The organism is Streptomyces coacervatus (assembly GCF_029223485.1).
In the GTDB taxonomy this organism is placed as follows: Bacteria; Actinomycetota; Actinomycetes; order Streptomycetales; family Streptomycetaceae; genus Streptomyces; species Streptomyces coacervatus.
Map to the genome: position 1 here is coordinate 1 of NZ_JARHTP010000014.1, position 114690 is coordinate 114690.

The window sequence follows — 114690 nt, forward strand, 5'->3', positions numbered from 1 at the left end:
GGCCTGAACGGCCTCGTCCTCAAGCGCCGGACGGGCTGGGATGGCTGACCCCGGCCCCGACAGGGCCCTTGGCTGCAGCAACAAGTACGTCGCACCCCCCACCAGCCCCGACAGCACGAAGCTGCAGTCCACCCCGCCCGTCAGTGACAGCAGCGGGCCCTCGTACGAGGGCAGGGACACGGCGAGCAGGCCTACCCCTGCCCCCACCGCCCAGGACACCGTCGCCGGGATGTTCCAGCCCGCGGTGTACCAGTAAATGCCGCCCCGCGACCGGCGGTTGAACACCTGCAGTGCATCCGCGTCGTACACCCCGCGGCAACGCGCGAAGCCGATCAGGGTGATGACCGCCCACGGCGTGCCGATGGCCGTCAGGAGAAGCACGAAGGACGTCATCGCGGACTGCGCGTCCCAGGCGTAGTGGCCCGCGAAGACGCAGACCGTGGCGACGACGGCGACCGTGCAGGTGGCTCGTGCCCGGGAGGCGCGCGGCAGGATGGCGTCCAGGTCGAGGCCCATGGAATAGAGCATCAGGCCCGCGTTGCCGACCGAGCCCGCGGATGCCGCCAGCAGGAGCGGGACCAGGTACCAGGTGGGGGACGCGGACACCAGCGGGCCCGCGTAGTCGAGCGCCGCCCGGGCCGCGTACGCCGTGAAGGTGCCGAAGAGCTGGGGGACGAGCAGACCAGCGATCAGGCCGAGCCAGGTCGCGTGCAGGACCCGGCGGGAGGCATGGCGGGCCGGGGAGATGTAGCGGGTGTAGTCGCCGAGGAGGGTGATGAAGGCGATCGGGCCCGACAGACCTGCCGCCACCGTCGCCAGGAACCACGTCGGCCAGAAGCCGCCCAGCAGATAACCGCCGGTCCCCGGGAGCGCGGCAGTCGTGAAGTGCGGCGCGTACGCGATCACGCCCAGCATCAGCAGCGCCGTCATGCCGATCGCCAGGACCCGGGACATCGTGAGGAGCACGCGGTAGCCGTACACCGCGCCCGCGACCGTCGCCGCCGCGAGCAGTCCGTAGACGACGCCGTACGACATCCCGCTCGCCGGCAGCCCGAACAGGCGGCCCAGCACGCTCACCATCACATCGCCGCCGATCCACACGGTCAGCGCGGTGTAGCCGAGGGCCAGCAGGAGGCCGACGACCGAGCCGACCAGCCGGCCCCGCACGCCGAACTGGGCGCCGGAGGAGGTCGAGAGGTTGGTCGCCGTGCGGAGCGAGATCAGGGCGAGGGGGGCCGTGAGCAGCGTCCCCAGCACCGTGCCGACCACGATCGAGCTCACCGAGGACCACCAGTCCAGCCCGAACGACGGCGGCAGCCAGCCGAAGATGATCACGCCCAGGCAGAGGTTGGAGCCGAGCAGGATCGACACCAGGTCGCTCGGCCCGCTGGTGCGTTCCTCGTCGGGGATGGTGTCGACTCCGCGCTGTTCCATCGGCATGGCTGATCTCCCTCGCGTTTGCGCAGCGTTTAGAACGTCACTCAATGTGAGTCATGTCGTCGGAGGCGTCAAGGCTTTCTATTAGCAGATTCAGTGGTTAGAGTAGCGTTCTAAGTGAAGGGAATGACATGCGGCTGACTCCCACCGAACGCGACCGGCTGCTGCTCTTCGGAGCCGCCGAGCTGGCCCGCGCCCGCCGGGCCCGCGGCCTACGGCTCAACGTGCCGGAGGCCACCGCGCTCATCGCGGACACCGTCTGCGAGGCCGCCCGCGACGGCGCCCGGCTCGCCGAGGCCATCGAGCGCGCCCGGTCCGTCCTCGGTCCGGCCGATGTGCTGCCCGGCGTCGCGGACGTCGTCACCGAGGTGCACGTCGAGGCCGTCTTCGACGACGGTTCACGGCTCGCGGTGGTGAGTGATCCGATCGGCGGGGGTGCGCTGGGGGAGCGGGCGCCCGGTGCGCTGCTGCCGGGGCCCGTGCACGCCGACCCCGAGGCGGTCGTACGGCTGACGGTCACCAACACCGCCACCGTGCCCGTCTCCGTCACCTCCCACTTCCACTTCTTCGAGGCCAACCCGCGCCTGGACTTCGTACGGGAGGAGGCCTACGGGATGCGGCTCGCCGTGCCCGCCGGGTCGTCGGTGCGGTTCGGGCCGGGGGAGAGCGTCGAGATCGGGTTGGTGCCGATCGGGGGCGAGCGGGTCGCGATCGGGTTCGCGGGGCTCGTCGACGGGGCGCTGGACGCGCCGGGGGCGAAGGAAGAGGCCCTGCGCAGGGCCGCCGCCTGCGGATATCTGGGAGCAGACCGATGAGCAACGATTCCTACGCGAGCATCGATCCTTATGCGTACGCCGCCACTCACGGGCCCCGCGCCGGCGACCGTGTCCGGCTCGGCGACTCCGGGCTGACCGTCCGTGTCGAGTCCGACTCCCAGCAGTACGGCGACGAGTTCCTCGCCGGCTTCGGCAAGACCGCCCGGGACGGGCTGCACCTCAAGGCCGCCGCCGTCCGGGAGACCTGTGACGTCGTCATCAGCAATGTGGTGGTGATCGATGCCGTTCAGGGGATCCGGAAGGTTTCCATCGGCATCCGGGAGGGGCGGATCTGCGCCATTGGACGGGCCGGGAACCCGGACACCCTCGACGGGGTGGACGTGGTCGTCGGCACCGGTACGTCGATCGTCTCCGGCGAGGGGCTCATCGCCACCGCAGGCGCCGTCGACACGCATGTCCATCTGCTGTCGCCGCGGATCATGGAGGCCTCGCTGGCGTCCGGTGTGACCACGATCATCGGGCAGGAGTTCGGGCCGGTGTGGGGGGTCGGGGTCAACTCGCCGTGGGCGCTGCGGCATGCGTTCGACGCCTTCGACGCCTGGCCGGTCAACATCGGCTTCCTGGGCCGGGGTTCGTCCTCGCACCGGGCTCCGCTGGTCGAGGCCCTCGCCGAGGGCGGTGCCTGCGGCTTCAAGGTCCACGAGGACATGGGCGCCCACACACGGGCGCTGGATACGGCGTTGCGGGTCGCGGAGGAGCACGATGTCCAAGTCGCCCTGCACAGCGACGGGTTGAATGAATGTCTCTCGGTCGAGGACACGCTGCGGGTGCTGGAAGGACGCACCATCCACGCCTTCCACATCGAGGGGTGCGGGGGCGGCCATGTGCCGAACGTCCTGAAAATGGCGGGAGTCGCCAACGTCATCGGGTCGTCCACCAACCCGACCCTGCCCTTCGGGCGGGACGCCGTCGCGGAGCACTACGGCATGATCGTCTCCGTCCACGATCTGAAGACCGACCTGCCGGGCGACGCCGCCATGGCCCGCGACCGCATCCGCGCCGGGACCATGGGCGCCGAGGATGTGCTGCACGACCTGGGCGCGATCGGCATCACCTCGTCGGATGCGCAGGGCATGGGGCGGGCCGGTGAGACGGTCCGCCGTACCTTCGCCATGGCCGGGAAGATGAAGGCCGAGTTCGGCGCCCCGGACGACCATGACAACGAGCGCGTCCTGCGCTACCTGGCCAAGCTGACCATCAACCCGGCCATCGCGCACGGGCTCTCGCACGAGGTCGGCTCGATCGAGGTCGGCAAGCTGGCCGACATCGTGCTGTGGCGGCCGGAGTACTTCGGCGCCAAGCCGCAGCTGGTGCTGAAATCCGGCTTCCCGGCGTACGGCGTGGTCGGCGACCCGAACGCGGCCACCGACACCTGCGAACCCCTCGTCCTGGGACCGCAGTTCGGGGCGCACGGCGCGACGCCCGCCGAGATCTCGGTGGCCTTCGTCGCCCGGGCCGCCCTCGACCAGGGCAATGACACCATGCCGACCCGGCGACGGCGGGTCGCCGTGCGCGGCACCCGTGGCATCGGGCCCGCCGACCTGCGCCTCAACTCCCGTACCGGAGCGGTGGATGTCGACCAGCGGACCGGTCTGGTCACGCTCGACGGCGAACCGATCCGCTCGGAGCCCGCCGAATCCGTCTCCCTCAACCGCCTCTACTTCCTCTGAGGACCTGTGATGTCTGCTGCCGCCGACGGCTTCCGTATGCCCGCCGAATGGACCCCGCACGAGCGCACCTGGATGGCGTGGCCGGGACCGAACCCGACCTTCGCCGACCCGGACGACCTCGCCGCCTCCCGCGCCGCCTGGGCGTCGGTCGCCCGTACGATCCGCCGCTTCGAGCCGGTGACGGTGGTGTGCGGACCGGGGCAGTCGGTGGACGCGCGGGCGCTGCTGGGGCCGGACATCGACATGGTCGAGCGGGAGCTCGACGACGCGTGGATGCGGGACATCGGCCCCACGTTCCTCACGAACGGGCGTGAACTCGCCGCCGTGGACTGGACGTTCAACGGCTGGGGCGCACAGGGGTGGGCCCGCTGGGAGCGTGACGCGAAGATCGCCGCGTATGTCTCGGACCTCGCTGGTGCGCGGACGTACGCCTCGAAGCTCGTCAACGAAGGCGGTGCGATCCATGTCGACGGTGAGGGGACGGTGCTGCTGACCGAGACGGTCCAGCTCGGCCCCGAGCGCAACCCGGAGTGGACGAAGGAGCAGGTCGAGGCCGAGATCCACGCCCACCTCGGCACCAGCAAGGCGATCTGGCTGCCGCGCGGCCTCACCGGCGACTACCCTCCCCCACTGCCTAAAGGGCGTGGGGGGACCCCCAACGGCTTCGGCACCCTCGGCCATGTCGACATCGTCGCCGCGTTCGCACGCCCCGGCGTCGTGGTCGCGCACTCCCAGCCCGATCCGGCACACCCCGACCACGAGGTGACGAAGGAGGTCATCGGGCTGCTCAAGGCACAGACGGACGCCCGCGGCCGCCGCCTGGAGGTCGTCGAGGTGCCCGCCCCGACCGTCCTGGAGGCCGACGGCCACTGGGCCGACTACTCCTACATCAATCACTACCTCTGCAACGGCGGCGTGGTGCTGTGCGGCTTCGACGACCCGCGTGACGAGATCGCCGCCGGGATCTTCCGCCGGCTCTTCCCGGAGCGGACGGTCACCCTCGTGGACGCTCGGACGATCTTCGCGGGCGGCGGCGGGATCCACTGCATCACGCAGCAGCAGCCGCGGGTCCGGTGACGGCCCGCGTCGGGTAGCGGAGTCGGGTAGAACATACGGGTGAACGTCCTGGTCTGCGCGGCCTGCGGCCGCAGCCTCAGCGAGCCGCTGCGCCTGCTGCCCGAGCTGCCCGAACGCCCCGAGTACGACGGGCTGAAGAACGCCGACGGCTCGCGGCACGCTCCGTCGACCGTGCCGCGGGGCGCCTGCGCGGTCGACCCCGAGCCGAGCGGGGCCCCGCTCGTGCCCCATCCGGACCCGGAGTGGTTGGGGCCCGCCATGCCCGGCGTCATCATCAGCGACCCCGACGGACCGGGCTGCCTGATCTCCGCGGGGCCGCGCAACACCCTGGTGGTCCACCCCGAGGACGCCCGCGGATTCCTGGCGCCCAACCCCGCCGTCCAGGAGATCGGGTGCTGCGGTGCGCCCGGGCAGGAGGGGCCGAACCAGGTGTGCCCGGGGTGCGGCGCCGAGGTGGCGACCCTGTTCTCCGAGTGCTACGGGTCGTACGAGACCCACTTCCTCCCCGACGCCGTAAGAGTGGCCGCCCCATGAGCACCCCCCGCCGCACCCCGGCCCCGCCGCGCGAGCAGGTCCTCGCCGCCGCCATGGGCATGATCGCCGAACGCGGCCTGGAGAAGCTCACCATGGCCGCGCTCGGCCGCGAGGTCGGCATGAGCAGCGGGCACCTGCTCTACTACTTCCGCTCCAAGGACGAACTGCTGCTGCAGGCCCTGGAGTGGAGCGAGGGCCGGCTGGGCGCCGAGCGCGGACGGCTGCTGGCGCGCGGCGGCACGGCCCGCGAGCGGCTCGACGCCTACGTCGACCTGTATGTCCCCGACGGCCACCGCGACCCGCACTGGACCCTCTGGCTGGAGGTCTGGAACCGCTCGCAGAACGCTGCCGCCGAATCGGCCGCCCGCGACCGGCAGGCCGCCATCGAGGGCGTCTGGCACCGCGACCTGGTGGCGCTGATCGCGGAGGGAGCGTCGCGGGGCGAGTTCCGCCGCGTCGACCCGGACCGTTTCGCGGCCCGGCTGCGGGCGCTGCTCGACGGCTTCTCCATCCATGTGGCGATCGGGCTGCGGGGGACGGACCGGGGGCAAGTTCTCGGCCACGTAAGGGAGTTCCTGGACGAGAGCCTCCTCGCGGACGACTGAACCCGGGTCCGGGGGAACAGCGGCACTCGGGGTCGCCGACATCTTCGTAGGGCGCCTGCGGTGATCAGCACAGTGTTCGCATCCTGAGACGGACGGTGAGCGCGGGGGTGGGTTGTGCCAGACTGCCCCCGTGCTCTCGTTCGCCATGATTATTGGCAGCAGGCGCGCCGGTCCGCAGTGACCGCCACGTACGACCAGGTACGGGCGGACACCGTCGTCCTCGACCCGCGCGCAGACCTCTCGCACCCGCGAGGGGTTTTTCGCTTTTCTGGCCCACCTTCAGCCGGGAGCAAAGCGCGAGGGATCATTGGGGGACGGTGGAGCCGGTCATTCCGGTACAGACAGACCGCGATCCAACGGGATCTGTGATCCGACACAGGAGCCTTGACACCATGACCGACACCAGCGAGCTCGACGATTCGTTCCACGTCTTCGACACGACCCTGCGCGACGGCGCGCAGCGCGAGGGCATCAACCTCACCGTCGCGGACAAGCTGGCCATCGCACGGCACCTGGACGACTTCGGCGTGGGCTTCATCGAGGGCGGCTGGCCCGGCGCCAACCCGCGGGACACCGAGTTCTTCGCCCGCGCCCAGCAGGAGATCGACTTCAAGCACGCCCAGCTCGTGGCCTTCGGCGCCACCCGCCGGGCCGGTGGGAAGGCCTCGGAGGACCCGCAGGTCAAGGCGCTCCTGGACTCGGGCGCCGAGGTCATCACGCTGGTCGCCAAGTCCCACGACCGGCATGTGGAACTCGCCCTGCGCACGACGCTGGACGAGAACCTGGAGATGGTCCGGGACACCGTCTCCCACCTCCGGTCGCAGGGCCGCCGGGTGTTCGTCGACTGCGAGCACTTCTTCGACGGCTACCGCGCGAACCCGGAGTACGCGAAGGCCGTCGTACGGGCCGCCGCCGAGGCCGGAGCCTCCGTCGTCATCCTCTGCGACACCAACGGCGGCATGCTCCCCGCCCAGGTCCAGGCGGTCGTGGCGACGGTCCTCGCGGACACCGGCGCCCGGCTCGGCATCCATGCCCAGGACGACACGGGCTGCGCCGTCGCCAACACCCTCGCCGCCGTCGACGCGGGCGCGACCCACGTCCAGTGCACGGCGAACGGCTACGGCGAGCGCGTCGGCAACGCCAACCTGTTCCCGGTCGTGGCGGCCCTGGAGCTGAAGTACGGCAAGCAGGTCCTCCCCGAGGGCGCGCTGCGCGAGATGACCCGTATCTCGCACGCCATCGCCGAGGTGGTCAACCTCACCCCCTCCACGCACCAGCCGTACGTCGGCGTCTCGGCCTTCGCGCACAAGGCGGGCCTGCATGCCTCGGCCATCAAGGTCGACCCGGACCTGTACCAGCACATCGACCCCGAGCTGGTCGGCAACACGATGCGGATGCTGGTCTCCGACATGGCGGGCCGCGCCTCGATCGAGCTCAAGGGCAAGGAGCTCGGCGTCGACCTGGGCGGTGACCGCGAGCTGGTCGGCCGGGTCGTCGAGCGGGTGAAGGAGCGCGAGCTCAAGGGCTACACGTACGAGGCCGCGGACGCGAGCTTCGAGCTGCTGCTGCGCTCCGAGGTCGAGGGCAGGCCGTTGAAGTACTTCGAGGTGGAGTCCTGGCGTGCCATCGTCGAGGACCGCCCCGACGGCACCCACGCCAACGAGGCCACGGTCAAGCTCTACGCCAAGGGCGAGCGCATCGTCGCCACCGCGGAGGGCAACGGCCCGGTCAACGCCCTCGACCGCGCCCTGCGCGTGGCGCTCGAAAAGATCTACCCCCAGCTCGCCAAGCTCGAACTCGTCGACTACAAGGTCCGCATCCTGGAAGGCGTCCACGGCACGCAGTCCACGACCCGCGTCCTGATCTCCACGTCCGACGGCGCGGGCGAGTGGTCCACGGTGGGCGTGGCGGAGAACGTCATCGCGGCGTCGTGGCAGGCGCTGGAGGATGCGTACACGTACGGTCTGCTGCGGGCGGGGGTCGAGCCGGCGGAGTAGTCACCCGGCGTCGGAGTGCCTGGGGGCTCCGCCCCCAGACCCCCGTTCGGCCCTTAAGGGGCCTCGTCCTCGAACGCCGGACGGGCTGAGATTGGCTGAGCCAAATCCAGCCCGTCCGGCAACTCGCTACTGCAAATGCCACTTCTGGTTGGCAGCCCCCGTGCACGACCAGATCTGCGCCCGCGCCCCGTTGACCGACGAGTTGTCGGTGACGTCCAGGCACTTGTTCGCGGCCGTGTTCACGACGTCACCGGTCGAGGAGTTGTACGACCACTGCTGTGCACCGGTCGCGTTGCAGTCGTACAACTGCACCTTCGCCCCGTCCGCCGTCGAACCCGACGTCACGTCGAGGCACTTCCCGAGCGCCCGCACCGTGCCGTCCATCTGCGTGGTCCACTGCTGGGCGGTGGATCCGTTGCAGTCGTAGAGCTGAACCGCCGTACCGTTCGTGCTCGAACCGCCCGCCACGTCAAGGCACTTGCCCGCCAACCCGACGAAGGCTCCCGACTGCCCGCCCGCGCCCGACTGCGTCCCCGACCACGTGAACGTCGCCGACGTCCTGCCGGGGAGGGAGTAAGTCGCGTGCTGCGAGCCCCAGTCGATGGTCACCGTCTTCGCCGACGAAGCGTCGTTGTAGGCGATCAGCGCCTTCGAGCCGTCCGGGTTGCGCCACGCGACGTTCGGCACGGCAGCCGAGGCCGTGGAGGCGATGCGCTGGGCGCCCGGCCGTACGAACTTCGTCAGGTGGCCCATCGTGTAGTACTCGACCGTGTAGTCGACCGTCCCGCTCGCCCCGTCGCCGTTGTGCACGGTGATCAGGCCGGTGCAGGTGCCGCAACCCCCGTTGTGCGGGCCCATGTTCTGGTCCACGGCCAGCGACCACTTGGTCACCGACTTCGCCCAGTTGCGGGTGTAGTCGATGATGTTGTTCATGTCCTCGCGCTGTTGGTCGGCGATCCAGGTGCCGCCCGAGTGCTCGGTGCCGAAGGCGTCCAGCGAGGGGTACTGGTTGTGCACGGACGTCTGCTTGGTGACGTCGCCGCCGTAGCCGTGCCAGGCGATCCCGCCGAAGTTGGGGTGGTTGCGGATCGCCGGGTCGTCGACCGACTGCGCCGCGTAGGAGTCGTAGACGTCCCAGTTCCAGTCGTGTGCGAGGACCTTGGTGGACAGGCCGGCCGACTGGAGCTTCGGCAGCAGCTCGTTCTTCAGGAAGTACGCCAGCCCGCTCGCGTTCCAGCTCATCGACGGGTAGCCGGAACAGCAGGTCGGCTCGTTCTGCGGGGTCACATATGAGACGTTCACGCCCTGATCCCGGTACGCCTGAAGGTACTTGACGAAGTACGAGGCGTACGCCCCGTAGTCCTCCGCCTTCAGCCAGCCGCCGTTGAGCTGCCCGCTGTCCTTCATCCAGGCGGGCGCGGTCCACGGTGAGGCCAGCACCGTGAGAGACGGGTTGAGCTGGAGCGCCTGCTTGGTCAGCGGTACGACGTCCGCGAGGTCGTGGGCGATCGAGAACTGTGACAGTGACGTGTCCGTCTGCCCGGCCGGCACGTCGTCGTACGTGTACCCGTACCGCGCCAGGTCCGAGGCGCCCATCGGATTGCGCAGGAACGACAGCCCGATGCCGTCCGTCGGCGAGAACAGCTTCCGCATGGTCGCGTCCCGGGTCGCCTGCGACAGCGCCCCGCTGCTGTTCATCAGCCAGGCCGCGGTGTCCGTGAAGGACGCACCGCCGCCGGTGAACGTCTGGTAGCGGGTGTTCTCGTCGACGGTGATGTTCTCGCCGCCACCACCGGTGCCGGACTGGAAGGCGAACGGTGTCTGGGCCTGGAGGCCGCGCGTCACATGGCGTCCGGCGGAGTCGTCGGTGGTGGTGAGCCAGGCCGTGACCTGCTCACCGGCGGCGTGTGCGGGGGCCGTGGCCGCGGTGAAGCCGGCCGTGGAGAGGAGTCCGGCCAGCAGCAGCCGGACCGTGCGGGTGGTTCTCCTCATGCTGTGTCGCCCTCCCGGAATGTCTGACGTGACGTCTTGACGGGTGTGTGGGCCGTTAGTTAACTCACGGCGTGATCTAAGTCATGAGTGAAGCACGAGAGTCGAGGGATGGTCTATGCCAAGAACCGCTCTGCTCGTCTCGCCGAGAACCGCGGTGCTCGTCTCCGCGGCCCTCCTCGCCGCCGCGCTGCCACTGTCCTCGGCCCGAGCGGCCGAGGATCCGGCCCCCGTCCCCGTCGACCGCTTCGAGGGCGAGGTCCCCTTCGCCGCCCAGCCCGCCGACGGCATCTTCACGTGGGGCAGCGACAGCGACGATCCGCCCCAACTCCAGCTCGCCGACCGGCCCGACGCGCCCGAGGGGGCGAAGGTCCTCACCGGCACCTACGACATCAGCGGCTACGGCGGCTTCACCCACGACTTCGCCGCGAACGAACCCGCCCACGACTGGTCCGCCCACAAGGGCATCCGGTTCTGGTGGGACGGACAGAACACCGGCAGGAAGACCGCCTTCGAGATCAAGGACGGCGGCGCGAACGGCGAGGCCTCCGAGCTCTGGACGACCTCCTTCACCGACGACTGGACCGGCTGGAAACAGGTCGAGATCCCCTTCACCGACTTCGCATACCGCACGGACTACCAGCCCGTCGGCGGCATCGACCACGTCCTCGGGCTGACGCAGATGTGGGGCTACGCCGTCACCCTCCCCGTCGGCGTCAAGAGTCAATTCGCCATGGACGACGTCGAGTTGTACGGCAAGGCCGACCAAGCCCTGCGGGCGAACGTCACGACCGACGCCGCCGTCTATCCGGTCGAGGAGGGCGGGACGGCCGCCGTCAAGGTCACCGTCGCCACCACCGGCTCCGCTCCGATCGACGCCCCGGTGACCGTCGCGTACGAGACCACCGACGGCACCGCGGACCCCGGCAAGGACTACACGCCCGTCACCGGAACCCTCACCTTCCCCGCAGGCACGGCCCCCGGCGCGACGCGGACCATCCATGTGCCGACCCTGCGCGACAAGGCCGCCGAGCCCGCCGAGACGATCCCGCTCAAGCTGACCGTCACGGGCGCCAAGGCCCCGGTCGAGCCCCCGCAGGTCGTCGTCGACGCCAACGGACTGCCGTACCTCGACAGCAAGCTGCCGGTGAAGAAGCGCGTCGCCGACCTCGTCTCCCGTATGTCCCTGGAGGAGAAGGCCGGCCAGATGACCCAGGCCGAGCGCGGAGCCGTCGGGAACGGCGGCGACATCGCGACCTACGCCCTCGGCTCACTCCTCTCCGGCGGCGGCTCCACCCCCACGCCCAACACGCCCGAGGCCTGGGCGAAGATGATCGACGGCTATCAACTCCGGGCACAGGCAACGCGGTTCCAGATCCCCCTGATCTACGGCGTCGACGCGGTGCACGGCCACAACAACCTGGTCGGCGCCACGATCATGCCGCACAACATCGGCATCGGGGCGACGAGAGATCCCGGGCTCGCCCGGAGGGCGGGCGCGGTGACGGCCTCCGAGGTCCGCGCCACCGGCATCCCCTGGGACTTCGCCCCCTGTCTCTGCGTCTCCCGCGACGAACGCTGGGGCCGCTCCTACGAGTCCTTCGGCGAGGACCCGGCCCTCGTCCAGTCCATGGAGACGGTCATCCAGGGCCTCCAAGGCCCCGCGGACGGGCGGGAGTTGAAGGACAACGACAAGGTCCTCGCCACCGCCAAGCACTTCGTCGGCGACGGCGGCACCGAGTACGGCTCCTCCACCACCGGCACGTACACCATCGACCAGGGCGTCACCAAGGTCACCCGGCAGCAGCTGGAGGCCATCCACCTGGCGCCGTACCGGACGGCCGTCGACCGGGGCATCGGCTCGGTCATGCCCTCGTACTCCTCGCTGGACATCCTCGGCGACGGACAGGGCCCGGTGAAGATGCACGCCCGCGCCGACATGATCAACGGAGTGCTCAAGGGCCGGATGGGCTTCGACGGCTTCGTCATCAGCGACTGGGACGCCATCAACCAGCTGCCCGGCGACTACCCGGCCCATGTCAGCACGGCCGTCAACGCCGGAGTCGACATGATGATGGTGCCGTACAGCTACAAGGACTTCCGTACGACGCTCGTCGACCAGGTGAAGGCCGGTCGTGTCAGCGAGCAGCGGATCGACGACGCCGTATCCCGCATCCTCACGCAGAAGTTCCGGCTCGGGCTCTTCGAGAAGCCGTACGCCGACACGAGCGGCGCCGCGCGGATCGGTTCCGGCGGGCACCGGGCCGTCGCCCGGCAGGCGGCCGCCGAGTCGCAGGTGCTGCTGAAGAACAGCGGGGGAGTGCTCCCGCTGAAGAAGGGCCAGAAGGTGTACGTCGCCGGGTCCAACGCAGACGACCTCGGCAACCAGACCGGCGGCTGGACCGTCACCTGGCAGGGCGCCTCCGGCACGCACACCCAGGGCACGACCATCCTCGACGGGATGCGGAAGGACGGAGACGTCACCTACTCCAAGGACGCCTCCGCGCCCACGGCCGGCCATGACGTCGGCGTGGTCGTCGTCGGCGAGACTCCGTACGCGGAGGGCGTCGGTGATGTCGGCAACGGGCACGATCTGCAGCTCTCCGCCGCCGACAAGGCCGCCGTGGACAAGGTGTGCGCGGCCATGAGGTGCGCGGTGCTGATCGTGTCCGGGCGCCCGCAGCTGATCGGCGACCGGCTCGGCGAGATCGACGGCCTGGTCGCCTCCTGGCTGCCGGGCACCGAGGGCGACGGGGTGGCCGACGTGCTCTACGGCAAGCGGCCGTTCACCGGCCAACTCCCGGTCACCTGGCCCAAGTCCGAGGCCCAGCTGCCGATCAACGTCGGCGACACGGCGTACGACCCGCAGTTCCCGTACGGCTGGGGTCTGACGACGCTGGCCAAGGTGCCTGAGGGTGGCATGGTGACCCTGCACGCGCTCGCGGTGGCCGCGGCCGTCGCCGGGAAGGCGGGTGCCGACGAGACCGGCCGGGCGCTCGTCGCCAAGGCGCGGCTGATCGTCCAGCAGAAGGTGGGGACCGGCATCACGGTAGCGGTGGCGAAGCCCTTCGCCGACGCGGACCATCTCTCGCTCACCGGGCGGTACGGGGCGGCGGTGGAGCAGCTGATCGCCGCCTACAAGGCCGCCTGAACCATTCGCCACCTGTATGGATGACCAGTTTTGGGAGGCTTCGGGTAGCTTCGAACCATGAAGCCCGGCGTACGGAACCGAAGCCTCCCAGGGCTGCTCCTGGCCCTGCTGCTCGCCGCCATGGCCGTACTGTCGACGGGCGCCCCGAAGGCCTCCGCCGACACCGGTGTGTCCACGATCGCCGAGGCTCTCCGCAAGAGCCCCGTCTACGTCGACCCGGCCGCCTCGGGACAGCTGTCGAAGTCCGACGCCGACGCCCTGGCCAAGGAGATCAAGGACGCCGGCAAACCCCTGTTCATCACGGTCCTCCCGGCCGGCTACCCGACGACGGACCTCTTCCGGAACCTGCGCACCGCCACCGGCATCACCGGCCTGTACGCGATCCGCCTCGGCGACCGCTTCGACGCGCGGGCCGACTCCTCGGTCCTGCCGCGCACCGCCGTCCAGAACCTGGTCGCCAGTGTGCAGAGCGACAAGGATGCCAAGACCCAGCTGACCGACTTCACCGACCGCGCCCTCGTCAACCTCGGCGGCTCGGCGCCGTCGAGCTGGGGCTCCTCGTCCTCCGGCAACGGTGGTGTGTCGTCCGCCGCGCTGATCGCGGTGGGTGCGGTGCTGGTCGCCGGGGGCGCGGGCACCTACGCGCTCGTACGACGCAACCGGCGGCACAGGGCCGAGGAGCAGCGGGCCGCGCTGGAGCGGCTGAGGGTCGTCGTCGACGAGGACATCACCGCCTTCGGCGAGGAGCTGGACCGCCTCGACTTCCACCCGGCGGAGGCGGGCGCCGACGACGCCATGCGCGCGGACTACGAGCGTGCGCTGGACGCCTACGAGCAGGCGAAGTCGTTCATGGCCGCCGCCATGAAACCGGAGGACGTCCGCGCCGTCACCGAGGCTCTGGAGGACGGCCGCTTCTCCCTCGCCCAGCTCGCCGCCCGCCGCGCGGGCAGCCCGCTTCCCGAACGCCGCCCGCCCTGCTTCTTCGACCCGCGCCACGGCCCCTCCGTCGCCGACGCCACCTGGACACCCCCAGGCGGCGCCCCGCGCGAGGTCCCGGTCTGCGCGGCCGACGCCACCCGCCTCGCCGACGGCCGCGACCCCGTCATCCGCGAGGTCGACACCGATCACGGCCGCCGCCCGTACTGGGACGCGGGCCCCGCCTACGGCCCCTGGGCGGGCGGCTACTTCGGCGGCGGCCTGCTCCCCGGCCTCCTGGTCGGCACGATGCTGGGCAGCATGATGGCGACCCCCTCGTACGCGGCCGACTACGGCACCGGATACGGGGACTTCGGCGGCGGATACGACGGCGGAGACGTCTCCGGCGCCGACTTCGACCCCGGCGACTTCGGCGGCGGCTTCGGCGACGGCGGGGGAGGCGGCGACTTCGGCGGAGGGTTCTGAGACGCCCCCTTTTGCCAGGGCGTTCACGCCTCGGCGTCGTCCGCCAGTCGCTCCATCAGCGCCCCCGCCAGCTCCAGCACCCCGCGCTCCGTCGGACTCAGCGACGCCAGCGCGCCGGCCAGCCAGGCATCGCGGTCGGCCATGTCCCGCTCCAGCGCCCGCCGCCCCTCCTCGGTGAGCGACAGCACGGACTGCCGTCGGTCGATCGTGCCCGCCGCGCGGGCGATCAGCCCCTCCGCCGCCAGCTCGGCGAAGACCCGGGTCAGCGACTGCGGGCGCTGCCGCTCGGCCGCCGCGACCTCGCCGGGCGTGGCGGGCCCGTGCCGGTACAGGTGTCCGAGCACATAGAGCTGGTTGGCGCTGAGACTCCCGTCGCCGCGCTCCTGCCGCAGGCGGCGGTTGAGACGGACGATGCCGCGACGGATGCGGGCGGCTTCGGGGAGGAGATGGTCCATGACGTCAATCATACGTGAATGCTTACTACCTGCGAGCCCTAAATCCCCGTACTATGGGCTGGATGACCGCCAAATTAATACGCAACGCGTACGAAGCGGCGCTGACGATGACCGCCATGCTGCTCTGCTGGGCCGCCGCCCTGGTGCTGGAGGGTGCCGCCGGGCTGCACACCGACGCACTCGTCCTCGCGGTCGCCCTGACGCTCACCCTGGCCTCGACCCAGCGCACCGCCGACACCCGCCGTCGGCTCACAGCGCTCGTGGTGCTGCCGGTGACGGCCGGTGCGTCGATCTTCCTCGGCCGTCTGATCGCCGCCCACTACGCGACCGGCGCCGCCGTCTTCACCGTCGGCATCTCGCTGGCCATCTGGATCCGCCGTTACGGCCCGGCTGCCGCGAAGGCCGGCACCCTGCTGACCCTCCCGCTCGTCGCCCTGCTCGTCGTCCCCGGCCCCGCCCTGCCGCCCGAGGCGCAGAGCGGGCTGGTGACCTGGTTCTGGTCGGCGCTGATCGGGGCGCTGGCGTGCTGCTCGGTCTGGCTTGTACAGGGGTTGGGGGACCGGTTCGGCCCCTGGCGTGCCGAGCCGGTCCGCGAGCAGCCGCCGCGCCGCTCCCGCCTCCACCCCCGCCCGAGTACCCGCATGGCCCTGCAGATGGCGGCCGGTATCGCCGCCGCCTTCACCCTCGGACATCTGCTCTTCGACGACCACTGGCCCTGGGTGGTCCTCACTGCGTACGTCGCTGCGAGCGGCAACCGCGGCCGAACCGACGTGCTGCGCAAGGGAGTCGAGCGTCTCGCCGGGGCCTGCGTCGGTACGCTGCTGGCGGTGGGCGTGGCTGCGGCCGGCGTCACCGGCCATGCCTCCGTGGCGCTGATGTTCGCCGTCCTCGCGGTCGCGCTGTGGCTGCGCCCCCTCAACTACGCCTACTGGGCGGCGGGTATGACCTGCGCTCTCTCCCTCCTCCTCGGCTATTTCGGCCAGGACGCCCAGCACCTGCTGCCGACCCGGCTGGAGGGCATCGCCGTAGGCGTGGTGCTGTCAGTGGCGTCGGCGTGGTGGGTGCTGCCGGTGCCCCGCAGGCGTACGGCCAAATGATGGCGGGAAAAGGGTCGATTGGCCGATATTCATTGGCTTGCACCGGCTTCTAGGCTCTCGTCATGGTGAGTCCACCTGAAGGGGACGGCCCGAACACCGAGGAGATCGTCGGAGACGAACGGCCCCTGGTCCGAGAGCGGTGGCAGGCGCTGTCACGCCGCACCCGTGTCACGGTCGCCGCCACGACCTGCGCGGTCGTCCTCAGCGGCGTCCTCGCCTACGTCGTCGCCAACCGACCCCCGGCCCCGCCGCCGGACCCGGTGGCCGCCACCACCGTCCGGATCACGGATGTGGGCCTGCCCGTCGGCCTCAGCCCGGAGTTCCCGGTCACTCTCAGTGCCACGGCCGACTCCCGGGTCGTGCTCATGGGGATGCAGGGGGGTTACGACAACCTGCTCCTGTGGGTCATGCCCGCTCCCGGCGCCGCGCTGCCACCAGGTCGGGCCCGCATCCTGCACACCCGCTTCAACGTCTTCTGCCACGGGCACGTCCCGCGGCGTGGAATGCCCCTGCTGTTCGTGACCGTGCGCAACGGGCGTGGCGAGGGGCTCGCCCGAGTCGTCCCCACCGAGGCCCAGTTCGACCGGCTCGGACAGGCCGTGCAAAAGGTCTGCCGGAAGTGACGGCGGTGCCGGGCGGGAGTCACCCCGTCCGCGGCACGACCAGCCCGCTCTCGTACGCCATCACGACCGCCTGCGTACGGTCACGCAGCCCCAGCTTGGACAGGATCCGGCTGACATGCGTCTTCACCGTCTCCTCGCCGACATGCAGCCGCCCGGCGAGCTCCGGGTTGGACAGCCCTTCCGCGAGCAGCCGCAGGACGTCGGTCTCGCGCGGGGTGAGGGCGGCGAGCGTGCCCTGGGTGGGGGCCTTGGGGCGGATCCGGGCGAACTCGGCGATCAGCCGCCGTGTGATCGCGGGCGCGAGCAGCGCCTCACCGGCGGCGACCACCCGCACCGCCTCGAAGAGCCGCTCCGCCGTCACGTCCTTGAGCAGGAACCCGCTGGCCCCGGCGGCCAGCGCGTCGTACACGTGCTCGTCGAGGTCGAAGGTGGTGAGCACGAGCACGCGGGGCGAGTCCGGCCCCCGCAGCAGCGCGGTCGCCCGGATGCCGTCCATGACCGGCATGCGTACGTCCATGAGGACGACGTCGGGCAGCCGCTCCCGGCACACGCGCACCGCCTCGGCGCCGTCGCGGGCGGTGCCGACGACGGTGAAGTCGGGCTGGGTGGCGAGGAGTCCGGCGTACCCGGCGCGCACCACCTCGTGGTCGTCGGCGACGACGATACGGATGCTCGTGCCCGTGCCCGTGCTCATGCGAGGGCCTCTGCACGGACCGGCAGCCGTGCCTCGACCAGGAAGCCGCCGCCGGGCGCCGGGCCGGTGCTCAGCGTGCCGCCCACGGTCGACGCGCGCTCACGCATGCCGAGGAGGCCGTGACTTGGGGTGCCGGAGGCCGCCGGGCCGGGCCCGTTGTCGCGGATGCGGAGGGTCAAGTCGTCGTCCCCGTAACGGAGTTCCACGTCCACGGCCGCACCCGGCGCATGCCGGCGTGCGTTGGTCAGCGCCTCCTGGACGATCCGGTATGCGGTGACCTCGATGCCGGGGTCGACCGCGGCGACCGGCCCGCTGACGATCAGGCGCGTCTTCGAGCCGGCGGCGTCGCGCGACTCGTCGAGCAGTTCCAGTAGCTGGCCGAGCCCCGGCTGGGGCCTGCGCTGCACACCCGGGGCCGTGTCGTTCGCGTCTTCGCGCAGGACCCCCAGCAGCCGGCGCATCTCCGTCAGGGCGGTGCGCGCGGTGTCCCCGATGGCCAGGAACCGGGTGGCGCCCTCGGGCGGCAGACCGGGCGTGGTCAGCCGCGCGTTCTCCGCCTGCACGGCGATCATCGAGATGTGGTGGGCGACGACATCGTGCAACTCCCTTGCAATACGGGCCCGTTCACCGCGAGCAGCATGCTCCAGCAGCGTGTCCGCGAACGCCTGCTCGGTCGCGCTGTGCGCAAGGACTGTGCTGCGCACGTGATGCGCGACACCGGTCGCCGCCGCGGCGGACCCGAGCGTGGCGAGCAGGACGGCGACGATCCGGGTGGCCTCCTCGTGCCCGAACAGCGCGACCACGACGTACGGCACGACGAGCAGCCCGGCCGGCAGCGGCCACCCCGCCCGAGCCAGGACGTACACACAGATCAACTGGGCGACGGCGGCCCCCACGGTGAGCGCCTTGAACGGCACGAGCGCCAGCACACAGGCGGCACTCACGGCAACCGCGGCCCCCACCCGACTGCCCCGCCCGGTCCCGAGAACGAAGGCGAGCGGCGCGGTCGTCGCAAGCGCGAGCAGCAGCACAACGGCGAGACTGCTACGCGGATCCCCGCTACGGAGGAGCCCCTCGCCCAGCGAGAACACCGCCAGCACGGTTGGCAGCGCCAGGGGTGCGCCGTGTTCCCTGCGGTCCGGCAGCGCCCCAAAGGGGCGCGGGGAACTGCGCGACCAGCCACGAAGGCGCCGCAGACGAAAGAGGACACATCCCACGTCCGCCATTGTCCCGGCTCCCCTCCCCGCCGCATCCCCCGCGCGAGGGACCTCCCCGGCGGGACGACACCCCCGCCCCCCGCCCCTAGCCTCCCTCTCCATGAGCGACGCAACCATCGAAGTCCTGGGCCTGCGCAAGCGGTTCGGCCGGACCCTCGCGGTCGACGGCCTCTCGTTCAGGGTCGAGCCCGGCACCGTCACCGGCTTCGTCGGTCCCAACGGCGCGGGCAAGTCCACCACCATGCGGGCCCTCCTCGGCCTCGACGCCCCCGACGAGGGCCGGGCACTGGTCGGCGGCCGCCCCTACCACGCCCTGCGCACCCCGCTCCTGGAAGTCGGCGCCCTCCTGGACGCCGCCGCCCTGCACCCCGCCCGCCGCGGCCGCGACCACCTCCGCTGGCTGGCGCATTCCCACGGCCTGCCCGCCCACCGCGTGGACGAGGTCCTCGAACAGGTCGGCATGGAGACGGCCGCCCGCCGCAGGGCCGGCGGCTACTCCCTCGGCATGCGCCAACGCCTGGGCATAGCGGCCGCTCTCCTCGGCGATCCCCCGGTGCTGCTCCTCGACGAGCCCGTCAACGGCCTCGACCCCGAAGGCATCCAGTGGATCCGCGGTCTGCTGCGCCGGCTCGCCGCCGAGGGCCGCGCGATCCTCGTCTCCAGCCATCTGATGAGCGAACTCGAGGACACCGCCGACCACTTGGTGGTCATCGGCAGGGGCCGCCTCATCGCCGACACGGCCGTCTCCGACCTCATCGCCGCCGCCTCCGGCGACCGGGTCCGCCTGCGCACCGACGCCCGTACGGAGGCGATGGAACTCCTCGCCCGGGCGGGCGCCACCGTCAGCGTCACCGACCGCGACACCCTCACCGTCACCGGCCTGCCGGCCCGCCGGATCGTGGAGCTGCTGAACGGGGCCGATGTGCCCTTCGCCGAAGTGGGCGCCCACCGGGCGACCCTGGAGGAGGCGTACATGGAACTCACCAGGGAAGCGGTCGAGTTCACGTCGCACACGGACACCGACGAGGTGGCCTCGTGACGACGACGCCGACCCGCACCCCCACCCCGTACCGCTCCCGGCTGCACCCCGCCCGGGCCGGTTTCGGCCGCCTCCTGCACGCCGAGTGGACCAAGTTCCGTACGGTCCGCGCCTGGCCGCTCGTCCTGGCCGTCGCCGCCGTGGTCACCGCGCTGGTCTGTCTGCTCGGCGCGAACGGCTCCAGCATCAGCGGCGGCGGTGACGACACCCTCGGCCCCGACGGCACGGAGGTCGTCGACGTCTTCCGCTACACCCACCGCCCGCTGACCGGCGACGGCACGGTCACGGTCCGCGTCACCGGCCTGAAGAGCGCCGACGACAAGACCATCGAACCGTGGGCGAAGGCCGGGCTGTCGGTGAAGGAGAACCTCACCCCTGGCTCCGCCTACGCGGCGGTCCTGGCCACCCCCGCCCACGGCGTCCGTATGCAGTGGAACTACACCCACGACACGGCGGGTTCGAGTACGAACGTCACCACCAGCCCCCGCTGGCTCCGCCTGACGAGGACCGGCGACCACCTCACCGGCTACGAGTCGGCCGACGGCCACACCTGGACGAAGATCAGGGACGTCCGACTGCCCGGTCTCCCGCGCACCGTCCAGGTCGGCCTGTTCGTGGGCACCCCGGATCACGAGGACGTGCGCCGTGCGTTCGGCGGCACGAGCGAGACATACGGCGGCGGCCGGGCCACCGGCACCTTCGACCACCTCGCCCTCCAGGGCACCTCCGCCTCCGGGTCCTGGACCAGCACGGACATGGGCCCGGCCGCCCCGGGCGGCCCGGTGGCCCAGAACGCCCCGCCCTCGGGCACCACCGCCGTCTCCGCGTCCGGCACCTACACCGTCACCGGCCACGGCGACATCGCACCCGCCCAGGGCGGCCCCGACACGGTCCAGATGAGCTTCCAAGGTGTCTTCTTCGCCGTCCTGTTCATGGTCGCCCTCGGCACCCTCTTCGTGACCGCCGAATACAAACGGGGCCTGATCCGTACGACGTTCACGGCGACCCCGGCCCGGCTGAAAGTCCTGGCGGCGAAGACGACGGTGATCACCGCCGTGACCTTCACCACCGGCCTGGTGGCCATCGCCGTCGGCTTCAACCTCGCCCAACACGCCCTGCGCACCAACGGCTTCAAGCCCCCGGAGTTCCCCGACCTCTCCCTCTTCGAGAACCCGGCACTGCGGGCGGTGGTCGGCAGCGCGGCGCTGCTCTCCCTGGTGGCGGTCCTGGCTCTGGCCGTGGGCGTGATCCTCCGCAACAGCGCGGGCACGATAGCGACGGTCGTCGTCCTCGTGATCCTCCCGCAGATCCTCTCCTTCGCCTTCCCGCTCCCGGCCGCCCAGTGGCTGCTGCGGGTGACTCCGGCGGCGGCGTTCGCGATCCAGCAAGGGGTCACGCACTACCACCAGGTGAAGTACAACTGCCTCCCGGAGAGCGGCTGTTACCCGCTCTCCCCCTGGAACGGCCTCGCCGTCCTCGCCGCCTACACGGCCGCCGCCCTCCTCCTCGCGGCCTGGAGCCTGCGCCGGAGGGACGCATGAGGTGGCTGCACGCGGAATGGACCAAACTCCGTACCCTGCCCAGCACTTGGTGGCTCCTGGCCGCGACGGTCGTCCTCACGGTGGCCGTGGGCGCGGCGGCGGCCGCCTCCCTCACCGCCCAGGTCTGCCGAACCCCCGAGGCCTGCCACGAGGACACGGTCAAGCTGAGCCTCACCGGCGTCTGGCTGAGCCAGTCGACCTGCCTGGTCCTCGGCGTGCTGTCGATGGGCTCGGAGTACGGCACGGGCACGATCCGCACGACGCTCGCGGCGATGCCTCTGCGCTGCCGCCTACTGGCGGCGAAGGCGACGGCACTCGCACTGCTCACGGCGGCGACGGGGGCGGTGGCGATCACCGCCGCCCTCTGGACGGCGAAGCTGATCCTCCCGGTGCGGGGCCCTACCCTCCGGGCGACGACGGGCTCGGTCCTGATCCTGGCCCTGGTCGCCGTCCTGGGCCTGGCCCTCGCCACGCTCCTCAGAGACACGGCAGGAGGCATCACCCTGGGCCTCGGCCTCCTCTACCTCACCCCCCTGATGGCGCACCTGATCCACTCACCCACCTGGCAGCACCGCCTCCAGCGCTGGACCCCCATGCCGGCCGCCCTCTCCATCCAGGCGACCCGCAACCTGGACCGCCTGCCGATCGCCCCCTGGCCGGGTCTCGGGGTACTGGCGGCCTACGCGGCGGGGCTGTTGGCGGCCGGGGGAGTGCTGCTCAGGCTGCGGGACGCGTGACCGCCGCTCAGCAGCGCCCCTTAAGGGGCGCGGGGAACTGCGCGACCAGCCACGACGCCGCCGCACCCAAAAGACGGCACATCCCGCGGAGCCAGCCGCGCCGCTCAGGCGTCCCGCGCCGCCTTCGCGAACTGCATAAGCCCCGTAAAGTCGATCGCCCCAGGATCGCCGTGCAGATTCTCGGGCACATGCGTGTGCCCGCACACCCCCTTGAACGCGTTCCACGCATGACCACTCATCCGCTGCCCCGCCTTGCTCCCGTACGACTCCGGATACGGCGGCCACAGCTCCGGCCCGCGCAGCGGCACGTCGTGCTCCGCGTGCATCCAGGCCAGGAACCGGGCGAGCTCGCGCTGCGCCCACTCCGGGGCCTGGGGCCAGTAGATGTGCGCCTTGCCGCCGTCCGTCCACTTCTTGTGGGTGGCAGGGTCGCAGGTGCCGACCAGTTCGACCTGGCAGACGTTCAGGGTGTTCGTCTCGACACCGCCGGGAAGGTTCACCAGGGCGCGCGAGGAGACGTCGATGTCGAAGTGCTGGAACCAGTCGAGCTTCTGGGCGGTGAGGTCCGGCACCGCCGTCAGATTCGGCGCGATGAGGCCGCCCATGTAGTCGGGCAGCGTGGGGCCCTCGGTGGTGTGCAGAACGACGACGTTGACCTCCATGGCGTCGCCGGGGAAGCGCTTCTGGTACCAGTGGGTGCGGTCTGCCCCCGGGTAGTGCTGCGGTCCTGACTTAGTGGTCATGTGTCCCCCTGGATCTGACGTTCCACGAGCATGACCGAGCGCCCGCCCTCCTGATACAGGGGCGCGGGCGCTCTCCGGGTGCAGGTGCTGTGAAGTGTGTGAAGGGCGGGCCGCGGGGGATCAGGCGTTCTTGATCGCCGAGATGTCGAAGTTCAGCTTGATCTTGTCGGAGACCAGCACACCGCCCGTCTCCAGCGCCGCGTTCCAGGTCAGACCCCACTCGGAGCGCAGGATCTCCGCCTTGCCCTCGAAGCCGACGCGCTCGTTGCCGAAGGGGTCCTTCGCGGCGCCGTTGAACTCCAGGTCGATGGTGAGCGGCTTGGTGGTGCCGAGGATCGTCAGGTCGCCGGTGATGCGGTAGTCCTCGTCGCCCAGCGCCTCGGCCGAGGTCGAGCGGAAGGTCATCGTCGGGAACTCCTCGATCTTGAAGAAGTCCGCGCTCTTCAGGTGACCGTCGCGGTCGGCCGACCCCGTGTCGATGCTGTCCATCTTGACGTCGATGGAGGCCGTCGACGCGGACGGGTCGCCGCCGTCCAGGTGCAGCGAGCCGGAGAAGTCGAGGAACTTGCCCTTGACGTTGGTGACCATGGCGTGGCGGACGGTGAAACCGATCGTGGAGTGGGCCGTGTCGATCGCGTAGTCACCGGTGAGGGCGGTCAGCTCGGTGTTCGCCATGATGTGCTCCTTCGAGTGAATGTTGAACGTTGAACTAGCCAACGCGAACGACCGTAGACCTATTCCGTACAAGTTTCAACATCATCCGCAAAGTGTTGGCGTGGTTACGCTGAGGTGGTAGATGCCCATGGCATGGACAGGCAGAGCAGAGCCCTCATGAGACCCACCCGCAGAGCCGTCTTACTGGCGGCGGCACTCCTGGCCACGGCCGCCCCCGGGGCCCGTGCCGGTACCGCCGACCCCTACGACACCCTCCGCCGCCGCTGGCTGGACCTCGCCCTCGGCACCGGCTACGACCCCACCGCGGAGCCGTACGCCTCCCGCCTCGCCCAGACCGGTGAGCTCGCCCGCGCGGCCCGGACCACCATGGCTCCCACCCCCACCTCCCTCTGGCCCGGCTTCCCCTACGACCCGCCCTCCGGCATCACCCAGAGCTACGGCCGCCTGTGGACCATGACCCAGGCCTACGTCCAGCAGGGCACCGGCTCGACCGGCGACCCGGCCCTCCTCGCGGCCGTCCTGCGCGGCCTCGACCACCTCTCCGCCACGATCTACAACCCCTCCACCACCCGCTACGGCAACTGGTGGGAATGGCAGATCGGCAGCCCCCGCCTGCTGATGGACATCACGGCCGCCCTGTACGACGACCTCACCGACGCCCGGCGGGAAGCGGCCTGCGCAGCCGTGGACCACTTCATCCCCGACACGATGCTCACCGACTACTCCGGCACCTCCACCGGCGCCAACCGCGTCGACCTCTGCCGCTCGGTGGCCCTGCGCGGCATCCTGGGCCGCACGGACACCAAGCTCGCCCTGGCCCGCGACGCGCTCTCCCCGGTCTTCCCGTACGTCACGAAGGGGGACGGGCTGTATGCGGACGGCTCGTTCCTCCAGCACACCTGGGTCGCGTATTCGGGGACGTACGGACAGGTGATGCTCGACGGCCTCGGCCGCCTCTTCACGCTCCTCGCCGGATCCGCGTGGGAGGTGACCGACCCGAACCGGCAGCTCGTCCTCGACAGCGTCGAGCACGCCTACGCGCCGCTGATCCACGACGGGTTGGTGATGGACGCCGTCAACGGCCGTGCCATCAGCCGGGGTTACCTCAAGAGCGACGACCACCACGTCATGCGCAGCGACCACTTCCACGGACAGGGGATCATCGCGGCCGTCGCCCTGCTGGCCGGCGCGGCGAGCCGGGCGGAGCGCGAGCGCTGGTACGCGGCCGTCAAGGGCTGGATCGAACGGGACACGGTGACACCGGTCCTGACGGCACCCCAGCTCGGCGTGGCCGACCTGGCCCGGCTGCACACGATCGCGGACTCGCCGGTCGCGGCCGCCCCGGAACCCGTCGGCCACCGCCTCTTCGCGGCCATGGACCGCGCGGTGCACCGCGGCTCCGGCTTCACCGCGAGCATCGCCATGTGCAGCGACCGCATCACGTACTACGAGTGCGGCAACGGCGAGAACCCGCGCGGCTGGCACACGGGCGCCGGAATGCTCTACTGGTGGCCCGCGGGGCGCAGTGGCCGGTCCGACCAGTACACGGACTGGTTCTGGCCGACCGTCGACTGGTACCGCCTCCCGGGCACCACCGTCTCCACCCTCCCCCTGGCCGACAAGGCGGGCGGCGAGTGGGGCGCGCCCAAGCCGGACGTGCGCTGGGTCGGCGGCACCACGGACGGCGAGTACGCGGCCGTCGGCCAGCACCTGAAGGGCCTCGGCTCGACACTCCAGGCCCGCAAGTCGTGGTTCTGCGTCGCGGACGCGGTGATCTGTCTCGGCGCGGGCATCACCTGCACCGACGGCGTCCCGGTCGAGACCGTCGTCGACAACCGCAACCTGGGCGAGGGCGGGACTCAGGAGTTCGTACGGGGGAGGGGCTGGGCCCACCTGGAGGGCCACGGCGGCTGGGTCGTCCCCGCCGTCGCCCTGCACACCCTCCGCGAGGACCGCACCGGCGCCTGGTCAGACATCAACACCACCAGTACGACCCAGCAGGCGACCCGCCGCTGGCAGACCCTCTGGCTCGACCACGGCACGGACCCGACGGCCGCCACATACGTCTACGTCGTCCTGCCGGGCGCCTCGCGCCGGGCCGTCGCGTCCCGTGCTGCGGACCGCCACTGGCTGGCGCTCCTGGCCAACGACAGCACCTGCCAGGCCGTCCGGGTCCCCTCCCTCGGCCTGACGGCCGCCAACTTCTGGGGGCCCGGCACGGCGGGCCCGCTGACCGCCTCCGCGGCCGCGAGCGTCCTCGTACGCCTCCACAGCCGCACCGCTACCCTCTGCGTGAGCGAGCCACCCCGAACGGGCGAGCCGTTCGAGATCACCTGGGACCATCCGGTACGCGGGGTCGTGCGGGCCGACGACACCGTCGAAGTCCTCCGCACCGGCCGCCGTACGACCCTCCGGATTACCCCAGGCGTGTCATGTGCGACTCATCGATGTGAGCTGGCTCTCAGCTGACGGGTTTGTGCGACCCCTACAAGCCGGATGCCCCCTGAGCAGTCGGAAAGCCTGCATGCCGTCGAGGTTCTGTTCAGGGGTACCAGGAAAACGGGCCGGAGACTGTACGGAGTCGACGGCTCGCTTTCTTGGGTGGGCTTCGTAAGGTCACTACATGACCGTTTTGGATGAGGCGCCGGGTGAGTCGACGGGTGAGCCGACGGACGCGCGCGGGCGCGTGGCCGAGCTGCACGAGATCCGTGCGCAGGCGCTGGCCGGCCCGAGCGAGAAGGCGACCGAGGCGCAGCACGCCAAGGGCAAGCTGACCGGCCGGGAGCGCATCGAGCTGCTCCTCGACCCGGGTTCCTTCCAGGAGGTCGAGCAGCTGCGGCGGCACCGCGCGGTCGGCTTCGGCCTGGAGGCCAAGAAGCCGTACACGGACGGTGTGATCACCGGCTGGGGCAAGGTGGAGGGCCGCACGGTCTTCGTCTACGCCCATGACTTCCGCATCTTCGGCGGCGCGCTGGGCGAGGCCCACGCCACCAAGATCCACAAGATCATGGACATGGCCATCGCGGCCGGGGCCCCGCTGGTGTCGCTCAACGACGGCGCGGGTGCCCGCATCCAGGAGGGCGTCTCGGCGCTGGCCGGCTACGGCGGCATCTTCCAGCGCAACACCAAGGCGTCCGGGGTCATCCCGCAGATCAGCGTGATGCTGGGCCCGTGCGCCGGCGGCGCGGCCTACAGCCCCGCCCTGACGGACTTCGTCTTCATGGTCCGGGAAACGTCCCAGATGTTCATCACCGGCCCGGACGTGGTCAAGGCGGTGACGGGCGAGGAGATCACGCAGAACGGCCTGGGCGGCGCCGACGTCCACGCGGAGACCAGCGGCGTCTGCCACTTCGCCTACGACGACGAAGAGACCTGCATCGCCGAGGTCCGCTACCTCCTGTCGATGCTCCCGCAGAACAACCGGGAGAACCCGCCGCGGGTGGAGTCCGAGGATGCGGCGGACCGCCGCAGCGAGGTGCTGCTGGACCTGGTCCCGGCGGACGGCAACCGGCCGTACGACATGGCCAAGGTGATCGAGGAGATCGTCGACGACGGCGACTACCTGGAGGTCCACGAGCGCTGGGCCCGCAACATCATCTGCGCGCTGGGCCGCCTGGACGGCCAGGTGGTCGGCATCGTGGCGAACCAGCCGCAGACCCTCGCGGGCGTCCTGGACATCGAGGCGAGTGAAAAAGCTGCGCGTTTCGTCCAAATGTGTGACGCTTTTAACATTCCGATCGTCACCTTCCTGGACGTCCCGGGCTTCCTCCCCGGTGTCGACCAGGAGCACGGCGGAATCATCCGCCACGGCGCGAAGCTGCTCTACGCCTACTGCAACGCGACCGTGCCGAGGATTTCGCTGATCCTGCGCAAGGCGTACGGAGGCGCCTACATCGTCATGGACAGCCAGTCCATCGGTGCCGACCTCACCTACGCCTGGCCGACGAACGAGATCGCCGTGATGGGCGCCGAAGGGGCCGCCAACGTCATCTTCCGGCGACAGATCGCTGAGGCCGAGGACCCCGAGGCCATGCGGGCCCGCATGGTCAAGGAGTACAAGTCCGAGCTGATGCACCCCTACTACGCGGCCGAGCGCGGCCTGGTCGACGACGTCATCGACCCGACCGAGACCCGCGAGGTCCTCATCCGCTCCCTGGCGATGCTGCAGACCAAGCACGCCGACCTGCCGTCCCGTAAGCACGGCAACCCCCCGCAGTAACCCAGCGGACCCTCCGCGCCACCCTCGCGGAAACCTCTCTCACGGAGACTGAGACCTATGAACTCCCCTGACATTCGTGTCGAGAAGGGCCACGCCGAGCCCGAGGAAGTCGCCGCCATCACGGCCGTCCTCCTGGCCCGCGCAGCGGCCGCCCCGTCGGACACCCAGCCCCACCCCGGCCGCCCCAAGGCCGGCTGGCGCCGCCTGGAGCGCGAGGGCGGCTTCCGAGCCCCGCACAGCTGGCACTGACCGCGGTAACAAAGCCTGAGGGCCCCTCTCGTAAGAGAGGGGCCCTCAGGCTTTGTTGTTTTAGGGGCGCGGGGAACTGCGCGATCAGCCACGGACTGCCCGCAGACGGCCGACGACCGTAAGGGGCAGCCCAATAGCCGCAAAGAATTACCTACCGCAGGCGAGCCATCAACGCATGCTCCACGAGCGTAATAAGAGCCGACTTCGCATCCGCCCGATGCCGGGCATCAGTCGTGATGATCGGCGTATCCGGCCCGATCTGCAGGGCTTCACGGACCTCGTCCGGGTTGTACGGCTGATTCCCGTCGAACCCGTTGAGCGCGATCACAAAGGGCAGACCGGAGTTCTCGAAGTAGTCGACCGCCGGGAAGCAGTCGGCAAGACGCCGGGTGTCCACGAGCACGATCGCGCCAATTGCACCGCGCACCAGGTCGTCCCACATGAACCAGAAGCGGTCCTGACCGGGGGTGCCGAACAGGTACAGGATCAGGTCCTGGTCCAGGGTGATACGGCCGAAGTCCATGGCCACCGTGGTGGTGGTCTTGTCCCCGGTGTGGGTGAGGTCGTCGATGCCTGCCGAAGCAGACGTCATGACGGCCTCGGTACGCAGCGGGTTGATCTCCGAGACGGCCCCGACGAACGTGGTCTTGCCCACGCCGAAGCCACCCGCCACCACGATCTTCGCCGAGGTGGTGGAGCGGGAAGGACCGCCGCTAGAGCTTGCGAAGTCCACTGAGCACCCTTTCGAGCAGTGTCACGTCTGGCTGGCCGCCGGCGTTCTCGTCGCCGCCGGGCTGATGAATCGCGACCAGTCCCGCCTCCGCCAAGTCGGCGACGAGGATCCTGGCCACGCCGAGAGGGATCGTCAGTAGGGCGGAGATTTCCGCCACCGACTTGATCTCGCGGCAGAGGTTGCAGATCCGCTGATGCTCGGGCAGCTGGCCCTGCATCTGGTGCGGCTGCGCAGTGGTGTGCACCAGCGCCTCGATGGCGAGCTGGTAGCGCGGGCGGGTCCGGCCGCCGGTCATGGCGTACGGACGCACCAGGGGGTTGTTCGACGACCCTGCGGGCGCCGGCTCGGGCGCGCGTCGCTGCGGCTGCACGGGCTGGATGCGCGGGGCCGGCGGCTGGTCGTACGGCGACGGTCCGGGACCCTGGGGGCCCTGGGGTGCGTACGGCTGCTGACGCCGCTGGCTCGGGGTGGAGGGGAAGTTGTAACGGTTCGGGTTCTGGGAACCGCCGCCCTGGCCCTGGGCAGGGCCGTACGACCAGTTGCCCGAATTCGAACCGCCTGGGGGTGTTGCCACTCTCTTCTCCTCCTCCGACCGTGCCGGGCACCCATGCCTGTGGAGCCGCGTCCCGAAACCTTACGGCCCCGGGACGCCAAAACGCACCGTCTGTCTGTCAGTTGAGCAGGCTGCCTTGGAGCTCCGCACGAAGATCCGGCGTCAGGACCGAACCGGCACGGTCCACCAGAAGGGCCATCTCGTACCCAATGAGACCGATGTCCGCCTCGGGGTGCGCGAGAACCGCGAGCGAGGAACCGTCGGATACGGACATGATGAACAGGAATCCCCGCTCCATCTCCACAACCGTCTGGTTCACGGCGCCGCCCTCGAAGATCCGGGAGGCGCCCGCCGTCAGGGACGTCAGACCGGAGGCGACGGCCGCAAGCTGGTCGGCGCGGTCGCGCGGAAACCCTTCGGACATCGCCAGAAGGAGTCCGTCGGCGGAGACCACCACCGTGTGGGACACCCCCGGGGTGTTGTCCACGAAGTTGGTGATCAACCAGTTCAGGTTCTGTGCCGCCTGGCTCATCGGGCTCACACTAACGCTCCTGGTTGTAGGTGCTGTCAGAGCCGAAGCCCTGACCGTTCGTTTCACTGCCTGCGTTGCGTCCGCGCTGGACGCCCCGACGCAGGTTGCTCAGCCTGCCCCGGACATCCTCCGGGGCGCGGGAGACCGATGGGCCGCCCTGGGGGGTGGTCTCGGCGGCTCCCTCGACCAGGTTGGCCTTGGGCACCCGCCGCGGCAGACCGGAGGAGGTGACCCCGCCTGCCTTGGGCTTCTTCAGCGCCGAGGCCTGCTGCCAGCGCTCGTCGTTCGCCGAACGCCAGTCGCCGCCGGGGCCGCTTCCGTTGCCGTTGCTCTGCGGTGCGGGAGCGGGCGCTTCCTGGCTCGCGTGCCGAGTGCCGTTCGAACCGCTCGCAGCGCTCCCGAAGGATCCGCGGCGGGGCAGTCCGGCGTCGGTCAGCGCATGGGCCGCGGAAGAGGCCGGTCCCGGACGGTCGAAGCCTACGCGGTCGCGCTCGCTCACGTCAGCGGCCTGCGCAGATTCCGTTTCCGGAGCGTACTCGGGCGAGTAACCGCTCTGGTAGCCGTCCTGCTGCGGCCAGTCGTCCTGCTGGCGCCGCTCCTGGAAGGCCGGGAAGGACTCCGGCGCGGAGGCGCGGACGGCGGGGGGCTCCTCGCGGACCGGCTCCGCATACGCGGGCTCGGGGTAGCCGCCGTTCGGTGAGAACGTGTCGTTCTGCGGCAGCCCGCCGTTCGGCGCGTAGTACGGCTCGTCGTACGACGGGCGCGGAGCCGGCTCGTCATACGCGGGGCGCTGCGGCTCCTCGTACGGAGTCTGCTGCGGCTCGTCGTACGCGGGGCGCGGGTCGTAGCCGCCGGGCTGCTGCTCGGGGAAGCCGCCGAGGCCGTTGTCGTAGGACGGCTGGTCGAACGCGTCGGCGTACGGGGTCTCGGGCGACTCCTGGGACGGCTGGTCGCCGCCCGACTGGGCCTCCAGGGCCGCACGGCGCTCTTCGCGCATCAGCGAGCGGCCGACGGGGTCCAGCTCGCGTATGTCGTCGGGGACGTCGGCGTAGCGGGTGTCGTCGAAGCCGAGCTCCGCGGCCGTGCGCATCGGCAGGCCGTTGTTGAAGTCCTCACCCTGGTAGTTCTGCTCCGGGATGATCTGCGAGACCGTGAACTCGTCGCGCGGCTGCTGCTCGCCGCCACCGCCGTGGGTGATCGCGTCCGGCAGCATGACCAGCGAGGTCGTGCCGGCCTGCTCGCCGGAGGGGCGCAGCTGGACCCGGATGCCGTGCCGGTCGGACAGCCGGCCGACCACGAACAGGCCCATGCGCTGGGAGATCGCGGCGTCCACGGTCGGCGGGTTGGCCAGCTTGTGGTTGATGTCCGCGAAGTCCTCGGCGGTCAGGCCGATGCCCTTGTCGTGGATCTCGATCATGATGCGGCCGTCGGGCAGCCGGGTCGCGGTGACGCGGACCTTGGTCTGCGGGGAGGAGAACGTCGTCGCGTTCTCCAGCAGCTCAGCGAGCAGGTGCACGAGGTCGGTGACCGCGCGGCCGTGGATCTCGGCCTCCGGGACGCCGGACAGCTCGATGCGCTCGTACTGCTCCACCTCGGAGGAGGCGGCGCGCAGCACGTCGACCAGCGGGACCGGCTGGTCCCAGCGGCGGCCGGGCTCCTCGCCGGCGAGGACCAGGAGGTTCTCGCCGTTGCGGCGCATACGGGTCGCGAGGTGGTCCAGGCGGAAGAGGTTCTCCAGCTGGTCCGGGTCGGCCTCGTTGTTCTCCAGGTCGGTGATCAGGGTCAGCTGGCCCTCGATCAGCGACTGGTTGCGGCGCGACAGGTTGGTGAAGATCGCGTTGATGTTGCCACGGAGCAGGGCCTGCTCGGCGGCGAGTCGCACGGCCTCGCGGTGGACCTGGTCGAAGGCGCGGGCGACCTCGCCGATCTCGTCCCGGGTGTTGATCGGGATGGGCTGGACGCGGGTGTCCACGCGGCCGGGGTCGGTGCGCGAGAGCTGGTCGACCAGCATCGGCAGGCGCTGCTCGGCGATACCGAAGGCGGCGTTGCGCAGCTGGCGCATCGAGCGGGACATCTGGCGGGCCACGGCACCGGCCAGGATGAACGCCAGGAGCAGGGCGACGACGACTGCGGCACCCGTGATGAGGGCGTCGCGCTTGGCGTTGTCGGCGATGTCCGAGGCCTCGTTCACGGCCTTGTCGGCCATGTCCGACTGGATCTGCCGGTAGACATCGGCCCGGAGGGTGGTGACCGCCCACCAGTTCTCGGCGGTGATGCCCTGAGTGGCGAGCGCGGCGCGGGCGCTGGTGTCGGTGCTCTGCAGCGCCGAGAGGGCCGTGACCATGGCCGTGTCGCCGGACGGCGGCGGCACATAGGTCTGGTTGGCTGCCGCTGCCTTCGCGGCGGCCTCCTTGGCCAGCGCCGCGCCCTGCGTCTTGGCCTTCGCCTCGAGGTCGATGAGCTTCTGCGCGTCCGCCTCGGTGCCGCCGGCCTTGTACTCCTCGATGGCGATGCCTTCGAGGTAGGCGTAGGAGGAGAGAGCGACGCGCTGCTTGGCGAGGTCGTCCTTCTTGGGACCGGGGCTGACCAGCAGATGCATGCCGATCGACCGCTCCAGCGACAGGGACGCCTGGGTCAGCGCGATCGCGTAGACGGTCCGGCCGTAGCTGGTGATGTTGCCGGTGCCGAGGCCGAGTTCGTTGGCGAACTCCATCAGGGGGTGCGCGACGGCGACGTAACCCTCTTCGGTCTCCACACCGTGGACCTTCGAGGAGTACGCGATCGCGCGCAGGGTGGCCAGCTGCGGCTCGGCCTGGCGGAAAAGCTTGAGGCGGCGCAGCAGGCCGGCCTTCTGCGGCATGCTCTGCGCCGCCTGGTCGAAGGCGTCGGCTGCGACGTCCGTGGCCTTGCGGGCCGCGGCGATCGTCGCTTTGTCCTTGGCGGTCGCGCTCTTGCCCTTGAGCAGCGGTGCCGCGGTGATGTCGCGTTCGTTGTTCACCGCGTTGGCATAGGTCAGGGAGGCCCGCACCAGACGTGCGGTGTTCTCCGCGTCCTGCGCCTCCTGCCAGGTGTCGATCGAGCTCTTCACCTGGAAGCCGCCCATGACGAGGCCGACCATCACGGGTATGAGCAGGATCGCGTTCAGCCTGGTCGGCACCCGCCAGTTGCGGGGGGAGAAACGGCCGCCGCTCGGAGCGGGTGCGGCCGTCGGTTCCGAACCGGGCACAGGGGCGGGCGCCGCTCCGCGCGGCGGCGGGGTGAAGTTGCCCCGGGCCGACGGCTCGGGACCGTTCTTGCTTCGCCTCACTCGACCAACAACCTCTCGGCGGCGGGCACCAACGTTGTGCCGCAGTGTCTCAGAGCCCAGTACGCCCTTGAGTACGCAGTACTGCTGAGTACGTCTTTGACTATTGGGCAGTTCACGCATTTGAGCACGACGACCTGCGCTCTTCCAAACAGTGGAAAGCAAGGATTCCGTGTGATGTAAGCCCTAGATAAATCGGTCATAAAGAGCGAGCCCCGTCAAAAGACGGGGCTGATGTGAGCGCAGTGAGACCGATTGGCAACGACGCGTGGCCGCGTCACCCGATTCCTCTGCCGAAACGTTATGAACACCGGGGCCGACCGTGTCAAAGGCCACAGCCGGCTCCGATGCGTCTACGACAACTGCCGTATGGCATGGCTGATTTGGGTGTTACCTCAGCCGTGCCATGAGAGCGTGCTCGACCAGCGTGATCAGCGCGCTCTTCGCGTCCGAACGGTGCCGGGCGTCTGTAGTGATGATCGGGGTGTCCGGCCCGATCTGCAGCGCCTCGCGCACCTCCTCGGGAGCATACGGCTGGTGCCCGTCGAAGCCGTTCAGCGCGACGACGAACGGCAGGCCGCTGTTCTCGAAGTAGTCGACGGCCGGGAAGCAGTCGGCCAGGCGCCGGGTGTCCACGAGCACCACCGCGCCGATGGCGCCGCGCACCAGGTCGTCCCACATGAACCAGAAGCGGTCCTGGCCCGGCGTACCGAAGAGGTACAGGATCAGGTCCTGGTCCAGGGTGATACGGCCGAAGTCCATGGCCACCGTGGTGGTGGTCTTGTCCCCGGTGTGGGTGAGGTCGTCGATGCCCGCGCTCGCGGACGTCATCACGGCCTCGGTGCGCAGCGGGTTGATCTCGGAGACGGCGCCCACGAAGGTCGTCTTGCCGACACCGAAGCCGCCCGCCACCACGATCTTGGCGGAGGTGGTCGCCCGGCCTCCGTCAGAGCTTGCGAAGTCCACTGAGCACCCTTTCGAGCAGGGTCACGTCCGGCGCACCGGTCGTCTCGTCGCCACCAGGCTGGTGGATGGCGACGAGCCCGGCCTCGGCCAGGTCCGCGACAAGGATCCGGGCCACGCCCAGCGGCATGGACAGGAGCGCCGACACCTCCGCGACCGACTTCACCTCACGGCACAGGTGGCAGATGCGCTGGTGCTCCGGGAGCAGCCCCATGAGTGCTGCCGGGTCGGCCGTGGTGCTGATCAGCGCCTCGATGGCGAGCTGATAGCGCGGCCGCGTCCGGCCACCGGTCATCGCGTACGGACGTACCAGCGGCTGGTCGCCCTCATCCTCGTACGGCTCCGCGTACGGATCATGAGAGGCGGTGGGCGGGGTCATGAATCCTCCGGGCGGGACAGCAAGTCGGTCGGGCTGGCCGTCTTAGTGGCCGTGGGGGGATTGTGGCGGCCGGACGGTGATGTGGTGACGGGGGTGGATCGCGGGCGGGTCAGTGGAGCAGACTGCCCTGTAGTTCGGCGCGCAGGTCCGGTGTGAGGACCGCACCTGCCCGGTCGACGAGCAGCGCCATCTCGTAGCCCACCAGGCCGATGTCGCACTCCGGGTGCGCGAGCACGGCCAGGGACGAGCCGTCCGAGACGGACATCAGGAAGAGGAAACCCCGCTCCATCTCGACGACCGTCTGCGCCACGTTGCCGCCCTCGAAGATCCGGGAGGCCCCGGCCGTCAGCGAGGTGAGCCCGGACGCGACGGCCGCCAGCTGGTCTGCGCGGTCCCGCGGGAAGCCTTCCGACATCGCCAGAAGGAGACCGTCGGCAGACACGACGACGGTGTGGGACACACCTGGGGTGTTGTCCACGAAGTTGGTGATCAACCAGTTGAGGTTCTGTGCCGCCTGGCTCATCTGGCTCAACTAACGCTCCTGCTGGTGAGTGGGGCTCGGGAAGCTGCCGGTCTGGCCGGTACCGGCCTGTCGACCTTGCGCGATGCCCCGACGGAGATTGGTCAGACGGCCGCGTACGTCGTCAGGCGCACGCGAGACTGCCGGACCGGCTTGGTGCTGTTGCTGCTGAGCCGTGCCCGGGACGAGGTTAGCCCGGGGCACCCGGCGCGGCAGGCCGGAGGTGGTGACGCCGCCCGCCGCCGGCTGCCGGACGCGCTCTGCCTGCCGGACGAGGTCGTCGTTCGGCGAAGTGCGCCAGCTGGAGGTGACGGGACGCTGTGGAGCCGCGGGAGCGGCAGGGGCGGCCGGAGCCTGCGGCTGCTGCGGGGCCGGAGCGGAGCCGTTGCTCTGCTGACCGCCCTGCTGGCTGCCGTGGAACCAGTTGGTCTCCAGCGTGTCGTACAGCGGTGTACGACCGTCACCCGGGCCGGACGCCGGCGGCAGCGCCTCGGGCTCCTGGCGGGTCGGCCGCTGCTGCGGACGCTGCGGGGCCGGCGGCCGCGGAGCACCGAAGTCGTTGCCCGGCTGCGGACGCTCGAACTGCCCGGTGGAGCCGTTGTCGTAGCCCGGCACGGCGAACTGGCCCGTGGAGCTGGGGTCGTACGCCTGCGGGCTCGCGAACTGGCCCGTGTTGGCGGGGTTGTTCGGGTTGTTCGACCCGTTGTGCCCGTTCTGCCCGGCCGGAGCGCCGAAGACGTCCGAGCGGACGAACTGGCCCGTGTTCTGCGAACCGTTCGTGCTCGGCTGCTGCGCGCCGAAGTCCTGGCCGGCGAACTGACCGGTGTTCTGCGGCGAGTCCGCACCGGGACGGGCGAACTGGCCCGGCGCCGGGGCACCGAAGTCGGGGCGCGGGAAGTCGGAGGTGGAACCGGGGCCGTGCCGGTCGTCGGACCGCGGGACCGCCGGCATCTCGGACGTAGCGTCGATGCGCGGCATCCGAGAGGTCTCGTCGTGGCCGCGCGGGGTGTCGAGCGAGGCACGCGGCACCGGCGGCTGCGCGTTCTCGTCGCTCCAGCTCGGCCGGGACTGGGGGTTGCCGCCCGGCAGCTCGGCGCGCGGACCGCCACGGCCCGGCAGCTGAGGCTGACGGCCACGGCGGCCGCGGCTCTCCTGCTCGGGAGCGCCCGCGGACGGGGACTGCTGCGGTACGGCGCCACGAGCGCCGCCGAAGCTGTCCTGGCCCGTGCCCGCGGCCTGCAGACCCTGCGGCGCACCCGGCGCCTGACCGAACCCGGCGCCCGCACCCGCGGGTGCCGGACGGCCCTGCGGCGGTGCGGCCGGAGACTGCGGTCCACGCGCTCCGCCGGGCGCACCCGGACGGCCGGCGCCCGCGCCCGGCAGTGCGGCCCGCGGCCCCTGACCGGCACCGAGCAGACCACCACCGGCGGACGCACCGGCACCGAGAGCACCGCCACCCGGCGCACCCGCACCGGCCTGGCGCCGTGCCGCGGCCACACCTGCGGCGGCCTGCGCGGCGGCCGGACCGCCGGAGGCACCGGCGCCCTGACCGGGCTTGCCCTGCGGCTTCTTGCCGCCCTGGGCGACATCGACGGGCAGCATGACCAGCGCGGTCGTACCACCGGAGTCGGACGGGCGCAGCTGGATACGGATGCCGTGGCGCTGCGACAGACGACCGACCACGAACAGACCCATGCGGCGGGAGACCGAGACGTCCACGGTGGGCGGCGAGGCGAGCCGCTCGTTGATCGCCGCGAGGTCCTCGGGGGAGAGGCCGATACCGGTGTCGTGGATCTCGATCAGCACGCGGCCGTCGGGCAGCGCGTGACCGGTGACCTTGACCTTGGTCTGCGGCGAGGAGAACGAGGTGGCGTTCTCCAGCAGCTCGGCGAGCAGGTGCACGAGGTCGTTGACCACGCGGCCGGCCACTTCGGTGGTCGGCACGGCGGCCAGTTCGATGCGCTCGTACTGCTCCACCTCGGACGCGGCGGCGCGCAGCACGTCGACCAGCGGGACCGGGCGGGTCCAGCGGCGGCCGGGCTCTTCACCCGCGAGAACCAGGAGGTTCTCACCGTTACGGCGCATACGCGTCGCGAGGTGGTCGAGCTTGAACAGCGAGGACAGCTGGTCCGGGTCGGCCTCGCGGGACTCCAGCTCGGAGATCAGCGACAGCTGGCGCTGGATAAGACCCTGGGAGCGGCGCGAGAGGTTGGTGAACATCGCGTTGACGTTGCCCCGCAGCAGGGCCTGCTCGGCGGCGAGGCGGACCGCCTCGCGGTGCACGTCGTCGAAGGCCGCGGCCACCTGGCCGATCTCGTCCTTGGAGTGCACACCGACCGACTCGACGGAGGTGTCGACGTCCTGCGGGTCCGACTCCGACAGCTGCTTGACCAGCTCGGGCAGCCGGTCCTGGGCGACCTTGTTGGCGGTCTCCTGCAGACGGCGCAGCGAGCGGATCATGGAGCGGGCGATGACGAAGGCGCCGACCAGGGAGACGCCGAGCACGAGCAGGATCAGCGCACCGGAGATGATCGCCTCGCGCTCGGAGGCGGAGCGCAGCTCGCGGGCCTTCTGCTCCATGTCCTCGAGCAGCGTGTGCTCGATCTTCTTCATCTGCCCGATCTTGGTCGAGCTGTCGTCCACCCAGTCCTGGTACGAGCGCTTCGGCAGGTCGTCCAGGGCGTTCTGGGAGGCGAGGGCACGGCTGGCGTACTTGTCGCTGGCCGTGATCGTCGCGTTGTTCTCCTCGATGGGCTTGAGGAGAGAGGTGGCCTTGTCGGTGCCGTAGATGCTCCGGAAGCTGCGCAGCTGGGACTTCTGGCTCTCCAGCGCCGACTGTGCGTACAGCCGGTCGTTCTCCGACAGGGTGCCGATGGTGGAGTTGTTCGCGGGGAGCGCCGCCGCCAGAACGGCGCGCTGCATCGACGCGTACTCCTTGGCGGAGGAGAAGGACGACAGGGCGCGGGTGCGCTGGATCATCTCGGGGTTGCTGGTGGCCTCGGCCATGTCCTGGGAGAGGTCCAGCAGGTGCGTGACGAGACGGTGGTAGGCCTCGACGGTCTGGGTCGAGTTGTCCTTGGTCTCGTAGGCGCCGGTGCGGATCTTCGACAGCTGTTCGAGGTCGCCGACCACGCCGACGAGGCTCTCGCGGACGCCCTGGAGCGAGCCGTCCTTGTTGGAGGTGTCGATCTGCTCGGCGGCGTCGATGAAGTTGGTCTTGGCCCGGTCCGTCTTGTCCCGGTAGCCCTTGACCGTGTAGTCGCTCGCCTTCGAGCCGTGCGCCAGCGGACCGGCGGACTGGTCGCGCTCCTCCTGGAGCGCGGCGGCCAGCTCGGTGGCCTGCTTGGTCATGTCCGTCAGCAGCTTCATGTTGTCGAGCTGCTGGATGTCGTTCATGTTGTCGCTGATGCGCAGCGCGCCCAGCGAGGTGGCCGCCACCACGGGAAGCGCGAGCAGCGACACCAGGCGCGTGGAGATGCGCCAGTTGCGCAGCGCCACGCGGGATCCCGGACCGCTCGGGCCCTTGGGCGGCGTGACCGCCGGGGCAGCGGGGCTCGGTGACCCGGGGGGCGCCGAGGCGCCGGGGCGCCCTCCGCCGTCGCCGGACGGTGCCGGGCCCGGGTTCTGGGCGTGCTGGGGCGAGGAACTGCCGACATTGGGGCCAGTCCCGCCGTGCGGCTCCGGCTCCGCCGAAGCACTGCCATCCCTCTTGAAACGTCCCTGCACTAGCGTCGCAACCTCTGGACCAGGCGCCCCTCCGCGTGAACGGAAAGGCACGGTGTCGGCGTTTTAGGCGGCGCCCTGAATGCGCCCCCTGTGGTCGTGAGTGACCGGCGCTGGCTCCCCCTTCTCGCCGCCACGCGGCGCTTGTCGCGCCCCCTGTGCGCCGGCTCGATCCTGCGGCGGTCCGTGGAATTCCAGCACAGTGCAGGATCTCCAACAAGGGCCGAGCACTATGCCGTGACGCACGTGACTGCACGTGAGTGCGGGGTTACCGGACGTAGAAAGTGATCTCGTCCATAACGGACTTATGCGAGCGAGTCGCCCGACTGTCAAGGGTGTCCCAGTCGCCATGATCAGGAGCGGAATGATGGCTTCAGGTGGACAATGTCCGTTTCGTGGGGGTGAGTTGCAGGCCTGAATTGACCGTTTTGCCTGCGGGGCCGTGAGCAAACTCACACGCTGATCATGAGGTCTTCACGTCTTGGGAAGGGAATTGCATGTTTAGCCTGACGCTTTACAAGACGTAACACTTTGACAACCGTGCCCGCGTAAGGGGCCCTCGCGCCCGGCCGGGCGCCCATAGACGACAAGGTCACGTACAACAGTGAAGACGACGATGATGTTCCGCAACATAGCCAACCCGCGGCGCACGACGCTGGCGCACCTCGAGGACGCCGACGCACTGCAGACGCCGCAGCAGCCGGAGCACTCCGTCGACCTCCCGGCCCAGACGGCCAACCCGCGCCGCACCATCCTGGTGGAGGTCCCCGCCACGGCCTCCGTCGCGTAGTAGTACGCACACCGGTCGTAGATCACTCAGTACGGCCGCGCACGCCCCAAATGCGAGAAGCGCAGCCCCGTTGCCGCGTTAGCCTGGAGCGTCAGACTCCAGTCGGCTCAAGTGAGGGGCGCAGGATCCCGTGCGCATCGCCAGGTTCTCCATCGACGGGAACGTCGCCTTCGGCGCGGTCGAGGGCGACAAGCCGGACGAGCTCGTCCTCGACATCATCAAGGGCATCCCGTTCGCGGACTTCGAGCTCTCCGGTACGAAGGTCCCGCTGAGCAAGGTGCGGCTGCTGCCCCCGGTGCTCCCCAACAAGGTCGTGGCCTTCGGCCGCAACTACGCCGAGCACGCGCGCGAACTCGGCAACGAGGTGCCCGACGCCCCGTTCGCCTTCTTCAAGCCGTCCACCTCGGTGATCGGCCCCGGCGACGAGATCCAGTACCCGTCCTTCTCCGAGGATCTGCACCACGAGGCCGAACTGGCCGTCGTCATCGGCCGTATGTGCCGCGAGGTCCCGCGCGAGCGAGTGGCGGACGTGATCCTCGGCTACACCTGCGCGAACGACATCACCGCCCGTGACGTGCAGAAGCGCGAGAAGCAGTGGGCGCGGGCCAAGGGCTTCGACACCTCCTGCCCGCTCGGCCCCTGGGTGGAGACGGACCTCGACCTCAAGACGGCGTCGGATCTCACCATCCAGCTCACCGTCAACGGCGGGCAGCGCCAGCTCGGCCGGACGAGCCAGATGATCCACTCCATCGAGGACCTGATCGTCAACATCTCCGAGGCCATGACGCTGCTCCCCGGCGACGTGATCCTCACGGGCACCCCGGCAGGCGTCGGGCCGCTCACCGTCGGCGACGAGGTCGCCGTCACCATCGAAGGCATCGGCACTCTCACCAACAAGGTTGTCAAGCGTGGCTAGCGCACCCGGCTCCCCAGTTCGCGTCCGTTTCTGTCCGTCGCCCACCGGTAACCCCCATGTGGGCCTGGTCCGCACCGCCCTGTTCAACTGGGCGTTCGCTCGGCACCACCAGGGCACCCTGGTCTTCCGCATCGAGGACACCGACGCTGCCCGCGACTCCGAGGAGTCCTACAACCAGCTGCTCGACGCGATGCGCTGGCTGGGCTTCGACTGGGACGAGGGCCCCGAGGTCGGCGGCCCGCACGCGCCCTACCGCCAGTCGCAGCGCATGGACCTCTACAAGGACGTCGCCGCCAAGCTCCTCGACGCCGGCCACGCGTACCACTGCTACTGCTCCCAGGAGGAGCTGGACACCCGCCGCGAGGCCGCCCGCGCCGCCGGCAAGCCCTCCGGCTACGACGGCCACTGCCGCGACCTCACGGACGCGCAGGTCGAGGAGTACAAGGCCCAGGGCCGTACCCCGATCGTCCGCTTCCGCATGCCCGACGAGACGATCACCTTCACGGACCTGGTCCGCGGAGAGCTGACCTTCACGCCGGAGAACGTGCCGGACTACGGGATCGTACGAGCCAACGGGGCGCCCCTGTACACGCTCGTGAACCCCGTCGACGACGCCCTGATGGAGATCACCCACATCCTGCGCGGCGAGGACCTGCTCTCCTCCACCCCGCGCCAGGTCGCCCTCTACAAGGCGCTGATCGAGCTCGGCATCGCCAAGCAGATCCCGCAGTTCGGCCATCTGCCGTACGTCATGGGCGAGGGCAACAAGAAGCTGTCGAAGCGCGACCCGCAGTCGTCGCTCAACCTCTACCGCGAGCGCGGCTTCCTCCCCGAGGGCCTGCTCAACTACCTGTCCCTGCTGGGCTGGTCGCTCTCCGCGGACCAGGACATCTTCTCGATCGACGAGATGATCGCGGCCTTCGACATCGCGGACGTCCAGCCCAACCCGGCCCGCTTCGACCTCAAGAAGTGCGAGGCGATCAACGCCGATCACATCCGTCTGCTGGACGTGAAGGACTTCACGGAGCGCTGCGCGCCGTGGCTGCAGGCCCCGTTCGCCCCCTGGGCGCCGGAGGACTTCGACGAGTCGAAGTGGAACGCGATCGCCGCGCACGCCCAGACCCGTCTGAAGGTCCTGTCGGAGATCACGGACAACGTCGACTTCCTCTTCCTGTCCGAGCCGGTCTTCGACGAGGCGAGCTGGACGAAGGCGATGAAGGAGGGCTCGGACGCCCTGCTGCGTACGGCCCGCGAAAAGCTGGAGTCGGCCGACTGGACCTCCGCCGAGTCCCTCAAGGAGGCCGTCCTGGCCGCCGGCGAGGCCCATGGCCTCAAGCTCGGCAAGGCCCAGGCCCCGGTCCGCGTGGCCGTCACCGGCCGTACGGTCGGCCTGCCGCTCTTCGAGTCCCTTGAGGTCCTGGGCAAGGAGAAGACGCTGGCCCGCATCGACGCGGCACTGGCGAAGCTGGCGGCGTAACACCGAGGCACGCGTGAGGGGCGGCACCCGGACAACCGGGTGCCGCCCCTTCGGTGTTCGTTCAGACGGCGTCGTTCTCGTCGATCAGGTAGGCGCTCTCGTCGAAGATCTCCAGCACCACGACGACCATGATCGCGCCCGCCACCTCACGGACAAGGGCAAGGTGGCGCTCGTGACCGCCGATGTCCCGACCTCGCCCCTGGCCCAGACGGAGGCGCAGACCGACCCTGTGCCGAGCGGCCCGGTCACCTCCAACCCCTGGAAGCCGGTCTGGCAGCTCAGCAAGCCGTCGACCTGGACCCTGACCCTGGCCACCGGCACCGGCACGGTCGTCCGCACCCTCACCGGCACCTCCACGGCCGCCGCCGTCCGCGCCTCCTGGGACGGCTACCGACAGGACGGCACCCGGGTCAACGGCAACTACACCTGGACCCTCACCGCGGGGCCCCGCGACGGCCCCAGGGCCCGTACCTGACCCTGACCGGCACGACCACCGTCAACTGAGAGACGCATCACGGGCTCCCGCGCAGTGTCCATCGGGGGCTAACCCCCGAACCCCCAGCCGATCGGGAGGTACCGTCGGGGCATGGCGATCAGAGCCGTCGTCTGGGACGTCGACGACACCCTCTTCGACTACACGACCGCGGACCGCGTGGGCATGCGCGGCCATCTCGCCGCCGAGGGCCTGCTCGACGGGTACACCACCGTCGAGCAGGCCCTCGCGCACTGGCGGGCGATCACCGAGCAACAGTGGGCGAGGTTCTCGGCGGGGGAGTTGTCCTTCGAGGACCAGCGCCGCGAACGCATACGGGTGTTCCTGGACGAGCGGCTGACCGACGCCGAGGCCGACGCCTGGTTCCAGCGGTACATGAGGCACTACGAGGCCGCCTGGGCCCTCTTCCCGGACGTCCTGCCGGCCCTGGACGCCCTCGCTGCCAGCCACCGACACGCGGTGCTGTCCAACTCCAGCCTCACCGTCCAGGACCGCAAGCTGCGCACGCTCGGCGTCCACCACCGCTTCGAGATCATCCTGTGCGCCGCCGAGCTCGGCGTCTCCAAGCCCGAGGCGGGCGCCTTCCTGGCCGCCTGCGAGGCCCTGGAACTCGCCCCGCACCAGGTCGCGTACGTCGGCGACCACCCGGAGATCGACGGGCGAGGCGCCGCCGACGCCGGACTGCTGTCGGTGTGGATCGACCGCGACGGCGCGCACACCAGCGGTGCCGCACCCACGGGCCCTCGCCGGATCGCCTCCCTGGCCGAACTCCCCGCGATCCTTGGCGCGGATACCCGTTTTGGAGCCCCGTCCACCTTCAGGTAATGTTCTTCCTGCGCCGCCGGGGAGCGGGCCGAAAGGCCGGGAACCGGAGGAGCAAACTAGAACAAAATCCCCGCAGGGGCTTGTGTTCCAGTGGCCTATGGTGTAATTGGCAGCACGACTGATTCTGGTTCAGTTAGTCTTGGTTCGAGTCCAGGTAGGCCAGCTCGCAGAGCTCATCTGCATCCGCCCCCGTTGTGTAGCGGCCTAGCACGCTGCCCTCTCAAGGCAGTAGCGCCGGTTCGAATCCGGTCGGGGGTACGGATCTCGATCAACTCGGGATCGCTAGGGCCCCCGTTGTGTAGCGGCCTAGCACGCCGCCCTCTCAAGGCGGTAGCGCCGGTTCGAATCCGGTCGGGGGTACAAACTGGTCTAAACCACATTGGTCTATGGTGTAATTGGCAGCACGACTGATTCTGGTTCAGTTAGTCTTGGTTCGAGTCCAGGTAGACCAGCTCGGATCTGCGGAAACGTTAGATCCTCGCCCCCGTTGTGTAGCGGCCTAGCACGCCGCCCTCTCAAGGCGGTAGCGCCGGTTCGAATCCGGTCGGGGGTACCTCAGGAAGGCCCTTCGCTTCGGCGGAGGGCCTTCGTCGTACCCGGCGTGTGCTACCCGAAGCCGTACCGCCGAGTCGTCTCCTCCTCCTGGGCCAGCCGGTGCAGTGTCTGCAGGATCGGCTCGTTGATGATCGCCCCCAGGATCGCGAACTCGATCCGCTCCTCCTCCGAGAGGTGTGCCTCCATGTTGTCCAGGTCGAGGACGGCTGTCCGGTACGCCAACTCGGCGTACGGCGCGAGCAGTTCGGCTCCCCAGGTGTAGCCGAGCCGGCGGAACGCGGCCACGGACACCACCAGCGAGCGGTACGAGGGGGAGATGGTCGCGAGCCGCTTGGCGTTCTCCCAGCCGAGCCGGTCGAGGAGCGCGGCGACCTCCTGGTGTGCGGCCTGGATGTATTCGTCGTCCGTGTCCGGCTCCGGCACCTGCGGCAATGCCCACATCGCGGCGCCGAGACGGATCGCACGGGGCAGGGAGTCGTCGTCGACATGCCCCAGCACCTCCCTGACCGTCGCCACCGGCACCCGGCCGACCTGGATCATCGCGCGGACCAGCTTCAGCCGGCGCAGATGCTCCTCGTCGTACTCGGCCGTCGTCGCGTTGATCTGGCGGCCCGGCGGCAACAGGCCTTCGCGCAGGTAGTACTTGATCGTCGCGGTGGACACCCCACTGCGCTCGCTGAGCTCGGCCAGCCGCATCTCTTGCGCCCCTTCTTGGGAAGTGCCACTATCCAAGCACCAAGCAGAAGGATAGTGCCGCTATCCGATGAGGGAGCAGGGGGCTGCCGTGTTCGCGAAGCCGGTGTCGGGTCGTACGACCGCGAATGCCGAGGGGGATGTGGTGGTCCTGCTCATCGGGATGCGGGTCAACCACTTCTGGGCGGTGCACCAGTGGCTGCCGGTCATGCTGTCGATGTTCCGCATGCTTGGGGAGCTTGCGCGGGACCGTGACCGGGGGCTGCTGGGGCATGTGCTGCTGACGGCCTCACCGCGGACGTACTACGTCGTCCAGTACTGGGAGTCGAAGGAGCAGCTGTACGCCTACGCGCACTCGCCGGAGATGTTCCACCACAAGGCGTGGGGGATCCTCAACCGCAAGGAGCGGGCGGGCAAGGTGCGCGGGCATGTCGGGCTGTGGCACGAGGCGTATGTGGTGCCCGAGGGGTCGTACGAGTCGATCTACTTCGACATGCCCGCGTTCGGGCTGGCCGACGCGCACGGGCAGGTGCCGCTGGAGCGGCGGGGGCGGTACGCCAAGGACCGGTTCGCGTACCGGTCGGCGGCCGGCGCCGAGCGGAAGACGGCCGAGAAGGCCGGGTGACCAGGGGGGTTCGGGGGACCGGGGAGGGCCTGCCGCGGCGTTGAGGCGGGCCCTCCCCGGTGCTGTCCCGGAGGCTTCCCTGAGGTCAGCCCGTGCGGCGCAGTGCCTCGGAGAGGCGGGCGGCGGCGTCGATGACCGCCTGGGCGTGCATACGGCCCGGGTGGCGCGTCAGGCGCTCGATGGGGCCGGAGACGGACACGGCGGCCACCACGCGGTTGGACGGGCCGCGTACGGGCGCGGAGACGGACGCGACGCCCGGCTCCCGCTCGCCGATGGACTGGGCCCAGCCGCGGCGCCGTACGCCCGAGAGCGCGGTGGCCGTGAAGCGGGCGCCCTGCAGGCCCCGGTGCAGCCGCTCGGGCTCCTCCCAGGCCATCAGGATCTGCGCCGAGGAGCCCGCCTTCATGGTGAGCGTCGAGCCGACCGGGACCGTGTCCCGCAGGCCGGACAGGCGCTCCGCCGCGGCGACGCAGATGCGCATGTCGCCCTGGCGGCGGTAGAGCTGGGCGCTCTCGCCCGTGATGTCCCGCAGATGCGTGAGCACCGGGCCGGCGGTCGCGAGCAGGCGGTCCTCGCCGGCGGCCGCTGCCAACTCGGCAAGGCGGGGGCCGAGAATGAAACGGCCCTGCATGTCTCGTGCCACCATTCGGTGGTGTTCCAGAGCCACGGCCAGTCGGTGGGCCGTGGGTCGTGCCAGCCCGGTCGCCGCGACCAGACCCGCGAGGGTGGCCGGACCGGACTCCAGGGCGCTCAGGACAAGGGCTGCCTTGTCCAGAACGCCGACGCCGCTACTGTTGTCCATGAAACGATACTCACGTCTCACTCTGTGAAACGCAAGTTCCTTTTTTCGTGAGACGCGCAACCCTTGTAGGCACAGCGGCCCGAAGACCAACGGGCCTGGCGGCGGGTGCCCGGGTACAGGGGCGCGGGCGCTGCTTCCTCAAGATCTCTAGTTGGGCCGGCGCACCTTTGCCGGCCGGAGGGAAAGCGATGGGTAGGACACTCGCGGAGAAGGTCTGGGACGACCATGTCGTCCGGCGCGCCGAGGGCGAGCCCGACCTCCTCTTCATCGATCTCCACCTCCTGCACGAGGTGACCAGCCCGCAGGCCTTCGACGGCCTGCGCAAGAGCGGTCGCCCGGTGCGCCGTCTCGACCTCACCATCGCGACCGAGGACCACAACACCCCGACGCTCGACATCGACAAGCCCATCGCGGACCCCGTCTCCCGGGTCCAGCTGGAGACGCTGCGGAAGAACGCCGCCGAGTTCGGTGTGCGCCTGCACTCGCTCGGTGACGTCGAGCAGGGTGTCGTCCACGTCGTCGGCCCGCAGCTGGGCCTGACCCAGCCCGGTACGACGGTCGTCTGCGGTGACTCCCACACCTCCACGCACGGCGCCTTCGGCGCGCTGGCGTTCGGCATCGGCACCTCGCAGGTCGAGCACGTGCTGGCCACCCAGACGCTGCCGCTGGCCCGCCCCAAGACCATGGCGATCACGGTCGACGGCGAACTGCCCGAGGGCGTCACGGCCAAGGACCTGATCCTGGCGATCATCGCCAAGATCGGTACGGGCGGCGGCCAGGGCTACATCCTGGAGTACCGCGGCTCCGCCATCGAGAAGCTCTCGATGGAGGCCCGGATGACCATCTGCAACATGTCGATCGAGGCCGGTGCCCGCGCGGGCATGATCGCCCCCGACGAGACCACCTTCGAGTACATCAAGGGCCGCGCCCACGCGCCCGAGGGCGAGGACTGGGACGCCGCCGTCGCGTACTGGAAGACGCTGAAGTCGGACGAGGACGCCGAGTTCGACGCCGAGGTCGTCATCGACGCCGCGTCGCTGTCGCCGTTCGTCACCTGGGGCACCAACCCCGGCCAGGGCGCGCCGCTTTCGGCGGACGTCCCCGACCCTGCTTCGTACGAAGACGCTTCGGAGCGCCTCGCCGCCGAAAAGGCCCTGGAATACATGGGGTTGGAGGCCGGGCAGTCGCTGCGCTCCATCAAGGTGGACACCGTCTTCGTAGGCTCGTGCACCAACGGCCGCATCGAGGACCTGCGGGCCGCCGCCGCCATCGTCGAGGGCCGCAAAGTCGCCGACGGCGTACGGATGCTGGTCGTCCCCGGCTCCGCGCGGGTGGGTCTGCAGGCCGTCTCCGAGGGCCTGGACGTCGTCTTCAAGGAGGCCGGCGCCGAATGGCGGCACGCGGGCTGCTCGATGTGTCTGGGCATGAACCCGGACCAGCTGGCCCCGGGTGAGCGCTCCGCGTCCACCTCCAACCGCAACTTCGAGGGCCGGCAGGGCAAGGGCGGTCGTACGCACCTGGTGTCGCCGCAGGTCGCCGCCGCGACGGCGGTCCTGGGCCACCTGGCCTCCCCGGCCGACCTGTCCGACGCCGAGACCCGTACGCCCGCTGGAGTCTGAGAGTCATGGAAGCATTCACCACGCACACCGGCCGGGCCGTCCCGCTGCGCCGCTCCAACGTCGACACCGACCAGATCATCCCTGCTCACTGGCTCAAGAAGGTCACGCGGGACGGTTTTGAGGACGGGCTGTTCGAGGCCTGGCGCAAGGACGAGAACTTCATCCTCAACCGGCCCGAGCGGCAGGGCGCCACGGTCCTGGTCGCCGGCCCCGACTTCGGCACCGGCTCCTCCCGTGAGCACGCGGTGTGGGCGCTGCAGAACTACGGCTTCAAAACCGTGATCTCGTCCCGCTTCGCCGATATCTTCCGCGGCAACTCGCTGAAGAACGGCCTGCTCACGGTCGTTCTGGAGCAGAAGATCGTGGACGCGCTGCAGGAACTGACCGAGCAGGACCCGCAGGCCGAGATCACCGTCGACCTTCAGGCCCGCGAGGTGCGCGCCGAGGGCATCACCGCCTCCTTCGAGCTGGACGAGAACTCCCGCTGGCGGCTGCTGAACGGGCTGGACGACATCTCCATCACCCTCCAGAACGAGGCCGACATCTCCGCGTACGAGGCCAAGCGCCCGTCGTACAAGCCGCGGACGCTCAAGGTCTGACCCAGGTCGCAGAAGGCGAGCCGGAACGCGACTGGTTTCGGCCACCAAAACACCCCCGCCGTACCCCCGATCAGCCCGATCGGGGGTACAGCTGTGTCTGGACCCGAACGGCCTTGGGCGCTCTCGCTCTTCCTCCCAACTTCCCACGTTACGACGGTTGTTGAGGGGGTAGCCGAGCCTTGTAGGCGTGACTTCCGCCGGAGCCCGGAAGGCCGTTTGAGGCATCAGTTGCGACCCCCGCAGGCGACAACTCGCCCCAGATGGCACAATCTGTGCATGGAACACGACGGCCAACTCGAGCTCTATGCGGCAGTCGCGGACCAACTGAAGGAAGCGCACGCAAGAGTGCGCGCACTGCAAGTCCCGGAGGGCGTACGGATGGCGCTGACCCGGAAGCTGCTGGTCATTACGGCCGCGGCCAAGCACGATCTCGCCGACGCGGCAAGGCGTCTGGAGGCGTTCACCGTGGACCTCGACGAGGGTCGATTCCCCGAAGAGGACCGCTGAACGCGTTCGAGACAGCCGAGTTCGTTGCGGCGCACGGGTGATTAGCCCGTTTCGTGTTTGATTTGCGGTATATATCTGCCTAACGTGCGAAAAAGCTTGAACACATTCGTTCTGGCAATGTCTCCGAAGGGGAAGACGTGAACAAGGCGCAGCTCGTAGAAGCGATTGCCGACAAGCTGGGCGGCCGCCAGCAGGCCGCCGAGGCTGTCGACGCGGTCCTGGACGCCATCGTCCGCGCGACCGTCGCCGGGGACCGGGTCTCGGTCACCGGCTTCGGCTCGTTCGAGAAGGTCGACCGTCCGGCCCGCTACGCCCGCAACCCGCAGACGGGCGAGCGGGTTCGGGTCAAGAAGACCTCCGTGCCGCGCTTCCGCGCGGGCCAGGGCTTCAAGGACCTGGTGAGCGGCTCGAAGAAGCTCCCGCGTGGCGGCGAGGTCGCGGTCAAGAAGGCGCCCAAGGGCAGCCTGACCGGCGGCGCTGCCGCGACGGTCAAGAAGGCCGCGGCGAAGAAGACCACCAAGGCGGCCGCGAAGAAGGTCACGGCGAAGAAGGCGGCACCGACGAAGCGGACGGCCGCGGCCAAGAAGACCACGGCGAAGAAGACGACCGCCAAGAAGACCACGGCGGCCGCCGCGAAGAAGACCGCGGCGAAGAAGACCACCGCCAAGAAGGCGACTGCCAAGAAGGCCCCGGCGAAGAAGGCGACCGCCAAGAAGGCCCCGGCCAAGAAGTCGACGGCTCGCACCACCACCGCCAAGAAGGCCACGGCCCGCAAGAGGTAAGAGGTAAGGGCACAGGGGCACTCACGCGCCGGGCCGGACTCCGTGTCGGAGTCCGGCCCGCGGCATGTTTTCTTCAGGGGGGTCAGAGGGTCTGGAGTGTTACGAGGGTGATCCGGAGGCTGTCCTCGGTGCCCTCCGTCTCGATGCGGACCCGTTGGCCGGGGCGCAGCAGTCGCAGGCCGCCTGCGTCGAACGCCGGGGCGTCGAAAGGCACCGGGGTGCCGTCGTCCAGCAGCACGCTGCCGGTTCTTGTGTCTGCGTCGTAGGTGTATGCGGTGGCTTGCATGGCGGTCAGGGTAGTGCTTTCGGGGACTCGTCATTGGGCTGTGGGTCGTTCGCCGGCTGCGGGCCCGTTGTGGCTGGTCGCGCAGTTCCCCGCGCCCCTTATGGGGCGCCTCAGGACCCTGGGGTCAGTAGTCCCGCTGATGCGGCCGCCGTATGCGGGCCCACCCCTAGCGCCAGTGCCGCGCGCAGGTCTGCGCCCGTGTCCACGTCCTGGCGTACGGAATCCACGGCCGTGAGGGGGAGTTCCACGGCTCCGGATGCGCGGTGGCGGGCGCGGGAATCGGTGCCGAATGACGGGTGCAATTCGTAGTGTGGTGTTGCGGCCAGCAGGGTTGTGCCGATTGCGGCTGCGTCGGCGAGGAAAGCGCGGGGGAATTTCGCGGCCGCGTCCAGGACCCGGAGCAATTCCAGGGGGCGTAGCGCCGGAAGGTCGGCGTTCAGGGCCGCTACGGGACTTTCGGGGCGTGCGGTGCGTACGGCGGCCGCGCCGTGCGCGAGGGCCGCGTTGAGGCCGCCCTGCGGCTCGTCGGGGACGATACGGGCGCCCAGTGCGGCCAGCTCGCGGCCGGCCAGGGCGTCGTCCGTGACGACCGCCACATCCCTGACCGCCGGGCAGGCCAGCGCCGCCGCCACGGTGTCCTGGGCGAAGGCCAGGGCGAGGCCCGGGCGCAGCTCGTCGGCCGCGGTGTCCGAGAGCCTGCTCTTGGCCCGCGACAGGGGTTTCAGGGGTATGACCAAGGTCCACTGCACCGGTGTTCCGTCCCTCTCTTGTCGCGGCCATTGTCACTCAGCCGTCACCTGGGCCATCTGGCGGTTGCGTCGTCGGGGCGTACCGTGTTCTCGACAGACCGGCGGCCTGGGGCGACACTTGTGCGGCCCCCCAAGGCCCAAGAGGAAGGTGTCCGCGTGCCCCGCCGCAGAATCGGCTTCTGGTACCGCTTCGCAGCGGTCCTCTGCAAACCGCCACTGGTGGTTCTGATCAAGCGGGACTGGCGCGGAATGGAGCACATTCCGGCCGACGGCGGATTTATCACCGCGGTGAACCACAATTCCCATGCGGACCCCTTCGCGTATGCGCACTATCAGTACAACACCGGACGGGTTCCGCGATTCCTGGCGAAGAGCGGCCTTTTCAAGAAGGGATTCGTCGGCGCCGCGATGCGCGGCACCGGACAGATCCCGGTCTACCGCGAGACCACGGACGCGCTCAGCGCATTCCGGGCCGCGATCGAAGCCGTGGAGCGCGGCGAGTGCGTTGCGTTCTATCCCGAGGGCACCATCACCCGGGATCCCGGACAGTGGCCCATGACCGCCAAGACCGGCGCCGCGCGCGTCGCCCTGACCACCAAGTGCCCGGTGATTCCCGTCGCTCAGTGGGGCGCCAACGAACTGCTGCCGCCGTACGCCAAGAAGCCCAACCTCCGCCCGCGCAAGACCCACCACGTGCTCGCGGGCCCGCCCGTCGATCTCTCGCGCTTCTACGACAAGGAGCTGACCCCGGACCTCCTGAAGGAGGCGACCGAGGTCATCATGGCCGCCATCACCCGCCAGCTGGAGGAGATCCGCGGCGAGAAGGCGCCCGCGACGCCGTACGACCCGCGCCGCGAGCGGATCGAGCAGCGCCGCAGGACCCATGAGCAGCGGCAGGTTCAGGAGAAGGCCGAGCAGGAAGAGGAGCAGGGCACGTGAGCAAGCCCGTCAAGGCGGCGGTGTTCAGCGCCGGTTCGTGGGGTACGGCGTTCGGGATGGTGCTGGCGGACGCGGGGTGCGACGTCACCCTGTGGGCACGGCGCGCGGAGGTCGCCGAGGCCATCAACTCCGGCCGTACGAACCCCGACTACCTCCCCGGCGTCGAACTCCCGGCGAACCTGCGGGCCACCACCGACCCCGCCGAGGCCGCCGCCGGCGCCGACTTCACCGTACTGTCGGTGCCTTCCCAGACCCTGCGCGCCAACCTCGCCGAATGGGTTCCGCTGCTCGCGCCCGACACGATCCTCGTATCGCTGATGAAGGGCGTCGAACTCGGCTCCGCCATGCGGATGAGCGAGGTGATCGAGGACGTCGCCAAGGTGGGTGCCGACCGGATCGCCGTCGTCACCGGGCCCAACCTCGCGCGTGAGATCGCCGCCCGGATGCCGGCCGCCGCCGTGGTCGCCTGCACCGACGAGGCGGTCGCCCAGCGGCTCCAGGCCGCCTGCCACACGCCGTACTTCCGGCCGTATACGAACACGGACGTGGTCGGCTGCGAGCTGGGCGGTGCCGTCAAGAACGTGATCGGCCTCGCCGTCGGCATCGCGGACGGCATGGGGCTCGGCGACAACGCCAAGGGCTCGCTCATCACGCGCGGCCTCGCCGAGACCACCCGGCTCGGCATGGCGCTGGGCGCCGACCCGCTGACCTTCTCCGGACTCGCGGGCCTCGGCGACCTGGTGGCGACCTGCTCATCGCCCCTCTCCCGCAACCACACCTTCGGCACCAACCTCGGCAAGGGCATGACCCTGCAGGAGACCATCGCGGTCACCAAGCAGACCGCCGAGGGTGTCAAGTCCTGTGAGTCCGTGCTGGATCTGGCGCGCAGGCACGGCGTCGACATGCCGATCACGGAGACGGTCGTCGCCATCGTGCACGAGGGCAAGTCCCCCGTGGTCGCGGTGAAGGAGCTGATGTCGCGCAGCGCGAAGCCGGAACGACGCTGAGCGACGACATCGTTTTTTGGCTCGTTCGCCGCAGGGGCGCACGCTGTGTCAGGGCACTACCACCGGGTACTCTCAACGCGATATGAGCACCGAGAACCTCCCCCAGAGCCCTGAGCAGCCGCCTCGCAAGCCGCGCGTGGCCGTCGTGTTCGGCGGGCGCAGCTCCGAACACGGGATCTCCGTGGTCACCGCCGGCGCCGTCCTGCGAGCCATCGACCGGACCAAGTACGACGTCCTGCCGATCGGCATCACGCGGGAAGGCCGCTGGGCCCTCACCGTCGACGAGCCCGAACGCATGGCGATCACCGACCGCCGTACGCCCGAGGTCGAGGACGTGGCCGAGTCGGGCGAGGGCGGTGTGGTGCTCCCCCTCGACCCCGGCAACCGCGAAGTCGTCGTCAGCGAGCCGGGATCAGTGCCCAAGGCGCTCGGCGAGGTCGACGTCGTCTTCCCCGTCCTGCACGGCCCGTACGGCGAAGACGGCACCCTGCAGGGCCTCCTGGAGCTCTCCGGCGTCCCGTACGTCGGTTCGGGTGTGCTCGCCTCGGCCGTCGGCCAGGACAAGGAGTACATGAAGCGGGTGTTCACCTCCTTCGGGCTCAAGGTCGGCCCGTACGTGGTGATCCGGCCGCGGGAGTGGGAGCAGGATGAGCCCGCCGCCCGCAAGAAGATCGTCGACTTCGCCGGCGAGCACGGCTGGCCGCTCTTCGTGAAGCCCGCGCGCGCGGGTTCGTCGATCGGCATCACCAAGGTCGACGACATCGCCGGGCTCGGCGACGCGATCGCCGAGGCCCAGCGGCACGACCCGAAGATCCTCGTGGAGGCGGCGCTGCGCGGCCGCGAGATCGAGTGCGGGGTGCTGGAGTTCGAGGACGGCCCGCGGGCGAGCGTGCCCTCGGAGATCCCGCCGCCGGACACGCACGCGTACTACGACTTCGAGGCCAAGTACATCGACTCGACCCCGGGAATCGTCCCGGCCCCGCTGACCCCCGAGGAGACCGCCGAGGTCCAGCGCCTCGCGGTGGACGCCTTCGAGGCCGCGTCCTGCGAGGGCCTGGTCCGCGCGGACTTCTTCCTCACCGTGGAAGGCGAGTTCGTCATCAACGAGATCAACACCATGCCCGGCATGACCCCGATCTCGATGTACCCACAGATGTGGCAGGCGAGCGGCATCACCTACCCGGATTTGGTGGACAAGCTCATCCAGGCAGCGCTTCGCAGGCCAACGGGACTGCGCTAGGCCTAGAAGGGGCGTGGGGAACTGCGCGATCAGCCCCCACAGGCCCGCAGCCGACGCACAACCCATCCGCCCACGGCGACTAGTCGGCAATACCCACCGGAACCGCCTTCTTGATGGCAGGCGCCAGATCAACCAACGGCGCCATGCCATCCCCGGTCCGCTTCGCAGGGATCGTCACCTCGACATACCCCTTCCGCAACGTAGAGGTGAAGCGGAAGGACCCGTCCTTCTGCTTCTGCAACAGCCACCCCACACCGTTCACCCCGACCCCGTCGGCCTCCGGATCACTCATCTCCGCGGGCCGCGGAACACCGCAGCGCAGTATGATCGCCGGGTTCCCCCAGCCCGCGGTCAGCGCGGACGCGGGCGTGGGATCCCGGCGATCCTGACCGTCGACCTTGGACGGCAGTGCCTTGTCCAGTTTCCGGCACAGCTCGGTGACCTTCGTGCCCGGACCGGGAACCGCAGCCCGGGCGGCGTCGTCTGCTGATGAGCAGCCCGCGACGGTGATCAGCAGGGCGAGCACGGGCGGCCCGGCAAGGACAGGGCGCCGGCGACGGAAGAAGTTCACCGGCCAAGGGTAGACGGGGGCTACAGATGGACGACCGGGCAGGTCAGGGTGCGGGTGATGCCGTCCACTTGCTGGACCTTCGCGACCACCATGCGGCCGAGGTCGTCCACGGTGTCGGCCTGGGCCCGCACGATCACGTCATAAGGTCCTGTCACGTCCTCGGCCTGGATGACTCCAGGAATCTTGCTGATCGTCTCGGCGACGGTCGACGCTTTGCCGACCTCCGTCTGGATCAGGATGTACGCCTGTACCACGGAACCTCCAGGGCGGCCACGAGGATCATGTGGGGAAAAGGAACGCCACGGTATCGCGTCGCCGCTCGCCGCGGGGAGACCTGCGGAGGCCGGGGCTTGCGCGCCGGGGTGCAGGCACGACAGAGGTTGACGGTCACCCTGACCGTATCGAGGACACTGAAGACGCGCGACCGGGCACGGCAAGGGACAGAAGGGGAGCAAGGGCAATGAAGGGCACTGTTGGTGAGCTCGGGGAGTTCGGGCTCATCAGGGAGCTCACCTCCCGTCTCACCACCACCCCGGCGGTCCGGGTCGGCCCCGGCGACGACGCCGCGGTGGTGGCCGCGCCCGACCGACGGGTCGTGGCCAGCACCGACATCCTCCTTGAGGGACGGCACTTCCGCCGCGACTGGTCCACCGCCTACGACGTAGGCCGTAAGGCAGCTGCGCAGAACCTCGCGGACATCGCTGCCATGGGTGCCGTACCGACCGCACTGCTGCTCGGCCTGGTCGTGCCCGCCGAACTCCCGGTGACCTGGCCGAGCGAGCTGATGGACGGCATCCGTGACGAGTGCCAGGTCGCGGGTGCGTCCGTGGTCGGCGGCGATGTCGTACGAGGCGACACGATCATGGTGTCGATCACCGCGCTCGGCGATCTGCGCAATCAGGAGCCGATCACCCGGGGCGGCGCCCAGCCCGGCGACCTGGTCGCGGTGACCGGCTGGCTGGGCTGGTCCGCCGCCGGTTACGCGGTGCTCTCCCGGGGCTTCCGCTCGCCGCGCGCGTTCGTGGAGGCGCACCGGCGCCCCGAGCCGCCGTATCACGCGGGCCCGGCCGCCGCGGGACTCGGCGCGACCGCGATGTGCGACGTCAGCGACGGACTCATCGCCGACCTCGGGCATATCGCCGAGGCCAGCAAGGTCCGTATCGACATCCGTTCCGGCGCGATCGACATCCCGTCCCAGATGAACGACATCGGGCAGGCCGTCGGTGTCGACCCCATGCAGTGGGTGCTGACCGGGGGAGAGGACCACGCGATCGTGGCGACCTTTCCGCCGGACGTGAAGCTGCCGGCCCGTTGGAAGGTGATCGGCGAGGTGCTCAACCCCTCGGCGCTGCCGCAGGTGACGGTGGACGGGGCGCCGTGGACCAGCTCGGGCGGCTGGGACCACTTCGGGGACATCGAGTCATGAGTGCCCCGCCCAGGGTGCTGACGGTGGCGGGCTCCGACTCCGGCGGAGGGGCCGGAATCCAGGCCGACTTGAAGACGATGCTTGCGCTCGGGGTGCACGGCATGAGTGTCGTCACGGCCGTCACCGCCCAGAACTCGCTCGGTGTGCAGGGCGCTTGGGAGCTTCCGGTGGAGGCGGTGCGGGCCCAGTACCGGAGCGTCGTCGACGACATCGGCGTACAGGCGGTCAAGACCGGGATGCTGGCCTCGGTGGAACTCGTCGAGGCCGTCGCCGAGTTGATCGCCGGGACGGATGCTCCCGCGGTCGTCGACCCGGTCGGCATCTCGAAGCACGGGGACTCGCTGCTGGCGGCCTCCGCCCTGGACTCCGTACGGACGAAACTGCTGCCGGCGGCGACCCTGGCGACCCCGAACCTCGACGAGGTGGCCCAACTCACGGGTGTGCGGGTCGAGTCGGAGTCGGATCTGCGCGAGGCCGCCGCGGCCGTGCTGTCGTACGGGCCGGAATGGGTGCTGATCAAGGGCGGTCATCTCCCGGGCGACGCGGTCGACTTGCTCACCGACGGCACCGAGGAGCACTGGCTGCGCGCCCGGCGGCACGACAACCGGCACACGCACGGCACGGGCTGCACCCTCGCGTCGGCGATCGCGTCGCAGCTCGCGAAGGGGCAGTCCGTGCCGGAGGCGGTGGCGGCGGCCAAGGAGTACGTCACCGGGGCGATCGCGGCCGGGTTCGCGCTCGGCGGCGGGATCGGACCCGTGGACCATGCCTGGGCCCTCAGGCCTCAAGCAGGGCCGGGTACTCCCTCAGCGTGATGTTCGTGGCCGCCTTCTCGGTCAGCCGCTTGAAGAAGCGGGCCAGGGGGCGGGAGCTGAGGACCCGGTACATACGGTCCCGGCTGCGGATCCGCCGCTCGGTCGCCGGGGCGAAGAACGGGCCCGCGTTCCCGGAGATCTTCTGGCAGCCCTTGGCGAAGTCGCTGATCCGCGTCTCGTACTCGGCGAAGGCAGTGCGGAAGTCGCCGCCCGCGAGGGCGAGTTCACCGGCGAGGACGTACGCACCGACGATCGCCACGCCGGTCCCCATCCCGCCCATGGTCGCCCCGTAGCCGGCGTCCCCGAGCAGCACCACCCGCCCCTTGGTGAGGCGGTCGACATGGATCTGGGCGATCGCGTCGAAGTACAGGTCGTCGGCCTCTTCGAGGGCCTTGAGGACGGACGGCGCCTCCCAGCCCATCCCGGCGAAACGTTCCCGGAGGATCTCCTTCACCGCCGAGTCGTCCCTGCGGTCGTACGACAGCTCCTCGGACCGGAAGACCAGCACCGCGCCCGCGCGGTCCGGATCGCCGTCGTAGTTGCCGATGACGAACGCGCGGCCGGGCTCGCTGTAGACGCGGCCGGTACGGTCCAGGCCCAGGTGGTTGGGGACATCGAAGCCGGCCACGTAGTGGTCGAAGAAGCGCAGGTAGCGGGACTCGTCGCCGAAGACGAGCCGACGGGTGTTCGAGTGCAGCCCGTCGGCGCCGACGACCAGGTCGAAGCGGCGGGGAGCGCTTTTGTCGAAGGTGACGTCGACGCCGTCGGCGTCCTCGGTGAGGGAGGCGATGGAGTCTCCGAAGACGTACTCGACGTCGTCCTTGGTGCGTTCGTACATGATCTGCGCGAGGTCGCCGCGGAAGATCTCCACGTCGCCGCTCATCAGCTCGGCCGGCAGGTCCACGCGCGGGCTGCCGTCGGCGTCGACGACGGTCTGGCGGCCCATGTGGGTCTGACGGGCGTGGATCTCGTCCCAGATGCCCATGGAGGTGAGGACCGTACGGTGGACATGGCCGCGGAAGTCGACCGCGAAGCCGCCGCCGCGCAGTTCGGCCGCCTTCTCGACGACGGTGACGCGGGCGCCGAGCCGCGAGAGGTTGAGCGCGAGGGCGGGTCCGGCGACGCTGGCGCCGGAGATCAGGACGCTGAGGTGAGCCAGGTTCTTCGTCGTGTTCTTCGTCGTGTTCTTTGTCATGGGATGAGCTTCGGCGGGGGCGCTGACCGTCCTCCTACCGTTCGCTGACCGCCGCTGACCGCAGCCGTAGGCCCTGCTCGAAGGCCTGGTCATAGGCCTCGGGTGACAGTTTCGCCCGTACGTCCGCCTCGATGCGTACGACGTCCGGGTCGCCCTCGACGCGGCCGCCCCGCAGGCCCGCCGCCGCGCCCAGCAGCACCGTGGCCCGCTCGGCGGAGTCGGCGGTGGAGGCCAACGCCTCCGCCGCGTCGGCGAGTTCCAGATCGCCCCATCCCTCCACGGCCAGCTCGGCGGCCTGCCGGAACCAGTCGCGGGCCTCCTCGGTGTGCCCCTCGGCGGCGGCCGTGCGGCCGAGCCCGATGAGGCTCCGGACGGTCTCGCCGACGCTGAACCAGTTGGCGGCACAATCCTGGAGGGCGTTCTCGTAGTGCACGCGCGCGTGTGCCGTGTCCCCGGACAGCCGGGCCGCGTCGCCGAGGCCGCGCCGGGCGGCCGCCACCTTGTCGGGGAGCCCGGCGCCACGCGCCAGCGTCAGCGCCTGTTCGAAGTGGGCCACGGCGGCCGCCGTGTCGCCCCGGTGCAGCAGCACGGTGGCGCGGGTGCGCAGCAGATCGGCGGTCTCCTCCGGTGCGGCCAGTTCCCGCACGTGCGCCAGTCCCTCGTCGAGCAGCTCCAGGGCGCGTTCGGACTCACCGCGCGTGTGGGCGAGCATGCCGAGCGGGTCGAGGCAGTTGGCCATGCCCCAGCGGTCACCGGTGGCCCGGAATCCCGCAAGCGCCCGGTCGAAGCACTCCTCCGCCTCCAGGGGCCGGCCCGCGTACTGCGTCCGGAAGCCGAGGCCCACGTCGAGCAGGGCGCGCGCCCAGGGGGAGTCACCGGCCAGGGTGAGGGCATGCGCCTCGTCGGCGGGCCGTGGACCGGCCGCGACCGCCCACAGCACCAGGACGTACGGCAGCCTGAGCGGCCCCTGGTACGCGTGCAGGACGGCGTCCACGCGCGCGATGAGCTCGGGTTCGCCGCCGGCGCCGGAGAGCGCGTTGATCGCGCACAGTACGTACTCCTCCTCCAGCCCGGGCCGCGGTGCGTCTCCGACGGCGGCCAGCAACTCCCGTGCCGTCGCCACCCGTTCGCCGTGCACTCCGCGCAGCCGCCAGAACCAGGAGAGGGGTCCCATGAGGCGCAGGGCGCTGTCGGTGTCGCGGCGCACGAGGTGACTCAGCGCCGCGTCCAGGTTGACGTGCTCGGCGGCCAGCCGGGCCAGCCAGGGCAGCTGCCCGCCGCCGCGCAGGTGTGGATCGGCCTCCTCGGCCAGCCGCAGGAAGTAGCCGGCGTGGGCGTCCCCGCGGTCCTCCGCGTCTCTTGCGTCCTCGGCGTCCTCGGCGGCGAACGCCCGGATCGTCTCCAGCATCCGGTAGCGCCCCTCGGACACCTCCAGGAACGACTTCTCGACCAGCGAGGCCAGCACGTCCTCCGGGTACGACAGCCCGCACACCGCCTCCACGGCCTCCAGCGTCGCGCCCCCGGAGAACACCGTCAGCCGCCGCGCCAGCTCCCGCTCCTCCTCGTCCAGCAGGTCCCAGCTCCACTCCACGACGGCGCGCAGCGTGCGGTGCCGGGGCGCCTTGGAGCGGTCGCCGCGGGAGAGGAGACGGAAGCGGTCGTCCAGGCGGTCGGCGAGCTCGTCCGGGGTCAGGGTGCGCAGCCGGGCCGCCGCCAGTTCGATGGCGAGGGGGAGCCCGTCGAGGGCGGCGCAGATGCCGGGCACGCGCGCGTGGGCCTCGAACCCGGGGCGCACGGCCCGGGCCCGGTCGACGAAGAGCCGCACCGCAGGTTCCTGTGGCAGTGGCGGCACGGGGACCAGCACCTCGCCGGTGATCCCCAGGGACTCACGGCTCGTGGCCAGGACCCTCACGCCGGGACACGAGCCGAGCAACAGCGCGGCGATCCGGGCGGCCTCCTCGACCAGGTGCTCGCAGTTGTCGAGCACGAGGAGCAGTTTGCGGTCCTCCAGGGCGGCCAGCAGCCGGTCCGTGCTGTCGGTCGCGGCCGTACGGAAACCTTCCCGCACGCCGAGCGCTGTGAGGACGGCGTACGGGATCTGCTTGCCGTCGGTCACCGGGGCCAGCTCGACGAAACAGACATCCGACTGCCGGTCCGCCGCCTCGATCGCCAGCCGTGTCTTGCCCGCGCCGCCCGGGCCCGTGAGCGTGACCAGGCGGGCGTCGGCCAAGAGGCCCGCGATCCGGGTGAGTTCGCTCTCGCGGCCGACAAAGCGGGTCAGCTGGACCGGGAGGCGGTGCCGCTCGGGTCCGCCGCCCTGGAGCAGCTCCAGGTGCAGCGCGGACAGTTCGGGCGACGGATCGGTGCCCAGCTCGTCCGCGAGCGTGCGCCGGGCGTCCTCGTACACCGTCAGGGCCTCGGCGGGCCGCCCGCCCGCGTGCAGTGCCCGCATCAGCTGCCCGTACAGCCGCTCGCTCAGCGGGTGCGCGGACAGCAGCGTCCGCAGCTCCGGTACGAGTTCGGGGCCGCCGCCGAGCGCCAGATCTGCCTCGATCCGGTCCTGTACGGCGGCCAGCCTGAGCTCGTCGAGCCGGGCGGCCTCGGCGTGCGCGTCCGGCACGTCGGGCAACGCCGGGCCGCGCCACAGGGCGAGCGCCTCCCGGAGCAGGGGCGCCGCGCGCGCGTGGTCACCGGCGGTGAGAGCGGCCCGCCCCTCCCGGGACAGACGCTCGAAACGGTGCGCGTCGACCGAGTCGGGCGGAGCGACGACGCGATAGCCGCCGGGCCCCGCCTCGATGTCCGTGTGCGGGGCCAGACGCCTGCGCAGACGGGAGACCTGCGACTGGAGGGCGCCCGCGGCCCCGGCGGGCGGCTCCGCCCCGTACAGGCCGTCGGTGAGGCGCTGCGTGGAGACCGCGCGGTCGGCGTCGAGGAGCAGCAGGGTGAGCAGTGCGCGGGGGCGGGGTCCGCCGGGGTCCAACGGAGTGCCGTCGTCGGTGCGTATGTCCAGGGGGCCCAGGATGCCGAAGCGCATTCGCAAGATTCTGGCAGCACACCCGGTGGCCGGGCACAGCCTTTTGTGCCTGTTGAGCACAGCAAAAAGCCGGTCCACCGAGGTGGACCGGCTTTTTGCAGCGAACCAGCAGTGGCCGCGCGCTTAGCTGTGCGTCAGCGCGAGACCTTGCCGGCCTTGATGCACGAGGTGCAAGCGTTCACGCGCTTCGGCGTCCCGCCGACCACGGTACGGACGCGCTGGATGTTCGGGTTCCAGCGACGGGACGTACGGCGGTGCGAGTGCGAGATGTTGTTGCCGAAGCCCGGCCCCTTGCCGCAGACGTCGCAGTTGGCAGCCACGGGTCACTCCAAAGACTTCAGATGCACTTACGGATGAGATCCCGGCATGCCGGGATCGAGATCGTAGGATCAGAGATCTGAGTGGCGGTGCCAGGGGGAGAGCCCGATCTGCATCGGGCAACCGGAGCAGCATACAACGACTGCGCCAGTTCAACGAAACTACCATGGCTGATCAGGGCTCCGCTCCGGCCCTCTTCCGGCGGACACCGGCCCCGGGGTCTACGCTGCGTCCAGTCCAGGCTCTAAGGAGGCGCAGGTGGCGCAGGTGCCGCAGACATTCTTCGATGCTCTCGCGGTGCGCACCTGGTGCGGCCTCGCGCTGGAGGCGCTGGGGCGCGCGCGCGAGGAGATCGACGCGATCAACGTGTATCCCGTGGCCGACGGGGACACGGGCACCAACCTGTATCTGACCGTGGAGTCCGCCGTCGGGGCGGTGGAGGCCGTGTTCGCGGCTCACGAGGTGGGCGGCGACGTGTCCGGGAAGCCTTCGCTGGCCGACGCCACGCGCGCGATGGCGCACGGGGCGCTGATAGGCGCCCAGGGGAACTCCGGGACGATCCTCGCCCAGCTGCTGCGCGGCATGGCGCAGGTGCTGGCCGCCGACGGTGAGACGCCTCACACCGACGGCTCCGGCCTCCGGCTCGCGCTGCGGCATGCGGCCGACTCCGCCCGCCGGGCCGTCGCGCACCCCGTGGAGGGCACGGTCCTGTCGGTCGCCTCCGCCGCCGCCGACGCGGCCACCGGAGCCGAGGGCGACTGCGGGGCGGTGGCACGGGCGGCCTACGAGGGAGCGCGCGCCGCGCTGGCCGCGACCCCGGGGCAGCTGGCCGTGCTGGGGCGGGCCGGGGTGGTCGACGCCGGCGGGCGGGGGCTGGTGGCGGTGCTCGCGGCACTGGTGGAGACGTTCACGGGGGAGGCTCCGGCGGCTGTTGCGGTTTCCGGAGGGCACGCGCGTGTGCAGGTCGATGTCGAGACGGCCACTGCCCGGAGCGCCGCCCTTGCTGTCGAGGACTGCGTACCCCCTCCGGAGGAGGGCGGCCCCGCCTTCGAGGTGATCTATCTGCTGGAGGCCGAGGACACGGCCGTGGACCGGCTGCGGGCACGCCTCGACGCCCTCGGGGACTCACTGGTCGTGGTCGGCGGCGACGGGCTGTGGAACGTCCATGTGCACGTGGACGACGCGGGCGCTGCCGTGGAGGCGGGCGTCGAGGCCGGGCGGCCGTACCGGATCCGGATCACCCACTTCGGTCTCGGAGATGTGCACACCACCGGCGGCCGGCGGCCGCCCCGGGAGCGCGTCCAGCGGGCCGTGGTGGCCGTCGTGCCCGGCGAGGGACTGGCCGGGCTGTACACCGAGGCCGGTGCGACCACGGTGCTTGCGCGTCCCGGAGAGCCGCCCGCGAGCGGTGAACTCGTCGACGCCGTACGGCGGGCCCACGCGCGCGAGGTCGTGCTGCTGCCCAACGACGCCGACCTGCGCCACACCGCGGCCGCGGCGGCCGAGCAGGCACGCGCCGACGGCATCCGGGTGGCACTGATCCCGACCCGGTCCGCGGTCCAGGGGATCGCCGCGCTCGCCGTGCACGAGCCCGAGCGCCGCTTCGACGAGGACGTCGTGTCGATGACCTCGGCGGCCGGCGCCACCCGCTACGCCGAGGTCGCCGTCGCCGAGCGCCAGTCCTGGACCATGGCCGGCATCTGTCAGGCCGGCGACGTCCTCGGCCTCATCGACGGCGACGTGGCCGTGATCGGCTCCGACGTCACCGCCACCGCCGAGACCGTCCTCGACCGCATGCTCCAGGCCGGCGGCGAGCTGGTCACCCTCGTCCTCGGCGACGAGGCCCCGGAGTCGGTCGCCGACCGACTGGAGGCACGCGTGCGTGAGTCGTACCTCGCCGTCGACACGGTGGTGTACCGGGGCGGCCGACAGGGCGCACTACTGCTGATCGGCGTCGAGTAGCAGGGGTACCGGCCTCCCGCTGCTGAGAGCCTGCGAAACGCCGTCCCCCGAAGGGTGAGCGCTGCGACGTCCGGTGCGTGCGATCGCGGGGCGCCGGGGCGAGGGGGGCCACGGGCTCTGGCGTTGGCGGGCCCTGGGGTTCCTGGTGTTGGTGGGCTCCGGTGTTCCTGGCGGTGGCGGGTTCTGGAGTTCCCGGCCTCGGCGGGTCCTGGAGCTCCTGGTCTTGGCCGGTCCCGGAGCGCTTGGTCTCGGTGGGGCCCGGTGTACCTGGCGTTGGCTGGCCCTCGAGTTCCCTGCCTCGGCCGGTCTCGGTGTTCCTGGCGTTGGCGGGCCCTGGAGCTCCTGGCTTTGGCCGGTCCCGGAGCCCTTGGTCTCGGTGGGCTCCGGTGGCCATGGCCTTGGCCAGCCCCGGAGCCCCCGCCCCCGGCCTCGGCGAGTCCCTGCCCCCGGCCTCGGCGAGTCCCTGCCCCCGGCCTCGGCGAGTCCCTGCCCCCGGCCTCGGCGAGCTCCCGCCCCGGCCTCCGCGGGCCCCCGCCCCCGGCCTCGGCGAGTCCCCGCCGCCTGGCCTCAGCCGGCCTCCTGTTCCTCCACCACCTGCATCATCTGTTCCGCCTCCGCCCGGCGGCCCTGTGCCGTCTCGTCCTCGTCGCCCGCACCGTCGTATGCCGCGAGGACTGCACGCGCGCGTGTCGCCGCGTGGGTGGGGCGGCCGAGGTCGGATTCCAGCCAGCCTGCGGCGAGTTCGGCGCCGGTGCGGCTGTCCAGGGCGTCGTCGCCCAGGGAGGCGAACACCGTGATCGCCTCGGTGACCTGGGTCAGGGCGTCTTCGAGCGCGGCCCGGATCGAGTCGTCGTCGGCGTCCTCCGCGGCGGAACGGGCGAGCAGGTCGCCGAACTGGCGGTGGGTGTGCCCGAGTTCGGCGACGAGCCGCTGCCGCGCCTCCTCGTCGGCCCCGACAGTGCCCAGCGCCGCCTCGCACTCCTGGACCGCGCCCGCCATCAACTCCCGTGCCGCGCCCGCTCCGTCCTCCGCGCGCAGCGCGAGCCACGCGCGGGCGCGCAGGGAGCGTACGAGGCCGTGGACGTTGCCGAGCGAGCGCCACAGCTCGCCCGCGCGCGCGTACGCCCGGTCCGCCTCGGCGGGCAGCCCCGCGGCCCCGAGCGACTCGGCAGCGAGGTGGGCGAGTGTCGCGTGGTCGTGCTGCTCGGGCCAGTGCCGGGCGATCTCGGCGGCCTGCAGCCACCGTTCGGCCGCCTCGCGGTGCTCGCCGAGCTCGCTCAGACAGTCGCCGAGCCACCACTGCGTCTGGACGACCGCGCCGTCGCCGTGCGTCTCGGCGGTCAGATCGGGCAACGCCGACTCCAGCACCTCCGCGGCCTCCGCCCACCGCCCCTGGCGCAGCAGGAACCCGCCCAGCTGGTGCCGCGCCCAGGCACCGAGCGTCGGGCCCTCGCCCGCCTCGTCGGCCCAGTGCGCCGCCTCCAGGGCGTGCTCGGCGGCCTCCACGGACAGCCCCCGGCCGCCCAGCACCTCGGCGAGCTGAAGGTGCAGCTGGGCCCGCCCGACCGCCTCCAGCTGCGCACCGCCGTGCTCCAGGGCCGCCCGCAGCGCGTGCTCCGCCCCCGAGATGTCCCCCAGGTGATGCGCCAGCCCGGCCAGCCGTGCCTCGTACTCCACCGCGAACCACGGCAGCCCGGCCCCGACGAACCCGGCCGTGGCCCGCCCGAACAGCTCCACGGCCGCCTCCAGGTCCCCGCCGCGCACCGCCAGTTCCGCGAGCATGGCCTGCGCCTCGGCCTCCCGCGAAGCGATCCGCACATCGTCCCCGGTGTACCCACCGACGAGCGCAAGCAGTTCGCGTACGGCGCTCTCGGCGTCGGCGAGAACCCTTTCCGCAGCCGGCTCGCCCGCCTCCAGCACCCGCCGCATCAGGACCCGAGCCCGCCCCATCAGCACCGACGCGGTCTGCCGTACCCCCGTCGCGTCGTCCGCGTAGAGCGCAAGGACCTGGTCGTACGGCTCCTCGACCGCCGTGATTGCCTCGGCCACCCGGCCCGACAGCGCGCGTACGTACGCCGCACGCGTGCGTGCCGCCAGCGCCTCCCCGGGGTCGCCGGCCTCCGCGTACAGCTCGGCGGCCCGCTCGAAGAGTGCGGCGCCCTCGGGGCCCCGGTCCATCGCCTCGTGGTCGACGATCTCCGCGCGGTCGCGGGCGGCCAGCTCGACGCCCTCGGCGGCGCGCGCGACGGCTGCCCAGGCGTCCATGGCGTTCGGCTGCAGGGTGTCCGACAGCCGGCGTGCCTCGGCCAGCAGGGCGGGCAGGTCCGGCGCGTCCGCGGTCACGGCGACCGGCGCCGCCACCGCAGGCGCGGAGACCGGGCGCGTCGCCCGCACCCCGAGCGGCAGCCGCTCGACCAGCGGGCGCTGCGCCATACGCGCGCGTACCCGCTCACTGACGTACGCGTTGCCGTTGCGCTCGTCGAAACGCGCGGCCAGGGCGAGGGCCTCCGCACGCGCGTGTGCGGCGAGTTCGCGCGCCGTCCAGGTCCGGCCGGGCGGTCCGGGAACCTGCCGGTCGGCAAGGCCCGCCTCGCCCAGGCGCTCCATGAGCAGCGTCACCACACTCAGGAAATCCAGCCGGCTGCGCGGATGCCCGGTGTCCGTGAAGTACGCCGGCCGTTCCGCGAGCAGCTCCAGGCCGCGCGCCTCGTTGCCGGTCAGCGCGCAGAACTCCACATGGTCCGCGTACGCGCCCCGCATGCTCTCCATGCCCCGCACCAGCCGGAAGCCCCGCAGATGGTACGCGCGTGCCTCGTCCGTGCGGCCCAGCCGCAGCAACGGTGTCAGGGACGACGCGAGCACGCTGTGCGGCTCGTGGGCGCAGGTGAACCGGCCCTCCAGGACCGGCGCCCACACCTGAAGCGCCTCGACGTCCCGGCCCCGCTCCGCCTGCCACCAGCCCTGCCCGTGCAGCTCGCACGCGTGGCAGTCGGCCATGCTGTCCCGGTCGGCGGCCAGCCACGCGATGTACGCCCGCTCCGCGCGCGCGATGTCCCCGATGTGCGTGGCCACACTGAACTCGGCGCTGCGCACGGCCCGTTCGGAGTGCCCGGCGAGCCGGTAGCGGTGCTCCATCTCGCCGAGCCACTTCTCGATCGAGGCGAGCGGGACGTGCGGCTGGTCGAGCATGCCGGACGACATCCACTTGAAGACCCAGTGCAGCGAGTGCACCTCGTGCTCGTCGAAGTCCTCGGGCCGCTCGTCCCACATGCGCAGCAGGCGCGCGAAGGGGACGAACATCTTGTCCTTCTCGGAGCTGTAGTTGTAGACCTTCAGCTGGTGTCCGAGCGCCTCGATCACGGCGAGCGGGATGCCCAGCTTCTCGGCCTCGACGAGCAGTTGCTCCGCGCGCGCGTTGCGTGCGGGACCCTCCGGACGCTCGCCGTTCTCCGCCATGGCCCGGCGCAGGGAGTCGAAGTCCGTGATCCCGCCCATCAGCGACCCTCCTCGCCGTTCGTGGCCCACTCCAGCAGCCCGATGAAGGCCCGGTTCAGCAGCGCCGTGTCCGCCGGCCTGAGCGGCCGCTGGGCCATCAGCAGCGCCTGCCCGTACAGAGACTCCGTGGCGGTGCCGATCAGTTCCGCGTCACCCAGCGAACTGATCCTGCGCACCAGCGGGTTGAGGTGGTTGAGCACCAGACGCGCGCGTGGGGCGCTGCCCCGCAGTGAACCCAGAATCCCCGCCCACAGATCGTCTGCCTGCTCCTCGGCCGCGGCGCGGGCCTGCTCGTGGCGGCCGGCCCGGTCGTCGAGGTGGAGGGCGGGGACCGAGACGGGGTGGAAGGCGCGCAGTGCAATGTCACATTGCAGTGGGTCGAGCCTGGCCCGAGCCGCCGCCAGGAACCCCGACAACGCCAGCTCTTCCGCCGGATCCACCGCATCCAGATGCGCCGTCACGGTGTCCGCGTCCAGCTCGGCCACCACCGTCCCGGGCCGTACCGACGGCAACGCCTCGACCAGCTCGCTGTCGTACGTGTAACCGCCGTTGATCACCCCTACGCCCTGCGCGGCCGCGATGGGCGCGACCTGCCGGTACTCCTCCACGGTCCGCGTGAAGTGCACCACCGGGTGCCGACGGGCGAACTCCTCCAGCGACAGCTGGCCGTCGGTGGTCTCGAACGGCAGCCACGGCAGCATCGTCCGCAGCATCTCCCTGTCGTGCCGCGCCAGGGACTTCACGCCCAGGTGGTGCACCGACAGGAAGGCCGCCAGCCGCTCCGGATCGCCGGCCGCAAGCCCGGTCAGCCAGGACCGGATCCGTTCGCCCAGCGCCTCCCGTACGGCGGCCAGCGTCTCGTCCTCGTACAGCGACTCGCGCGAGGCCGTCGGCCGCAGACTGTCCGTGTCCAGCACGCACCGCACGAAGAACGCCCAGTCGGGCAGCAGCTGTTCGGCCCGCTCGGTCAGCAGCATGCCCTTGAGGTGCACGCGGTGCGTCGCCCGCTGGGCCGGGCTGACCGCCGACGGCAGCACATACGCCACCCCGCGGATCCCGGCCAGCGGCACGTCCAGCTCGATCGAGTCGAGCGGGGTGAAGCCGAACAACTCGTGACAGTGCCGCGCCAGGGCCACCCTCCGGGTGGCGGGGGAGGGGTACGACCGGTCCCAGGGCGCCGGGAGGTCGGTGATCGCCTCGTCGCCGACCCGGACGTCGTAGGGCAGCAGCGACCCGAAGTCCCGCGCCAGCGCCAGGACCCGCTCGGGCGCGAGCCACTCGCCGGCCCCCGCCCGCGCCACCAGATGCACGGTGGTGCCCGGTTCGGGCCGCGCCTCGTGCGGCAGCGTCCGCACGGTGTACGAACCGTCGTCGCTCGCCGTCCACTCCACGGGCGCCGCGTCCGGCGTACGGGCGCTGCGGCTGACCACCCGGATCCGCTCGGCGACCACGAAGCAGGCCAACAGGCCGATGCCGAACTGCCCGAGGAAGTCGGAGCGGACCTCCTGAATCCCGTCGGCGATCCCGTCGGTCCGCTTGGAACTGCGCCCGATGGTGGCCAGCAGATTGTGCACGTCCGTCTCGGTCAGCCCGATCCCGGTGTCCTCGACACGCAACGAGCCACCCTGCGTGTAGAGCCGCACCCGGGCGGGGGCGTCCGGCTGCTCGGCGCGCCGGGCGGTGATGGCGTCCACGGCGTTCTGCAGCAGTTCGCGCAGGTAGACCTTGGGACTGGAGTAGAGGTGGTGCGAGAGGAGATCCACCAGGCCACGCAGGTCGACCTGGAACGTATGAGGTGTCTGGGATGACTGTGAGGTCTGGGAGTCCATCGTCGCAGCGCCGGTGGGGGGACTTGCGGGCGGCGCGGGGTCGGGCGGTCCCTGGTGGGGCGGTGACCGCGGGGATGGCCGGAGCGCGCCATCCTAGAGCCGGAACAGCCCGCCTGACCAGGGGTTTCCCGAGACGTATACGGGATTGTCAGTGGTGTGGTGTGCAATGGATCTCGTGCCTGCACTGGAAGAACCACTGAAGAAGGTGCTCGGACCACCCACCGCGAAGGTGATGGCCGAGAACCTCGGCCTGCACACCGTCGGCGACCTCCTCCACCACTACCCGCGCAGATACGAGGAGCGCGGCCAGCTCACCCACCTCGCCGACCTCCCCCTGGAGGAGCACGTCACGGTGGTCGCGATGGTCGCCGACGCCCGCCTGCACACCTTCGCCTCGGCCAAGGCTCCGCGCGGCAAGGGCCAGCGCCTCGAAGTCACCATCACCGACGGCAGCGGACGCCTCCAGTTGGTCTTCTTCGGCCACGGCGTTCACAAGCCCCACAAGGAACTCCTGCCGGGCACACGCGCGATGTTCGCGGGCAAGGTCTCCGTCTTCAACCGCCGCCTCCAACTGGCGCATCCGGCCTACGAGTTGCTCCGGGGCGACAGCGACGAAACGGTGGAGACGTGGGCCGGCGCCCTCATTCCCATCTACCCGGCCACCGCCAAACTGGAGTCCTGGAAGATCGGCAAGGCCCTCCAGACGGTTCTGCCCAGCGCCCAGGACGCCGTGGACCCCCTCCCGCCCACCCTCCGCGAGGGCCGGGGCCTGGTGCCCCTCCCCGAGGCCCTCCTCAAGATCCACCGCCCGCACACCAAGGCCGACATCGCCGACGCGCGCGCCCGCCTCAAGTGGGACGAGGCCTTCGTCCTCCAGGTGGCCCTCGCCCGCCGCCGCCACGCCGACGCCCAACTCCCGGCGGTCGCCCGCAAACCCAAGCCCGACGGCCTCCTCACCGCCTTCGACGACCGCCTCCCCTTCACGCTCACCGAGGGCCAGCAGAAGGTCTCGAAGGAGATCTTCGACGACCTGGCGACGGAGCATCCGATGCACCGGCTGCTGCAGGGCGAGGTCGGATCGGGCAAAACCATGGTGGCCCTCCGCGCCATGCTCGCCACCGTCGACGCCGGCGGCCAGGCCGCCATGCTCGCCCCCACCGAGGTCCTCGCCCAGCAGCACCACCGCTCCGTCGTCGAGATGATGGGCGAGCTGGCCGAGGGCGGAATGCTGGGCGGGGCCGAGCACTCCACGAAGGTGGTGCTGCTGACCGGTTCCATGGGCGCTGCCGCCCGCCGTCAGGCCCTGCTCGACCTGGTCACCGGTGAGGCCGGAATCGTGATCGGCACACACGCGCTGATCGAGGACAAGGTCCAGTTCCACGACCTGGGCCTCGTCGTCGTCGACGAACAGCACCGCTTCGGCGTCGAACAGCGGGACGCCCTGCGCGGCAAGGGCAAGCAGCCCCCGCACCTCCTCGTCATGACGGCCACGCCCATCCCGCGCACGGTCGCCATGACGGTCTTCGGCGACCTGGAGACCTCGGTCCTCGACCAGCTCCCGGCCGGCCGCTCACCCATCGCCAGCCATGTCGTCCCGGCCGCCGACAAACCCCACTTCCTGGCCCGCGCCTGGGAGCGGGTCCGCGAGGAGGTCGGCAACGGCCACCAGGCGTACGTCGTCTGCCCCCGCATCGGCGACGACATCGACGAACCAGCCGACCCCAAGAAGTCCGGCAAGAAGAAGTCCCCCGAGGACGAGGCGGAGAAGCGCCCCCCGCTCGCGGTCCTGGAGGTGGCCGACCAACTGGCCAAAGGCCCCCTGCAAGGCCTCCGCGTCGAGGTCCTGCACGGCCGCATGCACCCCGACGACAAGGACGCGGTCATGCGCCGCTTCGCGGCCGGCGACGCGGACGTCCTGGTGGCCACCACGGTCATCGAGGTCGGCGTCAACGTCCCGAACGCCACCGCCATGGTGATCATGGACGCCGACCGCTTCGGCGTCTCCCAGCTCCACCAGCTGCGCGGCCGCGTCGGCCGAGGCTCGGCCCCCGGCCTCTGCCTCCTGGTCACCGAGATGCCGGAGGCGAGCGCGGCCCGCCAGCGCCTGGCCGCGGTCGCCGCCACCCTCGACGGCTTCGAACTCTCCCGGATCGACCTGGAACAACGGCGCGAGGGCGACGTCCTGGGCCAGGCCCAGTCGGGCGCCCGCTCCAGCCTCCGGGTCCTCGCGGTCATCGAGGACGAGGAGGTCATCGCGGAGGCGAGGGAGGAGGCGACGACGGTGGTCGAGGCGGACCCGGAGCTGACAGGACTTTCCGGCCTACGGACGGCCCTGGACGCCCTCTTGGACGAGGAAAGAGAGCAGTACCTGGAAAAGGGCTAGGGGGAGCCGCCCTGTCTCTTAGGGGCGCGGGGAACTGCGCGACCAGCCACACTGATACCTGAAGCCGCCCACAAACAAGGACCAAAGATGACCCGCGTGATCGCCGGCGCAGCCGGTGGACGCCGCCTGGCCGTGCCGCCAGGCACCGGCACCCGCCCCACCTCCGACCGCGCACGCGAAGGCCTCTTCTCCACCTGGCAGTCCCTCCTCGGCGGCCCCCTGGAAGGCGAACGCGTCCTCGACCTCTACGCAGGCTCAGGAGCCGTGGGCCTGGAGGCACTCTCCCGCGGCGCGAGCCACACCCTCCTCGTCGAGGCCGACGCCCGAGCGGCCCGCGTCATCCGCGAGAACGTGAAATCCCTCGGTCTCCCCGGCGCCGAGGTGAGGGCGGGCAAAGCCGAACAGATCATCCAGACGCCGGCGCCGGCAGACCCGTACGACATCGTCTTCCTCGACCCGCCGTACGTTGTCTCAGATCACGATCTTCGGGAGATTCTCCTCACACTCCGCTCGGGAGGCTGGCTCGCGCCGCAGGTGCTCGTCACCGTGGAGCGCAGCACCAGAGGCGGCGAATTCAGGTGGCCGGACGGCTTCGAAGCGCTCCGGGCCCGTCGCTACGGCGAGGGAACGTTTTGGTACGGTCGCGCCGCCTCTACGTGCGAAGACGCACGATGACCGGACCGGAGAGCGAGGGATCTCAAGTGCGCCGCGCCGTCTGTCCCGGGTCGTTCGACCCGATCACCAACGGACACCTCGACATCATTTCCCGCGCCTCTCGTCTGTACGACGAGGTCTATGTCGCGGTCATGATCAACAAGTCCAAGAAGGGCCTGTTCGAGATCGACGAGCGGATCGACCTGATCCGTCAGGTCACCGCCGACTACGGCAACGTGATCGTCGAGGCGTTCCACGGTCTCCTCGTCGACTACTGCAAGGAACGCGACATCCCGGCCATCGTCAAGGGCCTTCGGGCGGTCAGCGACTTCGACTACGAACTGCAGATGGCCCAGATGAACAACGGCCTGTCGGGTGTCGAGACCCTGTTCGTGCCGACCAACCCCACCTACAGCTTCCTCTCCTCCTCGCTGGTCAAGGAGGTCGCGACCTGGGGCGGAGACGTTTCCCACCTGGTGCCGCCGCTGGTCCTGGAGGCCCTCAACAAGCGCCTGCGCAAGGACTGATGGGCCACTGATGCCGATGGGGCTACAGTCGTCCCGTCCGTCTCCAACACATCGGTAGAGAGTGGCGAGCACACGGTGGACGTGCAGAACAAGCTCGACGAGATCGTCGCCGCAGTCTCCGGCGCCCGGTCGATGCCCATGTCGGCCTCGTGCGTGGTCAACCGCGCCGAACTGCTCTCGATGCTCGAAGAGGTGCGCGCGGCGCTGCCCGGCTCCCTCGCGCAGGCCCAGGAGCTGATCGGCGACCGCGAGCAGATGGTCGAGCAGGCCCGTCAGGAGGCCGACCGCATCATCGGGCAGGCGCACGCCGAGCGCGGCTCCCTGATCTCCGACACCGAGGTCGCCCGCCGCTCCCAGGCCGAGGCCGAGCGCATCCTCTCCGAGGCCCGCCAGGAGGCCGAGGAGATCCGCGCGGAGGCCGACGACTACGTCGACTCCAAGCTCGCCAACTTCGAGGTCGTCCTCACCAAGACCATCGGCTCCGTCGGCCGCGGCCGCGAAAAGCTCCTCGGCACCGGCCCCGGCCTGGACGAGCAGGGCTACGAGGACGAGGACGCCCCCGAGCGCAGCCACGACCCCGAGACCCTGCGCAAGGACGCCGACTCCTACGTGGACACCAAGCTGGGTGCCTTCGAGGCGGTCCTCACCAAGACCCTGGAGGCCGTCGGCAAGGGCCGCCAGAAGCTGCACGGCCGGATCGCCACCGACGACCTCGGCGCCCTCGCCGACGACGCCATGTCCCTGCAGCACTCCAGCGACGCCGACTACCTGGCCGACCTCGCCGCCGTCGCGGAGCAGAAGCCCCCGGCCGAGCAGCCCGCCCAGCAGCAGGACTACGGCCAACCGCAGCCGGCGTACGGCTACCAGCAGCAGACCGACCCGTACGCGGGCGGCTACCAGCAGCAGACGTACGGCCAGCAGGACGCGTACGGCTACCAGCAGGCCGATCCCTACGCCTACCAGGGCTACGACGCCCAGCAGGCGGCGTACGACCCCAATCAGCCCCAGCAGCCGCAGCAGGGGCACCAGGGCCAGCACGCCCAGCAGGGGTACGCCCTCGACGAGACCAGCCTGTTCGACACCGGCATGATCAGCGCCGAGCAGCTGAGGGCGTACGAACAGGGGCGAGGCCAGTAAAGAGCCACCGGATTGGGCCGTGAGCGAAAGGTCCAGTATCCTGGCTCTTCGGTCGCGTGCACGTCCGCGATCAGCGCTGCCTAGATGCAAGAGACAGGTGACATTCTTGTAATCGGGCTGCATCCCTCTGAGCTAGAAGATCGAAAGCAGGAATGGCTCTGAACGCCCGCCTCGACCACCGCAAGCCTCTCGTGTTCGACACACACGAGCTGGGGCGGCGGCCTGGTGCGCTGCAGCGCCTGACCCGCGAGATCGACGCTCCCAAGGATCTCGGGATCGCGGGAGTCATCGGAGTGCCGGAAGGCGCCCCGGTGGAGCTCGAACTCCGGCTCGAGTCGGTCATGGAAGGGGTGCTTGTCACAGGCACCGCCCGTGCACAGGCCGAGGGGGAGTGCGTAAGGTGTCTGGAGCCGCTTGAGCTGGAGCTCGAAGCGGACTTCCAGGAGATGTTCTCGTACCCTGACGCCGACGACCGGGGCCGCCCCAAGGCGGAGCCGGCCGACGACGCCGAGGAAGACGAGGACAGGCTCTTCATCGAGGACGGCCTGTTCGACCTCGAGCCCGTGCTGCGCGATGCGGTGGTGCTCGCACTGCCGATGCAGCCGGTGTGCCAGGACGACTGTCTGGGCCTGTGCTCCGAGTGCGGAGCCCGGCTCACGGACGACCCGGACCACCACCACGACGCCGTCGACATCCGTTGGGCGGCACTGCAGGGACTCGCCGGTTCACTCGGAGACGGCGAGAAGGACGAGATGAGCGGCGCCGAAGCGGAAGCGGGCGTCGACGAGAAGCAGGAGAAGTAGCCGTGGCTGTTCCGAAGCGGAAGATGTCGCGCAGCAACACGCGCCACCGCCGGTCGCAGTGGAAGGCTGCGGTCCCCACCCTGGTTGCGTGCGAGCGCTGCCACGAGCCCAAGCAGCAGCACATTGCGTGCCCGTCTTGCGGCACCTACAACAAGCGCCAGGTCCTCGAGGTCTGAGCGGCTGGTGAGAGGCACCGTGTCCACTGCCAAGAAGGCGGATGACGCCCAGGCGGACCCGTCCGCCAAGAAGAAGGCGGACAACACAGCCTCGTCCCACACGCTTCTGGAAGGGCGGCTCGGGTACAAGCTCGAGTCCGCCCTTCTGGTGCGAGCGCTGACCCACCGTTCGTACGCGTACGAGAACGGCGGTCTGCCGACCAACGAGCGGCTGGAGTTCCTCGGGGACTCCGTGCTCGGCCTCGTGGTCACGGACACGCTGTACACCACCCACCCCGACCTGCCCGAAGGCCAACTGGCCAAGTTGCGGGCCGCGGTGGTCAACTCGCGTGCGCTGGCGGAGGTGGGCCGCGGGCTCGACCTGGGCTCCTTCATCCGGCTCGGCCGGGGCGAAGAGGGCACGGGCGGCCGGGACAAGGCGTCCATCCTCGCCGACACCCTTGAAGCGGTGATCGGCGCTGTCTATCTCGACCAGGGTCTGGAAGCGGCGGGCGAGCTCGTCCACCGGCTCTTCGACCCGCTGATCGAGAAGTCCTCCAACCTCGGAGCCGGCCTGGACTGGAAGACCAGCCTCCAGGAGCTCACCGCGACCGAGAGCCTCGGCGTGCCCGAGTATCTGGTCACGGAGACCGGCCCCGACCACGAGAAGACCTTCACTGCTGCCGCCCGCGTCGGAGGCGTCTCGTACGGCACCGGCACCGGCCGCAGCAAGAAGGAGGCGGAGCAGCAGGCCGCGGAATCCGCGTGGCGGTCCATCCGGGCCGCGGCGGACGAGCGCGCCAAGGCGGCGGCCGAGAAGGCCGCCGAGGAGGGCGAAGGCCCGTCATCCGTCTCTGCCTGACGAAAGTCTCTGAGAGTCTCTGACGAACAGCGCACCCGAGCGCCCGTCCCTCCCCGGGGCGGGCGCTCGGCTCATACCGGTCCGTTACGGGGGTCCCGATGCCCGAGTTGCCCGAGGTCGAGGTCGTCCGGCGCGGCCTGGAGCGATGGGTCGCCCACCGCGTCGTCGCCGACGCCGAGGTGCTGCACCCGCGCGCCGTACGCCGCCATATCGCCGGCCCCGACGACTTCGCGCACCGCCTCAAGGGCCACCGCATCGGCATTCCCAGCCGCCGCGGCAAGTACCTGTGGCTGCCCCTGGAGGACACCCACCAGTCGGTCCTCGCGCATCTCGGTATGAGCGGCCAGCTGCTGGTCCAGCCGAACGAGGCCCCCGACGAGAAGCACCTGCGCATCCGCGTCCGCTTCGCCGACGACCTCAACACGGAACTCCGCTTCGTCGACCAACGCACCTTCGGCGGCCTGTCGTTGCACGACAACACCCCCGACGGCCTGCCCGACGTCATCGCACACATCGCGCGCGACCCCCTCGACCCGCTCTTCGACGACGAGGCCTTCCACCAGGCGCTGCGCCGCAAGCGCACGACCATCAAACGGGCCCTGCTCGACCAGTCGTTGATCAGCGGCGTCGGCAACATCTATGCGGACGAGGCCCTTTGGCGCACCCGCATCCACTACGAACGCCCCACCGCGAACTTCACCCGCCCGCGCACCGCCGAACTCCTCGGCCACGTAAGGGATGTGATGAACCAGGCGCTCGCCGTGGGCGGCACCAGCTTCGACAGCCTGTACGTCAACGTCAACGGGGAGTCGGGCTACTTCGACCGGTCGCTCGATGCGTACGGCCGTGAGGGGCTGCCCTGCAAGAGATGTGCCACGCCGATGCGCCGGCGCCCCTGGATGAACCGGTCCAGCTACTTCTGCCCGAAGTGTCAGAGGCCGCCGCGCGCGGTGTCGTAACGCTCGCGGGCCGCGAGGACGTCGTCCATGCGGCCCTCCAGCAGATGCACGAGGCCCAGCAGCTGCTCCGCGACCGCGCGGCCCAGCGGGGTGAGTTCGTAGTCCACGCGGGGCGGGTTCGTCGGCTGGGCCTCGCGGTCCACCAGGCCGTCGCGCTCCAGCGCGTGCAGGGTCTGGGACAGCATTTTCTCGCTCACGCCGTCGACGCGTCGGCGCAGTTCGTTGAAGCGCAGGGAGCCCTCGAACAGGGCGCAGAGCGTCAGGCCGCCCCAGCGTCCCGTGATGTGCTCCAGCGTGCCGCGCGAGGGACAGGCCTTGGCGAACACGTTGTACGGGAGGTCGTCCGCCTCCGTGAGCTCCTGCGTGGTGTCCATCCCTCAAGCGTACTTGAGTGCAGCGCTAACCAAAAGGTTGCACTAACCGAGAGTTAGTGTCCGCTGGTGATCGAAGTCGCCGAAGTCGGGCTAGTACCCGAAGTCCTGCGTCCACCACGGCCCGCCGGACCCGAAGTGCACACCGACCCCCAGCGTCTTGAAGTCGCAGTTCAGGATGTTGGCCCGGTGGCCGGGGCTGTTCATCCAGGCCTCCATCACCGCGGCAGCGTCGGCCTGGCCCCGGGCTATGTTCTCGCCGCCGAGGTTGGATATGCCGAGCTTCGCCGCCCGGTCCCACGGCGAGGCGCCGCTCGGGTCGGTGTGGTCGAAGAAGCCGTCGGCGGCCATGGCGTTGCTGAAGTTCTCGGCCAGCTCCGACAGGGTGCTGTTGGCGGACACCGCGCTGCAGCCGACCTTGGCCCGCTCCTCGTTGACCAGCTTGAGCACCTCCGCCTCGGCGGCGGCCTGCGCGGAGACCGTCACCGGGGCGGTGGTCTCCTTCGGCGGCTTGGTCTCCTGCTTCGGAGGCGTCGTCTTCGGCTTCTTGGTGGGCGTCGCCTTCGGCTTCTTCGGCGGCGCCTCGGTCGGCGCGGCCGAGGAGGTCGACGGGCTCGGCGAGGGCGAGGCCGAGCGGTCGGCGCCGCGGCTCGTCGAGGAGCCCTGGTCGCGGCCGTCGGCGCTGCCGGAGGTGCCGCCCTGCTCGGTCGCCGAGTTGGTCGGCGTGCTCGCGGCCTGCACCTTGTCGGAGCTGCCGCCGAGCTTGTAGTTGTCGAGGCCGGGCATCGCGCCCGTGGCGACCGCGACCGTGCCGATGGCGACGGCGGCGGAGACACCGAGCAGACCGGTGCGCACCGGCGTGACGGCCTTCTTCCGGCGGCGCGCGCCCCCGCGCCGGGCGCCCTTGTCGGGCCCCGACCCGTGCTCCGGGAACACCGTCGTGTAGTCGTCCTCGGTCGCGAACAGGTACGCGGCACTCCTCGCGGAGGCATCGGTGTACTCCGTGGAGTGCAGATACGGGGCGGTGCCCATGGTGGGCTGCTCGTCGCCCGCGCCGGCCTCCGGCGGGTCGTAGCTGTACGAGTACTGCTGGGGGTCGTAGCTGCTCGCGTACGAGCCGTCCCTACCTGTGACCCCCGTGGCGCGGCCCGTGGCGGCGCGGCCGGCGGCGGAGCGTCGGTGGCGTCCCATGTCCTGGCCTTCCTCGTCCTTGCGATCAACCTGTCCCATATGATCTTTCGGGTGACCCAACTCACTAGATCGAGTGAGTTTCATATGAGATTCATTGGGTGGGGACGGTACCGCATGGCGCCAGAGGGGGAAGTGTCCCGAGAGACATTGGCCCGTTAGGTTGCACCCATGAGCGAGGATGTGCGACTGGTTGCCTGGGTGCGGGGACGCGTCCAAGGTGTGGGTTTTCGCTGGTTCACGCGGGCCAAGGCCCTGGAGCTCGGCGGCCTGAGTGGTTTTGCTCTCAATTTGGGCGACGGACGGGTCCAGGTGGTCGCCGAGGGCTCGCGGGAGCGGTGCGAGGGACTCCTCGGCTGGCTCCAGGGCGACGACACGCCCGGCCGCGTCGACGGTGTCACCGAGATCTGGGACACACCTCGCGGGGGGTACGACGGCTTCGCCATCCGCTGAGCCATTTCTGTAAAGAGGCCCAGGCGGAAGCGGACGGACTTGCCACTGACAGGTGCCCGGAGCAGAAATTGCCTGGTGGTTGCCAAGAACCGCTTGTCGTGGCAGGCTCCGCACTCAAGAATGATCGCCACGCCCTGAGGGCCCCGCAGGAGTTGCAGCGCCGCCGCTTTCAGGCCGCGCGCCCCCGGGTTGCCCGCCAATACAGGGCGTGATCGTGTTGACCGTCAAACTTTTTGGTGAGACGCTGAAAGCACCCCGCGCACCTTAGCTGTTTGGCATGGATGAACGGCAGCATGAACTCAAGAGTGTCAAGCACCGCGGGTGCGATTCCCTCACGACCCACACCGCTTCGGTCGGTCACTCAGTGTGGAGGACCATCCATCATGGCAAAGGCGCTTCTCGGTTACGTCGGCGGCTCCGACCCTCGACTCCTCGCCGAGATGCGACGGCTCCAGCAGCGCGTCCAGGACCTGGAATCCGAGCTCGTACGGATCCAGGCGGAGAACGACGCGCTCGCGGCTGCCGCTTCTCACGACAGGATCATGGAGAGCATGAGCATCGACGCACACCAGGCGGAGCCTGCGCTCACCTGATCACTGCATCGCACCACGACAGCAGTGGTTGGGCCGCCCGTATCAACCGCTTAGTTGTCAGAGATTCAGAGTTTGCAAGGGACGCTTCGGCGTCCCTTCTTTCTTTCCCCCGCGCATCCTTTCACCCTCTTTAACGTTTGGTGTGCCCTGCACGTTCACCGGCGAAACCGTGGGGTTGCGAGGCTTCATCGTGTGGGATACCGGCGGAAGGTAGAGTCCAGCGGCGTGCACCTCAAGGCCCTGACCCTCCGCGGGTTCAAATCGTTCGCCTCGGCGACCACGCTCCGGTTCGAGCCGGGCATCACGTGTGTCGTGGGGCCGAACGGCTCGGGCAAGTCCAATGTCGTGGACGCCCTGAGCTGGGTGATGGGCGAGCAGGGTGCCAAGTCGCTGCGCGGCGGCAAGATGGAGGACGTCATCTTCGCCGGCACCACCGGCCGTCCGCCACTCGGCCGTGCCGAGGTTTCGCTGACCATCGACAACTCCGACGGCGCACTGCCCATCGAGTACGCCGAGGTCACCATCACGCGGATCATGTTCCGCAACGGCGGCAGCGAGTACCAGATCAACGGCGACACCTGCCGTCTGCTCGACATCCAGGAGCTCCTGTCCGACTCCGGCATCGGCCGCGAGATGCACGTCATCGTCGGCCAGGGCCAGCTCGACTCCGTGCTGCACGCCGACCCGATGGGCCGCCGCGCCTTCATCGAGGAGGCGGCCGGCGTCCTCAAGCACCGCAAGCGCAAGGAGAAGGCGCTCCGCAAGCTCGACGCGATGCAGGCCAACCTCGCGCGCGTGCAGGACCTGACGGACGAACTGCGCCGCCAGCTCAAGCCCCTCGGCCGCCAGGCCGCCGTCGCCCGCCGGGCCGCCGTCATCCAGGCCGACCTGCGCGACGCCCGCCTCCGCCTCCTCGCCGACGATCTCGTACGACTGCGGGAGGCGCTGAAGACCGAGGTCGCGGACGAGGCGGCGCTCAAGGAACGCAAGGAGAACGCCGAGCAGGAGCTGAAGAAGGCCCTGCAGCGCGAGGCGCTCCTGGAGGACGAGGTCCGGCAGCTCGCTCCGCGGCTGCAGCGCGCCCAGCAGACCTGGTACGAGCTCTCGCAGCTGGCCGAGCGGGTGCGCGGCACGATCTCGCTGGCCGACGCGCGGGTGAAGAGCGCGACGTCGGCGCCGCCCGAGGAGCGGCGCGGTCGCGACCCCGAGGACATGGAGCGCGAGGCCGCCCGCGTCCGGGAGCAGGAGGCCGAGCTCGAGGCGGCTCTGGAGGCGGCCGAGCGGGCCCTGGAGGACACGGTCGCGCACCGCGCCGAGCTGGAGCGCGAACTCACCCAGGAAGAACGGCGCCTGAAGGACGTCGCCCGCGCCATCGCCGACCGCCGCGAGGGCCTCGCCCGGCTGAACGGCCAGGTCAACGCGGCCCGTTCGCGCGCCGCCTCCGCCCAGGCCGAGATCGACCGCCTGGCCGCCGCCCGTGACGAGGCCCAGGAGCGCGCCGTATCCGCCCAGGAGGAGTACGAGGCCCTCAAGGCCGAGGTCGACGGCCTCGACGCCGGCGACGCGGAACTCGGCGAGCAGTACGACGCGGCGAAACGGCAACTGGCGGAGGCGGAGACCGCGTTGACGGCCGCCCGCGAGGCGGCCACCGCGGCGGAACGCAAGCGAGCCGCGACGCAGGCCCGGCACGAGGCGCTGGCGCTGGGGCTGCGCCGCAAGGACGGAACGGGCGCGCTGCTCGGGGCGAAGGATCGTCTCTCCGGGCTCCTGGGCCCGGCGGCCGAGCTGCTGACGGTGACGCAGGGCTACGAGGTCGCCCTGGCGGCGGCTTTCGGCGCGGCGGCGGATGCGATCGCCGTCACGTCACCGTCGGCCGCGGCCGACGCGATCCGCCTGCTGCGCAAGCAGGACGGAGGCCGCGCGTCTCTGCTGTTGGCGGGTGCGCTGGAAGAAAGCGGCACGGCAACCGCCCTAAGGGGCGCGGGGAACTGCGCGACCAGCCACGACGAGCCCGCAGACGGCCAACGACCTCATGCGGCACTTCCCGCCGCCGACCTCGTCCGTGGTCCCGGCGACCTCATGCCGGCCGTCCGCCGCCTCCTGCACGGCATCGTGGTCGTCGGCACCCTCGAAGACGCCGAGGACGTCGTCTACAGCCGACCGGACCTCACCGCAGTAACCGCAGAAGGCGACCTCCTCGGCGCCCACTTCGCACACGGCGGCTCCGCGGGCGCGCCCAGCCTGCTGGAGGTGCAGGCCTCCGTGGACGAGGCAGCCACCGAGCTGGAAGAACTGGCCGTGCGGTGCGAGGAGTTGACCGAGGCACAGCACACGGCCACCGGGCGGCGCAAGGAATGTGCCGCGCTCGTAGAGGAGTTGGGGGAGCGGCGCCGCGCCGCCGACCGGGAGAAGTCGGCCGTCGCCCAGCAGCTCGGACGGCTCGCCGGGCAGGCACGGGGCGCGGCGGGCGAAGCGGAGCGTTCCGTCGCCGCCGCCGCGCGGGCGCAGGAAGCGCTGGACAGGGCCCTCGAAGAGGTCGAGGTCCTCGCCGAACGCCTCGCCGTGGCCGAGGAGATGCCGGTCGAGGAGGAGCCCGACACGTCGGTACGGGACCGTCTCGCCGCCGACGGTGCCAACGCCCGCCAGACCGAGATGGAGGCCCGCCTCCAGGTCCGTACGCACGAGGAGCGGGTCAAGGGCCTGGCAGGGCGGGCCGATTCGCTGGACCGGGCCGCCCGCGGGGAACGCGAGGCACGCGCGCGTGCCGAGCAGCGGCGGGCGCGGCTGAGGCACGAGGCGGCCGTGGCGGAAGCCGTCGCCTCCGGTGCCCGGCAGCTGCTCGCGCACGTCGAGGTCTCCCTCGCACGGGCCGGCGAGGAACGCACCGCGGCCGACGCCGCCAAGGCCCGGCGCGAGCAGGAGCTGACCGCTGCCCGGGGCGAAGGGCGCGACCTCAAGAGCGAGCTCGACAAGCTGACCGACTCCGTCCACCGCGGCGAGGTGCTCGGCGCCGAGAAACGCATGCGGATCGAGCAGCTGGAGACCAAGGCGCTGGAGGAGCTGGGCGTGGAGCCGGCCGGGCTCGTGTCCGAGTACGGCCCGCACCAGCTCGTACCGCCCTCGCCTCCCGCGGAGGGCGAGGAACTCCCCGAGGACCCGGAGCACCCCCGTAACCAGCCCAGGACCTTCCACCGTGCCGAGCAGGAGAGGCGGCTCAAGGCGGCCGAGCGGGCGTACCAGCAGCTCGGCAAGGTCAATCCGCTCGCCCTGGAGGAGTTCGCCGCACTGGAGGAACGCCACAAGTTCCTCAGCGAGCAGCTCGAAGACCTGAAGAAGACCCGCGCCGATCTGCTCCAGGTCGTCAAGGAGGTCGACGAGCGCGTCGAGCAGGTCTTCACCGAGGCCTACCGGGACACTGCCCGGGAGTTCGAGGGCGTCTTCAGCCGGCTGTTCCCGGGCGGCGAGGGGCGGCTGATTCTGACCGACCCCGACAACATGCTCACCACGGGTGTCGATGTCGAGGCCCGTCCGCCGGGCAAGAAGGTCAAGCGGCTGTCGTTGCTCTCGGGTGGCGAGCGCTCACTCACCGCCGTAGCGTTGCTGGTGTCGATCTTCAAGGCCCGGCCGAGCCCGTTCTATGTCATGGACGAGGTCGAGGCCGCTCTCGACGACACCAACCTGCAGCGGCTGATCCGGATCATGCAGGAGCTGCAGGAAGCTTCGCAGCTGATCGTGATCACGCACCAGAAGCGGACCATGGAGGTCGCCGACGCGCTGTACGGCGTCTCCATGCAGGGCGACGGTGTCTCGAAGGTCATCAGCCAGCGGCTGCGTTGACGCTGCACAGGGCGCCTTCTCTTCAAGAGTTGAACACATTCCCGTCACAGCTGCACTAAAAAGTCACAGCCACACCCTCTTGACTTCGAAACTTGAAGGCATAGTCTCGGCAACGTTGTTTTTACCTTCAGGTATCACCTACCGGGAAGGGTCCCCCACCCGGCAGCGTTGCCGGTGGCCCGAGGAGTTGAACGTGACCAGCACAGCGCAGGCGCAGAAGTCAGGAGCCAGAGCGGCTCGTCCCGAGCATCTCGGGCGCGTCACCTTCATCGCGGCGGCGGCTGCGATGGGCGGCTTCCTGTTCGGCTACGACAGTTCCGTGATCAACGGCGCCGTCGAAGCCATCCGGGGTCGCTACGACATCGGCTCCGCAGCCCTGGCCCAGGTCATCGCCATCGCCCTGATCGGCTGCGCCATCGGCGCCGCCTACGCCGGACGGATAGCCGACCGCATCGGCCGTATCCGGGTCATGCAGATCGCCGCCGTGCTGTTCACGATCAGTGCCGTCGGTTCGGCGTTGCCCTTCGCGCTGTGGGACTTCGCCCTCTGGCGCGTCGTCGGCGGCTTCGCCATCGGCATGGCCTCCGTCATCGGCCCCGCCTACATCGCCGAGGTCGCCCCGCCGGCGTACCGCGGCCGTCTCGGTTCCTTCCAGCAGGCCGCGATCGTCATCGGCATCGCGATCTCACAGCTGGTCAACTGGGGTCTGCTCAACGCCGCGGGCGGCGACCAGCGCGGCAAGCTGATGGGCCTCGAAGCCTGGCAGGTCATGCTCGGCGTCATGGTGATCCCGGCCGTCCTCTACGGCCTGCTCTCCTTCGCCATCCCCGAGTCGCCCCGCTTCCTGATCTCCGTCGGCAAGCGTGAGCGCGCCCGCGAGATCCTCGCCGAGGTCGAGGGCGACCACAACGATCTGGACGCCCGCGTCACCGAGATCGAGCACGCCATGAAGAGCGAGCACAGGTCCACCTTCAAGGACCTGCTCGGCGGCGGCCTCTTCTTCAAGCCGATCGTCTGGATCGGCATCGGCCTCTCGGTCTTCCAGCAGTTCGTCGGCATCAACGTGGCGTTCTACTACTCCTCGACGCTGTGGCAGTCGGTCGGCGTCGACCCGACGGACTCGTTCTTCTACTCCTTCACCACGTCGATCATCAACATCGTCGGCACCGTGATCGCGATGATCTTCGTGGACCGCGTCGGCCGTAAGCCGCTGGCTCTGATCGGCTCGATCGGCATGGTCGTCGGTCTGGCGCTGGAGGCCTGGGCCTTCTCGTACGACCTGGTCGACGGCAAGCTGCCGGCCGCGCAGGGCTGGACCGCCCTGATCGCCGCGCACATCTTCGTGCTCTTCTTCGCCCTGTCCTGGGGTGTGGTCGTCTGGGTCATGCTCGGCGAGATGTTCCCGAACAAGATCCGCGCCGCCGCCCTGGGCGTGGCCGCCTCCGCGCAGTGGATCGCCAACTGGGCCATCACCGCGAGCTTCCCGTCGCTGGCCGACTGGAACCTCTCCGCGACCTACGTGATCTACACGGTCTTCGCGGCGCTCTCCATCCCGTTCGTCCTGAAGTTCGTGAAGGAGACGAAGGGCAAGGCGCTGGAGGAGATGGGCTGAGCAGCCCCGCAGACTCGGGGAGAAGGGCCAAGTCCCCGCTGCCCCTCTCCTCGTACCGTCCGCCGTCCCCGCCCGGTCACTGCCCGGGCGGGGACGGCGGTGTCATGTCCCACCAGATACCGGATACCGTCCCGGCTCAGTCCCCCAGCGCCGGAATCACCCGCTCCGCGAACAACCGCAGACTCCGCCACCCCTCCTCCACCGGCATCCCGCCGGCCAGCGGATGCAGTACGAGGTTGTCGAGCCCCTGCGCCACGCACTCGTCCGGCGTGAGAATCCGGTACACACCCTCGGCACGCAGCTCGCCCACGGTCGTGGCCGCCGACCTCACCGCCGACTTGATGTCGCCGGACTGCCAGGAGGCGTACGTCCGCGCCTCGTGCAGGAAGTGCTCGCCGTGCTCGGCCCACGCCCGGTCCGGGTCCTCGGAGAGGTGCAGCAGCGGGGTCTCGGCGGTCGGCATCATGGTCCAGCCCTCGGTGCCGTACTCCACGAGCCGCTCCTTGTAATACGCCTCCAGCTCCGGCAGATGCGCGCTGGGGAAGAAGGGGAGACCGAGGCGGGCCGCGCGGCGGGCGGCGGCCTTGGAGGAGCCGCCGACCAGGAGCAGGGGGTGCGGGTCGGTGAAGGGGCGCGGGGTGACCCGTACCGTACGGCCCCGGTACTCGAACTCCTCCCCGGTCCACGCCTTGAGCACCGTCTCCAGCAGCTCGTCCTGGAGCCGGCCGCGCCGCTTCCAGTCCACGTCGAACTGGGCGTACTCCTCGGGCCGGTACCCGATCCCGGCGACGGTCACCAGCCGGCCGCCGCTCAGCAGATCCAGTACGGCGATGTCCTCGGCCAGCCGCAGCGGATCGTGCAGCGGGCCGATGACCGCCGAGACCGTGACCGCGATCCGCCGGGTCGCCCCGAACACCGCGCCCGCGAAGGCGAACGGCGACGGCAGCCAGTTGTTCTCGACGCCGTGGTGCTCCTCCGTCTGGACGGTGGTGATCCCGTGGTCGTCGGCGTACGCGGCCATCTCCAGGGCGGCCCGGTAGCGGGCGCCGAGCGAGGCGGGGGTGGCACCGGGTTCGACGAGGTTGAAACGTACGACCGTGACGGGCATGGGGGTCCCCCTTCACCGGGCACCGGGCGGGTGTGGAGGGGGACGTTAGCTGACGGAGTGTCAGACATCCAGAGGGGTGTCGCAGGACTCCATGACTGATACTGGACGGGTTATGGAAACCGTCATCCTTGCTGTAGTCATCGCCGTGGTCGTGCTCGGTGCGCTCGGCGGGCTCGTCGTCGGCAGCCGGCGCAAGAAGTCGCTGCCCCCGCCGCCCCCCGCAGCGCCCGACATCACCGCCCCTCCGGCCGAGCCGCATGTCGGCGACGAGGCCGAGACACCCCGCGACGAACCGCGCCGGACGATAGAGGAGGTGGATCTTCCGGACGGCTCGGCGCCGGTCGCCGTCGAGGAGCCGCCCGCCCTCGAAATCCCCGAGATCGAGGTTCCCGAGCCGACGGCCGGACGCCTTGTCCGCCTCCGTGCCCGTCTCTCCCGCTCCCAGAACGCGCTCGGCAAGGGGCTGCTCACGCTCCTGTCGCGCGAGCACCTCGACGAGGACACCTGGGAGGAGATCGAGGACACGCTGCTCACCGCCGACGTCGGTGTGGCCCCCACCCAGGAACTGGTCGAGGGCCTGCGCGAGCGCGTGAAGGTCCTCGGCACCCGCACCCCCGACGAGCTGCGCGGCCTGCTGCGCGAGGAGCTCCTCAAGCTGGTCGGCACCGACTTCGACCGCACGGTCAGGACCGAGCCCGAGACCAGCAAGCCCGGCATCGTGATGGTCGTCGGCGTCAACGGCACCGGCAAGACCACCACCACCGGCAAGCTCGCCCGCGTCCTGGTCGCCGACGGCCGCAGCGTCGTCCTCGGTGCCGCAGACACCTTCCGGGCCGCCGCCGCCGACCAGCTGCAGACCTGGGGCGAGCGGGTCGGCGCCCACACCGTGCGCGGGCCGGAGGGCGGCGACCCCGCCTCCGTCGCCTTCGACGCGGTGAAGGAGGGCAAGGAACTGGGCTCCGACGTCGTCCTCATCGACACCGCCGGGCGCCTGCACACCAAGACCGGGCTCATGGACGAGCTCGGCAAGGTCAAGCGCGTCGTCGAGAAGCACGCCCCGCTGGACGAGATCCTGCTCGTCCTCGACGCCACGACCGGGCAGAACGGCCTGGTGCAGGCCCGCGTCTTCGCCGAGGTCGTCGACATCACCGGCATCGTCCTGACCAAGCTGGACGGTACGGCGAAGGGCGGCATCGTGGTCGCGGTCCAGCGCGAGCTGGGCGTACCGGTCAAGCTGGTGGGTCTCGGCGAGGGCGCCGACGACCTGGCGCCGTTCGAGCCGGAGGCGTTCGTTGACGCCCTTATCGGTGACTAGAAACTGGGCAAATGTACGGCCGGGTAAATCTACCCACGAAGAAGCGCCCGCCCCCAAGGTGCAGTTGGGGACGGGCGCTTCGCTGTGTACGACTATGCGCGCGACCGATGCGCCACATAAGCCAGCGTCCCCAGCAGCAACCGCGCCGCCGGCGGCTTCGTCGCCGAGTCCAGCGCGGGCGGCCGCAGCCACCGCACCGGCCCCAGGCCGCCCCGGTCGGACGGCGGGGCCGTGATGTACGTACCGGGGCCGAGGCCGCGCAGGTCCAGGGCGGCCGGGTCGTCCCAGCCCATGCGGTACAGGAGCTCCGGGAGCTCGGCGGCGGCGCCGGGGGCGACGAAGAACTGGGCGCGGCCCTCAGGGGTCGCGGTGACCGGGCCGACGGGGAGACCCATGCGCTCCAGGCGGACCAGAGCGCGGCGGCCGGCGGGCTCGGCCACCTCGATGACGTCGAACGCCCTGCCCACCGCGAGCATGACCGACGCTCCGGGGAACTCGCCCCACGCCTTGGTCACTTCGTCGAGCGTGGCACCGGCCTGGACCTGAGGCGCGAACTCCAGGGGATGCGCCCCCGGTGCGCTGCAGTCCGCCCGGCCGCAGGAACAGTCGCCCGCCGCGGCCCGGGCTCCCGGGACCGCGTCCCAGCCCCAGAGCCCCGTGAACTCGGCGACGGCGGTGCACTCCGAGGAGCGGCCGCGCCGACGCGCGCCGGAGCGGATCTCCCGGATGCCGCCGATCGTGAAGCCCATGCCCCCTCCAACGTGTCCGACGCATCGGTGGTTACGACGCGGATGCGGAACGTGACCCTCTGTGTTCCGGGCTCACCGGCTCCGCGCGGTCCAGGCGGCGCTCCGAAGTGCCCCGGGTGGTGAACTCGGCGGTGCACGCCTCTGAATGCTTCGCTCCGCCTACTCCCGGTCGGTCTATGTCAAGTGAATCGCGTAGAGGCCACCGCGAGTTCATTCGAAGGGGTGGCGAATGGTGGCGTTTCCGGGATCGCCATGGCTGGGCGCGTGATCGTAGGATTACTTTGAGTGCACGGGTCCTGGGGGCACATGCACTCGTGGGTATGCCGGAGGCAACTCGGCATCCCGTTCGAAGGGTGACAACCGGCGGACGGGCGGCCGTATTTACCGGCATTCTGATAGGGCTTGGCGCACTCAGCGACAAGTGGTCTCAGGGATGGGGGCGTTCCAGTGAGCGGCAACGGCGGAAGCGGGACGACCGCGACCAGCATGGAGAAGCGCCCCAACGAGCTGCTCACCTCCTGGTTCGTGCGCAGCGGCTGGTCGAAGGGCGAACTCGCCCGCCAAGTCAACCGCAGGGCACGCCAGTTGGGGGCCAATCACATCTCCACGGACACCTCCCGGGTGCGCCGCTGGCTGGACGGCGAGAACCCCCGCGAGCCGATCCCCAGGATCCTGTCCGAGCTGTTCTCCGAGCGCTTCGGCTGCGTGGTCTCCGTCGAGGACCTCGGCCTGCGCGCCACCCGCCAGTCACCGTCCGTGTCCGGCGTCGACCTGCCCTGGACGGGCCCGCAGACGGTGGCCCTGCTCAGCGAGTTCTCGCGCAGCGACCTGATGCTGGCGCGGCGCGGCTTCCTCGGGACCTCGCTGGCCCTGTCCGCGGGCCCGTCCCTCATCGAGCCCATGCAGCGCTGGCTGGTGCCCTCGCCGCAGGCCCCGCAGTTCGAGCCCGAGCCGCCGGCCGCGTCCCGCCGTGCCGGCCGGCTATCCAAGCCCGAGCTGGACCTCCTGGAGTCCACGACGGTGATGTTCCGGCAGTGGGACGCCCAGTGCGGCGGCGGTCTGCGCCGCAAGGCGGTCGTCGGCCAGCTGCACGAGGTGACGGACCTCCTCCAGGAGCCCCAGCCCGAGGCCACCACCAGGAAGCTCTTCAAGGTCGCCGGCGAGCTGGCCGAGCTGGCGGGCTGGATGTCGTACGACGTCGGGCTCCAGCCGACCGCCCAGAAGTACTTCGTCCTCGCCCTGCACGCCGCCAAGGAGGCGGGCGACAAGCCGCTCGGCTCGTACATCCTCTCCAGCATGAGCCGTCAGATGATCCACCTCGGCCGGCCCGAGGACGCACTGGAACTGATCCATCTCGCGCAGTACGGCGGCCGGGACTGCGCGAGCCCCCGCACCCAGTCGATGCTGTATGCGATGGAGGCCCGCGCCTACGCCAACATGGGGCAGCCCGGCAAGTGCAAGCGGGCGGTCCGGATGGCCGAGGACACCTTCGCCGACGTGGACGAGTGGGACGACCCGGACCCCGACTGGATCCGCTTCTTCTCCGAGGCCGAGCTGCACGGCGAGAACTCCCACTCCTACCGCGACCTCGCCTATGTGGCGGGCCGCAGCCCCACGTACGCGTCCCTGGCCGAGCCCGTGATGCAGCAGGCCGTCGACCTGTTCGCGCAGGACAGCGAGCACCAGCGCTCGTATGCACTGAACCTGATCGGCCTGGCCACGGTGCACCTGCTGCAGCGTGAGCCCGAGCGGAGCACGGTGCTGGCCGAGCAGGCCATGCGCATCGCCAAGAAGGTCCGCTCCGAGCGCGTGAACACTCGTATTCGAAAGACGGTCGACACGGCCGTACGCGACTTCGGAGATCTCGCCGAGGTCGTGGACCTCACCGAGAAGCTCGCCGTGGAGCTCCCGGAGACCGCCGAGGCGGTCTGAACCCTTGGCCCCGGCCGCGGCCGGCCCTCCCGAACTGCCCGACTCGGCTCCCCCGTGCCAGGTCATCGGAGGGCCGCCCGCGGCCGGATCCTTTCCCTCAGGGAAGGTTGCGCCACGATAACGATCGATGTGGACGGCATCCGGCAGTTCATCGACGCGTAACACACAGGGCGCCTTCGTCACGCCTGCGAAACAACGAGGGGCTTCCAACGAAACCGCGCTGCGCCAATCTCATGGCGCATAACCGGCCCACCCCTCATGACCGCTTCTGGCTTCGCCCGCACGGGGCCGTACCAATGACGAGGAGACGCCGATGGCACCAGCCATCACGCTTGCCGCGGAGGCACCCAAGCTGTCTGCCGCGAACACAGGCTTCATGCTCATCTGTTCCGCCCTGGTGCTGATCATGACCCCGGGCCTCGCCTTCTTCTACGGAGGCATGGTCCGCGTCAAGAGCACTCTCAACATGCTGATGATGAGCTTCATCAGCATCGGCATCGTCACCATTCTCTGGGTGCTCTACGGCTTCTCCCTCGCGTTCGGTACGCACAACGGCCTCATCGGCTGGAACTCCGACTGGTTCGGCCTCAGCAACATCGGGCTGACGGAGCTCTGGGACGGCTACACCATCCCGATCTTCGTCTTCATGGTCTTCCAGATGATGTTCGCCATCATCACCCCGGCCCTGATAAGCGGCGCCCTCGCGGACCGCGTCAAGTTCTCCGCCTGGTCGCTCTTCGTCGCCCTGTGGCTCACGGTCGTGTACGTCCCGGTCGCGCACTGGGTGTGGGGTGCGGACGGCTGGGCCTACAAGCTCGGTGTGATCGACTTCGCCGGTGGTACCGCGGTGCACATCAACGCCGGTGCCGGCGCCCTCGGCGTGATCCTGGTCATCGGTAAGCGCGTCGGCTTCAAGAAGGACCCGATGCGCCCGCACAGCCTCCCGCTGGTGATGCTCGGTGCCGGTCTGCTGTGGTTCGGCTGGTTCGGATTCAACGCCGGCTCGTGGCTCGGCAACGACGACGGCGTCGGCGCGCTGATGTTCGTCAACACGCAGGTCGCCACCGCCGCCGCCATGCTGGCCTGGCTCGCCTACGAGAAGATCCGCCACGGCGCGTTCACCACGCTGGGCGCCGCCTCCGGCGCGGTCGCCGGTCTGGTCGCGATCACCCCGTCCGGTGGTGCGGTCTCCCCGCTCGGTGCGATCGCCGTCGGCGCCATCGCCGGTGTCGCCTGCGCCGCGGCCGTGGGCCTCAAGTACAAGTTCGGCTACGACGACTCCCTCGACGTCGTCGGCGTCCACATGGTCGGCGGCATCATCGGCTCCCTGCTCATCGGCTTCTTCGCCACCGGCAAGGGCCAGTCGACCGCGACCGGCGTCTTCTACGGCGACCACTCCTTCACCCAGCTGTGGAAGCAGTTCGCCGGTGTCGGCGCGGTACTCGGCTACTCCCTGGTCGCCTCTGCGGTGCTCGCCTTCCTCCTCGACAAGACCATCGGTATGCGGGTCACTGAGGACGAAGAGGTCTCCGGTATCGACCAGGCCGAGCACGCCGAGACCGCATACGACTTCAGCGGCACGGGTGGCGGCCACATCGGAGGTGCCGCCACGGCCCTCGCCGCGACGGAGACGAAGAAGGTGGACGCATGAAGCTCATCACCGCCGTCGTGAAGCCCCACCGGCTCGACGAGATAAAGGAAGCCCTCCAGGCCTTCGGAGTCCACGGCCTGACGGTCACCGAGGCGAGCGGTTACGGTCGTCAGAGGGGCCACACGGAGGTCTACCGCGGTGCCGAGTACACCGTCGACCTGGTCCCCAAGATCCGTATCGAGGTGCTGGCCGAGGACGACGACGCCGAGCAGCTGATCGACGTCATCGTCAAGGCGGCCCGAACCGGCAAGATCGGTGACGGCAAGGTCTGGTCCATCCCGGTCGAGACGGCCGTACGGGTCCGGACCGGCGAGCGCGGCCCGGACGCGCTCTAACAGAAAAAGAAGGACAGGAGTCGCTGGGTGTCGAGTACGGATGTGCGCAAGGAAGCAGATGACTCGGGACCCAGCGGCTACGCGGCGGCCCGGCTGCGCCTCCTCACCGAGGGGGCGCAGTCCGGGCCGCCGCGCCGTACCGCCCTGTCCGAGCTGACGGACGACTGGCTCACGGGCCTCTTCGCCGCCGGCGCCGAAGGACTGCGCGGGGCCTCCCTGATCGCCGTCGGCGGCTACGGCCGCGGTGAGCTCTCCCCACGTAGCGACCTCGACCTGCTCCTCCTCCACGACGGCAGCGACGCCAAGGCGGTCGCCGCCCTGGCCGACCGCATCTGGTACCCCGTCTGGGACCTCGGCCTCTCCCTCGACCACTCGGTCCGCACCCCCGCCGAGGCCCGCAAGACGGCCGGGGAGGATCTGAAAGTCCAACTCGGTCTCCTGGACGCCCGCCACATCGCCGGCGACCTGGGCCTGACGGCCGGTCTGCGGACGGCCGTCCTCGCCGACTGGCGCAACCAGGCGCCGAAACGTCTCCCCGAACTCCAGGAACTGTGCGCCGAGCGCGCCGAACGCCAGGGTGAGCTGCAGTACCTGCTGGAGCCGGACCTGAAGGAAGCGCGCGGCGGACTGCGGGACGCCACCGCCCTGCGCGCAGTCGCCGCCTCCTGGCTGGCCGACGCCCCACGCGAGGGCCTCGACGACGCCCGGCGCCGGCTGCTCGACGTACGCGACGCACTGCACCTGACGACGGGGCGTGCGACCGACCGGCTCGCGCTGCAGGAGCAGGACCAGGTCGCGGCCGAGCTCGGCCTGCTGGACGCCGACACGCTGCTGCGGCAGGTGTACGAGGCGGCGCGGGTCATCGCGTACGCCAGTGACGTCACCTGGCGCGAGGTCGGGCGGGTGCTCAGGTCGCGGGCCGTGCGGCCGCGGCTGCGCGCCATGCTCGGGGGCGGAAAGCCGGTCGTCGATCGTTCTCCGCTGGCCGAGGGCGTGGTCGAGCAGGACGGCGAGGTGGTGCTCGCCCGCGCCGCGCGCCCGGAGCGCGACCCCGTACTGCCGCTGCGCGCCGCGGCCGCCGCCGCACAGGCCGGCCTCCCGCTCTCCCTGCACGCCGTACGGCGCTTGGCGGCGACCGTACGCCCCCTACCCACGCCCTGGCCCGCCGAGGCGCGCGAACAGCTGGTCACCCTGCTCGGCTCGGGACACCCCACCATCGACGTCTGGGAGGCGCTGGAGGCGGAGGGCCTGATCACACGGCTCCTTCCGGACTGGGAGCGGGTGCGCTGCCGCCCGCAGCGCAATGCCGTGCACATCTGGACCGTCGACCGGCACCTGATCGAGACGGCCGTACGGGCCTCCGAGTTCACCCGCCGCGTCCACCGCCCCGACCTCCTCCTGGTCGCCGCGCTGCTGCACGACATCGGCAAGGGCTGGCCCGGCGACCACTCCGTGGCCGGCGAGATCATCGCCAAGGACGTGGCCGCCCGTATCGGCTTCGACCGCGACGACGTGGCCGTGCTCTCCACCCTCGTACGCCACCATCTGCTGCTGGTGGAGACGGCCACCCGCCGCGATCTGGAGGACCCGGCCACGGTCCGTTCGGTCGCCGAGGCGGTCGGTTCGCAGGGCACGCTGGAGCTGCTGCACGCGCTGACCGAGGCGGACGCCCTGGCCACCGGCCCGGCGGCCTGGTCGTCCTGGCGTGGCTCCCTCGTCGCCGACCTGGTGAAGCGGGTCGCCGCCGTCCTCGCCGGGGACGTGTCCGACGAGCCCGAGGCCGCCGCGCCCACCGCCGAGCAGGAGCGGCTCGCCATCGAGGCGGTCGCCACGGGCAGCCCGGTGCTGTCCCTGCGTGCGCAGACCGAGCCGCCGACGGAGGACCAGCCGTCCGGCGACCCGGAGCCGCTCGGCGTCGAGCTGCTCATCGCCGTACCGGACCAGGCGGGCGTGCTGCCCGCCGTGGCCGGCGTCCTGGCCATGCACCGGCTGACCGTGCGCACCGCCGAGCTGCGGGCCCTGGACCTGCCGGACGGCGTCGAGGGCTCGGTCCTGCTGCTGGACTGGCGGGTCGCCGCCGAGTACGGCTCACTGCCGCAGGCGGCCCGGCTGCGCGCGGATCTCGTACGGGCGCTGGACGGCTCCCTGGACATCACGGGACGTCTCGCCGAGCGGGACGCCGCCTATCCGCGCCGGCGGGGTGTCGTGGCGCCGGCGGCGCGGGTGACGGTCGCGTCGGCCGCGTCCCGGCTGGCCACCGTGATCGAGGTACGGGCGCAGGATGCCCCCGGCCTGCTGCACCGGATCGGGCGGGCGCTGGACGACGCGAAGGTGCGGGTGCGCAGCATGCATGTGTCGACGCTGGGCGCGAACGCCGTGGACGCCTTCTACGTGACCGGGCCCGAGGGCGCGCCCCTGCCGGGCGACGAGGCTTCCTCCGTGGCGCGGAAGCTGGAAGAGACACTGCGCGGGTGATCTCCGACCAGGGTGTCCCCGCCGACGCGGGGTGCCGTCCCCGTTCGCTGTATGCAGCGGGCGGGGACGATTGTCTTGCGCGGCCGGATACCCTGGAAGACGCTCACACTGCCACCGACCCCGAGGACCGACGCCGCCGTGTTCGATACTCTCTCCGATCGCCTCTCAGCGACTTTCAAGAACCTGCGCGGCAAGGGACGGCTCTCCGAGGCGGACATCGACGCCACCGCGCGCGAGATCCGCATCGCGCTCCTCGAAGCGGACGTGGCGCTGCCGGTCGTGCGGACGTTCATCAAGAACGTCAAGGAGCGTGCCCTCGGCGCCGACGTCTCTCGCGCGCTGAACCCCGCCCAGCAGGTACTGAAGATCGTCAACGAGGAACTCGTCACGATCCTCGGCGGCGAGACCCGCCGTCTGCGCTTCGCCAAGCAGCCGCCCACCGTGATCATGCTGGCGGGTCTGCAGGGTGCCGGTAAGACGACCCTCGCGGGCAAGCTCGGCCACTGGCTGAAGGAGCAGGGCCACTCGCCGCTGCTGGTCGCCGCCGACCTTCAGCGCCCGAACGCCGTGAACCAGCTGAGCGTCGTCGCCGAGCGCGCGGGCGTGGCCGTCTTCGCGCCCGAGCCGGGCAACGGCGTCGGTGACCCGGTCAAGGTCGCCAAGGACTCCATCGAGTTCGCGAAGGCCAAGGTCCACGACATCGTGATCGTGGACACCGCGGGCCGCCTCGGCATCGACCAGGACATGATGCAGCAGGCCGCGGACATCCGGGACGCGGTCAGCCCGGACGAGATCCTCTTCGTCGTCGACGCGATGATCGGTCAGGACGCCGTCAACACGGCCGAGGCCTTCCGCGACGGCGTCGGCTTCGACGGCGTGGTGCTCTCCAAGCTCGACGGTGACGCCCGCGGTGGTGCGGCCCTGTCGATCCGCCAGATCACCGGCAAGCCGATCATGTTCGCGTCGAACGGCGAGAAGCTCGACGACTTCGACGCCTTCCACCCTGACCGGATGGCCTCCCGCATCCTCGACATGGGTGACCTGCTCACCCTGATCGAGCAGGCGGAGAAGACGTTCAGCCAGGAAGAGGCCGAGAAGATGGCCTCCAAGCTGGCGTCCAAGAAGGGCCAGGACTTCACCCTGGACGACTTCCTGGCCCAGATGGAGCAGGTCCGGAAGATGGGCAGCATCAGCAAGCTGCTCGGCATGCTCCCGGGCATGGGCCAGATCAAGGACCAGATCAACAACCTGGACGAGCGGGACGTCGACCGCACAGCCGCCATCATCAAGTCGATGACCCCGGCCGAGCGCCAGGACGCGACGATCATCAACGGCTCCCGCCGTGCCCGTATCGCCAAGGGTTCCGGCGTCGAGGTCAGCGCCGTGAAGAACCTCGTCGAGCGGTTCTTCGAGGCCCGCAAGATGATGTCCCGCATGGCCCAGGGCGGCGGTATGCCGGGGATGCCCGGGATGCCGGGCATGGGTGGCGGCCCCGGCCGGACGAAGAAGCAGCCGAAGCAGGCCAAGGGCAAGCAGCGCTCCGGCAACCCGATGAAGCGCAAGCAGCAGGAGCAGGAGGAGGCCGCACGCAGGGCGGCGGCCGCTCAGGGCGGCAACGCCTTCGGTGTGCCGGGCCAGCAGCCGCCTCAGGACTTCGAGCTCCCGGACGAGTTCAAGAAGTTCATGGGCTGAGTTCACCCCTCTGCATGTGCCGGGGGTGGGGTGTTGTCGTAACGTCCCGATATGACCAACCCCGCCCCGCCGCGCAAGTCGCCCGACCAGCCCTGGCGTACCGAGGGCACTCCCGAGGAGCCGCCGAAGCCGCCGCCGGGCGGGCGGAAGATGCGTGGCGGCTGGTGGAGTCTGATCCTCACCGCGCTGGTCGTGTACCTGATCGCGAATCTGGTCCTGTCGTTCTTCAACGAGGGCAACGAGCCGACGATCTCGTACACGGAGTTCAGCAAGCAGGTCGGCGCGGGCAACGTCAGCAAGATCTACGCCAAGGGCAATGCGATCCAGGGCCAGCTCAAGAAGGAGCAGAGCAACCCGGACGGCGGCGGTAAGTACACCAAGTTCAACACCGAGCGGCCGACGTTCGCGGACGACAAGGTCTGGGAAGACCTGACCAAGCACAACGTCACCGTCACGGCGGCGCCGGTCGTCCAGCACCGCAGTTTTCTGGCCAATCTGCTGATCTCGCTGGCCCCGATGCTGCTGCTGATCGCGGTGTGGGTCTTCATTGCGCGCCGGATGAGCGCCGGGATGGGCGGCGCGGGCGGGATGCTCGGCCGCAAGACGCCGCCCAAGCCGGTCGAGCTGGAGCCGGGGGCGGGGCGCACGACCTTCGAGGACGTGGCGGGCATCGACGAGGTCGAGGGCGAGCTCAACGACGTCGTCGACTTCCTGAAGAACCCGGACGCCTACCGCAGGATGGGCGCCAAGATGCCGCGGGGCGTGCTCCTGGCGGGCCCGCCGGGCACCGGCAAGACGCTGCTCGCGCGGGCGGTCGCGGGGGAGGCCGGAGTCCCGTTCTTCTCGGCCTCCGCCTCCGAGTTCATCGAGATGATCGTGGGCGTCGGCGCGTCACGCGTGCGTGAGCTGTTCGCCGAGGCCCGCAAGGTGGCGCCGTCGATCATCTTCATCGACGAGATCGACACCATCGGCAGGGCCCGCGGCGGCGGTTCCGGGATGGGCGGCCACGACGAGCGCGAACAGACGCTGAACCAGATCCTCACCGAGATGGACGGCTTCTCGGGCTCGGAGGGCGTCATCGTCATCGCGGCCACCAACCGCGCCGACGTCCTGGACCCGGCCCTGACCCGCCCCGGCCGCTTCGACCGGGTGGTCATGGTCTCGCCCCCGGACCGCGGCGGACGCGAGGCCATCCTGCAGATCCACACCCGTGAGATCCCGCTCGCCGAGAACGTCGACCTCGGCCAGGTCGCCCGTACGACCCCGGGCATGACCGGCGCCGAACTGGCCAACCTCGCCAACGAGGCCGCCCTGCTGGCCGTCAAGCGCAAGCAGGAACGGGTGACGCAGACCGACCTCTCCGAGGCTCTGGAGAAGGTCCAACTGGGCGCCGAACGGCCCCTGGTGATGCCCGAGGAGGAGCGCCGCCGCACCGCCTACCACGAGAGCGGACACGCCCTGCTCGGCATGCTCCAGCCCGGCGCCGACCCCGTCCGCAAGATCACCATCGTCCCGCGCGGCCGGGCCCTCGGCGTGACGCTCTCGACCCCGGAGTCCGACAAGTACGCGTACACGGAGGAGTACCTGCGCGGCCGCATCATCGGCGCACTCGGCGGCATGGCGGCCGAACAGGTCGTCTACGGGGTCGTCACGACCGGCGCGGAGAACGACCTGGAGCAGGTCACCAACATCGCGCGCGGCATGGTCGCCCGCTGGGGGATGAGCGAGCGGGTCGGCCGCCTGTCGGCGCTGCCCGGCGACGCCCAGCAGGCCTACGGCCTCTCGGCGGCACCGCAGACCCTGGACGTGATCGAGCACGAGATGCGCCGGATCGTCGACGAGTGCTACGAGGAGGCGTGCCGCAAGCTGCGCGACCACCGCGGCCAACTGGACGCCCTCGCCCAGGCGTTGCTGGAGCGCGAGACCCTGGAGGAGGCGGACGCGTACCGGATCGCGGGGATCACACGGCTTGCGAAGGTCGACGGCGCCTGAACGACACCTGAGGCGTACGGGCGATCAGGTAACGGCACCTAAGGCGTACGGGCGATCAGGTACCGGAACACGTTCGGCATCCACACCGTCCCGTCCCGGCGCAGATGCGGATGCAGCGCTTCCGCGAGCTCCTTGTCCACCTGCGCCTGGTCGGTCGCCGAGATCGCCGCGTCGAACAGGCCCGTCGACAGGAGCCCCCGTACCGCGCTGTCCATGTCGGCGTACCCGAAGGGGCAGGCGACCCGCCCGGAGCCGTCGGGCTTCAGGCCCGCCCGCTGCGCGACCTCCTCCAGATCGTCGCGAAGGGCGGGGCGCCAACTGCCCGTGCTGCGCAGCGGATCCGCCAGCCTGGTGGCCACCCGCAGCACGGACGACGTGGTGCAACGTTCCGGCGGACCCCAGCCGGCGAGCACCACGGGCGCCCCGTGCCCGACGAGCGGTGTCGCTGCCCGCAACAGCCCGCCGAGCCCCTCCGAGTCGCCCGCGAGACACCCGATCGGCTCGAAAGCCGTCACCAGGGTGAACGCGGGCGTCTCCGCGTCGCCCGCGGCCGTGATGTCTTCCGGTGAGCCGTCGACGATCCGGGTGTCCGTACGCGCGCGCGTGCCCCACGCGTCCGGGAGCAGCCTCTCCCGCGCGAGAGCCAGTCGTTCGGGGGAGTGGTCGACACCGGTGACCGCCGCGCCTCTGGAGGCCGCCATCAGCAGGGCCAGCCCGCTGCCGCAGCCGAGGCCCAACAACCGTGTGCCGGGGCCCACTTCCAGTCGCTCGTAGACGGCCTCGTAGAGCGGGACCAGCATCCGCTCCTGGATCTCGGACCAGTCACGCGCGCGTGCACACAGGTCCACACGGGGCACCTCGCCCGCATGGGACGGGTGCTGCCGCACGAGCGTAGGTGTCATGTAAAGCGCCCCAATCCGCCGAGAGTTGCCGCTGTACCCGTTTCCATGGCCCCCGTGACGTGCGCTCGCACTCCCCCCGTATGCCAGATAACTCCGCACTCGACCGCTCGTCCAGGGGTTGTGGGGCCCGGCTTGTGGGTTGCCTGTGCAGGCAAAAAAGAATTCACATCCCGGCAACGTGAGCCCCTACCATCGCGCAATGGCAAAGGCTCCCGTTCTCACCCCGCGCGCGGACGACTTCCCGCGCTGGTACCAGGATCTGATCAGCAAGGCCGAGCTGGCCGACAACGGCCCGGTGCGCGGCACCATGGTGATCCGACCGTACGGGTACGGGCTGTGGGAGCGGATGCAGGCCGAGATGGACGCCCGGATCAAGGAGACGGGCACGCAGAACGCGTACTTCCCGCTGCTGATCCCGCAGTCGTACTTCGCCCGGGAGGCCGACCACGTCGAGGGCTTCGCGCCCGAACTGGCCGTGGTCACCCATGGCGGCGGCAAGGAGCTGGAGGAGCCCGCGGTCGTCCGCCCCACCTCCGAGATGATCATCAACGACTACTTCTCGAAGTGGGTGCAGAGCTACCGCGACCTGCCCCTGCTGATCAACCAGTGGGCGAACGTGGTCCGTTGGGAGCTCAGGCCCCGCCTCTTCCTCCGTACGACCGAATTCCTGTGGCAGGAGGGCCACACCGCGCACGCCACGTACGAGGAGGCGCGCGACTTCGCCGCGCACATCCAGCGGCACGTCTACGGGGACTTCCTGACCAGCGTCCTCGCCATGGACTTCGTCTCCGGCCGCAAGACGGTCAAGGAACGCTTCGCCGGCGCCGTCAACACCCTCACGCTCGAAAGCATGATGGGCGACGGCAAGGCCCTCCAGATGGTCACCAGCCACGAGCTGGGCCAGAACTTCGCCAAGGCCTTCAACACCCGGTACCTGTCCCGGGAAGGCAGACAGGAGCTCGTCTGGCAGACCTCCTGGGGCTCGACCACCCGCATGATCGGCGCCCTGGTGATGACTCACGGAGATGACAACGGCCTCAGGGTCCCGCCGCGGCTGGCGCAGATCCAGGTCGTCGTCCTCGCGATCAAGGGCGACGAGGCGGTTTTGGCCAAGGTCCGCGAGCTCGGCGACCGGCTGAAGGCGGCGGGCCTCCGCGTCCACGTAGACGACCGCACCGACACCCCCTTCGGGCGCCGCGCCGTCGACTGGGAGCTGAAGGGCGTGCCCGTACGCATCGAGGTCGGGCCCCGTGACCTGGAGAACGGCACTGCGATGCTGGCCCGCCGCATCCCGGGCGGCAAGGAGCCGATGCCCATCGACTCCCTCGTACGACTCCTCCCCGCGATCCTCGACGAGGACCAGGCGCTCCTCCTCACCCAGTCCCGCGAGCGCCGCGAGTCCCGTACGTCGGACGTGTCGACGATCGGCGAAGCCGTCGAGGTGGCCCGCGACGGCGGCTGGGCGCGCATCCCCTGGGCGGACCTGGGCGAAGAAGGCGAGGCCGCACTGGCCGAGCACGCGGTGACCGTACGGTGTCTGGTCGCTGCCGACGGGTCGGTGCCCGACGCCGACGACGCGCCCGGTAACGTCGCGGTCGTCGCGCGCGCTTACTGATACAGGGCCCTTCCGCCGCGAGAGCGACCGAAACGCCCCTTGCGCATCTGCGGATCACAGCCGCACCGGGCCGTGGACATCGGCTACGTGCCCGGTCGTAGGTCGGACTACGTACCACCTTGGTACGAGCTGTGAGGTTTCTCCGCAGATCAGCGCACAAGCCCTCGTCAGGGCGCATCAGCGGCAACTGACGGGTACGTGCAAATTATTTGGGATGACCCGGAATAGGAACACATTCGAGCTCCCGCTCGTTGTCATTACGTGAGCACGACACAGACACCACCTGTTCTCGCCGCAGAGCTGGCAGAGGCGTGGGCCGACATTCAGCGGTACCACCCCGAGCTGCCGGACCTTGCCGCGCCAGAGTCCCTGATCGGAGAGTCGTCGTCCGCGTGCGGTCACGAGCTCTCCTTCGAGCGACTGCTCCATGAGGCAGTCCATGGCATCGCCGCCGCGCGCGGTGTGCGCGACACGTCCCGCGCCGGCCGGTACCACAACCGCAGATTCCTTGCGATCGCCGAGGAGCTGGGCCTGGACCACCCCGAGGAACCGCATCCCAGCAGCGGCTTCTCGCTGGTCACGCTCAACCCCGAGGCAAAGCGCCGCTACCGCCCGACCATCGAGCGGCTGCAGCGCGCCCTGAAGGCCCACACGGCAGCCACCTCCGCCGACACCCCGAAGAGCTTCCGGGGCCCGGCGGCCCGGCACGGCTCGTCCGGGGGCGGGGTGCGAGTGAAGGCGGTGTGCGACTGCGGCCGTAACGTACGGGTCGTCCCGTCGGTACTGGCGCAGGCGCCGATCGTCTGCGGAGGGTGCGGCAAGCCGTTCCGGATCCCGGAGGTCGTCGGCGCGGCATGAGGATGCGGCTGCTCGTGGCAGCCGCACCCCGAAGCCGTAGCGGGCGTGCGCAGTCTGTGGGCACCTGGAATGCCGGGTGCCCCTCAGGCATGCCCTGCCACACCCGGTCGGAAGCGACCCGCCGGGTGTGGCACAATGGCTAGCTGTACTCGACAGCCGCACAGGAACCCTCTCGCCTCCGGCTGACGCGTCCATCGGGCACTCGGGTACCGCAACCCCACGCGGCAATCTCGCCGTGCCCAACCACGTCAAAACCAGGAGAATCCACTCCCGTGGCAGTCAAGATCAAGCTGAAGCGTCTGGGCAAGATCCGTTCGCCTCACTACCGCATCGTCGTCGCCGACTCCCGCACCCGCCGTGACGGCCGTGCGATCGAGGAGATCGGTCTGTACCACCCGGTGCAGAACCCCTCGCGCATCGAGGTCGACACGGACCGCGCGCAGTACTGGCTGAGTGTCGGCGCGCAGCCGACCGAGCCCGTCCTCGCCATCCTGAAGCTGACCGGCGACTGGCAGAAGTTCAAGGGCCTGCCCGCCCCGGCTCCGCTGCTCGTGGCCGCGCCGAAGGCCGCTCGCCCGGTGTTCGACGCCCTCGGTGGCGACGACGAGGGCAAGGGTGAGGCGATCACCCAGAAGAAGAAGGCTGAGAAGAAGGACGAGGCTCCGGCTGAGTCCGCGTCGACCGAGGCCTGAGCATGCTCGAGGAGGCTCTCGAGCACCTCGTGAAGGGCATCGTCGACAACCCTGACGATGTGCAGGTCGCCTCGCGCAACCTGCGCCGCGGACGCGTTCTCGAGGTCCGGGTCCACCCCGACGACCTCGGCAAGGTGATCGGCCGCAACGGCCGCACCGCGCGCGCTCTGCGCACCGTCGTGGGCGCCATCGGCGGCCGCGGTGTCCGCGTCGACCTCGTCGACGTGGACCACGTCCGCTGACGCCAAACGCAACACCGGCTCGGGCCGGGGAGGGCCACTGGGCCGTCCCCGGCCCGTAGTCGTATGACAGGAGATCTAGAGAAGTGCAGCTGGTAGTCGCTCGCATCGGCCGTGCTCACGGCATCAAGGGCGAGGTCACGGTCGAGGTCCGCACCGACGAGCCGGAGCTGAGGCTCGGGCCCGGCGCCGTACTGCTGACGGATCCCGCTTCCACGGGCCCGCTCACCATCGAGACCGGCCGCGTCCACAGCGGCCGCCTCCTTCTGCGCTTCGAGGGCGTGAAGGACCGCAACGCCGCCGAGGCGCTGCGCAACACCCTCCTGATCGCCGAGGTGGACCCGGAGGTGCTCCCCGAGGAGGAGGACGAGTACTACGACCACCAGCTGATGGACCTGGACGTGGTCACCAAGGACGGCGTGGAGGTCGGCCGGATCACCGAGATCTCGCACCTGCCCTCGCAGGACCTGTTCATCGTCGAGCGCCCCGACGGCAGCGAGGTCCTCATCCCCTTCGTCGAGGAGATCGTCACGGAGATCGATCTGGAGGAGCAGCGGGCGGTCATCGACCCGCCGCCCGGGCTGATCGACGACCAGGCCGAAATCGTCTCCTCGCGGGACGTGCCCGGGGGAGAGGCGTAATGCGCCTCGACGTCGTCACGATCTTCCCCGAGTACCTGGAGCCCCTGAACGTCTCCCTGGTCGGCAAGGCACGCGCGCGTGGACAGCTGAACGTGCACGTGCACGACCTGCGCGCGTGGACGTACGACCGCCACAACACCGTCGACGACACGCCGTACGGCGGCGGTCCCGGCATGGTCATGAAGACCGACCCCTGGGGCGACGCCCTGGACTCCGCCCTCGCGGACGGCTACGAGACCGGCTCGCACGCGCCCGCGCTGATCGTCCCCACCCCCAGCGGCCGCCCCTTCACCCAGGAGCTCGCCGTCGAGCTCTCCGAGCGCCCGTGGCTGATCTTCACGCCCGCGCGCTACGAGGGCATCGACCGCCGGGTGATCGACGAGTACGCCACCCGGATGCCCGTCCACGAGGTGTCCATCGGCGACTACGTCCTGGCCGGCGGCGAGGCGGCCGTCCTGGTCGTCACGGAGGCCGTGGCGCGGCTGCTGCCCGGAGTCCTCGGCAACGCGGAATCCCACCGCGACGACTCCTTCGCACCCGGCGCCATGGCCAACCTCCTGGAAGGCCCCGTCTACACCAAGCCCCCCGAGTGGCGCGGACGCGGCATCCCGGACGTGCTGCTCAGCGGCCACCACGGCAAGATCGCCCGCTGGCGCCGCGACGAGGCACTGAAGCGCACGACGGCCCATCGGCCCGACCTCATCGAGCGCTGCGACCCCAAGGCCTTCGACAAGAAGGACCGCGAGATGCTCTCCATCCTGGGTTGGGCGCCGGATCCGGAGGGGGAGCCGTACGGCCGATTTTGGCGCAGGCCAGAGGGCGTGGAAGAATAGACCGCTGTTGTGCGTCGTCCGGCGTGCGCCCCTGCCGCAGGGGGAAACGACGCCCGCCCCGGCACGGACAGCATCCTTCAGGAACACCTAGCTCCCGTTGATGACCTGTGGCATCAGCGAAGAAAGCAGACGAAATGTCTCACCTGCTCGACTCCGTCGACAGCGCGTCGCTGCGCAGCGACGTCCCGGCCTTCCGCCCGGGTGACACCGTCAACGTCCACGTCCGCGTCATCGAGGGCAACCGCTCCCGTGTGCAGCAGTTCAAGGGCGTTGTGATCCGCCGCCAGGGCGCCGGTGTCCGCGAGACCTTCACGGTCCGCAAGGTCTCCTTCTCCGTCGGCGTCGAGCGCACCTTCCCGGTGCACACCCCGATCGTCGAGAAGATCGAGCTCGTCACCCGCGGTGACGTGCGTCGCGCCAAGCTGTACTACCTGCGCGAGCTGCGCGGTAAGGCCGCGAAGATCAAGGAGAAGCGCGACAGCTGAGCTCGCGTAGGCGTTCATATCCGGGCCGGATAACATCTGGCCCCGATGGACACCGAAGCACAGCCGACGGAGCGCGACCGCTCCTCCCGCCCTGAACCAGTGGCTGCGGAGGGACGGTCGCGTTTCGCGTTGGTGTCGCGGATCACGGACTGGCTGCCCGGCGGCCGGCTCTCCCTGATCGTGCTGGTCTGCCTGGTGTTTTTGCTGATCCTCAACGGTTTCGTGGTGCAACCGTTCCAGATTCCCAGCGGATCCATGGAAAACGGATTGAGGATCGGGGACCGGGTTCTCGTAAATAAGTTGGCGTACCGTTTCGGTGCCGAGCCGCGCCGCGGCGATGTTGTGGTGTTCGACGGAACTGGGTATTTCGGGAACGCGGACTACATCAAGCGCGTCGTGGGAGTGGGTGGGGACCGGGTGGTCTGCTGTGACAAGGAGGGGAGGATCCAGGTGAACGGCCGGTCGGTCGACGAGTCGACTTTCCTGTACCCCGGTGACAGCCCCTCCACGGTGTCCTTCACCGCCGTCGTGCCCGACGGCACCCTCTTCGTGCTCGGCGACCACCGCAGCGACTCCAGTGACTCCCGCGACCACCTCGGTTCGCCCGGGGGCGGCATGATCCCGGTGTCCGACGTCATCGGCCGCGCCGACTGGATCGTCTGGCCCGCCGGTCACTGGATCCGCATCGATCGTCCGAGCGCCTACGCGCGTGTGTCCGCCGGCGGTGCGCATGGGTAACCGCGGCAAACCGCGTGGAGCCACCCCCGGCAGCACCTTCGGCAACGAGAACCTGCTGCCCACCGGCTCCCGCCGGACCAGTGGCGCAAGCGCCCCGGTCGCCGGGGGCGGCGGTCGCACCCGCGCCGAGCGGCGCAAGCTGCAGCGCAAGGTCAAACGAAAGCGCAGGCGCGGCGCGGTCAAGGAGATACCCCTCCTCGTCGGCGTCGCGGTCCTCATAGCCCTGGTCCTGAAGACGTTCCTCGTCCAGGCGTTCGTGATCCCGTCCGGCTCCATGGAGCAGACGATCCGGATCGGCGACCGTGTCCTGGTCGACAAGTTCACCCCCTGGTTCGGCTCGAAGCCCAAGCGCGGGGACGTCGTCGTCTTCAAGGACCCGGGCGGCTGGCTCGCGGACGAGCAGACCACTACGAAGAAGAGCGACCCCGTCGTCGTCAAGCAGGTCAAGGAAGGGCTCACCTTCATCGGCCTGCTGCCGTCCGACAACGAGAAGGACCTCATCAAGCGGGTCATCGGGGTCGGCGGCGACCATGTCAAGTGCTGTGACTCGCAAGGGCGGGTGACCGTCAACGGTGTTCCCCTGACCGAGGGCGACTACCTGTATCCCGGAAACGCCCCCTCCACACAGGAGTTCGACATCACCGTCCCCAAGGGGCGGTTGTGGGTGATGGGCGATCACCGGGGCAACTCCGCGGACTCCCGCGCCCACCAGAACACGGCCTACGGCGGCACGGTCTCCGAGGACTCCGTGGTGGGACGGGCGATGGTCATCGCCTGGCCCTTCGGCCACTGGACTTCCTTGAAAGAACCTAAAACTTTCTCCTCCGTTTCCAACTCCGTGTCGGGGACGACCGCGTCCCCGCAGCTGTCGCATAGGGTTGCTCCTGACTATTTCAACGGAACGATCCAGCTCCCGAGCCCTGCGGAACTCCCGCTCGTTATGGGAGTGGTGGGCCTGCACCGCGTCCGGTTCAGGCAGCGGCACAGAGTAAGGAGTTGGCGTGGGGGATGTGGCGGTTGGCGCACGGTCCGGACACGACGGCGAGGAGCACCGCGGACAGCCCGTCCAAGGAGTCTCCGCAGCCGTCCCGGCCGCGGACAGCGCCGTGACCTCCGGGAGTGACTCCGGGGCGACCGATGACGGGCCGGTGGCCGGCGAGCGCAACGGGACCGAGGAACAGGGCTCGGGCGGGACACCCCCCAAGTCCAAGAAGCAGCGTTCCTTCTGGAAGGAGCTGCCCATCCTGATCGGTATCGCGCTCGTGCTGGCGCTGCTGATCAAGACGTTCCTGGTGCAGGCGTTCTCGATCCCGTCGGACTCGATGCAGAACACCCTTCAGCAGGGCGACCGGGTCCTGGTCGACAAGCTCACCCCTTGGTTCGGCTCGAAGCCGGAGCGCGGCGAGGTCGTCGTCTTCCACGACCCGGACAACTGGCTGGCGGGCGAGCCCACGGCCAATCCGAACGCGCTGCAGAAGGCCCTCAGCTGGATCGGCCTGATGCCGTCCGCCGAGGAGAAGGACCTCATCAAGCGCGTCATCGGAGTCGGCGGCGACACCGTCTCCTGCAAGGGCTCGGGCCCGCTCAGGGTCAACGGCAAGGCGCTCAACGACGCGTCGTTCGTGTACGCGGGCAACACGCCGTGCAGCGTCGACGACCAGGGCGGCCAGTTCTCGGTGAAGGTCCCCAAGGGCTACATCTGGGTCATGGGTGACCACCGCCAGAACTCGCGCGACTCGCGCTACAACCAGAGCGACAAGCACAACGGCATGGTTCCGGTGAGCAAGGTCGTCGGACGCGCCATCGTCATCGCCTGGCCGATCACCCGCTGGGACACCCTCCCGATCCCGGACACCTTCGACCAGCCGGGCCTGAACAACCAGTCCTCGGCGTCGGCCGCGCTTTCGGCCGCCCCGAACGCGCTCGCCCTGGCCGGTGCGGTGCCGGCGGCCCTGTGGCGTCGTAGGCGGATCGCGGTCGCCGAGACCCGCTGAACCCGCCCCTCGAACCGTGGCTCTCCCGGCATACCGGCCGCCCTCGTGAAACCCTCGTGGAGCTTGTGACCTTGGTCGCGGCGGAGGGGCTGACCGGGTCAGGTACCGCCGGGTAGGGTGCGGACCCATGGGTGGCGAGAGCACTACGCGTACGGCCCCGCGCAGCGGTGGCACAAGCACGAGCCCGGTGGGCAGCCGGACCGGACAGCGACTGTCCGGACTGGCCGTCGCACTGGGCATTGTGCTGTTCCTCGGCGGATTCGGCTGGGGAGCGGTGGTCTACCGTCCGTACACCGTGCCGACCACCTCGATGACGCCGACGATCAACGCCGGCGACCGGGTGCTGGCAGAGCGCGTCGACGGCAGTGAGGTACGCCGGGGCGATGTCGTCGTCTTCAACGACAAGTCCTGGGTGACCAACGCTTCCGTGGTCAAGCGCGTGGTCGCGGTCGGCGGCGACACGGTCTCCTGCTGCACCAACGGCAAGCTGACCGTCAACGGCAAGCAGATCGACGAGGGCTACCTCAAGGGCAGCGTCGTCGAGGACAAGAACATCCCGGCCGTGAAGGTCCCCAAGGGCCGCCTGTTCCTGCTCGGCGACGAGCGCGAGGGGTCCCTTGACTCCTCCGCCCACCTCACCGACGCGGCCCAGGGCACCGTCGCACGCTCCGCCGTGGCGGCTCGCGTGGACGCCGTCGTCTGGCCCATGAACGGCATGCTGGAGCGCCCCACCGGCTTCGAGACCCTCGGCGCGCTCTCCCAGCAGGGCCCGCTGCGCATCATCGTCGCCCTGATCGTGGCCGGAGCCGTCCTGGTCCTCGGTGGCGGTGCCTACGGCCCGATCGCCAAGCTGACCGGCGGGCGCCGCGCCCGTGCGCGGACGGAGCCCGCGGGTGCCCGCTGAGCCGGCGGGCGCGTACGAGGACTCGTACCGGGGCGGGCTGCGCAAGGTGGCCCGGGTGGTCCTGCTCGACCCCGAGGACCGCATCCTTCTCCTGCACGGCCATGAGCCGGACGATCCGGCCGACGACTGGTGGTTCACGCCCGGCGGCGGCCTGGAGGGCGACGAGAGTCGCGAAGAGGCCGCGCTCAGAGAACTCGCCGAGGAGACCGGTATCACCGGGGTCGAACTCGGCCCGGTGCTGTGGCGGCGGATGTGCTCCTTCCCGTTCGCGGGCCGCCGCTGGGACCAGGACGAGTGGTACTACCTGGCCAGGACGACGGAGACGCCCAGGGTGGTACCCGAGGCCACGGGCCTCACGGAACTGGAGCGGCGCAGTGTCGCCGGAGCACGCTGGTGGACGTGTCGGGAACTTGCCCGGGCGCATGAGACCGTGTATCCGACCAGACTCGCCGAGCTGCTGCGCAGGCTGCTCGACGAAGGTCCCCCGGCCGGGCCCGTGACCCTTGACCCCGAAATCGTCTAGGGGCTCACGGGACTGGCGCACAATGGTGGGATCGCACGGCTGAAGGGGAAGCTGCCATGAGCGCCGAGGACCTCGAAAAGTACGAGACCGAGATGGAGCTGAAGCTCTACCGGGAGTACCGCGATGTCGTCGGTCTGTTCAAATACGTGATCGAGACCGAGCGGCGCTTCTACCTGACCAACGACTACGAGATGCAGGTGCACTCGGTCCAGGGCGAGGTGTTCTTCGAGGTTTCGATGGCGGACGCCTGGGTCTGGGACATGTACCGGCCGGCTCGGTTCGTGAAGCAGGTGCGGGTACTCACGTTCAAGGACGTGAACATCGAGGAGCTGAACAAGAGCGACCTGGAGCTGCCGGGCGGCTGATGGTCGCGGTCGGTTGCAGTTGGTCGCTCGTGTGGGTGACAGGTTTGTCCACAACCGATGAGTAGTCCACCAAGATCCACTTGGTTGGGCGCGATGCGTGACGGTTGGCGCCGGAGGTGGTGCCGACATGAGTACACGCAACGCACAACGCAGGGCGATGGGCCAATACGGCGAGGACCTGGCCGCGCGACGGCTGGCGGACGCCGGTATGACCGTCCTGGAGCGCAACTGGCGCTCCGGCAGGACGGGTGAGATCGACATCGTGGCCCGGGACGGAGACGTCCTGGTGATCTGTGAGGTGAAGACCCGCAGGGCGGGCTCCTTCCAGCACCCGATGGCCGCGGTCACGCCGACGAAGGCTCAGCGCCTGCGCGATCTGGCGGAACGCTGGGCGCAGGAACACGGAGGGGCCCCGCCGGGCGGCGTCCGCATCGACCTGGTGGGCGTCCTGCTCCCCGAGCGCGGCGCACCCGTGGTCGAGCACGCGCGGGGGGTGGCCTGATGGGATTCGCGCGTACGTGCTCGGTGGCGCTGGTCGGCGTCGAGGGTGTGGTCGTCGAGGTCCAGGCGGATCTGGAGCCGGGAGTGGCGGCGTTCACGCTGGTGGGACTGCCGGACAAGAGCCTGAGCGAGAGCCGGGACCGGGTACGGGCTGCGGTCGTCAACTCGGGCGCCGAGTGGCCGCAGAAGAAGCTCACGGTGGGACTGAGCCCGGCATCGGTGCCGAAGGCGGGCAGCGGCTTCGATCTGGCCGTCGCCTGCGCCGTACTCGGGGCCTGTGAGCGGATCGACCCTCGGGTGCTCGCCGACATCGTGATGATCGGGGAACTGGGCCTGGACGGCCGGGTCCGGCCCGTCCGGGGCATCCTGCCGGCGGTGCTGGCCGCGGCGGACGCCGGCTACGAGCAGGTGGTCGTGCCCGAGTGCGCGGCCGCCGAGGCCTCGCTGGTGCCCGGCGTGTCCGTCCTGGGCGTGCGCAGCTTGCGCCAGCTGATCGCCGTCCTGGCGGACGAGCCCGTGCCCGACGAGGAACCGGCGGAGGAGGGCCGGCCCGATCCGCTCCTTGCCGGTCTACGGGTGCCCGGCACGGGCGCGGCCACCGGGATGCACAGCCTGGGCGCAGCACAGCACGACCCGGCCCATGACCTCGCCGATGTGGTGGGCCAGATCTCGGCGCGGACGGCGGTGGAGGTCGCTGCGGCGGGCGGCCATCACCTGTTTTTGGAGGGCCCGCCCGGCGCCGGGAAGACGATGCTCGCGGAGCGGATGCCCGCCATCCTGCCCCGGCTCAGCAGGCAGGAGTCGCTGGAGGTCACTGCGGTGCACTCGGTTGCCGGCCTGCTGCCGCCGGGCAAGCCCCTGATCGACGTCGCCCCCTACTGCGCCCCGCACCACTCGGCCACGATGCAGGCGCTCGTCGGCGGTGGTCCCGGCGTTGCGCGGCCCGGGGCCGTGTCGCTGTCCCATCGGGGGATTCTCTTTCTCGACTTTTCCGACCGCCCTGAGTGTGTGCGTATCACTCGTTGGAGCGGTCTCTGGCCTGGTCACGTTCTTACTTACCGATCATGGCAAGCCTCTACGCCGTGTAGTGGACGTGCGGCGGGGAGGTCGGGTGCGAAGAGGGATGGTCTTGGGGGACCTTCGGGTCCAGTCCATGAAGCGGGTCGGCGGCGGGTGGTCGTACACGATCGTGTGGCCGGACGGGGCCGTCGAGGAGGAGGCCGACGGCTATCTGAGGCCGTACGAGGGCAGTGGGTCGCAGAGGACGCTCGCGTACAGCCTCGTTGACCATCTGCGGTGGCGGGTCCGCGAAGGGCTGACCACCGAGACCGTGCAACTGCTGGATCTGCAGCGGTACATGGGCGCCGTCGGGGCGAAGGTGCCGATGCCCTGGGGACAGCCCTGGCGGACGCCACCGAAGAAGCCGTACGGCACGTCGGCTCTGCGGGTCGCGGCGACCGTGCTCAAAGGCTTCTACCTGCACCAATGCGCCGAGAAGGGCATCAACCCGGAGCTCGCGACGGCACTCTCCGTGAGGCGTCTGCCGACCCGGGCGGACCGGAACCGTGCTCTGCTGGGACACACGATGACGTCGGTGGCGGCCAATCCACTGACGCCCCGGGGAGGGTCTCGACGGCGGCATCCGAAGATGCTCCCGGATCAGGCCCGCCCGGAGCTGATCGAGGTCGTGAACACCGCTCGCGACGAGATGGTGGTGACCTGGCTCTCGGACTCAAGCCTGCGGATCGGCGGGCTCACCGGACTGCACCTGGCCGACCTGCACCTGCGGGAGAACGCCCCCTGCGGCGACTGCAAGAGCCCTCACCTGCACGTCTGCCATCGGTGGGGCAACCCCAACCGGGCCGCCGCGAAGATCAAACCGGACTGGGAGACCGTCGACGGCGTGGTCACCAAGGGGGAGATCTACCGGGTCAGCCCCGCGATGATCAGCAGCTACTTCAAGTACATGACGACGGAGTACGCGAAGTACGCCACGGGGCACGGCATGTTGCTGATCCAGCTGGCCGGGCCGCACATCGGCGAACCGTGGACCGCGGACGCGGCCCGGGGCATGCTGCGACGGGCAGGCCGCCGGGCGGAACTGCCCGGCAGGATCACCCCGAAAGCATTCCGGCACCAGTTCACCAACGACGTCATGGACGCCTCCGACGGCGACCCGCTCGTCGCCAAGGCTGCCGGGAACTGGGCGTCGGCCCAGATGGTCGACGAGGTTTACGGACATCCTGACCTGCACTCCCCGGAGTTCACCCAGGCCCTGAAGACCGTCTGGGGTGAGGACGAGTGACCGCGCTTAAGCTGCTGCCGCTCGTCCCGGCCGGCCCCGCACCGACACGGACAACGGGCGACCGCCTCGAACTCCTCACCGCGTTGATGGCGGCGCCGACCTTCGAGGCATTTCTTCGCGACGACGTCATCGACGCACCGCCCGATCACCCCACTTACGGGTGGATGTGCTGCCTAGAGGACTGTGGGTGTCCCCGGGAACCGGGCTACGACCACTGCCAGTTCCACACGCGGCAGTGGCGGCAGATGCGCGACGCCGGGCAGTCGATCAACGACTTCCTCCGCGTCGCCGAGCCGCAGAAGTCCCGGGCCTGGCTCCGGGCGCCAGCCTGCCTGATCTGCCCCGAAGTCCCGGCCTGGGCCGCGAACGGGCTGTGCTTCCTCCACGCACAGCGGTGGTCGAAGGTCACCAGCTACCGACAGAAGAAGGGTCTCGGCACCGAGGGCTTCGACTTCGATGCCTGGCTCGGCCAGGAGGCACCGTTCGCCTGCTTCGGGCAGTGCCGCGTCGGGCCCTGCCCCGAACTCGCGGACAACCCGGTGGGCCTCTGCCGCCGGCACCTCAGCCGCTACCGGCGCGAGGGGAGCCCAGGAGCGGCCCAAGCCGCCTTCCCGCTCTCGCGTTGGTGGAAGCCCGGGGCAACGCCGACGGTGATCCCGGCGACCTACGGCGACAAGGCCCGGTTCGACGAGTGGTGCCGCACGACGCCTCCGGCCAACCGGGCCTACGGGAAGGTCAGCCTGCTCTGCCTGCGTCCGCTGGTGAAGGCCGAGATCCAGTGGACGATGTTCCGTCACGCTCACGAATACGCCGAGGGCGGCCGCTGGCCTCTCTCCTGGATCCAGCACTTGGCCGACGACTGCCGCGAGCAGGACGTGAACTCGCTGGCCGACCTCGACCTCGACGCCTGCAGACAGCATCCGCGAATGATCGCCAAGAAGATGCTGGACTACCTCCGGCTCGTCTACTTCACCCGTGAGGACACCAAGGACGCGGGCTTCCTCGAGACCGATCACTTCGGCGTCCGGTTTCCCGAAAGCGGCAGCCACTTCGACCTGACAGGCGTCTCTCAACGGTGGCTGCGGGACCTGCTCTGGGATCACATGGGCAACCGGCTCCTCAACGACCCGCCTCGCAGCCGCGGAGGCTTCGACCACAATCGTCGCGGCTGCCTGGAACTGTCCGCCTACCTTGAGGCAGAGGCGCCACAGGGCGGCCACGACCCGACACTGCTGACGAAGTCACACATGGTCGATTTCATCGCCGACCAACGGCACCGCGCCCAACACGGGCTTCTGTCCCTGGGCCTTCACTCCAACAAACGCAGTCGCGACAGCCGCCCCACGGTCGTGACCAAGGGCACCGTCTCCGCGAGCTTCAACGGCATCCGCCGGATCCTGCGCGACGGGATGGACACCGGCGCAACCCAGAGCATCGGCCTCGACCGCGGCTTCATCACCGTCGTCCCCTACGGCGGCTCCCCGTCCGGACGACGCAACCCCTTCCCCGACGACGTCGCCCGCGCACTCGCCGCCCAGGAGAACCTGCGCGGCCTCGAAGCTCTCGACGAAGACGACCGCGGGCTGCGGGATATCTGGGAGGCCCTGGTCCTCACCGGCCGCCGCGGCAGCGAGGTCTCGGGCGTCCGTCTGGAGTGCATCGGCCGCCTCAAGAAGATCCCGATGTTCTGGCACGACCAGACGAAGGTCGGCAACTTCGACGAGGGCATCCGGATCCCGGAGTGGCTCTATCTGCGGATCGAACAGCGGCAGGCCAAGACCGTCGCCCGGTTCACCCAGGCTCATGGCCGGCCGCCCACCGCACTGGAACGGCTCGAGATTGCTCTCTTCCCGCGTCGCACCGCCAACCGCCACATGCGCAAGGCCGTCAGCCACAGCTGGTTCAGCAACTGCTTCCGCGAGTGGGTGGACACACTCGATATCGCTCATTGCGTCCCCCACCAGGCCCGCCACACCCTGGCCACCAACCTGCTGAAGGCCGGCGCGAACCTCTCCCACGTCAAGAAGTACCTCGGCCAGGTCTCCGAGGCGATGGCCGAGCACTACGTCCACATCGCCAACACCGACCCCCGACTCAACGACGCCCTCTCCATCGTCTGGGTCGGCGGACCGGGCTCCCCGGAACCGGGCATGCTGCTGTCCGCCGGCGAGCCGCTGACCCGCGCGCAGGCCGAGACCCTCGTCATCGACCTCAACCGCCGCAGCACGCCCGCCGAGGGCGGCTTCTGCACCTACCAACCCGTGGTGAACGGCGACGCCTGCCCCTGGAACCTGGACTGCCACAACTGCGACAAGTTCGTCCTCTCCGGCGCCGACCTCGTCTACTGGCGCAGGAAAGCCGAACAATGGCGGTCCGTGGCCGAAGGGGCCCCCGACAGCGCCACTGCCGACTACATGCACGAACTCTTCGAACCCACCGCCCGCGCCATCGCTGGTCTTGAGAAGGCCCTGGACGCGCTCGGTCTCCTCGAGGAGGCCCTCACGCTCGACCTGCGACGCCCGCAGGACTACTTCGGACGCGTCTGGAGCACTGCCTTCCGAGCCAGTGAGCTCGCGCGCCAGGACGAGGACGGCGAGGCGGCATGAGCTCCGGCCCCACATCCACCGCGGCCGCCATCGCTGCCAGGCGCGAGCAGACTCGGCACAAGCTCACCCAGGTCGAGACGGCGATCGGCCAACTCCGCCGCGAACGCGGACGCCTCACCGTCCGAGCCATCGCCGAGCGAGCCGGGGTCTCTGCCACGTTCTGTTACGAGAACGCCGAGGCGCGGTCCGTCATCCAGAACGCCACAGCTGCCAGCCGCACGCGACATAACCGGCAGGCGCAGGAGGAACACGAGCGGATCGAGGCGTCCTGGCGCGAGCGCGCCCTCAATGCGGAGACCGAACTCACCCGGGCACAGAAGGAAATCTTCGCCGATCGGCAGCAGATCGGTGAGTTGATGGGGCGGCTCCGCGACTTCGATCAGATGGTCCCCGGTGAGTCCGTCCAACAACTCGTCACCGAGAACACGAGCCTCAAGCGCCGTCTTCAGCAGGTCACTCAAGAACATCGCTCTCTGCAGGAACGGCTCGAAGGCGCCCGCTCCAACCTTCGGTTCGCCGACAAGCGCATCGCCGACCTCGAAGCTCAACTCCTTGAACGGGACCAGACATGACGAACCCGATCCGCATTGACCGTGACCAGGCCGCCTCGCTCGCACGGCTGCTGCGAGAGTTGGAACAGTTCCTCGACGAGTGCGACGAGACCGTCGAGGAGGCCCTGGCAGCCCACTTCGGTCTTGACCCAGCCAGCGAGGCGTTCAGCGCAGCCCTCTGCTTCCACGCGGACACGATCGAGAGCGCCCTCGGCATCGAGAGCACCACGTCGCGAACATCTACGTGACGCATCGTTCCAGGTCAGACGCCATCCGGTCGGCAAGGCAGTCGGAAATCTCGACGAAACCCCGGAGTTCAGCAGTCACGCCCTCGACGCGCTTCGGCAGCCCCTGGAGTCCGGGCACGTCGTGATCGCCCGCAGCGCGGGTGTCGTGCGCTTCCCGGCGAAGTTCCTGATGGTGCTGGCAGCCAACCCCTGCCCGTGCGGCCGTTTCTCGCAGATGGACGACTTCTGCGAGTGCCCGCCCTCGGCGATCCGCCGTTACCAGGCGCGGCTGTCGGGCCCGCTGCTCGACCGGGTCGATCTGCGCGTCGAGGTCGACCGGGTCACCCGCGCCCAGCTGACCCGGCGCGATGCCCGCGGTGAGTCCACCGCCACGGTTGCCGACCGGGTACGGGCGGCCAGGGAGCGGGCGGCGGCACGGCTCGTGGGCACACCCTGGCGGACCAACAGCGAAGTCCCCGGGCGGGAGCTGCGCAGCCGCTGGCATGCCGCGAGCGGGGCGATGGACGAGGCCGAACGCAATCTGGAGCGGGGCGTGCTGACCGCCCGCGGACTCGACCGCGTCCTACGGGTCGCCTGGACCGTCGCGGACCTCGTCGGCCACGACCGCCCCGACGCGACGGACGTCGCCCTGGCACTGCAACTGCGTACCGGCGTGCCGCGCGGCG

The 114690-nt window shown here is 70.2% G+C and carries 100 protein-coding genes, 5 tRNA genes and 2 pseudogenes (1 of these 107 only partly in view); 76 read left to right on the forward strand and 31 right to left on the reverse strand.

Annotated elements, in window-relative coordinates; genetic code table 11:
- On the reverse strand, positions 1–1440 hold a 1440-nt coding region (locus P2Q00_RS30715; protein ID WP_275776514.1), incomplete at its 3' end, for a cytosine permease.
- Between the two features lie 128 nt (positions 1441–1568).
- On the opposite strand from P2Q00_RS30715, the gene ureA reads away from it, so the two are divergent.
- From ureA to cimA, 6 genes are all read left to right on the forward strand, one after another.
- Positions 1569–2252, forward strand: coding sequence for an urease subunit gamma (gene ureA / locus P2Q00_RS30720; protein ID WP_275776515.1), 684 nt, complete (start codon positions 1569–1571; stop codon positions 2250–2252).
- Positions 2249–3943 (forward strand): urease subunit alpha, encoded by a 1695-nt coding sequence (locus tag P2Q00_RS30725; RefSeq protein ID WP_275776517.1) that lies wholly within the window; start codon positions 2249–2251, stop codon positions 3941–3943. Before ureA ends, P2Q00_RS30725 begins: the two co-directional genes overlap by 4 nt.
- A gap of 9 nt (positions 3944–3952) precedes the next feature.
- Positions 3953–5020, forward strand: coding sequence for an agmatine deiminase family protein (locus P2Q00_RS30730; protein ID WP_275776519.1), 1068 nt, complete (start codon positions 3953–3955; stop codon positions 5018–5020).
- Positions 5021–5059: 39 nt separating this feature from the next.
- Positions 5060–5554, forward strand: coding sequence for a hypothetical protein (locus P2Q00_RS30735; protein WP_275776520.1), 495 nt, complete (start codon positions 5060–5062; stop codon positions 5552–5554).
- A complete protein-coding gene (locus P2Q00_RS30740; protein ID WP_275776521.1) occupies positions 5551–6159 on the forward strand; it encodes a TetR/AcrR family transcriptional regulator in 609 nt (202 codons plus the stop codon). Before P2Q00_RS30735 ends, P2Q00_RS30740 begins: the two co-directional genes overlap by 4 nt.
- A gap of 392 nt (positions 6160–6551) precedes the next feature.
- Positions 6552–8156, forward strand: coding sequence for a citramalate synthase (gene cimA / locus P2Q00_RS30745; protein WP_275776522.1), 1605 nt, complete (start codon positions 6552–6554; stop codon positions 8154–8156).
- Between the two features lie 126 nt (positions 8157–8282).
- On the opposite strand, the gene P2Q00_RS30750 is transcribed toward cimA, so the two are convergent.
- Positions 8283–10148 (reverse strand): ricin-type beta-trefoil lectin domain protein, encoded by a 1866-nt coding sequence (locus P2Q00_RS30750; protein WP_275776523.1) that lies wholly within the window; start codon positions 10146–10148, stop codon positions 8283–8285.
- A gap of 115 nt (positions 10149–10263) precedes the next feature.
- Here P2Q00_RS30750 and P2Q00_RS30755 point away from each other — a divergent pair, with 115 nt between their 5' ends.
- Both P2Q00_RS30755 and P2Q00_RS30760 read left to right on the forward strand, forming a co-directional pair.
- Positions 10264–13296, forward strand: coding sequence for a glycoside hydrolase family 3 protein (locus tag P2Q00_RS30755; RefSeq protein ID WP_275776524.1), 3033 nt, complete (start codon positions 10264–10266; stop codon positions 13294–13296).
- A gap of 57 nt (positions 13297–13353) precedes the next feature.
- Positions 13354–14697: a hypothetical protein gene (locus tag P2Q00_RS30760; RefSeq protein ID WP_275776526.1), complete on the forward strand. Its 1344-nt coding sequence runs from the start codon at positions 13354–13356 to the stop codon at positions 14695–14697.
- 23 nt (positions 14698–14720) lie between these two features.
- Here P2Q00_RS30760 and P2Q00_RS30765 read toward each other — a convergent pair whose 3' ends face one another.
- Positions 14721–15152 carry a MarR family winged helix-turn-helix transcriptional regulator gene (locus P2Q00_RS30765; protein WP_275776527.1) on the reverse strand — a complete coding sequence of 144 codons (432 nt, stop codon included), beginning with the start codon at positions 15150–15152 and terminating at the stop codon, positions 14721–14723.
- Positions 15153–15214: 62 nt separating this feature from the next.
- On the opposite strand from P2Q00_RS30765, the gene P2Q00_RS30770 reads away from it, so the two are divergent.
- A complete protein-coding gene (locus P2Q00_RS30770) occupies positions 15215–16249 on the forward strand; it encodes an FUSC family protein (protein ID WP_275776528.1) in 1035 nt (344 codons plus the stop codon).
- A 62-nt stretch (positions 16250–16311) separates the two neighbouring features.
- Entirely contained in the window at positions 16312–16872 is a 561-nt protein-coding gene (locus tag P2Q00_RS30775; protein WP_275776529.1) for a hypothetical protein, read from the forward strand.
- Between the two features lie 19 nt (positions 16873–16891).
- Here P2Q00_RS30775 and P2Q00_RS30780 read toward each other — a convergent pair whose 3' ends face one another.
- Positions 16892–17566 carry a response regulator gene (locus P2Q00_RS30780; protein ID WP_275776531.1) on the reverse strand — a complete coding sequence of 225 codons (675 nt, stop codon included), beginning with the start codon at positions 17564–17566 and terminating at the stop codon, positions 16892–16894.
- A complete protein-coding gene (locus P2Q00_RS30785; protein WP_275776532.1) occupies positions 17563–18792 on the reverse strand; it encodes a sensor histidine kinase in 1230 nt (409 codons plus the stop codon). Before P2Q00_RS30785 ends, P2Q00_RS30780 begins: the two co-directional genes overlap by 4 nt.
- A gap of 91 nt (positions 18793–18883) precedes the next feature.
- On the opposite strand from P2Q00_RS30785, the gene P2Q00_RS30790 reads away from it, so the two are divergent.
- Genes P2Q00_RS30790 through P2Q00_RS30800 form a run of 3 tightly spaced genes read left to right on the forward strand, consistent with a single transcriptional unit; the run spans position 18884 to position 22100 of the window.
- Positions 18884–19822: an ABC transporter ATP-binding protein gene (locus P2Q00_RS30790; protein WP_275776534.1), complete on the forward strand. Its 939-nt coding sequence runs from the start codon at positions 18884–18886 to the stop codon at positions 19820–19822.
- Complete coding sequence (locus tag P2Q00_RS30795; RefSeq protein ID WP_275776536.1) at positions 19819–21363, forward strand: DUF1349 domain-containing protein; 1545 nt, start codon at positions 19819–19821, stop codon at positions 21361–21363. The genes P2Q00_RS30790 and P2Q00_RS30795 overlap by 4 nt, the downstream gene beginning before the upstream one ends.
- On the forward strand, positions 21360–22100 hold the full coding sequence (locus P2Q00_RS30800) for an ABC transporter permease (RefSeq protein ID WP_275776538.1): 741 nt from the start codon (positions 21360–21362) through the stop codon (positions 22098–22100). The genes P2Q00_RS30795 and P2Q00_RS30800 overlap by 4 nt, the downstream gene beginning before the upstream one ends.
- A gap of 104 nt (positions 22101–22204) precedes the next feature.
- Here P2Q00_RS30800 and P2Q00_RS30805 read toward each other — a convergent pair whose 3' ends face one another.
- Both P2Q00_RS30805 and P2Q00_RS30810 read right to left on the reverse strand, forming a co-directional pair.
- Positions 22205–22843, reverse strand: a complete 639-nt coding sequence (locus tag P2Q00_RS30805) for a hypothetical protein (RefSeq protein ID WP_275776540.1) — start codon at positions 22841–22843, stop codon at positions 22205–22207.
- A 120-nt stretch (positions 22844–22963) separates the two neighbouring features.
- A complete protein-coding gene (locus P2Q00_RS30810) occupies positions 22964–23518 on the reverse strand; it encodes a YceI family protein (protein WP_275776542.1) in 555 nt (184 codons plus the stop codon).
- A gap of 156 nt (positions 23519–23674) precedes the next feature.
- Between P2Q00_RS30810 and P2Q00_RS30815 the strand changes: the two genes are divergently transcribed.
- From P2Q00_RS30815 to P2Q00_RS30825, 3 genes are all read left to right on the forward strand, one after another.
- On the forward strand, positions 23675–25987 hold the full coding sequence (locus P2Q00_RS30815) for a polysaccharide lyase 8 family protein (protein ID WP_275776544.1): 2313 nt from the start codon (positions 23675–23677) through the stop codon (positions 25985–25987).
- A 217-nt stretch (positions 25988–26204) separates the two neighbouring features.
- A complete protein-coding gene (locus P2Q00_RS30820) occupies positions 26205–27737 on the forward strand; it encodes an acyl-CoA carboxylase subunit beta (RefSeq protein WP_275776841.1) in 1533 nt (510 codons plus the stop codon).
- A 57-nt stretch (positions 27738–27794) separates the two neighbouring features.
- Positions 27795–27986 carry an acyl-CoA carboxylase subunit epsilon gene (locus tag P2Q00_RS30825; RefSeq protein WP_275776546.1) on the forward strand — a complete coding sequence of 64 codons (192 nt, stop codon included), beginning with the start codon at positions 27795–27797 and terminating at the stop codon, positions 27984–27986.
- A 151-nt stretch (positions 27987–28137) separates the two neighbouring features.
- Here the strand turns inward: P2Q00_RS30825 and P2Q00_RS30830 are convergent, their stop codons facing one another.
- The 8 genes from P2Q00_RS30830 to P2Q00_RS30865 all read right to left on the reverse strand — a co-directional run bounded on the left by P2Q00_RS30830 (position 28138) and on the right by P2Q00_RS30865 (position 38696).
- A complete protein-coding gene (locus P2Q00_RS30830) occupies positions 28138–28719 on the reverse strand; it encodes a GTP-binding protein (protein ID WP_026248371.1) in 582 nt (193 codons plus the stop codon).
- Complete coding sequence (locus tag P2Q00_RS30835) at positions 28700–29293, reverse strand: DUF742 domain-containing protein (protein WP_275776550.1); 594 nt, start codon at positions 29291–29293, stop codon at positions 28700–28702. The genes P2Q00_RS30830 and P2Q00_RS30835 overlap by 20 nt, the downstream gene beginning before the upstream one ends.
- Before the next feature lie 97 nt (positions 29294–29390).
- The gene (locus P2Q00_RS30840; RefSeq protein WP_007384910.1) at positions 29391–29804 is read right to left on the reverse strand and encodes a roadblock/LC7 domain-containing protein; all 414 of its coding nucleotides are present in this window, start codon (positions 29802–29804) and stop codon (positions 29391–29393) included.
- A 10-nt stretch (positions 29805–29814) separates the two neighbouring features.
- Entirely contained in the window at positions 29815–33111 is a 3297-nt protein-coding gene (locus P2Q00_RS30845) for a sensor histidine kinase (protein ID WP_275776552.1), read from the reverse strand.
- A gap of 387 nt (positions 33112–33498) precedes the next feature.
- Positions 33499–34074: a GTP-binding protein gene (locus tag P2Q00_RS30850; protein WP_015657619.1), complete on the reverse strand. Its 576-nt coding sequence runs from the start codon at positions 34072–34074 to the stop codon at positions 33499–33501.
- A complete protein-coding gene (locus P2Q00_RS30855) occupies positions 34055–34450 on the reverse strand; it encodes a DUF742 domain-containing protein (protein ID WP_030943001.1) in 396 nt (131 codons plus the stop codon). Before P2Q00_RS30855 ends, P2Q00_RS30850 begins: the two co-directional genes overlap by 20 nt.
- Before the next feature lie 109 nt (positions 34451–34559).
- A complete protein-coding gene (locus tag P2Q00_RS30860) occupies positions 34560–34973 on the reverse strand; it encodes a roadblock/LC7 domain-containing protein (RefSeq protein ID WP_003973453.1) in 414 nt (137 codons plus the stop codon).
- A 9-nt stretch (positions 34974–34982) separates the two neighbouring features.
- Entirely contained in the window at positions 34983–38696 is a 3714-nt protein-coding gene (locus P2Q00_RS30865) for a sensor histidine kinase (RefSeq protein ID WP_275776557.1), read from the reverse strand.
- 601 nt (positions 38697–39297) lie between these two features.
- Between P2Q00_RS30865 and P2Q00_RS30870 the strand changes: the two genes are divergently transcribed.
- The 10 genes from P2Q00_RS30870 (at position 39298) to P2Q00_RS30915 (ending at position 43747) form a co-directional block, all read left to right on the forward strand.
- Positions 39298–39483 (forward strand): hypothetical protein, encoded by a 186-nt coding sequence (locus P2Q00_RS30870; protein ID WP_275776559.1) that lies wholly within the window; start codon positions 39298–39300, stop codon positions 39481–39483.
- A gap of 130 nt (positions 39484–39613) precedes the next feature.
- A complete protein-coding gene (locus tag P2Q00_RS30875) occupies positions 39614–40399 on the forward strand; it encodes a fumarylacetoacetate hydrolase family protein (RefSeq protein ID WP_275776560.1) in 786 nt (261 codons plus the stop codon).
- Positions 40392–41876, forward strand: coding sequence for a glutamate--tRNA ligase (gene gltX, locus P2Q00_RS30880; RefSeq protein ID WP_275776561.1), 1485 nt, complete (start codon positions 40392–40394; stop codon positions 41874–41876). Before P2Q00_RS30875 ends, gltX begins: the two co-directional genes overlap by 8 nt.
- 172 nt (positions 41877–42048) lie before the next feature.
- Positions 42049–42351, forward strand: a complete 303-nt coding sequence (locus P2Q00_RS30885; RefSeq protein WP_275776563.1) for a FlgD immunoglobulin-like domain containing protein — start codon at positions 42049–42051, stop codon at positions 42349–42351.
- Positions 42352–42462: 111 nt separating this feature from the next.
- Complete coding sequence (locus P2Q00_RS30890; RefSeq protein WP_275776565.1) at positions 42463–43194, forward strand: HAD family hydrolase; 732 nt, start codon at positions 42463–42465, stop codon at positions 43192–43194.
- 91 nt (positions 43195–43285) lie between these two features.
- Positions 43286–43357: transfer RNA gene (locus P2Q00_RS30895), tRNA-Gln, on the forward strand.
- A 22-nt stretch (positions 43358–43379) separates the two neighbouring features.
- A tRNA-Glu gene (locus P2Q00_RS30900) sits at positions 43380–43452 on the forward strand.
- Between the two features lie 29 nt (positions 43453–43481).
- Positions 43482–43554: transfer RNA gene (locus P2Q00_RS30905), tRNA-Glu, on the forward strand.
- A gap of 20 nt (positions 43555–43574) precedes the next feature.
- Positions 43575–43646 (forward strand) — tRNA-Gln (locus P2Q00_RS30910).
- A gap of 28 nt (positions 43647–43674) precedes the next feature.
- Positions 43675–43747, forward strand: a tRNA-Glu gene (locus P2Q00_RS30915).
- 53 nt (positions 43748–43800) lie between these two features.
- Here P2Q00_RS30915 and P2Q00_RS30920 read toward each other — a convergent pair.
- Complete coding sequence (locus P2Q00_RS30920; RefSeq protein ID WP_275776566.1) at positions 43801–44445, reverse strand: MerR family transcriptional regulator; 645 nt, start codon at positions 44443–44445, stop codon at positions 43801–43803.
- 67 nt (positions 44446–44512) lie between these two features.
- Here P2Q00_RS30920 and P2Q00_RS30925 point away from each other — a divergent pair, with 67 nt between their 5' ends.
- The gene (locus tag P2Q00_RS30925) at positions 44513–45067 is read left to right on the forward strand and encodes a DUF4188 domain-containing protein (RefSeq protein ID WP_275776567.1); all 555 of its coding nucleotides are present in this window, start codon (positions 44513–44515) and stop codon (positions 45065–45067) included.
- Positions 45068–45152: 85 nt separating this feature from the next.
- On the opposite strand, the gene ndgR is transcribed toward P2Q00_RS30925, so the two are convergent.
- Entirely contained in the window at positions 45153–45869 is a 717-nt protein-coding gene (gene ndgR, locus P2Q00_RS30930) for an IclR family transcriptional regulator NdgR (RefSeq protein ID WP_007384919.1), read from the reverse strand.
- A 188-nt stretch (positions 45870–46057) separates the two neighbouring features.
- On the opposite strand from ndgR, the gene leuC reads away from it, so the two are divergent.
- From leuC to P2Q00_RS30950, 4 genes are all read left to right on the forward strand, one after another.
- The gene (gene leuC, locus P2Q00_RS30935; protein WP_275776569.1) at positions 46058–47488 is read left to right on the forward strand and encodes a 3-isopropylmalate dehydratase large subunit; all 1431 of its coding nucleotides are present in this window, start codon (positions 46058–46060) and stop codon (positions 47486–47488) included.
- A gap of 5 nt (positions 47489–47493) precedes the next feature.
- A complete protein-coding gene (gene leuD, locus P2Q00_RS30940) occupies positions 47494–48087 on the forward strand; it encodes a 3-isopropylmalate dehydratase small subunit (RefSeq protein WP_275776570.1) in 594 nt (197 codons plus the stop codon).
- A gap of 276 nt (positions 48088–48363) precedes the next feature.
- Positions 48364–48594, forward strand: a complete 231-nt coding sequence (locus P2Q00_RS30945) for an SCO5555 family protein (RefSeq protein WP_275776571.1) — start codon at positions 48364–48366, stop codon at positions 48592–48594.
- A 137-nt stretch (positions 48595–48731) separates the two neighbouring features.
- Positions 48732–49376 (forward strand): HU family DNA-binding protein, encoded by a 645-nt coding sequence (locus P2Q00_RS30950; protein ID WP_275776573.1) that lies wholly within the window; start codon positions 48732–48734, stop codon positions 49374–49376.
- 82 nt (positions 49377–49458) lie between these two features.
- On the opposite strand, the gene P2Q00_RS30955 is transcribed toward P2Q00_RS30950, so the two are convergent.
- Both P2Q00_RS30955 and cofC read right to left on the reverse strand, forming a co-directional pair.
- Positions 49459–49662, reverse strand: a complete 204-nt coding sequence (locus tag P2Q00_RS30955) for a hypothetical protein (RefSeq protein ID WP_275776575.1) — start codon at positions 49660–49662, stop codon at positions 49459–49461.
- A 110-nt stretch (positions 49663–49772) separates the two neighbouring features.
- A complete protein-coding gene (gene cofC / locus P2Q00_RS30960; RefSeq protein WP_275776576.1) occupies positions 49773–50411 on the reverse strand; it encodes a 2-phospho-L-lactate guanylyltransferase in 639 nt (212 codons plus the stop codon).
- Between the two features lie 156 nt (positions 50412–50567).
- Here cofC and P2Q00_RS30965 point away from each other — a divergent pair, with 156 nt between their 5' ends.
- From P2Q00_RS30965 to P2Q00_RS30975, 3 genes are all read left to right on the forward strand, one after another.
- Positions 50568–51350 (forward strand): lysophospholipid acyltransferase family protein, encoded by a 783-nt coding sequence (locus tag P2Q00_RS30965; RefSeq protein ID WP_275776577.1) that lies wholly within the window; start codon positions 50568–50570, stop codon positions 51348–51350.
- Complete coding sequence (locus P2Q00_RS30970; protein ID WP_275776579.1) at positions 51347–52357, forward strand: NAD(P)H-dependent glycerol-3-phosphate dehydrogenase; 1011 nt, start codon at positions 51347–51349, stop codon at positions 52355–52357. Before P2Q00_RS30965 ends, P2Q00_RS30970 begins: the two co-directional genes overlap by 4 nt.
- A gap of 82 nt (positions 52358–52439) precedes the next feature.
- Complete coding sequence (locus tag P2Q00_RS30975; protein WP_275776580.1) at positions 52440–53597, forward strand: D-alanine--D-alanine ligase family protein; 1158 nt, start codon at positions 52440–52442, stop codon at positions 53595–53597.
- Positions 53598–53676: 79 nt separating this feature from the next.
- Here P2Q00_RS30975 and P2Q00_RS30980 read toward each other — a convergent pair whose 3' ends face one another.
- Together P2Q00_RS30980 and P2Q00_RS30985 are read right to left on the reverse strand one after the other, a co-directional pair.
- Positions 53677–54168, reverse strand: coding sequence for a DUF3515 domain-containing protein (locus P2Q00_RS30980; RefSeq protein WP_275776581.1), 492 nt, complete (start codon positions 54166–54168; stop codon positions 53677–53679).
- A gap of 20 nt (positions 54169–54188) precedes the next feature.
- A complete protein-coding gene (locus tag P2Q00_RS30985) occupies positions 54189–54422 on the reverse strand; it encodes an Lrp/AsnC family transcriptional regulator (protein ID WP_003997603.1) in 234 nt (77 codons plus the stop codon).
- Between the two features lie 206 nt (positions 54423–54628).
- On the opposite strand from P2Q00_RS30985, the gene P2Q00_RS30990 reads away from it, so the two are divergent.
- Together P2Q00_RS30990 and thiD are read left to right on the forward strand one after the other, a co-directional pair.
- Positions 54629–55594: a thiamine-phosphate kinase gene (locus P2Q00_RS30990; protein ID WP_275776584.1), complete on the forward strand. Its 966-nt coding sequence runs from the start codon at positions 54629–54631 to the stop codon at positions 55592–55594.
- Positions 55591–56409, forward strand: coding sequence for a bifunctional hydroxymethylpyrimidine kinase/phosphomethylpyrimidine kinase (gene thiD, locus P2Q00_RS30995; protein WP_275776586.1), 819 nt, complete (start codon positions 55591–55593; stop codon positions 56407–56409). Before P2Q00_RS30990 ends, thiD begins: the two co-directional genes overlap by 4 nt.
- Here thiD and P2Q00_RS31000 read toward each other — a convergent pair.
- The 3 genes from P2Q00_RS31000 to rpmB all read right to left on the reverse strand — a co-directional run bounded on the left by P2Q00_RS31000 (position 56372) and on the right by rpmB (position 60958).
- The gene (locus tag P2Q00_RS31000; RefSeq protein ID WP_275776588.1) at positions 56372–57604 is read right to left on the reverse strand and encodes an FAD-dependent monooxygenase; all 1233 of its coding nucleotides are present in this window, start codon (positions 57602–57604) and stop codon (positions 56372–56374) included. The genes thiD and P2Q00_RS31000 overlap by 38 nt on opposite strands.
- A 34-nt stretch (positions 57605–57638) precedes the next feature.
- Entirely contained in the window at positions 57639–60638 is a 3000-nt protein-coding gene (locus tag P2Q00_RS31005) for an ATP-binding protein (RefSeq protein ID WP_275776590.1), read from the reverse strand.
- A 134-nt stretch (positions 60639–60772) separates the two neighbouring features.
- A complete protein-coding gene (gene rpmB, locus P2Q00_RS31010; RefSeq protein ID WP_003993230.1) occupies positions 60773–60958 on the reverse strand; it encodes a 50S ribosomal protein L28 in 186 nt (61 codons plus the stop codon).
- Between the two features lie 256 nt (positions 60959–61214).
- Here rpmB and P2Q00_RS31015 point away from each other — a divergent pair, with 256 nt between their 5' ends.
- Entirely contained in the window at positions 61215–62918 is a 1704-nt protein-coding gene (locus P2Q00_RS31015; protein WP_275776591.1) for a DAK2 domain-containing protein, read from the forward strand.
- 567 nt (positions 62919–63485) lie between these two features.
- Here the strand turns inward: P2Q00_RS31015 and P2Q00_RS31020 are convergent.
- Both P2Q00_RS31020 and P2Q00_RS31025 read right to left on the reverse strand, forming a co-directional pair.
- Positions 63486–66413 carry a tetratricopeptide repeat protein gene (locus tag P2Q00_RS31020; protein WP_275776592.1) on the reverse strand — a complete coding sequence of 976 codons (2928 nt, stop codon included), beginning with the start codon at positions 66411–66413 and terminating at the stop codon, positions 63486–63488.
- Positions 66413–68242 (reverse strand): HSP90 family protein, encoded by a 1830-nt coding sequence (locus P2Q00_RS31025; protein ID WP_275776593.1) that lies wholly within the window; start codon positions 68240–68242, stop codon positions 66413–66415. The genes P2Q00_RS31020 and P2Q00_RS31025 overlap by 1 nt, the downstream gene beginning before the upstream one ends.
- 166 nt (positions 68243–68408) lie before the next feature.
- On the opposite strand from P2Q00_RS31025, the gene recG reads away from it, so the two are divergent.
- The 8 genes from recG (at position 68409) to mutM (ending at position 75722) form a co-directional block, all read left to right on the forward strand.
- A complete protein-coding gene (gene recG / locus P2Q00_RS31030) occupies positions 68409–70625 on the forward strand; it encodes an ATP-dependent DNA helicase RecG (protein WP_275776594.1) in 2217 nt (738 codons plus the stop codon).
- A gap of 87 nt (positions 70626–70712) precedes the next feature.
- The gene (gene rsmD, locus P2Q00_RS31035) at positions 70713–71300 is read left to right on the forward strand and encodes a 16S rRNA (guanine(966)-N(2))-methyltransferase RsmD (protein ID WP_275776595.1); all 588 of its coding nucleotides are present in this window, start codon (positions 70713–70715) and stop codon (positions 71298–71300) included.
- Between the two features lie 26 nt (positions 71301–71326).
- Entirely contained in the window at positions 71327–71806 is a 480-nt protein-coding gene (coaD, locus tag P2Q00_RS31040) for a pantetheine-phosphate adenylyltransferase (protein ID WP_275776845.1), read from the forward strand.
- Positions 71807–71881: 75 nt separating this feature from the next.
- Positions 71882–72943 (forward strand): ATP synthase F0 subunit B, encoded by a 1062-nt coding sequence (locus P2Q00_RS31045; RefSeq protein WP_275776596.1) that lies wholly within the window; start codon positions 71882–71884, stop codon positions 72941–72943.
- 152 nt (positions 72944–73095) lie between these two features.
- The gene (locus tag P2Q00_RS31050) at positions 73096–73746 is read left to right on the forward strand and encodes a YceD family protein (RefSeq protein ID WP_275776597.1); all 651 of its coding nucleotides are present in this window, start codon (positions 73096–73098) and stop codon (positions 73744–73746) included.
- Positions 73747–73748: 2 nt separating this feature from the next.
- Positions 73749–73922: a 50S ribosomal protein L32 gene (gene rpmF, locus P2Q00_RS31055; protein WP_003951102.1), complete on the forward strand. Its 174-nt coding sequence runs from the start codon at positions 73749–73751 to the stop codon at positions 73920–73922.
- A gap of 7 nt (positions 73923–73929) precedes the next feature.
- A complete protein-coding gene (gene rnc / locus P2Q00_RS31060) occupies positions 73930–74763 on the forward strand; it encodes a ribonuclease III (RefSeq protein ID WP_275776598.1) in 834 nt (277 codons plus the stop codon).
- Positions 74764–74861: 98 nt separating this feature from the next.
- Positions 74862–75722, forward strand: a complete 861-nt coding sequence (gene mutM / locus P2Q00_RS31065; protein ID WP_275776599.1) for a bifunctional DNA-formamidopyrimidine glycosylase/DNA-(apurinic or apyrimidinic site) lyase — start codon at positions 74862–74864, stop codon at positions 75720–75722.
- Here mutM and P2Q00_RS31070 read toward each other — a convergent pair.
- Positions 75695–76096: a winged helix-turn-helix transcriptional regulator gene (locus P2Q00_RS31070; protein ID WP_275776600.1), complete on the reverse strand. Its 402-nt coding sequence runs from the start codon at positions 76094–76096 to the stop codon at positions 75695–75697. The two genes, mutM and P2Q00_RS31070, sit on opposite strands and share 28 nt — an antisense overlap.
- Before the next feature lie 90 nt (positions 76097–76186).
- A complete protein-coding gene (locus P2Q00_RS31075; protein ID WP_275776601.1) occupies positions 76187–77284 on the reverse strand; it encodes a CAP domain-containing protein in 1098 nt (365 codons plus the stop codon).
- Positions 77285–77452: 168 nt separating this feature from the next.
- On the opposite strand from P2Q00_RS31075, the gene P2Q00_RS31080 reads away from it, so the two are divergent.
- From P2Q00_RS31080 to P2Q00_RS31095, 4 genes are all read left to right on the forward strand, one after another.
- The gene (locus P2Q00_RS31080; RefSeq protein ID WP_266960861.1) at positions 77453–77734 is read left to right on the forward strand and encodes an acylphosphatase; all 282 of its coding nucleotides are present in this window, start codon (positions 77453–77455) and stop codon (positions 77732–77734) included.
- 383 nt (positions 77735–78117) lie between these two features.
- Positions 78118–78327: a hypothetical protein gene (locus tag P2Q00_RS31085; RefSeq protein WP_275776602.1), complete on the forward strand. Its 210-nt coding sequence runs from the start codon at positions 78118–78120 to the stop codon at positions 78325–78327.
- A gap of 225 nt (positions 78328–78552) precedes the next feature.
- Positions 78553–82164, forward strand: coding sequence for a chromosome segregation protein SMC (gene smc / locus P2Q00_RS31090; RefSeq protein ID WP_275776603.1), 3612 nt, complete (start codon positions 78553–78555; stop codon positions 82162–82164).
- Positions 82165–82357: 193 nt separating this feature from the next.
- Positions 82358–83776 carry a sugar porter family MFS transporter gene (locus P2Q00_RS31095; protein ID WP_275776604.1) on the forward strand — a complete coding sequence of 473 codons (1419 nt, stop codon included), beginning with the start codon at positions 82358–82360 and terminating at the stop codon, positions 83774–83776.
- 136 nt (positions 83777–83912) lie between these two features.
- Here P2Q00_RS31095 and P2Q00_RS31100 read toward each other — a convergent pair whose 3' ends face one another.
- On the reverse strand, positions 83913–84884 hold the full coding sequence (locus tag P2Q00_RS31100; RefSeq protein ID WP_275776605.1) for an LLM class flavin-dependent oxidoreductase: 972 nt from the start codon (positions 84882–84884) through the stop codon (positions 83913–83915).
- Positions 84885–84996: 112 nt separating this feature from the next.
- Between P2Q00_RS31100 and ftsY the strand changes: the two genes are divergently transcribed.
- On the forward strand, positions 84997–86199 hold the full coding sequence (gene ftsY, locus P2Q00_RS31105) for a signal recognition particle-docking protein FtsY (protein WP_275776606.1): 1203 nt from the start codon (positions 84997–84999) through the stop codon (positions 86197–86199).
- 92 nt (positions 86200–86291) lie between these two features.
- On the opposite strand, the gene P2Q00_RS31110 is transcribed toward ftsY, so the two are convergent.
- On the reverse strand, positions 86292–86948 hold the full coding sequence (locus P2Q00_RS31110) for a bifunctional DNA primase/polymerase (protein ID WP_275776607.1): 657 nt from the start codon (positions 86946–86948) through the stop codon (positions 86292–86294).
- A 447-nt stretch (positions 86949–87395) separates the two neighbouring features.
- On the opposite strand from P2Q00_RS31110, the gene nsdA reads away from it, so the two are divergent.
- The 6 genes from nsdA to ftsH all read left to right on the forward strand — a co-directional run bounded on the left by nsdA (position 87396) and on the right by ftsH (position 97025).
- Complete coding sequence (nsdA, locus tag P2Q00_RS31115) at positions 87396–88880, forward strand: transcriptional repressor NsdA (protein ID WP_275776608.1); 1485 nt, start codon at positions 87396–87398, stop codon at positions 88878–88880.
- Between the two features lie 313 nt (positions 88881–89193).
- On the forward strand, positions 89194–90531 hold the full coding sequence (locus tag P2Q00_RS31120) for an ammonium transporter (protein WP_275776609.1): 1338 nt from the start codon (positions 89194–89196) through the stop codon (positions 90529–90531).
- Positions 90528–90866: a P-II family nitrogen regulator gene (locus P2Q00_RS31125; RefSeq protein ID WP_009308760.1), complete on the forward strand. Its 339-nt coding sequence runs from the start codon at positions 90528–90530 to the stop codon at positions 90864–90866. Before P2Q00_RS31120 ends, P2Q00_RS31125 begins: the two co-directional genes overlap by 4 nt.
- A 27-nt stretch (positions 90867–90893) precedes the next feature.
- Positions 90894–93341, forward strand: a complete 2448-nt coding sequence (locus P2Q00_RS31130; protein ID WP_275776611.1) for a [protein-PII] uridylyltransferase — start codon at positions 90894–90896, stop codon at positions 93339–93341.
- 138 nt (positions 93342–93479) lie between these two features.
- On the forward strand, positions 93480–95033 hold the full coding sequence (gene ffh / locus P2Q00_RS31135) for a signal recognition particle protein (RefSeq protein WP_275776612.1): 1554 nt from the start codon (positions 93480–93482) through the stop codon (positions 95031–95033).
- A gap of 51 nt (positions 95034–95084) precedes the next feature.
- Positions 95085–97025, forward strand: a complete 1941-nt coding sequence (gene ftsH / locus P2Q00_RS31140; protein WP_275776613.1) for an ATP-dependent zinc metalloprotease FtsH — start codon at positions 95085–95087, stop codon at positions 97023–97025.
- Between the two features lie 38 nt (positions 97026–97063).
- Here ftsH and P2Q00_RS31145 read toward each other — a convergent pair whose 3' ends face one another.
- Positions 97064–97927: a methyltransferase domain-containing protein gene (locus tag P2Q00_RS31145; RefSeq protein ID WP_275776614.1), complete on the reverse strand. Its 864-nt coding sequence runs from the start codon at positions 97925–97927 to the stop codon at positions 97064–97066.
- A gap of 199 nt (positions 97928–98126) precedes the next feature.
- On the opposite strand from P2Q00_RS31145, the gene proS reads away from it, so the two are divergent.
- The 20 genes and pseudogenes from proS to P2Q00_RS31245 form a co-directional block, all read left to right on the forward strand.
- The gene (gene proS / locus P2Q00_RS31150; protein WP_275776615.1) at positions 98127–99542 is read left to right on the forward strand and encodes a proline--tRNA ligase; all 1416 of its coding nucleotides are present in this window, start codon (positions 98127–98129) and stop codon (positions 99540–99542) included.
- Positions 99543–99803: 261 nt separating this feature from the next.
- The gene (locus P2Q00_RS31155) at positions 99804–100400 is read left to right on the forward strand and encodes a hypothetical protein (RefSeq protein ID WP_030943152.1); all 597 of its coding nucleotides are present in this window, start codon (positions 99804–99806) and stop codon (positions 100398–100400) included.
- A 272-nt stretch (positions 100401–100672) separates the two neighbouring features.
- A complete protein-coding gene (rpsP, locus tag P2Q00_RS31160; protein ID WP_275776616.1) occupies positions 100673–101092 on the forward strand; it encodes a 30S ribosomal protein S16 in 420 nt (139 codons plus the stop codon).
- A 2-nt stretch (positions 101093–101094) separates the two neighbouring features.
- Entirely contained in the window at positions 101095–101334 is a 240-nt protein-coding gene (locus P2Q00_RS31165; RefSeq protein WP_003973401.1) for an RNA-binding protein, read from the forward strand.
- 83 nt (positions 101335–101417) lie between these two features.
- Positions 101418–101972 carry a ribosome maturation factor RimM gene (gene rimM / locus P2Q00_RS31170; protein ID WP_275776617.1) on the forward strand — a complete coding sequence of 185 codons (555 nt, stop codon included), beginning with the start codon at positions 101418–101420 and terminating at the stop codon, positions 101970–101972.
- Entirely contained in the window at positions 101972–102805 is an 834-nt protein-coding gene (trmD, locus tag P2Q00_RS31175; RefSeq protein WP_275776618.1) for a tRNA (guanosine(37)-N1)-methyltransferase TrmD, read from the forward strand. The genes rimM and trmD overlap by 1 nt, the downstream gene beginning before the upstream one ends.
- 134 nt (positions 102806–102939) lie before the next feature.
- Positions 102940–103290, forward strand: a complete 351-nt coding sequence (gene rplS / locus P2Q00_RS31180; protein ID WP_030866123.1) for a 50S ribosomal protein L19 — start codon at positions 102940–102942, stop codon at positions 103288–103290.
- Between the two features lie 45 nt (positions 103291–103335).
- Complete coding sequence (gene lepB, locus P2Q00_RS31185; RefSeq protein WP_275776619.1) at positions 103336–104028, forward strand: signal peptidase I; 693 nt, start codon at positions 103336–103338, stop codon at positions 104026–104028.
- Entirely contained in the window at positions 104021–105151 is a 1131-nt protein-coding gene (lepB, locus tag P2Q00_RS31190) for a signal peptidase I (protein WP_275776620.1), read from the forward strand. Before lepB (P2Q00_RS31185) ends, lepB (P2Q00_RS31190) begins: the two co-directional genes overlap by 8 nt.
- Positions 105039–106022 carry a signal peptidase I gene (gene lepB / locus P2Q00_RS31195; protein WP_275776846.1) on the forward strand — a complete coding sequence of 328 codons (984 nt, stop codon included), beginning with the start codon at positions 105039–105041 and terminating at the stop codon, positions 106020–106022. Before lepB (P2Q00_RS31190) ends, lepB (P2Q00_RS31195) begins: the two co-directional genes overlap by 113 nt.
- A 127-nt stretch (positions 106023–106149) precedes the next feature.
- Positions 106150–106926, forward strand: a complete 777-nt coding sequence (lepB, locus tag P2Q00_RS31200; protein WP_275776621.1) for a signal peptidase I — start codon at positions 106150–106152, stop codon at positions 106924–106926.
- Complete coding sequence (locus P2Q00_RS31205) at positions 106916–107449, forward strand: NUDIX hydrolase (protein WP_275776622.1); 534 nt, start codon at positions 106916–106918, stop codon at positions 107447–107449. The genes lepB (P2Q00_RS31200) and P2Q00_RS31205 overlap by 11 nt, the downstream gene beginning before the upstream one ends.
- 56 nt (positions 107450–107505) lie before the next feature.
- On the forward strand, positions 107506–107814 hold the full coding sequence (locus tag P2Q00_RS31210) for a DUF2469 domain-containing protein (protein WP_003965949.1): 309 nt from the start codon (positions 107506–107508) through the stop codon (positions 107812–107814).
- Positions 107815–107911: 97 nt separating this feature from the next.
- Complete coding sequence (locus tag P2Q00_RS31215) at positions 107912–108316, forward strand: YraN family protein (protein WP_275776623.1); 405 nt, start codon at positions 107912–107914, stop codon at positions 108314–108316.
- Positions 108316–109530: pseudogene (locus P2Q00_RS31220) on the forward strand (YifB family Mg chelatase-like AAA ATPase); the annotation flags it as partial. The gene P2Q00_RS31215 and the pseudogene P2Q00_RS31220, both read left to right, overlap by 1 nt.
- Entirely contained in the window at positions 109469–110620 is a 1152-nt protein-coding gene (locus P2Q00_RS31225; RefSeq protein ID WP_275776624.1) for a site-specific integrase, read from the forward strand. The pseudogene P2Q00_RS31220 and the gene P2Q00_RS31225, both read left to right, overlap by 62 nt.
- Positions 110617–113226 (forward strand): tyrosine-type recombinase/integrase, encoded by a 2610-nt coding sequence (locus P2Q00_RS31230; RefSeq protein ID WP_275776625.1) that lies wholly within the window; start codon positions 110617–110619, stop codon positions 113224–113226. Before P2Q00_RS31225 ends, P2Q00_RS31230 begins: the two co-directional genes overlap by 4 nt.
- On the forward strand, positions 113223–113798 hold the full coding sequence (locus tag P2Q00_RS31235) for a DUF6262 family protein (RefSeq protein WP_275776626.1): 576 nt from the start codon (positions 113223–113225) through the stop codon (positions 113796–113798). The genes P2Q00_RS31230 and P2Q00_RS31235 overlap by 4 nt, the downstream gene beginning before the upstream one ends.
- Positions 113795–114025, forward strand: coding sequence for a hypothetical protein (locus P2Q00_RS31240; RefSeq protein WP_275776628.1), 231 nt, complete (start codon positions 113795–113797; stop codon positions 114023–114025). Before P2Q00_RS31235 ends, P2Q00_RS31240 begins: the two co-directional genes overlap by 4 nt.
- Before the next feature lie 49 nt (positions 114026–114074).
- Positions 114075–114690, forward strand: a pseudogene (locus P2Q00_RS31245) (ATP-binding protein); its annotated part runs 29 nt beyond the window's last position; the annotation flags it as partial.

Bases quoted from the DNA above. Each gene is read 5' to 3' on its own strand.
- ftsH (WP_275776613.1), top strand. From the start codon at position 95,085: ATGACCAACCCCGCCCCGCCGCGCAAGTCGCCCGACCAGCCCTGGCGT.
- P2Q00_RS30750 (WP_275776523.1), bottom strand. From the start codon at position 10,148: ATGAGGAGAACCACCCGCACGGTCCGGCTGCTGCTGGCCGGACTCCTC.
- P2Q00_RS30825 (WP_275776546.1), top strand. From the start codon at position 27,795: ATGAACTCCCCTGACATTCGTGTCGAGAAGGGCCACGCCGAGCCCGAG.
- P2Q00_RS30890 (WP_275776565.1), top strand. From the start codon at position 42,463: ATGGCGATCAGAGCCGTCGTCTGGGACGTCGACGACACCCTCTTCGAC.
- P2Q00_RS30780 (WP_275776531.1), bottom strand. From the start codon at position 17,566: ATGAGCACGGGCACGGGCACGAGCATCCGTATCGTCGTCGCCGACGAC.
- recG (WP_275776594.1), top strand. From the start codon at position 68,409: ATGGATCTCGTGCCTGCACTGGAAGAACCACTGAAGAAGGTGCTCGGA.
- P2Q00_RS30765 (WP_275776527.1), bottom strand. From the start codon at position 15,152: ATGGACCATCTCCTCCCCGAAGCCGCCCGCATCCGTCGCGGCATCGTC.
- P2Q00_RS31075 (WP_275776601.1), bottom strand. From the start codon at position 77,284: ATGGGACGCCACCGACGCTCCGCCGCCGGCCGCGCCGCCACGGGCCGC.
- P2Q00_RS31240 (WP_275776628.1), top strand. From the start codon at position 113,795: ATGACGAACCCGATCCGCATTGACCGTGACCAGGCCGCCTCGCTCGCA.
- P2Q00_RS31210 (WP_003965949.1), top strand. From the start codon at position 107,506: ATGAGCGCCGAGGACCTCGAAAAGTACGAGACCGAGATGGAGCTGAAG.
- mutM (WP_275776599.1), top strand. From the start codon at position 74,862: ATGCCCGAGTTGCCCGAGGTCGAGGTCGTCCGGCGCGGCCTGGAGCGA.
- P2Q00_RS30975 (WP_275776580.1), top strand. From the start codon at position 52,440: ATGAGCACCGAGAACCTCCCCCAGAGCCCTGAGCAGCCGCCTCGCAAG.
- ftsY (WP_275776606.1), top strand. From the start codon at position 84,997: ATGGAAACCGTCATCCTTGCTGTAGTCATCGCCGTGGTCGTGCTCGGT.
- P2Q00_RS30800 (WP_275776538.1), top strand. From the start codon at position 21,360: ATGAGGTGGCTGCACGCGGAATGGACCAAACTCCGTACCCTGCCCAGC.
- lepB (WP_275776619.1), top strand. From the start codon at position 103,336: ATGGACACCGAAGCACAGCCGACGGAGCGCGACCGCTCCTCCCGCCCT.
- P2Q00_RS31125 (WP_009308760.1), top strand. From the start codon at position 90,528: ATGAAGCTCATCACCGCCGTCGTGAAGCCCCACCGGCTCGACGAGATA.
- P2Q00_RS31110 (WP_275776607.1), bottom strand. From the start codon at position 86,948: ATGGGCTTCACGATCGGCGGCATCCGGGAGATCCGCTCCGGCGCGCGT.
- P2Q00_RS30855 (WP_030943001.1), bottom strand. From the start codon at position 34,450: ATGACCCCGCCCACCGCCTCTCATGATCCGTACGCGGAGCCGTACGAG.
- P2Q00_RS30990 (WP_275776584.1), top strand. From the start codon at position 54,629: ATGAAGGGCACTGTTGGTGAGCTCGGGGAGTTCGGGCTCATCAGGGAG.
- P2Q00_RS31080 (WP_266960861.1), top strand. From the start codon at position 77,453: ATGAGCGAGGATGTGCGACTGGTTGCCTGGGTGCGGGGACGCGTCCAA.
- leuC (WP_275776569.1), top strand. From the start codon at position 46,058: ATGGGTAGGACACTCGCGGAGAAGGTCTGGGACGACCATGTCGTCCGG.
- leuD (WP_275776570.1), top strand. From the start codon at position 47,494: ATGGAAGCATTCACCACGCACACCGGCCGGGCCGTCCCGCTGCGCCGC.
- P2Q00_RS30755 (WP_275776524.1), top strand. From the start codon at position 10,264: ATGCCAAGAACCGCTCTGCTCGTCTCGCCGAGAACCGCGGTGCTCGTC.
- P2Q00_RS30840 (WP_007384910.1), bottom strand. From the start codon at position 29,804: ATGAGCCAGGCGGCACAGAACCTGAACTGGTTGATCACCAACTTCGTG.
- P2Q00_RS30805 (WP_275776540.1), bottom strand. From the start codon at position 22,843: ATGACCACTAAGTCAGGACCGCAGCACTACCCGGGGGCAGACCGCACC.
- P2Q00_RS30730 (WP_275776519.1), top strand. From the start codon at position 3,953: ATGTCTGCTGCCGCCGACGGCTTCCGTATGCCCGCCGAATGGACCCCG.
- lepB (WP_275776621.1), top strand. From the start codon at position 106,150: ATGGGTGGCGAGAGCACTACGCGTACGGCCCCGCGCAGCGGTGGCACA.
- P2Q00_RS31225 (WP_275776624.1), top strand. From the start codon at position 109,469: ATGAAGCGGGTCGGCGGCGGGTGGTCGTACACGATCGTGTGGCCGGAC.
- P2Q00_RS31100 (WP_275776605.1), bottom strand. From the start codon at position 84,884: ATGCCCGTCACGGTCGTACGTTTCAACCTCGTCGAACCCGGTGCCACC.
- P2Q00_RS30810 (WP_275776542.1), bottom strand. From the start codon at position 23,518: ATGGCGAACACCGAGCTGACCGCCCTCACCGGTGACTACGCGATCGAC.
- P2Q00_RS31020 (WP_275776592.1), bottom strand. From the start codon at position 66,413: ATGGGCGGGATCACGGACTTCGACTCCCTGCGCCGGGCCATGGCGGAG.
- P2Q00_RS30760 (WP_275776526.1), top strand. From the start codon at position 13,354: ATGAAGCCCGGCGTACGGAACCGAAGCCTCCCAGGGCTGCTCCTGGCC.
- P2Q00_RS30815 (WP_275776544.1), top strand. From the start codon at position 23,675: ATGAGACCCACCCGCAGAGCCGTCTTACTGGCGGCGGCACTCCTGGCC.
- trmD (WP_275776618.1), top strand. From the start codon at position 101,972: ATGCGCCTCGACGTCGTCACGATCTTCCCCGAGTACCTGGAGCCCCTG.
- P2Q00_RS30740 (WP_275776521.1), top strand. From the start codon at position 5,551: ATGAGCACCCCCCGCCGCACCCCGGCCCCGCCGCGCGAGCAGGTCCTC.
- P2Q00_RS31165 (WP_003973401.1), top strand. From the start codon at position 101,095: ATGCTCGAGGAGGCTCTCGAGCACCTCGTGAAGGGCATCGTCGACAAC.
- P2Q00_RS31235 (WP_275776626.1), top strand. From the start codon at position 113,223: ATGAGCTCCGGCCCCACATCCACCGCGGCCGCCATCGCTGCCAGGCGC.
- P2Q00_RS30920 (WP_275776566.1), bottom strand. From the start codon at position 44,445: ATGCGGCTGGCCGAGCTCAGCGAGCGCAGTGGGGTGTCCACCGCGACG.
- rsmD (WP_275776595.1), top strand. From the start codon at position 70,713: ATGACCCGCGTGATCGCCGGCGCAGCCGGTGGACGCCGCCTGGCCGTG.
- ureA (WP_275776515.1), top strand. From the start codon at position 1,569: ATGCGGCTGACTCCCACCGAACGCGACCGGCTGCTGCTCTTCGGAGCC.
- cimA (WP_275776522.1), top strand. From the start codon at position 6,552: ATGACCGACACCAGCGAGCTCGACGATTCGTTCCACGTCTTCGACACG.
- P2Q00_RS31085 (WP_275776602.1), top strand. From the start codon at position 78,118: ATGGCAAAGGCGCTTCTCGGTTACGTCGGCGGCTCCGACCCTCGACTC.
- rplS (WP_030866123.1), top strand. From the start codon at position 102,940: ATGTCTCACCTGCTCGACTCCGTCGACAGCGCGTCGCTGCGCAGCGAC.
- P2Q00_RS30925 (WP_275776567.1), top strand. From the start codon at position 44,513: ATGAGGGAGCAGGGGGCTGCCGTGTTCGCGAAGCCGGTGTCGGGTCGT.
- P2Q00_RS31120 (WP_275776609.1), top strand. From the start codon at position 89,194: ATGGCACCAGCCATCACGCTTGCCGCGGAGGCACCCAAGCTGTCTGCC.
- P2Q00_RS31070 (WP_275776600.1), bottom strand. From the start codon at position 76,096: ATGGACACCACGCAGGAGCTCACGGAGGCGGACGACCTCCCGTACAAC.
- P2Q00_RS30945 (WP_275776571.1), top strand. From the start codon at position 48,364: ATGGAACACGACGGCCAACTCGAGCTCTATGCGGCAGTCGCGGACCAA.
- P2Q00_RS30790 (WP_275776534.1), top strand. From the start codon at position 18,884: ATGAGCGACGCAACCATCGAAGTCCTGGGCCTGCGCAAGCGGTTCGGC.
- lepB (WP_275776620.1), top strand. From the start codon at position 104,021: ATGGGTAACCGCGGCAAACCGCGTGGAGCCACCCCCGGCAGCACCTTC.
- P2Q00_RS30860 (WP_003973453.1), bottom strand. From the start codon at position 34,973: ATGAGCCAGGCGGCACAGAACCTCAACTGGTTGATCACCAACTTCGTG.
- P2Q00_RS31005 (WP_275776590.1), bottom strand. From the start codon at position 60,638: ATGCGCTTCGGCATCCTGGGCCCCCTGGACATACGCACCGACGACGGC.
- P2Q00_RS31145 (WP_275776614.1), bottom strand. From the start codon at position 97,927: ATGACACCTACGCTCGTGCGGCAGCACCCGTCCCATGCGGGCGAGGTG.
- P2Q00_RS31000 (WP_275776588.1), bottom strand. From the start codon at position 57,604: ATGACAAAGAACACGACGAAGAACACGACGAAGAACCTGGCTCACCTC.
- proS (WP_275776615.1), top strand. From the start codon at position 98,127: ATGGCAAAGGCTCCCGTTCTCACCCCGCGCGCGGACGACTTCCCGCGC.
- P2Q00_RS30775 (WP_275776529.1), top strand. From the start codon at position 16,312: ATGGTGAGTCCACCTGAAGGGGACGGCCCGAACACCGAGGAGATCGTC.
- P2Q00_RS30785 (WP_275776532.1), bottom strand. From the start codon at position 18,792: ATGGCGGACGTGGGATGTGTCCTCTTTCGTCTGCGGCGCCTTCGTGGC.
- ndgR (WP_007384919.1), bottom strand. From the start codon at position 45,869: ATGGACAACAGTAGCGGCGTCGGCGTTCTGGACAAGGCAGCCCTTGTC.
- P2Q00_RS30770 (WP_275776528.1), top strand. From the start codon at position 15,215: ATGACCGCCAAATTAATACGCAACGCGTACGAAGCGGCGCTGACGATG.
- P2Q00_RS30725 (WP_275776517.1), top strand. From the start codon at position 2,249: ATGAGCAACGATTCCTACGCGAGCATCGATCCTTATGCGTACGCCGCC.
- P2Q00_RS30955 (WP_275776575.1), bottom strand. From the start codon at position 49,662: ATGCAAGCCACCGCATACACCTACGACGCAGACACAAGAACCGGCAGC.
- P2Q00_RS31025 (WP_275776593.1), bottom strand. From the start codon at position 68,242: ATGGACTCCCAGACCTCACAGTCATCCCAGACACCTCATACGTTCCAG.
- thiD (WP_275776586.1), top strand. From the start codon at position 55,591: ATGAGTGCCCCGCCCAGGGTGCTGACGGTGGCGGGCTCCGACTCCGGC.
- P2Q00_RS31050 (WP_275776597.1), top strand. From the start codon at position 73,096: ATGGCTCTGAACGCCCGCCTCGACCACCGCAAGCCTCTCGTGTTCGAC.